A 102,660-nucleotide genomic window follows, 5' to 3' on the forward strand; every position below is an offset into this window, starting at 1 on the left:
CTGTTTTTTTTTAAACTCCCCCCGGCGCCAGGGCGGGGGGGGCGCCCCGCCCCCCCGCCCCCCCCCCCCGGTTCGTTTCCGGCGCACGTCACATCGCCGCCCGGCGGCCGACAGCAGGCGTCCGGCCTCGCGACACTCGCAGGCGTCGGGCGTCCGGCACCCGCGTCCGGCTCGCAGCAGGCGCTCGGCCTTGCGGCACTCGCGAGCATCGGGCGTCCAGCACCCGCGTCCGGCGTCGCAGCAGGCGTCCGGCGTCGCAGCAGGCGCCCGGCGTCGCAGCCGGCGTCCGGCGCCAGGCGTCCCGTATCCCGCGCGTCCCGCATCCCCCGCGCCCCGCGTCCGGCACCAGGCGTTCGGCGCCAGGCGTCCCGCATCCAGCGCGTCCCGGATCCCCCCGCGTCCCGCGTTCGCCTGCGGTCAATTGCCTTGAGGCGGGCCCGCGCGGTGTGCGACCGTGCGCCCATGCCGAACGACCACCACCGTGCGCCCCTCCCCACGTCCGTCGAGGAGGCCGTCGTCGCCGAGCACTCCGGCGGCGCGCGCCTGCGCTACCTCTACTTCTGGGGTCACCGGCCGACGCCCGGCTCCGCCGCCGGCCCCGGCTGTCTCAGCCAGTGGTGGCCCGTCGAGTTCACGGAGGACGGTCACACCTACCGCTCCGCCGAGCACTACATGATGGCCCACAAGGCGTGGCTCTTCGACGACCCCGATTCCGCCGCGCGGATCCTCGCCGCCGGTCATCCCGCCGAGGCGAAATCGCTGGGCCGCCGGATCACCGGTTTCGACGAAAGGACCTGGCGCGAGCACCGCTACGGGATCGTCGTGCGGGGCAGCATCGCGAAGTTCGGCCAGCACCAGGATCTGCGCACATACCTCCTGGGGACGCGCGAGCGCGTTCTGGTGGAGGCCAGCCCGCTCGACCGCGTCTGGGGCATCGGCCTCGCGGCCGACGACGCCTGCGCCGCCTCACCCACCACCTGGCGGGGGCTCAACCTGCTCGGCTTCGCGCTGATGGACGCCCGGGAGACCCTGGCCGGGGCGAGGGCGTAAGCCTGCGCGGGGCGACGGAAACCCGTCGCCCCGGGAAGCAGCCCGGGCCCCGCCTCAGACCAGCCGGCGGGCCGTCGCCCAGCGGGTCAGCTCGTGGCGGTTGGACAGCTGGAGCTTCCTGAGCACCGCCGAGACGTGCGACTCGACCGTCTTCACCGAGATGAAGAGCTGCTTCGCGATCTCCTTGTACGCGTAGCCCCGCGCGATCAGCCGCAGGACCTCCCGCTCCCGCTGCGTGAGCCGGTCCAGGTCCTCGTCGACCGGCGGCGCGTCCGTCGACGCGAAGGCGTCCAGGACGAAGCCGGCGAGCCGGGGCGAGAAGACCGCGTCGCCGTCCTGCACCCGGAAGATCGAGTCGACCAGGTCCGTACCCGTGATCGTCTTCGTGACGTACCCGCGCGCGCCGCCCCTGATCACCCCGATCACGTCCTCCGCCGCGTCGGACACCGACAGCGCCAGGAACCGCACCGGGTTCTCCACCGCCCCCATCAGCGGCGCGCACCGGCGCAGGACCTCGACGCCGCCGCCGCCCGGCAGGTGCACGTCGAGCAGGACCACCTCGGGGCGGGTCGCCGTGATGACCGTGACCGCCTGGTCGACGTCGGCGGCCTCACCGACCACCTCGACGCCGGTCGTGTCGGTCTGCCCGATCTCCGCCTGCACTCCGGTGCGGAACATCCGGTGGTCGTCCACCAGCACCACCCGTGCCCGCCGGTCCCGCGTTGCCTCGGTCTCGGTCATGCGTCCGCCGCCCTCTCCATCTCAAGCTCGACCTCCGTGCCCCCGTCGGGCGCGGAACGCAGCCTCGCCGTGCCGCCGTTGCGCTGCATACGGCCGATGATCGATTCTCGTACGCCCATCCGGTCGGCTGGCACCGCGTCCGGATCGAACCCCGGCCCCCGGTCCCGTACCGAGACGAAGACCGTCCGGCCCTCGACCTCCGCGTACACCTGCACCGCCCCGCCCTCGCCACCGTACTTGGCGGCGTTCACCATCGCCTCGCGCGCGGCCTGCATCTGTGCGACGAGTTTGTCGTCGAGCGGGCAGTCGCCGACGACCACGACCTCCAGCGGTACGCCGTGCTTGTCCTCGACCTCCGCCGCCGCCCGCTTGACCGCCTCGGCCAGGGTGCCGGGCTCCTCGGACTCCTCCTTGCCGTTGCCCTCCGGTTTGTAGAGCCAGTTGCGCAGTTCCCGCTCCTGGGCGCGGGCGAGGCGCCGTACCTCTCCGGGGTCCTCGGCGTTGCGCTGGATCAGCGTCAGGGTGTGCAGCACCGAGTCGTGCACATGGGCCGCGACCTCGGCGCGCTCCTGCGCCCGGATGCGCATCAGGCGTTCCTCGGAGAGGTCCTGGGTCATCCGGACCAGCCACGGACCCGCGAGGAGCGCTATGCCGGTGACGACCGCGAGCGCCGCCGTCAGGACGTTGCCGAGCTGGGCGGCGGATCCACGGACCACCAGGAACGCGGTGAGCCCCATGCCGACCAGCGCCACGCCCGCCATGCCGCGCGCGAGTTGCAGCATCCGGCGGCGGCTGCCGGTCTCCGTCCAGTGGGCGCGACGCGCGTTGTCGGCCTGGCGCCATACGAGGACGACGCCGAGGCCGATCAGCAGGGCGGGCCACAGGTACCGCCCGGCCTGGCCGCCGAACTCGACGTTGGTGACGAAGGTGCCGGCGCCGACGAGCAGCGCGAAGAGCGCGAAGACCTGGCCCTTGTCGGGCTTGCGGAGTCTGCGGCGGCCGTCGGGCGTGGTCTCGAACGCGGAGCGCGGCGCGTCGACGCCGCCGACGCCGAGCGGCACCACGAACCAGAAGGCGGCGTACAGCAGCGCGCCCAGGCCGTCCGAGAGGAAGAGCGCCACGAACACGATCCGCACCCAGACGACCGGCAGGCCGAGATGGCCCGCGAGCCCGCGCGCGACGCCTCCGAGCATGCGCCCCTCGGCGCTGCGGTAGAGCTTGCGCGGCTGCGGCTCCTCGGGCTCGGGGGCGCGGGGGTTCGCGGCTCGGCGGGGCGTGGCGACTGGCATGCCCCGATCGTCACACGTACGGGCGGGGGCGGGCATCAGGGTCGGCCCCCCAGATCCCCCTGACTGCCGGCCGGGTCCGCGGCCGGACCCGGCGGACCGCCTCGCCCGCGAGGGTCCGGAGCCCGCCGCCCGGCTCGGGGGCGAAATCAGGGTTCGTCCAGGGTCGGGACGGGTGCCGCCGCGCCGGTGCGCCCCCCACCATGGACGTATGACACAGCCGTACGCCGCTGCCGCCCCGCCGGGCGCCTCGGACGATCCGACCGAGCAGCCGCCACTGCGCCGCAGCAGGCGCCAGAAGCTGGTGGGCGGCGTCTGCGGCGGGCTCGGCCGGCACTACGACCTCGACCCGGTGATCTTCCGGATCGGTCTGGGCGTACTCGCCGTCACCGGCGGTCTCGGCCTGATCTTCTACGGCTTCGCGTGGCTCTTCGTCCCGCTCGACGGCGAGGACGAGAACGAGGCCCGCCGGCTGCTGACGGGCCGCGTCGACGGCGCCACCCTGATCGCCGTCCTCTTCGCGCTCGTCGGCTGCGGACTGTTCCTCTCCATGCTGAACAACGGCACCGTCCTCGGCTTCGCGGTGCTGCTCTCGGTCGCCCTGACCGGCGCCACCTACTGGTCCCAGCGCCGCCGCCTCGCCGACCCCGCGACGGGCCCGGCCGACCCGGTGACCGCGCAGGCGGCGGCCGTCGCGCCGCCCGAGACCAAGGCGCCGCCCGTGCCCGGCGCGCCCTCCTGGTGGCGCGACCCCATCGTCAAGGACGGCACGACGGGACCGGTCGGCACCGGCTACCTGTGGGGGCCCGAGAGCGCGGTCGCGGACGAGCCGCCGGCCCGGGCGCGGGGCGCGGCGCCCGTCTACGGCCCGCGCCCGCAGCAGCCGCGCGAGCCCGCCTCGCGCGGGCCGCGCGGCATCGGCGGGCGGGTGTTCTCGCTGGCGGTGCTCGCCGGCGGGCTCGGCACCAGCCTGTCGTGGGACGCGCAGCCGCTGGGCACGAGCCTCCAGATCGGCCTGTCCTGCGCGCTCGCCGTCTTCGGGCTCGGCATCCTGGTCAGCGCGTTCCTGGGCCGTACCGGCGTCGGCACGGTCCTGCTCGCCGTCATCACGGCGGTGCTCCTCACCGGCGCCTCCGCGCTGCCCAAGCAGATCTCCACGGACTGGATGCGCACGACCTGGCAGCCGGCCACGGCCTCCGACGTGCGGCCCCGGTACGAACTCGGCTCCGGCGTGGGCACCCTCGACCTCAGCGGTGTGCGGATTCCGGCGGACGGGTCGGTGGAGACCCGGGCGGAGGTCGGGGCCGGGCAGCTCAAGGTCGTCGTACCGAAGGACGTGACGGTGGAGCTGCGCATGAACGTGGGGTTCGGCGACGTCCAGTTGCCCGGGGAGCGGCGGCAGGACTTCGACGTGCGGGCGGACCACTTCCGCACCGAGACGCTGAAGCCCCCGACGCCGCCGGCGCCGCTCGAACCGCCGGAGCCGCCGCAGCCGTCGGCGCCGCCGAAACCGCCCGAGCCAGGGAAGCCCGAGAAGCCCGTGAAGCCCGCCAAGCCCGCCGGGACCCTGCGGCTCGACCTCGAAGTCGGTGTCGGACAGGTGGAGGTGACCCGTGCGGAGAAGTGACACGCCGAGCGGTGGCAGCGACCGCGGGGCGCGCCCGCCGCGCCTCCGGCACGGATTCCGGCCGGGCAGGCTGATCAGCGGCCTGACCGTGGTGGGCACGGCGGCCGCGTACCTCGCGGACGCGGCGGGCGCCTGGCGCGTTCCGTCCTACCTGGCGCTCCCGGTCGTCTTCGCCGGGCTGCTGCTCGCCGGGACGGCGAGCTGGATCGCCTACGGCGTGCGGCGGCGCGCCGCGAGGGCGGCGTCGACGGACAGGTACGCGGCCCCGGCGAGCACCAGCGGCAGCCAGGCCATGAGGTAGACCAGGTCGTTCCCGTAGTAGTACGGGTCGGACGCCCAGCTCACCGTCAGCCACAGGCTCAGCGAGATCAGCGCTCCGCCGAGCGCGGCGAGACGGGCGAGCAGGCCGATCAGGGTGCCGATGCCGACGGCGATTTCACCGCAGGCGATGGCGTAGCCGAAGCCCTCGGGGTTCTTGAGCGCGAGGTCGACGAGGGCGGGAACGGCCGAGCTGTCGCGTACGCCGCGCATCATCTCGCCGATCGACCCGGTGCCGCTCGCCGCCATGAACCCGCTGTCGGTCAGCTTGTCGAGCCCGGCGTAGACGAAGGTGACGCCCAGGAAGATCCGCAGGGGCAGGAGCGCGTAGCGGCGGGCCGTCGCCCGCGGGCCGCCTTCCGCGTACGGCCCCTCGCCGGGGCCCGCACCCGTGCCTCTGCCCGTCGTGCTGCCGTTGCCGCCGGCCCGATGCCCGTGACTCATCGCCTGGTCCCGCCTCTCCGAAGCGTCAGCGCCGTGCGGCGCGGGCACGATTGTCCCCGCGCCCCTCGGAAAGGGATACGTACGCAGCGGTGATCCGGCTCAAACGGCAGGTCACGAGGGCCGGTCAGTCGGTGACGTCGATCGTCACCCGGTCGGTCTCCACGCCCGCCGCCGTCACCACCCGCACGTCGACGCGCCCCGGTTCGACCTCCACCGGCACGGGCACGGTCAGCGCCGTGTCGGTCGGGTTGGCGAAGCCGCCGGGCACCGGGATCAGCGGCACATGGACGTGGACCGTCCCGATCCGTACGACCATCCGGGCCAGCCGGTCGGGAGTCCCCGCGCCCGGCGGGACGAACCCCGCGCCGCGGATCTCGATGTCGTCGCCGGTGCGGATGGGCGCGTCCAGGTCGCCCGCCTCCCTGGCCCGTACGACCGAGAGCACCACCGGACGGCCGCCCTCGGCGAACTTGGCCGCGAAGTACGTCGCCGCCGACACCACGACCAGCAGCGCGAGCCCCCAGGGCAGATCGGGCAGTTGCTCGGGCCGCCGGGCGAGCCGTACCGCCGCGAAGACCACCGCGACCGCGCTGACCAGCACGTACTGCACATCGGCGAAGCTGCCCCGGCCCGCGTCGTCGGTGAGGAGGTCGGCGGCGCGGGGGCGGTCGGCCCGGACCTTCTGGAGGCGCTGGGACAGCACGCGCACGGTCACCACATGGCGTACGACGACGGCGACGGCGCAGGTCAGCGCGAGGACGGTCAGCATGCCGAGGCCGCGGGCCAGTTCGAGTCCGGCGATGAGCGCGTCGCGGTCGGCGTGGTCGGACGCGGCGGCCAGCTGGATCGCGATCACCAGCACGGCGAAGACCACGAGCAGCACCCAGCCCGCCGCGACGGCGCGCGAGGTCGACAGCCGGTTGTCCTCACCGATGAGGGGCGCGAGGAGGCCACCGCGCGCCCGGTGCGCGCGCGCCGCTCCGGTCAGCAGCGCGGCGGTGACGAACGCGGCGACGAGCCCCGCCGTGCGGGCCGTGGTCCAGCCGGTCCCGATGGCGGTGAACGCCTCGGCGAGCATCAGCACGACGACGCCGCCCCACACCACGAACAGCGTGGTGCGCCACACCATGGCCAGCCACGCCTCGCCCGCCTCCCGGCTGCGCTCGGCCACCGCGCGGGCCGACTGCGTCAGCTCGTCCGACACCCACTGGCGCGAGGCGCCGGCGGAGTGCGCCACGGCGGCGGGCAGCCCGTCGCCCGCGGCGAGTCCGTCGCGCTTGGCGAGGAACGCGGCCACCGCGCGCCGGTGGCCCTCGCGGGCGCCGTGCGGACAGTCTCCGCACGTACAACCGCCACTGTGCGCGCTCTGTCGTGCCTCTTGCACAGCCACGGAAGTTGCCGCCCTCTCGAACCGCCGAAGGGAACTTCCCGCCGGCACACCGGAATTCTGCCGTACGGAGACGGGTCTGCGCTTCACCCGTAAGGGGCTATGCGAACAGCTCCGGCTCGGTGCGGCTGATCCGGTCCCACAGCGGCTGGTGGTTGATCCACGCGACGAGGTCGCCGCCCAGCTGGTCACGCGTGTCGACGGCGTCCTTGTGGTCGATCAGTACGGGCCTTCCGGCCGCCCGCGCGGCGAGCTGGACCTGGCAGCAGCGCTCCATCGCGATGAACCACCAAGCCGCCGCGTCCACCGAGTCCCCCACGGTCAGCAGCCCGTGGTTGCGCAGGATCACGGCCTTGCGCGGTCCCAGCGCGCCCGCGATCCACCGCCCCTCCTCCTCGTCGACGGCCACCCCGGTGTACGCGTCGTACAGGGCGTGGTCCTCGTAGAAGGCGCAGGACTCCTGGGTGATCGGGTCGAGCAGCTCGCCCAGGGCGGACAGCGCGCGGCCGTGGAGGGAGTGGGTGTGCGCGACGGCCACGACGTCCGGCCTGGCCCGGTGCACCTGCGCGTGGACGAGGAAGGCCGCCTGGTTGACGTGGCGGCGGCCCTCGACGACCTGCCCGTCGCCGTTGACGAGGATCAGGTCGCCGACGGTCATGTCGGCGAAGGCGAGCCCGAAGGGGTTGACCCAGAAGCAGTCCGCGTACTCGGGGTCGCGCGCGGTGATGTGCCCGGAGACGCCTTCCTCGTACCCGTACCGCCCGAACAGCCTGAGCGCCCCGGCCAGCCGTTCCTTGCGGTACCGGCGCTCGTCGGCGGCGGTCGCGTGGGTCGGCGGCATCGCGAAGTGCAGCTGCTCGACGGGTACGGGTGTCGGGACGGGCGCGGGTGTCTCGGACGTCATGGGGCGGAAGCTACCGTGCGGTACGGCAGGTGACCAGGGGGGCCGCCGCTTGTCGCGCGCGGGCGGGGGCCTGCGGCCGGCGTACCGAGCGGGTACGACGATGCCGCCGCCCAGACGTATGAGCGACGGCATCGGCGTTGACCATGAACCTACTGAGCGGGGGTCACTCCCACTCGATCGTGCCCGGCGGCTTGCTCGTCACGTCGAGGACCACGCGGTTGACGTCCGCCACCTCGTTGGTGATGCGGGTCGAGATCTTCGCCAGTACGTCGTACGGCATCCGGGTCCAGTCCGCCGTCATCGCGTCCTCGGAGGAGACGGGGCGCAGCACGATCGGGTGGCCGTACGTCCGGCCGTCGCCCTGGACGCCCACGGACCGTACGTCCGCGAGCAGCACGACGGGGCACTGCCAGATGTCGCGGTCGAGACCGGCGGCCGTCAGCTCCTCGCGGGCGATCGCGTCGGCGTCGCGCAGCAGGTCGAGGCGCTCCTTGGTGACCTCGCCGACGATGCGGATGCCGAGGCCGGGGCCGGGGAACGGCTGGCGCTGGACGATCTCCTCGGGGAGGCCGAGCTCCTGGCCGACCATCCGGACCTCGTCCTTGAACAGCTGGCGCAGCGGCTCGACGAGCTCGAACTCGATGTCGTCGGGCAGGCCGCCCACGTTGTGGTGCGACTTGATGTTCGCGGTGCCGGTGCCGCCGCCGGACTCGACGACGTCCGGGTAGAGCGTGCCCTGCACGAGGAACGCGACGTCCTCGCCCTCCGCGCCGGCCTCGGCGACGATCTCCGCCTGGGCCTGCTCGAAGACGCGGATGAACTCGCGGCCGATGATCTTCCGCTTCTCCTCGGGGTCGGAGACCCCGGCCAGCGCGTTCAGGAAGCGCTCCTGGGCGTCGACGACCTTCAGCTGGACGCCGGTGGCCGCGACGAAGTCCTTCTCGACCTGCTCGGTCTCGCCCTTGCGCATCAGGCCGTGGTCGACGTACACGCAGGTCAGCTGGTCACCGATGGCCTTCTGCACGAGCGCGGCGGCGACGGCGGAGTCCACGCCGCCGGACAGGCCGCAGATGGCGCGCTTGGTGCCGACCTGCGCTCGGATCGAGGCGATCTGCTCCTCGACGACGTTGTGCGTCGTCCACGCCGGCTCGATGCCGGCGCCCCGGTAGAGGAAGTGCTCCAGGACCTGCTGGCCGTGCGTGGAGTGCATCACCTCGGGGTGGTACTGCACGCCGTACAGCTTCTTCTCGTCGTTCTCGAAGGCGGCGACCGGCACGACGTCCGTGGAGGCGGTGACGGTGAAGCCCTCGGGCGCGGCGGAGCAGGCGTCGCCGTGCGACATCCACACCGACTGCTCGGTGGGGGTGCCCTCGAAGAGCGTGGAGCCGGCCTTGGAGACGGACAGGGGGGTACGTCCGTACTCGCGCGCGCCGTTGTCGTCGACGGAGCCGCCGAGCGTGGTGGCCATCAGCTGGAAGCCGTAGCACATGCCGAAGACGGGGACACCGGCCTCGAAGATCTCACGGTCGAGGGTCGGGGCGCCCTCGGCGTACACGGAGGACGGGCCGCCGGAGAGGATGATCGCCTTCGGGTTCTTGGCCAGCATCTCCGCCACCGGCATGGTGCTGGGGACGATCTCGCTGTAGACGCGGGCCTCACGGACGCGGCGGGCGATGAGCTGGGCGTACTGCGCGCCGAAGTCGACAACGAGGACGGCGTCGGGGGCGGCGGGGGGCACTGCTGGCACGGGGCGGCCTTCCGGCGGTGAAGGGTGTCGGGACTGTCAATTCTAACGGGGACCCGGCATTCGCTTCGTCTCACCATACGAACCCCGGCGGCGACGGCCGGGTGGCCGTGGGCATACTGGCCGCATGCACGAGCAGCTGAGCTTCCTCTTTACCTATGGCACCCGGTCCGACCGGTGCCATGGTCGAGCTGCTTGAGCTACTGACAAGCGACTTCACAGGCGCCCCGGGCCGAACAGGCCCGGGGCGTTCTGTCGTTTCCGGGCCCGGCCGCTCCGGGGAGCCGTACCCCTACACCAGGAGATACGGACATGAGCACCGCCACCACCACCGCCCCCGCCCCCGCCCTCACGGAGAAGACCGGCGCCCGCACCGACGAGGCCGCGGGCCTGATCGGCAACGCCCGGGAGCGCATCGACTCGCTCGACGACAGGATCATCGGTCTGATCCAGGAACGGATGGCCGTGTCGGCCGTCATCCAGGAGGCCCGCATCACCTCCGGCGGGCGCCGGGTGAACCTGTCGCGCGAGCTGGAGGTCCTGGCCCACTACAGGGACGCCCTGGGCAAGCCCGGCACGGCGCTCGCGATGACGATGCTGGAGCTGTGCCGCGGCCGCGTCTGAGGCCGCGTCCGGGCGGATGCGCGTCCGGGGCGGATGCGAGTTCGGGCGCGTCCTCACCCGTACGGCGCGTGACCGGGCGAGGTGCGGGTTCGTTGGTACCGGTGTCCGCGCCAGCCAGGGGCGGCACGCAGGTGGAGCACCACGCGTGGCTCCGCCGGGGCGTGCGGCGTACCTCTCGTACGCCGTGGGACCTCGTCCCGGCGCGTGTGACCGGTCGGCAGGGGACAGCAGCCCGGTCACCCGATGCGGCCGGTTCCGGGGACGCCCGGAACCGGCCGGCCGTGCCCCGCCGATCCCCCGGCCGCCCCGGTGATGCCGTCGAGACTGTTGCGCGGTTCGCGGCCCGTCCTCCACGATGCGAAGACGGCCCCCCGCTTCCCGACGGCCGCTGTCACGGGCCGTCGCCCCGGGGGCGCACTCCTGGCGCGCTCCCGTACACGAACCAGCGGCGCACCCCCCGGCGCCGCCCCCGCTCGCACCGGCGCTGCCCTGACGCCGGTGCCGGCGGCCGGAGCCCCGCGGATTCCCCTTGGGTTCTAGTGGTTGTCGCAACACCCCAGCCCAGGGGATGCGATGGACTTCGAGATCCGCAAGGTCCGTAAGGCTCACGGTCCGATGAAGCTGCGGCGGGAGCGGGAGGAATACTTCCGGCTCGTGCGACAGGGCTACAGCAACAAAGAGGCGTCCCAGTTGGTGGGCGTCAATGAACGGACCGGCCGCGAGTGGCGCAACGGCCGGACGGATCCGAACAGGTTCCGGGCGCCCGCTCAGTCCGAGCGGGCGCCCGTTCTCGCGTCGTCGGGCCGCTATCTGCGCGATGACGAGCGCATCCACATCGCCGACCGACTGCGAGAGAAGGCCACCGTCCGGCAGATGGCCGCCGAGCTGGGCCGAAGCCCGTCCACGGTCAGCCGGGAGATCCGCCGCAATCGCACCACGGACCCCCGGGGGCAGTGGCACTACCGTCCCCACGCCGCCCAGGCCCGGGCCGACGCGCGACGACTCCGCCCCAAAGCGGGCAAGATCGCAACGAACATCGAGCTACGGGACTTCATCCAACAGCGTCTGGCCCTTCGGTGGAGCCCGGAGCAGATCTGCAACGCTCTCCGTGCACAGTTCCCCGACCGGCCGGAGATGCACGTGGTTCACGAGACCGTCTACCAGGCTCTCTACGTCCAGGGCCGCGGTGAACTGCGGCGTGAGGTGACCCGTGCTCTGCGCTCGGGCCGCGCCCGCCGCAGACCTCAGCGGCAGGCAGCCAGCCGGCAACCGCGCTTCAGCCACCCGATGGTCATGATCAGCGAACGGCCGGCCGAGGCGGAGGACCGGGCGGTGCCCGGCCACTGGGAAGGCGACCTCATCATCGGGAAGGACAGCGGCTCCGCGATCGGCACCCTCGTCGAACGCGCCACCCGCTACGTGATGTTGGTGCACCTGCCCGACGGCCGCAGCGCGGAACACATGCGCGACGCCCTGGTCAGGACGGTGAAGGCCCTGCCGACCCATCTGACGCGCTCGCTGACCTGGGACCAGGGCTCAGAAATGGCCGCCCACCACGCCTTCAGCCTCGCTACCGACGTCCCGGTCTACTTCTGCGACCCCGCCAGCCCCTGGCAGCGCGGATCGAACGAGAACACCAACGGCCTGCTGCGGCAGTACTTCCCAAAAGGCACCGACCTGTCAGGCCACACCCGTGAGGACCTCGACGCCGTCGCCGCTGAACTCAACGGACGCCCACGCAAAACGCTCGGCTGGGAAACCCCAGCCGAGCACCTGCATAAACTACTCGCCGCCTAACACAACCGACCACGTGTTGCGACGATCCCTAGAAACCGCCCCCCCTCCGCGGGGTTCTTCGCGTGGCGGGAACGGACCACGCGCCCACCGTCCGCGACGGGTGTGACGCACACCACATAAGAAACGCGTGAGCTTTTGGGCAACCCTTTACGCCGGTCACAGGTCATCCATGCGAACCAACGGCCACCTGTGCATCCCCAAGCCCCGGCGGCCCTCACATCTCGTACCGCTGACCATGCGGTACGCCAGACTTTCTGAGGTCTACATGAAGCTTCGCCGTGCCATGGCCATCGCGGCCGCGACGGCCGTCATAGCTCCCGCCGCGTTCCTGGCCGCGCCGGCAGCGCACGCCGACGGTGACCCCACCTCCACCACGCAGACCGACCCGGGCCAGGCGACCGACCCCGGCGCGGACCCGGAGACCGACCCCGCGACCGACCCGGCCACGGACCCGGAGACGGACCCGGCCACGGACCCCGCGACCGACCCGGCCACCGACCCGGCCACGGACCCGGAGACCGACCCCGCGACGGACCCGGAGACCGACCCGGCCACGGACCCCGCGACGGACCCGGAGACCGACCCGGTGACCGACCCCGCGACCGACCCGGAGACGGACCCGGCGACGGACCCGGAGACCGACCCGGTCACGGACCCCGCGACCGACCCGGAGACGGACCCGGAGACGGACCCGGGCGAGGAGGACCCCCAGACGGACCCCTCCACGGACCCCGAGGACGAGGACCCGACCGACCCCGACGACGGTGAGGAGCCGCCCATCTGCGAGTCCTCCGACCTGGAGCTCGCGGTCAAGGGCCTGCCGGGCAAGATCGCGGCAGGCAGCGGCTGGCGCGAGTTCAGCCTGAACGTCTACAACTCGTCCGACACGACGGTCACGCAGGTCGACTACTTCGCGGGCGCGTCCTTCGACAAGGACGGCTCCGAGCTCCTCAAGTCGCGTCACGTGACGCTCCAGGCGTTCAACGAGGAGACCAAGAACTGGGAAGACCTCGTCGACCCGGACGGCAACGTCGTCGGCTACGTCGGTCAGTCCGACGAGATCAAGCCGGGCTACGAGGTCGACATCCCGATGCGGATCAACGTGAAGGCCGACGCGCCGGCCGGCGCCGCCTTCACCCTCGGCGCCGGTCTCTACATCGGTGACGAGGACTGCTTCGGCTTCGCCGACGTCGCGTACTCGTTCGAGATCGTCAAGGCCGGCACCCCCACGGACAACACCAAGCCGCAGGAGGGTGGCAAGGCCCCCGTCCCGAGCGAGAAGCCGGCCGCGAACACGGCCCCGGCCGTGACCGGCAGCCTCGCCGAGACCGGCGCCTCGTCCCCGATGCCGATGTTCGCCCTCGCGGGCGGCGCGGCCGTGGCGCTCGGCGCCGGCGCGATGTTCGTCGTACGCCGCCGCAAGGCCGGTTCCGAGGCCTGATCGCGGAACACGCATGACCCGGTGACACGCCGGTAGAGCCGGCAGAGGGCGCTGCACTCGGAGGGGGGTGCAGCGCCTTCTGCCTGCCCGCTCACTTCTTCGGCGGGAGCGCCGGAATGCCGAGGAAGGGCAGCTTCAGCGCGCCGAACGCCTCCTTCGGCACCGCCGGCGCCTTCGGCTCGATCGCCGCCAGGCGCTCGTACGCCGCGTCCTGCGCCGGGCGCACGTCCGGCTCGCCCTTGTTGGGCCAGTACGACATCGCGCGCTCCGCCTGCGCGGTGATCGTCAGCGACGGGTTGACGCCCAGGTTGGCGGAGACCGCCGAGCCGTCGACGACCGAGATTCCGGGGTGGCCGTACAGGCGGTGGTACGGGTCGATGACGCCCTGCTCCGGTGTGGCCCCGATCGGGCAGCCGCCCAGGAAGTGCGCGGTCAGCGGCGTGCCCATGAGTTCGCCGACGTTGCTGCCCGCGAAGCCGTTGATCTCCTCGGCGAGCAGCGTCGCGGCGCGGGCCGCCTCGGGGATCTGCTTGGGGTTGGGCGCGCCGTGCCCCTGACGGGCGGTGAGCAGGCCCTTTCCGATGCCGCCGGGTTTGCGGTACGTCGTCAGGGAGTTGTCGAGGGACTGCATGACCAGGCCGATGATCGTCTTCTCGGACCAGCGGTAGTTGGAGAGCGACCGTGCGGTGAGCACCGGGTGCCGGACGACGTTGCCGAGCCAGCCCAGGGCGCGCGGGAACCTCTCGGCGTACGGCACCTGGAGGATGGACATCGCGCCCATCGCGTTGGAGCCCCTGCCGTAGCGGACTGGTTCGATGTGGGTGCTCTCGTCGGGGTGGATCGACGACGTGATGGCGACACCGCGCGTGAAGTCGGCCTTCGGGGCGCCGTGCTTCCTGCGGTAGCGGCGGTCGGTGGTCTGCGAACCGACGAGTGCCTCGGAGTTGGTGCGGGTCAGTTCGCCGAGCCTCGCGGACAGCCGGGGCAGGTCGCCGCGGTCCTTCATGGTGTGCAGGAGCGTCTGCGTGCCGTAGGTGCCGGCGGCGACGACGACCTGGCGGGCCCGGAGGGTGCGGGGCGCGGCCTTGCGGCGGGCGTCGGTGGGGACGGTGGCGACGCGGTAGCCGCCGTCGGGGTGCTCGGCGAGGCCGACGACGGAGGTCATGGGGTGGACGACGGCGCCGGCCTTCTCGGCCAGGTAAAGGTAGTTCTCGTTCAGGGTGTTCTTCGCGCCGTGCCGGCAGCCGGTCATGCACTCGCCGCATTCGGTGCAGGCCCGGCGGGACGGTCCGGCTCCGCCGAAGTACGGATCGGGAACTTCCGCGCCCGGTGCGGCCGTTGACTCACCGTCGGCGTCCTTGCCGTCGCCGAAGAAGACGCCGACCGGCGCCATGTGGAAGCTCCTCCCCACTCCCATGGCCTCGGCGGTCGCCTTCAGGTGCACGTCGGACGGTGTCATGGTCGGGTTAAGGCGCACCCCGAGCATGCGCCTGGCCTGGTCGTAGTACGGCGCGAGTTCGTCCTGCCAGTCCGTGATGTCCGCCCACTGCCGGTCCTGGAAGAAGGCGGCGGGCGGTACGTACAGCGTGTTCGCGTAGTTGAGCGAGCCGCCTCCCACTCCCGCGCCCGCCAGGACCATGACGTTGCCGAGCAGGTGCACGCGCTGGATGCCGAAGAGGCCGAGCGCGGGCGCCCACAGGTAGTTCCTGATGTCCCAGGAGGTCCTGGGCAGGGTCTCGCGGGTGAAGCGGCGGCCCGCTTCGAGGACACCGACCCGGTAGCCCTTCTCCGTCAGGCGCAGTGCGGACACGGACCCGCCGAAGCCGGACCCGACCACGATGACGTCGTAGTCGTACGCGGAATCGTCCTCAGCGTCCTGGCTGCGGACAGAGCTCTCCTGTGACATGGCGCTCCTCGTCGGAAAAAGGCTGGGATCAGCGGAAACGCAGGACCTTGAGCGCCTTCAGGCTGCTGCTCATGAACGCCGCGTACTTCTCGTCGTCCATGCCGAAGGACGGGGCCATGGGAATCAGCCGCTGGTGGGCGACGGTCTGGGCCTCGGTGAACTTGAGGATGCCCTCGGAGCCGTGCCGGCGGCCGAGTCCGGAGTCCTTCATGCCGCCCATCGGGGCCTGGACACTGCCGTACGCGGGGGCGTAGCCCTCGTTGATGTTGACCGTGCCGGTACGCAGCCGGGCGGCGACGGCGTGGCCGCGCTTGGCGTCCTTGGTCCACACACTGGAGTTGAGGCCGTACGGGGTGGCGTTGGCCTGCGCTATGACCTCGTCCTCGTCGGTGAACCGGTAGACGGAGACGACCGGGCCGAAGGTCTCCTCGGTGCACACCGACATCGGCGCCTCGACGCCGTCCAGGATGGTCGGTTCGAAGAAGAGCGGGCCGATGTCGGGGCGGGCGACGCCGCCGGCGACGAGGGTGGCTCCCTTGGCGACGGCCTCCTCGACGTGGCGCCTGACGTTCTCCAGCTGCCGCTCGCCGGCGAGCGAGCCCATGTCGGCGCCGTACGCGAGGGAGGTTCCGAGGCGCATCGCCCTGGTACGGGCGGCGAACCGGGCGACGAAGTCGTCGGCGACGGACTCGTGCACGTACAGCCGCTCGATGGAGACGCACAGCTGCCCGGCGGAGGAGAAGCACGCGCGGACGGCGCCCGCGGCGGCCTTCTCCACGTCGGCGTCCGCCAGGACCAGCATGGCGTTCTTGCCGCCGAGTTCGAGGGACACGCCGATGAGGCGGGCGGCGGCGCCCCGGGCGACCTCGCGGCCCGTGCGGGTGGAACCGGTGAAGGAGACGTAGTCGGCGTGCTTGACGATCTCGGGGCCGACGACCGGCCCCTCGCCCAGCACGACCTGGAAGACCTCGGCGGGCAGGCCGGCCTCGACGAGGAGGTCGCGGGCCCACAGGGCGGTCAGCGCGGTCTCGGTGTCGGGCTTCATCACGACGGCGTTGCCGGACACGAAGGCGGGCAGCGCGTCACCGATGGACAGTTCGAGCGGGTAGTTCCAGGGGGCGATCTGGCCGACGACGCCACGCGGCTGGCGCAGCTCCGTGACCTTGGTCAGGGTCGGGATCGCGCCCGTGCGCCGCCGGGGCCTGAGGTACGAGGCGGCCCTGCGGCCGTAGTGGCGGGCGGCGATGGCCACCGCCTGTATCTCCTCGTGCGCGTGCAGGCGGGCCTTGCCGGTCTCCAGCTGTATGAGGTCGAGCACCTCGGCCTGGCGCTCCAGTACGAGGTCGTGGAAGCGGAGCAGGATCGCGGCGCGCCGGCGCACGGGCACGGCCGCCCAGACGGGCTGCGCGGCGCGCGCCCGCTCGAAGGCGGTGGCGACGTCCTCGGGGGTCGACTCGGGCAGGTCGGCCAGCTTCTCCCCGGTGAAGGGCGTGTGGTTCGCCGTGCGGCCGGAACCGACCACGTCACGCGTGAGCTGGGCGACCACCTCGGGGGTGACCACGTCGGCCGCCGTGCGCGCGCCCGTGGGGGCGGCGGCGACAGGGTTCGTACCGAGGGCGGCTGCGGGGGCCTGCGAGTCCGTCATGAAGGGGAGAGTAAGCCTCCGGCGGGCCTTTTGGTACCCGTCGGTAACGCCTTTTCACCGGGCCCTCACCACCGTGCCAGTGTTCACTGGCAAATAAGCCCTGATCAGGGGCTTGTGCTGCCCCTGGGGCCCGTGACGTGCGGCGCCTCAGTCGCGGGCGAACGAGTCCAGGGCGGTGTCGAAGTGCCGCTTGGCATCGTCCTGGAGGCGGACCGGCGCCGACACCCACACGTCGTACATCAGACCGCCCTCCTCCCAGCACAGGTCGTAGGTGTGCCGGGCCTCGTCGCCGGGCTCGAAGCCGTCGCTGACGAACTCCCACAGGGCGGCGGCCAGCCCGTTGTGCGTGGTGCGGGTGACCTTGCCGGCGCGGTAGCCGGGGTGCGCGTCCGGGCCCCTCTCGTGCGCGCGCCGCATCACGCCGAGCGGGCCGCCGGGCACGGGCGTCTGCTGGCGCACGCCGATCCTGATGCTCTTGTCCGGCGACAGGTACGCGACCCGGCTGTCGTCGGCCGACCGGTCGTAGCCCTCCGGGACGGCGAGGGCGAAGCCCGCCGGGTCGCTCACCCTGCGGTAGCCGGGCGGGGGCGTGCGGGCCGCGTCGGCCGTGCCGGTCCGGTCCGGTCCCCCGCCGCCGGGGCGCGTCGACACGGTCGAGGTGACCGTACGGGTGGGCGCGGCCTCCGTATGCCCGCCGCCGCCCCGGCCGTCGCCGTCCCCGTCGCCGTCCCGCAGGAACAGCGTCGCCGTCGCCGCCCCGGCCCCCGCCATCACGGCGACGAGCACGCTCGCGACCAGCGCGCCCCGCACGCCGCCGAGGCGCAGCCGCATCGCCCTGGGCACGAGCGGTACGTGGGACTGCGTGGCGGGGCACGGGGGCGCGGCCTCGGGCGCGATGCCGGTCGCGAGGAACGCCAGCAGCAGCCGCTCCGCCTCCGCCGCGCCGAGTCTGCGCTGCGGATCGCGCTCCAGCAGGCGGCGTACGACGGGGAGCAGCGGGCCGGCGGCGGCGGGCGGCACGATCGGGTCGTGCATGACGGCGCACAGGACGCCGCCCAGGGAGTCGCGGTGGAAAGGGGACTCGCCGCTCACCGCGGTGCACAGCAGCACGCCGAGCGACCACAGGTCGGAGGCCGGGCCGGCGGCGCGGCCCTCCATCCGCTCGGGCGCGGTGTACTCGGGCGAGCCGACGAAGGACCCGGCGTCGGTGATCGTCGTACCGCCGTCGAGCCGGGCGATCCCGAAGTCGGTGAGGACGACGCGGCCGGTGCCCGCCTCCAGCAGCACGTTGTCGGGCTTGAGGTCGCGGTGCAGTACGCCGCGTTCGTGGGCGTTGCGCAGTGCGCCGACCAGCGCGAGACCGATCCGGGCGGCCTCGCGGACGTCGACCGGCCCCGAGGAGGCGATCCGGTCCGCCAGCGAGTCGCCGTCGATCAGCTCCATGATGATGTACGAGAGACCGGCGTCGGAGTCCTCGACGATGTCGTGCACGACGATCACGTGCGGGTGGACCAGTTGGGCCACGGTCCTCGCCTCGCGCAACGCGCGCTCGCGCCGCAACCGCGCGTCGGCCGTGGGCAGGCCGGGCTCGTCCCCGCCGAAGTGCAGCTCCTTGACGGCGACCTGCCGTCCGAGCAGTTCGTCCGTGGCCTGCCAGACGGTGCCCATGCCGCCGCGCCCCAGCCGGTCGCCGAGGCGGTAGCGCCCGGCGACGAGGCGGCTGCCGCCCCCTGTTGCGCCGGTCATCGCGTGTGAGTGGTCCACGTCATCTGTCCTGCCCCGCGTCTAGGAGGCCCAAGGGCCTGGTCAGCCGCCTGTCACCCGGTAGGCCGCCGTGGCCTGTTCGTAGATCTCGGTGATCCTGTCGCGCTGGGCTTCCGGTCCGATCACCTGGACGACGTGGTACCGGTCGCCGACGATCATCGCGAGGTTGCGTACGTACACGTCCCGTCCGCTGCTGTCCTGCCAGGTGAACTGGCCCTCCGCCATGGCCTGCTGCCCCACGTCGATGCGGCGCAGCCCGTTCTGGGTCGACCAGGAGGAGTCCCTGACCGCCTGGAGTTCGCGTTCCCTCTTGAGCTGGTAGTCCATCGGGTCGCCGCCGTACTCCTCGACCGTGTCGCGGCCGGGCACGACGAGCAGCTCGAAACCGCTGCCCCGGTAGCGGACCTGGCCGGCGTCGTTGATCGGCCGCCGCTCCCAGTCCTTGTCGACGGCGATCTGGAAGCCCTCGGGGTCCTTGCGCAGCGCGTACCCGTCGGCGACGTCGGGGGCCGGCGCGGAGGTCTGCGGCTGCTGGGAGCCGGGCGTCTCGCGCGGATCGGGCCGCTCGCTCGCGGGTCCGGCGGACGGGCCGGGGGTGGCGGGCGCGCCGGTGCTCCGTCCGGCGCCCGCCCGCACGGGGTCGCCCGCCGGGCTGCCGTCCTTGCCGCCGTCCTCCTGGCCGGCCTTGGGCATGAAGACCATCGCGTAGACGAGCGCGGCGGTCAGGCCGAGGAGGATGAGGAGCAGGAGCGTGCGCCCGAGCGAACGCGGGCCGCCGCGCTGCTTCTTCTGGATCCGCGGCTCCTTGATGCGCGGCTCCCTGGGCGGTCGCGGCTCGCGCGGCTCCTGGTGCTCCGCCCTGCCCCGGGGTTTGGCCTTCTTGTGCCGGTGGCGGCCGTGCACGTCGGACGACGCGCCCCGGCGTCTGCGTACGAGCTCACCGCGGCGGCGCACGATGGGCAGCCGCGCGGCGTCGGCGGACGGCAGCGGCACGACGTCCGCCCCGGCCTCCGGCTCCGGCGCGGACCGGACCAGCGAGCGCAGCCAGCCGCGCAGCTCCTCGAAGTCGGGGCGCTCGGTCGGGTCCTGGCGCAGCAGCGACTCGACGACCGGCCGCAGCGGGCCGCACTCCTCGGCGAAGGCGGGCGGCTCGGCGCAGACGAGCTGCACCAGCTCGATGGCGCTCTCCTCCGGGTACGGGGCGTGGCCCTGCACCGTACGGAAGAGCAGCGCGCCGAGCGCCCACAGGTCGGTCGAGGGGCCGATGGGCGGGGCGAGCTGCCAGTTCCCGTGGACGGAACCGGCCTGCTCGGGCGCCCACCGCTCGGTGACGGCGCCCACCAGGGCGATCCGCGCCTGCCGGGCGCGCTCGGCGGCGAGCGGGGTGGCGGGTCCTCGGTACACGGGCGGCTGTCCGCCGGTGTCGCCCCGGTTGTCGTGCCCGCCCGCCACGACCTCGTCCCAGCTCCGGGCCGGGGGCCGGGGCTGGGCCTCCGGGGGCGCAGGGTGCGGCTGGTGCGGTCCGCGGCGCAGGCCGTCGGCCCGCATCCCGTCGCCCGCCGGGGAGCGCGGGACCGCGCCGTGCCAGGAGTCGTCGTGGTCACCGGTGGCGGCGGGGAGCCGGCCGCCGGTGGTGGCGGGCGCGCCCTGGGGCGGGGCGGGGGCATTCCGCCGGTCGCCGGGGGCGCCCGGGCGGGGGTCGTGCCAGGCGCCGGGAAGCTCGGGCCGCCGGGGGAGCTCGGCGGGGTCGGGCCCGGGGTCGAGGTCGACGTACGGGCTGATGGCGCGCGGGGCCGCCGCAGGGCGCTGGGCCGGCACCGCGTTGGCCGCTCCGGGGCGCTGCTCCTCGTTGACCCGGGCCGCCGCGCGGGCTCCCGCGCGGTACGCCGCGATCGCTCCGGCGCGCGCCGCGCGCACTTCGGCGGCGGGGCTGCCGCCGCCCGCGGGCAGCGGGGTGCGGTCGCCGGGGGCGGGGACGCCGTACTGGGCGGGCGCCTCGTGCCCGGGCGCCGGGCTGCCCCAGCTTCCGCCGCCCTCCTCCTCGTCGTCCGCGGGGTCGGCCGGCGGCAGGGGCACGGGGGCGTATCCGCACAGCGCCTCCTCGGCCGCGCCGGCCGCGAGGCCGGTCAGGACGATGCGGCCGTCGTCGCAGACGAGCACGGTGCGGACGGTGATGTTGCGGTGGGTCCAGCCGTGGGCGTGCAGCACCCGCAGGGCGGTCAGCACGTCGGCGGCGATCTCCGCCGCCCGGTAGGGGTTGAGCGGCTTCTCGGCGAGCAGCGCCGCGAGGGGCCGCGCGGCGACGAGTTCACTCACTATCCACAGCGAGCCGCCCTCGGCGAAGACGTCGAAGACCTGGTCGAGCCGGGGGTGGTCGGGGATCTGCGCGGCGGCCTGCGCCGCCTCGACGGCCCGGCGCACGGCGGGATCGGCCGGCCGCCGGGTCGTACGCCCGGCGGCGCGGCGCTGCGCGGCCCCGCCGCCCTCGCCGTCCAGGAACTCCGCGTCCACGACTTCGGGCAGCGGGATCTGACGGACCAGCACCTCCTGGCCGCTGTAGGTGTCGAACGCCCTGGTCTCCACCAGTTCGTACGCGTCGGAAGGCGGCAACGGAAGGCGGTAGCGGTCGGCAAGCACCCGACCCGCGTAGTCATCCACGACGCCTCCCCAGAGCGCGCTGTACCCCCGACCCGGTGACCGCACCAAGTCGTCAATTCCGGTCGCGTACGGTCAGTCCACGAGCTCTCACGATACGTGGCCGAACCCGGCCGCGCCGCCGGGTCTCGACAACCCGGCGGATGTGAGCGTCAGTCCTTCGGCTTGAACGTGTCGTGCGCGGTCTTGCGCAGCGTCCGGCACTCCTCGCCGTTCCACTCGCTCGCCCGGCAGCTCACCATGATCGAGTAACCGTGCGTGGCGTCGACCTTGAAGCCCCGGTTCAGGACGTGTACCCGCATTCCGCCCTGATCGCGCTCGAACTCCCAGTCGGCGGTGGTGGGGTACCCGTTGTAGTCGACGGGCCGTATTCCCAGGTGCTTGTAGTTGCTGCTGGTCGCGGCGACTCCGGCCTGTGCCGCCGCCCAGGCGGCGCGGGCGTCGTCGCGGGGGCTTCCGTTGAAGTCGACCTGGACGCGCGGGAAGGCGCCCGGCCGCGCGTTGTAGATGCCGCCGGAGTTCACACCCGCTATGTCGGTGCGCTTGAACCCCTTCGGCATCGCCATCGTGAAGCGGAACCGGTCGTCGCTGACCTTCACGTACCCCTTGGGCAGGGCGCCGCCCTTCGGCGGGTCGTCCGTCGCGGAGTCGTCCGAGGCGTCCTCGCCGTCGTCGGCGGCGTCGTCCTTGCCGGCGTCGTCACCCGTGGCGTCGCCCTTGCCCTGGCCCTGGCCGGTGTCCTGGCCGGGGCTCTTCCCGCTGTCGGGCTCCTTGCCCTGGTCGGCGCCGCCCTTGGCGTCGCCGCCGGCGGTCGTGCCGCTCGAAGCGGACGTTCCGTCCTTGGACTTGCCCCGGGCTCCGTCGTCGCCGCCACCGGTCAGCGAGACGACGAGCACGGTGCCGATCAGCGCCAGCGCCGCGACGACCGCCACTATCACCAGCGTGCGGCGCGGGACGACATCGGTCAGCGACGCCCGCGCCGGCGGCTTGGGTCCGCCCGCGGGCTGCTGCGTCGTCGCGGTCTGCTTCGGCCTGGCGGCCTGGGCCGCCGCCGCGTTGCGTACGGACTTCAGCGCGCCCCGGACCCGGTCGCCGGGGGCCGCGGCGTCGTCCGCCTTCGCGTCGCGCCCGGCCGGCCGCACCTCGCTGAGCACGTCCTCGGGAACGGGCGGCAGCGGCACCACCCGCGTCGCCTCCAGCGAAGGACGGGCCCCGTCCGGCTCCTCGGGCAGGTGGATCACGTCGTTGAGGAGGGCCCGGGCGCCCGCCTCGTCGAGCCGCTGGTCGGGGTCCTTGGCCAGCAGGCCGTAGATGACCTCTTCCAGCGGGCCGGCGTTCTTCGGCGGGTCGAGCGGTTCGGTCATCACGGCCGTGAGGGTCGCGATCGCGGACCCCTTGTCGTACGGCGGGGTGCCCTCGACCGAGGCGTAGAGCAGACCGCCCAGCGACCACAGGTCGGCGGCCGGGCCCGGCTTGTGACCACGGGCCCGTTCCGGCGAGATGTACGAGGGCGCGCCCACCAGCATGCCGGTCGACGTGATCGACGGGTCGCCCTCGACCTGCGCGATGCCGAAGTCGGTCAGGACGACCCGGCCGTCCTCGGAGATCAGCACGTTGGACGGCTTCACGTCACGGTGCAGGATGCCCTGGCGGTGCGCGGCGCGCAGTACGTCGAGGATCGCGAGGCCCACTTCGGCGGCCCGTCGCGGCGTCAGGAGCCCGTCCTGGCGCACGACGTCGGCGAGCGACTTGCCCTCGATCAGCTCCATGACGATCCAGGGCCGGTCGTCCTCGTCGACCACGTCGTAGACCGTCACGGCGCCGTTGTTGCGGATGCGGGCGATCGCCTTGGCCTCACGCAGGGTGCGCGTGATGAGCCGGCGCTTCTCCTCTTCGTCGATGCTCGTGGGGAAGCGCAGTTCCTTGACCGCGACCGTGCGGCCCAGCGTCTCGTCGACCGCGCGCCAGACCGTACCCATGCCGCCCCGGCCGAGCACTTCCCCGAGCCGGTACCGACCGGCGAGAAGACGTCCCTCGGTGTCCTTGGACTGCTCCGCCTCCGACATGCGTCCCCTCTGCGATCCCTGATCTTCGCCCGCGATGGCTGCGTTCCAGGGTGATGCGACAACGCGCCCTGGCAGAGCCTTCATTGTCCCTCACCGCGCGACCGATCGTGGTCCCGGGTCGCCGGGGCCTTTCCACCGGGCGAACAAAAGGGACCCCGCGCAGGTCACAGCAGTTTCAGGCCGTCGCCACCGAACCTTCCCGCCCCCTTGCCGAGTTCACCGCATCACGGCCAGTCACTGAATCGGGGCGATGTCCGGCGCCCCGAGCCGCGCGGCGTCGGCCGTCAGATCGTCCGGCTGGCGCTGCGACTCCCGTTCCGCCTCGACGCGCTTCTCGTAGTGCTCGACCTCCTTCTCGATCTGCTCCTTGTCCCAGCCGAGGACCGGCGCCATCAGCTGCGCACACTCGCGCGCGCTGCGCGTTCCCCGGTCGAAGGTCTCGATGGAGACGCGCGTACGCCGGGTCAGCACGTCGTCCAGGTGGCGGGCCCCTTCGTGCGAGGCGGCGTACACGATCTCCGCCCGCAGGTAGTCGTCCGCCCCGCCCACCGGCACACCGAGCCCGGGGTCACGGGCGATCAGCTCCAGCAGTTCCTCGGCCAGGGACCCGTACCGGTTCAACAGGTGCTCCACCCGCACGACGTGAAGGCCCGTCCGGGCGGCGATGCGCGCCCGCGCGTTCCACAGCGCCCGGTACCCCTCGGCCCCGGCCAGCGGCACCTCCTCCGTCACGCACTCGGCGACGCGCTGGTCGAGCGCGTGCACCGCCTCGTCGACGGCGTCCTTGGCCATCACGCGGTACGTCGTGTACTTGCCGCCCGCGACGACGACGAGCCCGGGCACCGGGTGCGCCACCGTGTGCTCGCGGGAGAGCTTGCTCGTGGCGTCCGACTCGCCGGCCAGCAGCGGCCGCAGGCCGGCGTACACGCCCTGCACGTCGTCACGCGTCAGCGGCACCGCCAGCACCGAGTTGACGTGCTCCAGCAGGTAGTCGATGTCCGCGCTGGACGCGGCCGGGTGGGCCTTGTCGAGGTCCCAGTCGGTGTCGGTCGTGCCCACGATCCAGTGCCGGCCCCAGGGAATGACGAAGAGCACCGACTTCTCGGTCCGCAGGATCAGCCCGGTCGACGAGTGGATGCGGTCCTTCGGCACCACCAGGTGGATGCCCTTCGACGCCCGCACGTGGAACTGGCCGCGCTCGCCGATCAGCGCCTGGGTGTCGTCCGTCCACACCCCCGTCGCGTTGACGACCTGCCTGGCCCGGACCTCGTACTCCCCGCCGCCCTCCAGGTCCCGCACCCGGGCCCCGACGACCCGCTCGCCCTCGCGCAGGAACCCCACGACGCGCGCCCGGTTGGCGACCTCGGCGCCGTACTGCGAGGCCGTGCGCACCAGCGTCGTCACGAAGCGCGCGTCGTCCATCTGGGCGTCGTAGTACTGGAGGGCGCCCACCAGGGCGTCCTTCTTCAGCGCGGGCGCGACCCGCAGGGCGCGCTTGCGCGAGAGGTGACGGTGCATCGGCAGGCCGCGCCCGTGCCCGGACGACACGGACATCGCGTCGTACAGCGCGACGCCCGATCCGGCGTACCACCGCTCCCAGCCCTTGTGCTGGAGCGGGTAGAGGAACGGCACCGGTTTCACCAGATGCGGGGCGAGGCGCTCCAGCAGCAGTCCGCGTTCCTTCAGCGCCTCCCGTACGAGTGCGAAGTCGAGCATCTCCAGATAGCGCAGACCGCCGTGGATGAGCTTGCTCGACCGGCTGGACGTGCCGGAGGCCCAGTCGCGCGCCTCGACGAGCCCCGTCGAGAGTCCGCGCGTGACGGCGTCGAGAGCCGTCCCGGCGCCGACCACTCCCGCGCCCACGACGAGCACGTCCAGTTCACGCTCGGCCATCGCCGCGAGCGCCTCGGCGCGCTCGGCGGGTCCCAGTGTCGCTGCCCTCACTGCTGCCTCCCGTAGTGGTCGGGGTGGCCGGGATCACCTCCCCGCCACTTCGATTCTGTCTGGGCCGCCCGTCTCCGGCCACCGCCTGTGGACAACACTCCCGCGCCCCGGCCTCGCACAATGCCGCATAACGGTCATATTTACGCTTAGTCTGAAATTGCGCTCGCCCGAACTGTCCACAGGGTTTGCGCGTTGCCTCCCCTCCGGCTATTGGGAAGGACGGCCCACCGCCATGCCCGCAGATCTCGCCGTCATCGGACTCGGCCATCTCGGCCTGCCCCTCGCCCAGGCCGCGGTCGCCTCCGGCATCGACACCATCGGCTACGACACCGACCCCGGACGCCTCACGGACCTCGCCGCCGGGCGCGCCCCGGGCGACGGCTCCCTCACCGCCGCCGACCTGCGCCGCATGCTGGCCGGGGGCTTCCGCACCGTCAAAACCCCGGCCGAACTGGGCCGGGTCCGTACCGCCGTCATCTGTGCCCCCACCCCGCTCGGCGCCGACCGTACGCTCGACCTGAGCCACGTCGGCGACGCCGCCAGGATCCTGGCGGCGCGACTGCGCCCGCACACCACCGTGCTGCTCGAATCCGCCGCCTACCCCGGCACCACGGAAGAATTCCTGCGCCCCATCCTCGAAGAGGGCTCCGGGCTCCGCGCGGGCCGGGACTTCCACCTCGCCTACTCCCCCAGTCGGGTGGATCCGGGCAGCCGGCAGCACCGTCACGCCAACACCCCGCAGGTCATCGGCGGCCTCACCCCCGCGTGCACCGAGTCGGCAGCCGCCTTCTACGGGCGCCTCACCGACAAGGTGGTCCGCGCGCGCGGACCGCGCGAGGCGGAGACCGTCGGCGTACTGGAGACGAACTACCGGCACGTCAACATCGCCCTGGTCAACGAGATGGCCGTCCTGTGCCACGACCTCGGCGTCGACCTGTGGGACGTCATCCGCTGCGCCGAGACCAAGCCGTTCGGCTTCCAGGCGTTCCGCCCGGGACCGGGCGTCGGCGGCCACGGCGTCCCCGTCGACCCCAACTACATCCCGCACAGCGGCGGCACCCCCGGCCACCCCCTGCGCATGGTCGGGCTCGCGCAGGAGATCAACGACCGCATGCCGCAGTACGTCATCCAGCGCTGCGCCACGCTCCTCAACGAGCACGGCAAGTCCGCCCGCGGCGCCCGCGTCCTGCTGCTCGGCGTCACCTACAAGCCCGACCTGGCCGACCAGCAGAACTCCCCCGCCCAGGAGATCGCCACCCGCCTGATGGACCTGGGCGCGCAGGTCGGCTACCACGACCCGCACGTCCCCGACTGGCGCGTCCGCGACGTCCCGGTCCCCCGCGTCGACTCCCTCTACGAGGCGGCCGCCAACGCGGACCTGACGGTGCTGCTCCAGAACCACCGCACGTACGACCTCCAGGCCCTCGCGGTGAAGGCGCAGCTCCTGCTCGACACGCGCGGCGCCTCCCCGACGGGGGCCACCCACCGGCTCTGAGCCCATGGCAATGCCCGGAACTCGAAGGTGCGGTGTCGTACGGCACTGCTAGCGTTCGGCGTCACTTGTCGCACGTCCGTGCGCATCCACGGTGCACCACATCCCTTGGGGGGGATTCTCACCATGAGCCAGTCCGTACCGCCGCCGCCGTCCGGCAACCCGTTCGCCGACCACGCCTACCCGCAGGCCCCCGCCCCGGCCCCGGCGCGCGACAACGTCGTCCTCGGCGTCGCGGCGGCCTTCGCCGCCGCGCTGGTCACCGGCGGCATCTACGGCGGCATCATCGGCGCCACCGACTACCAGATCGGTTTCGCGGCGGTCGCCGTCGGCTACCTCGTCGGCCTGGCGGCCGGCAAGGCCGGCGGCGCCAACCCCGCCCTGCCGGTGGTGAGCGCGATCCTCTCGCTCGGCGCGGTCTACTGCGGCCAGCTGCTCGGCTTCGCGATCGTCCTCGCCGAGGCGCTCCACATCGGCGTGACGGAGATCCTCTTCCAGGAGTTCCAGCAGCTCACGTCCGTCTGGAAGGAGGAGGCGGGCCCGATGACCTTCCTCTTCCTCGCCATAGGCGCGTACGCCGCCTTCTCGGCCGCCAAGAAGTCCGCGGCCTGACGCCGCCGACCACGCGCGAAGGGGCCCGCACCACGGCGTCACACCGCGGTCCGGGCCCCTTCGCGTAGTGACACGGGCGCGTCAGCGCTTGTGCTCGGCCGGGGAGACCGTGACCTCGACGCGCTGGAACTCCTTGAGCTCGCTGTAGCCGGTCGTGGCCATCGAGCGGCGCAGCGCGCCGAACAGGTTCATCGAACCGTCCGGGGTGTGCGACGGGCCGAGGAGGATCTCCTCGGTCGTGCCGACCGCGCCCAGGTCCATGCGCTTGCCGCGCGGCACGTCCTCGTGGACGGCCTCCATGCCCCAGTGGTGGCCGCGGCCGGGCGCGTCCGTCGCGCGGGCCAGCGGGGAGCCCATCATCACGGCGTCCGCGCCGCAGGCGATGGCCTTCGGCAGGTCGCCGGACCAGCCCACGCCGCCGTCGGCGATGACGTGCACGTACCGGCCGCCGGACTCGTCCATGTAGTCGCGGCGCGCCGCGGCCACGTCGGCGACGGCGGTGGCCATCGGGACCTGGATGCCCAGCACGTTGCGGGTGGTGTGCGCGGCGCCGCCGCCGAAGCCGACGAGGACGCCGGCCGCGCCCGTACGCATCAGGTGCAGCGCGGCGGTGTACGTGGCGCAGCCGCCCACGATGACCGGGACGTCCAGCTCGTAGATGAACTGCTTGAGGTTGAGCGGCTCGGCGGCGCCCGACACGTGCTCGGCGGAGACCGTGGTCCCGCGGATCACGAAGATGTCGACACCGGCGTCCACGACGGCCTTGGAGAACTCGGCCGTGCGCTGCGGAGACAGCGCGGCGGCGGTGACGACGCCCGAGTCGCGCACCTCCTTGATGCGCTGCCCGATCAGGTCCGCCTGGATGGGAGCGGCGTAGATCTCCTGGAGGCGGCGGGTCGCGGCCTCGTCGTCGAGCTCCGCGATCTCCTGGAGCAGCGGCTCCGGGTCCTCGTACCGGGTCCACAGACCTTCGAGGTTCAGTACGCCGAGACCGCCCAGCTCGCCGATGCGGATGGCGGTCTGCGGGGAGACGACGGAGTCCATCGGAGCGGCCAGGAACGGCAGCTCGAAACGATAGGCGTCGATCTGCCAGGCGATCGAGACCTCCTTCGGGTCCCGGGTGCGCCGGCTCGGCACGATGGCGATGTCGTCGAACGCGTACGCCCTGCGGCCGCGCTTGCCGCGCCCGATCTCGATCTCAGTCACGTGTGTGGCCTTTCCCTCTTGGTATGCCGCTCCAGTATCCCCGACACACACGACAGGGGCGGCCCCGGGAAATCCGGGGCCGCCCCTCAGCGTGTACGTGCGAGGTTACTTCCTGCTGTAGTTCGGCGCCTCTACCGTCATCTGGATGTCGTGCGGGTGGCTCTCCTTGAGGCCCGCCGAGGTGATCCGTACGAACCGGCCGTTCTGCTGAAGCTCCGGAATCGTCCGGCCGCCGACATAGAACATCGACTGACGCAGGCCGCCCGCGAGCTGGTGCACGACGGCGGCGAGCGGACCCCGGTAGGGCACCTGGCCCTCGATGCCCTCGGGCACGAGCTTGTCGTCGGCGCCGACGCCCTCCTGGAAGTAGCGGTCCTTGGAGTACGACTTGGCCTGGCCGCGGGACTGCATGGCGCCCAGCGAGCCCATGCCGCGGTACGACTTGAACTGCTTGCCGTTGATGAAGAGGAGCTCGCCGGGCGACTCCTCGCAGCCCGCGAGCAGCGAGCCGAGCATCACCGTGTCGGCGCCCGCGACGATGGCCTTAGCGATGTCGCCGGAGTACTGGAGGCCGCCGTCGCCGATGACCGGCACGCCGGCCGCCTTGGCGGCGAGCGACGCCTCGTAGATCGCGGTGACCTGCGGCACGCCGATGCCGGCGACGACGCGGGTGGTGCAGATGGAACCGGGGCCGACGCCGACCTTGATGCCGTCGCAGCCGGCGTCGATGAGCGCCTGGGCGCCGTCGCGGGTGGCGACGTTGCCGCCGATGACGTCGACCGTGGAGTTCGACTTGATCTTGGCGACCATGTCGCCGACGAGCCGGGAGTGACCGTGGGCGGTGTCGACGACGATGAAGTCGACGCCCGCCTCGATGAGCGCCTGGGCGCGCTCGTACGCGTCACCCGCGACGCCCACGGCCGCGCCGACGAGCAGCCGGCCCTCGGCGTCCTTGGCGGCGTTCGGGTACTTCTCGGCCTTGACGAAGTCCTTGACCGTGATGAGGCCCTTGAGGATGCCGGCGTTGTCGACCAGCGGCAGCTTCTCGATCTTGTGGCGGCGCAGCAGCTGGACCGCGTCGACGCGGGAGATGCCGACCTTGCCCGTGACCAGCGGCATCGGCGTCATGATCTCGCGGACCTGGCGGGAGCGGTCTGTCTCGAAGGCCATGTCGCGGTTGGTGACGATGCCGAGCAGCTTGCCCGCCGGGTCGGTCACCGGCACGCCGCTGATACGGAACTTCGCGCACAGCTCGTCGGCCTCGCCGAGCGTGGTGTCCGGGCGCACGGTGATCGGGTCGGTCACCATGCCGGACTCGGAGCGCTTCACGAGGTCGACCTGGTTGGCCTGGTCGGCGATCGAGAGGTTGCGGTGCAGCACGCCGACGCCGCCCTGACGGGCCATGGCGATGGCCATGCGGGACTCGGTGACCTTGTCCATCGCGGCGGACAGCAGCGGGACGTTCACCCGTACGTTCTTCGAGATGTACGAGGAGGTGTCGATCTGGTCGGGTGCCATGTCCGACGCGCCGGGCAGCAGCAGCACGTCGTCGTAGGTCAGCCCGAGCATCGCGAACTTCTCGGGCACTCCGTCGACGTTGGCAGTCATGCCTGACACCTTCCCAAATGGTCTTGCTCGGCGCGGATGTCCATGCTAACGGGATCGTGCGGTGTCTCATTCCACGAGCAAGATCACCTGCCGAATTCGTGCGTTCCTACGGACGGGGGCACGGGCCCGGGGGTCCGGCTACTGTCCGGCGAGGGCCCGCAGGCGGCTGAGCGCGCGGTGCTGCGCGACCCGTACGGCACCGGGGGACATGCCCAGCATCTGTCCGGTCTCCTCCGCGGTCAGCCCGACCGCGACCCGCAGCACCAGCAGCTCGCGCTGCGCCTGCGGAAGATTGGCCAGAAGTTTCTTCGCCCACTCGGCGTCGCTGCTGAGCAGCGCCCGCTCCTCGGGGCCCAGGGAGTCGTCGGGCCGCTCCGGCATCTCGTCGGACGGCACGGCGGTCGATCCGGGGTGCCGCATCGCGGCGCGCTGGAGGTCGGCGACCTTGTGGGCGGCGATGGCGAAGACGAAGGCTTCGAACGGCCTGCCGGTGTCCTTGTAGCGGGGCAGGGCCATCAGGACCGCCACGCAGACCTCCTGCGCCAGGTCCTCCACGAAGTGACGGGCATCACCGGGCAGCCGGTTCAGCCGGGTGCGGCAGTACCGCAGCGCCAGCGGGTGGACGCGCGCCAGCAGGTCGTGCGTCGCCTGCTCGTCGCCCTCGACCGCACGGCGGACGAGTGCACCGATCACCGTCGTCTCGTCGTCGCGCATCGGTCCATGGTGCCTTGGCGCCGAGGCATCCGCGGCACCGCGCCCGTAGTTGTGCACCGAAGCGTTATGAGCAGGTACGCCGGAACTCATTCTCTGAGCCCTCCCCTCCCGCTCGGCCGAATCGTCCCCGAGGAACTCCACCCCTCAAGGATGCGGCATCGGCGGCGGAAAGGGGCACGGGCGTCCGCCACCCCGTCCGCCGGGGAGCGGACGGGGATCGAGACACCCGCGCGGGAGCGCACCGGCCGGTCCTATCGGACCAGGCCCCAGCGGAATCCGAGCGCGACCGCGTGCGCCCGGTCCGAGGCGCCGAGCTTCTTGAAGAGCCGCCGGGCGTGCGTCTTGACCGTGTCCTCGGAGAGGAACAGCTCGCGGCCGATCTCCGCGTTGGAGCGTCCGTGGCTCATGCCTTCGAGCACCTGGATCTCACGCGCGGTGAGCGTCGGGGCCGCCCCCATCTCCGCGGACCGCAGCCGGCGGGGGGCGAGCCGCCAGGTCGGGTCGGCGAGCGCCTGCGTGACGGTGGCCCGCAGCTCGGCGCGCGAGGCGTCCTTGTGCAGGTAGCCGCGGGCACCGGCGGCCACCGCGAGCGCGACACCGTCCAGGTCCTCGGCGACCGTGAGCATGATGATCCGGGCGCCCGGGTCCGCCGAGAGCAGCCGGCGCACCGTCTCGACGCCGCCCAGACCGGGCATGCGTACGTCCATCAGAATCAGGTCCGAGCGGTCGGCGCCCCAGCGGCGGAGGACTTCCTCGCCGTTGGCCGCTGTCGTCACGCGCTCGACGCCGGGCACGGTCGCGACCGCGCGGCGGAGCGCCTCTCGGGCAAGCGGGGAGTCGTCGCAGACGAGGACGGATGTCATGAATGTCCTCCGCGACTCTCACAGCTGCTGCGCGTCACCTTGAGCCTCCAGGCTGGTACATATTCGTCACCTGTGCGATTGACGCTCTCGGACACTTGCCCGATCGCTTGTGCTTTCAACCGCCTCGCACTCTCAACGACGGTCACTCGAAAGAGTTACGGGTCGGACGGGCGCCATCAGCACTCTACGTGAGGGCCCGGTCGCACAGAAGCGCATCGGGGGTCGCCATGCCCCCTAAGTAAAGCTATGCCCCATTTAGCGCCTTTTCTTCCGTTTTGCTGGTGTCTGTGGCTAGATTCGCAATGAGTCATATTTACATCTACTTCCACAAGTAGACGCCAACTCACGGTCCAGACGCTCTCGATGCATCGACGCAAGGGGACAAGCAATGGCAGATTTCTCCCGCCTTCCCGGACCCAACGCCGACCTGTGGGACTGGCAGCTGCTCGCGGCGTGCCGCGGAGTGGACAGCTCGCTCTTCTTTCATCCGGAGGGAGAGCGGGGCGCGGCGCGGAGTGCGCGTGAGAACTCGGCTAAGGAGGTCTGCATGAGGTGCCCGGTACGCGCCGAGTGCGCGGCTCACGCGCTGGCGGTGCGTGAGCCCTACGGCGTGTGGGGCGGCCTGACCGAGGACGAGCGCGAGGAACTGATGGGCCGGGCGCGCACCCGCCTCATCGCCGCGTCGTCGGGGCCCGCCGGCACCCCGGATCCCTAGTCCCCGAAGGAACGTTTCTGCATCGGACCCCGCTCAGCACGGGGCCACCGCTCTCAGCGCGCCGCGGCCAGCGCGAGCTGGTCGAGGGTGGCCGCGACCGCCGGCACCTGCGCCAGGTCCGGAAGCGTGAGCGCCACGATCTCGCGCCGTACGGCGGGCTCCACCGCCACGGTGCGCGCGCCCTTGGGGCGTACCGACTCCATCGCAAGCTCGGGCAGCACCGCCACCCCCATCCCGGCGCCGACCAGGCCGATCACGGCCGGATAGTCGTCGGTCGCGAAATCGATGCGCGGCACGAAGCCCGCGCTCTCGCACACCTCGACCAATTGCCTGCGGCAGCGTGGGCAGCCCGCGATCCACGGCTCGTCGGCCAGCTCCCCGATGCCGACCCGGCCGGCGTCCGCGAGCCGGTGCCCCTCCGGGACCAGGCCGACGAGGCGGTCGGTCAGCAGCGGGCGTACGACCAGGTCGTCCCAGTCCTCGGCGGTCCCGCCGGGCCCGTAACGGAAGGCGAGCGCCACGTCGCAGTCGCCCTCACGCAGCATCTCGACCGAGCGCGGGGGCTCCGCGTCGACCAGCGACACCCGGGTCCCGGGGTGGGCCGCGCGCAGGGCGGCCAGCGCGGTGGGGACGAGGGTCGAGCTGCCGCTGGGGAACGACACCAGGCGCACGCGTCCGGCCCGCAGGCCCGCGATGGCGGCGACCTCCTCCTCGGCGGCGGTCAGCCCGGCCAGGATGCCCGCGGCGTGCCGGACGAGGACCTCTCCCGCCTGGGTGAGGCGCATCTCGCGGCCCGTACGGATGAGGAGCGGGGTCCCCGCGGAGTGTTCGAGGGCCTTCATCTGCTGGCTGACGGCGGGCTGCGTGCAGCCGAGCTCCCGCGCGGCGGCCGAGAAGGAGCCGGTGGCGGCCACGGCGCGCAGGACACGGAGATGGCGGGCTTCGATCACCCTTCAAGCATAAGCGCGGCTTGGGTGCGACGTGGATTAATCCAGGGCGACTTTGAGGCGAAGCCGGTTAGCGTTCGCTCATGCAGCTTCTGAGCGTCAACCTCGGCCGTCCCGAGGCCGTCGATTACACCGACTCGCCGAGTGGCACGACCGGCCTGAACAAACGGCCGGCCGACGGACCCGTACGGGTGGCGGCGCCCGGACCCAAGGGGGTCGGCGGGAGCGGTCTGGCCGGGGACGCCGTGTGCGACACGCGCCACCACGGCGGGAACGACCAGGCCGTGTACGCCTTCGCCCGCGAGGACCTCGACGAATGGGAACGCGAGCTCGGGCGCCCGCTCGCCAACGGGGCGTTCGGGGAGAACCTCACCACCCTCGGGGTCGACGTGAACGGCGCGCTCATCGGTGAACGCTGGCGCGTCGGGGCCGACTTGGTGCTGGAGGTCACTTGCGGCCGCATCCCGTGCCGTACGTTCGCGAGCGCGCTCGGCGAGAAGGGCTGGGTCAGGCGCTTCACGCGGCGGGCCGCGCCCGGGGCGTACCTGCGGGTGATCGAGCCGGGTGAGATACGGGCGGGCGACGCCGTCGAGATCGTGCACCGGCCGGACCACGACGTCACCGTGAGCGTGCAGTTCAGGTCGGAGACGACGGAACGCGAGCTGCTGCCGCGCACCCTGGCGGCCGGGGACGCGCTGCACCCGGAGGCGCTGGCGGCGGCGCGCAAGTACGTCACCCGACAGTCATCGGAGGCGAAACCTGGCGGGCGGGCGGGATCCGCGGGGCACTAACGTGCCCCGCATGACGACTGCACTGATTACGGGAGCGACCGCGGGCATCGGCGCCGCCTTCGCGCGGCGCCTCGCCACGGACGGGCACAACCTGGTGCTGGTGGCCCGCGACACCGAGCGGCTCCAGGAGCAGGCGACAGAACTGCACGACCTGCACGGCATCGAGGCGGAGGTGCTGACCGCCGACCTGTCGACGGAGGCGGGCATCGCCTCGGTCGAGGCGCGGCTGTCGGACCGCAGGCATCCGGTCGACCTGCTGGTCAACAACGCCGGGTTCGGCAACAAGGGACGCTTCCTGGAGGTGTCCATGGCCGACGAGCTGACCATGCTGAAGGTGCACTGCGAGGCGGTCCTGCGGCTGACGGCGGCGGCCGCATCGGGGATGAAGGACCGCGGGCGGGGCGGCGTCGTCAACGTGGCGTCGGTCGCGGCCTTCGTGCCGCGCGGGACGTACGGGGCCTCGAAGGCGTGGGTCGTGCAGTTCACGCAGGGCGCGGCGCGAGACCTGGCGGGGAGCGGGGTGCGGCTGATGGCGCTGTGCCCGGGCTTCGTGCGCACGGAGTTCCACGAGCGGGCCGGGATGGGGACGGACAACATCCCCGGCTGGATGTGGCTGGACGCGGACAAGCTGGTGGCCGCGGCGATGGCCGATCTGGCGCGCGGGAAGACGGTCTCGGTGCCGGACCCCCGGTACAAGGCGCTGATGGGCGCGGTGAAGCTGGCGCCGCGCGGCCTGCTGGGCGGCGTCACGTCCAGGACGGGCCGCAAGTACGGGCCTCAGTAGTCCAGGCACACCGCGGTGGTCGAGCCGTCCGCCCAGGTCACGTGGACGGTGCGGCCGGTGATCCGGACGGCGGCCAGGGTGCCGGCGGGTGACGGGGCCGGTTCGGCGGTCAGGGAGGCCAGGGCGACGAAGAGCGAGTCGCCCGCCCCGGTGCGGCCGTCGAGGGCCGCGGTACGGGTGCGGGGCGCGGCCAGGGTCGCGCCGGTGGGTGATTCGCTCGCGCCGGTGTAGCCGTGCACGGGGTGGAGCTGGGCGGTCGGGCGGGCGTGTCGCGGGGTGCCCCCTTCGCCGCCGGACGGGAGCGGGGCCGTCGGGTGGGTGCGGGGCGGCTCGGGCTTTCCCGCCGGTTCCTCTTCGGTGGCCCAGCCGGTCTGGCGTACGGGGGTGCCCTGCGGTGCGCCGGTGACGAGATGGGCGCGGAGTTCGGCGCGGCCGTGGGCGGCGGTGGCGGACACGACGCGGACGCCGGGGGCGGGGGTGTGCGCGGAGGCGGCCCAGCCGGGGCCGTGGGCCAGGGGTTCCGCGGGGCCCCGCCGGGTCCACGCGCCGTCGATGAGCAGCGCGAAGTGGTTGTCCGCGCTGTCGTGGGTCGGGCCGGTGCGGGTCGAGTAGGCGAAGCGGGCGTAATGGGGGTCGTCGTCCGGGCCGACGTGGTTGCTGCCGTGGTTGTGGAGGCGTACGAGGCCGTCGGCCGCCGTGGCCTGGATGAGCAGGTTCGGCGGGCCGAGGGCGGTCACCGCGTCGCCGTTCTCCACGGGCAGCGGCTCTTCGGGGTCCGTCCACACCGGGTGGTCGGCGGGGAGCAGCAGACCGAGGAAGCCCTTGGCGGCCCAGTACGGGGAGGCTGGGCCGGAGTAGTGCTGGACGACCGGCTCGTAGCGGCCGTGCCAGCCCGGCGTCAGCAGCCCCCGGTCGTCGACCGCGCCCCGGTCGAGGAAGTACCGCAGGGCGCCGGAGGCGAGGCGGCGGGTGGCGCCGGGGGTCAGCGGCGTATGACCGGTGAGCGCGCCGAGCCAGGGCGCGGCCGCGGCGGCGAAGCGGTAGGTGAGGGAGCGGCCGTACGGCATGGGCGCGCCGTTGGCGTCGAACATCCTTGTGTGCGCTTCGAGTTGGGCGTGCAGCCGGGGGCCGTAGCGGTCGAGGAGTGGGCGGTCGCCGGCGAGGTGGGCGTGCAGGACGGGATAGAAGTGCAGGGCCCAGGCGTTGTAGTGGTCGAAGGCGCGGTTCGGGCCGTCGCTGTACCAGCCGTCGCCGAGGTGCCATTCCTCGACGCGCGCGAGGGAGCGGTCGACGGTGGCGCGGGCGCGGTCGGTCTCGACACCGATGTCCTGGAGGAATCCGGCGACGGTGAGGCCGAAGAGCCACCAGTTGTTGTCGACGGGGGACGGGTCGAGGGCGGGCAGCAGCCAGTCGACGGCGCGGGCGCGGGTGCGCTCGTCGAGCGCGTCCCAGAGCCAGGGGCGGGTGAGGCGCAGGGCGAGGGCCACGGAGGCGGACTCGACGACGGCCTGGCGCACGTCGGCCGTCAGCGGCCAGGACTCGGGCGCCTCGGCGGTCGAAGCGCTTCCCGGTACGGGGTGTTCGGTGCCGGCGGCGAGACCTTCGGCGTAGCGGGCGAGATGGCCCAGGGGGTCGCGGCCGCCCTCGCCGGCGACGCGGAGGGCCGCGAGCAGGAACGTACGGGCGTAGCCTTCGAGGCCGTCGGAGCGCGGGCCGGAGCAACTGGGGCGAAAGCCCGGCAGGTTGACGAGCGCGTGGCGCGGGGACGCGTGGGGGCGGACGGCCAGCAGGAGCCGGTCCGCCGTCGCCACCCAGTCGTCGCGGTGTCCGAACGGCATGATGCTCCCCTGAAGGCTGTCCTGCTCCGTCGCCGGAATCTAGGACCTGGACTGATCGAAGGTCAATGCGTTGCGGTTGAATGATCGAAACTTCTATCGTTCGATCACGATTCATGATTGCCGTGCCACACACTGCGAGGGGGACTGCCGCCGTGCGCGAGAGTGCTGCTGACCGTCACGACCGACTGCTGGGCCTGGTACGGGAACGGGGCTCGGCCCGCGTCTCCGATCTCGCCGGCCTGCTGGGCGTCTCCCCCGTCACGGCGCGCCGGGACGTGGAGGAACTGGCCGGGCGGGGGCTGCTCGACCGGGTGCACGGGTCGGTGTCGTGGCCGCGCGAGCCGGGCGGCGCGGCGGCCGCGCCGGGCGGGGGCGCGGGCGGCGCGGTGCTCGGCATGCTGGCCCCCTCGGCGACGTACTACTTCGCCGAGGTCATCCGGGGCGCGCACGAGGCCGCGGCGCGGGCCGGGGCGCGGCTGATCCTGCGCATCTCGGACTACCGCCCGGAGGAGGACCAGGCCCGCACCGAGGGGCTGCTCGCGGCGGGGGCCGAGGGGCTGCTGGTGGCGCCGGGGTGGCGGCGGCCGGGCGACCCGGCGGCGTACGGCGACTGGATCGCCTCGCTGCCGGTGCCCACCGTGCTGCTGGAGCGGCAGCCGGCGGCCGGGTCGGCGCTGGACGGGATCGACCGGGTCTGCTCCGACCACCGGCACGGGGTGCTGCTGGCCGTGCGCCACCTGATGGAGCTGGGGCACGGGGCGCCGCTGCTGATGGCGCGCGACGACTCCCCCACGGCTCTCGCGGTGCGTTCGGGGTACGCGGACGCGCTCGGCGTCATGGGGGTGCGGGCGCCGCACGAGGTGATCGACTCCGTACCGGCGGAAGTGCGTCCGGACCGCTTCGAGGCGGCGGTGCAGGCGCTGCGGGCGGCGGTCGCGTCGGGGGCGGCGACGGCCGCGCTCGTCCACAACGACGTGGACGCGATCCAGGTGGCGCAGCGGCTCGCGGAGTTGGGCGTCCGGGTGCCGCAGGACCTGGCCCTGATCGCGTACGACGACGAGGTGGCGGCGCTCGCCGACACGCCACTGACGGCGGTGGCACCACCGAAGCGCGAGGTGGGGCGGCAGGCGGCCGGGCTGCTGGTGGAGCGGCTCGGGCAGGGGCGGGGCGCGGGCGAGGAGGAGCCGCGGCGGCATCTGGCGCTGCTGCCGCAGCTGCGCGTACGGGCATCCTGCGGGGCCGGGACGGTCTGATCTTTTTTCGATCAATCAATCTTTCGCTCTTGACTTCGCTCACGGGTGGCCCAAGTATCACGGCCAACGCAATGTCGCCGCCCGTTCAGGAGCCGTGCCGTGAGCCCCAGTTGGAACAGAACGTCCCATGTCATAGTCGGCGCCGCCACCGCCCTCGCCGTTCTCACGGCCTGCGGCGGCAGCGGCACGGACGAGAAGAAGGCAGCCCCGGGGAGTGACGGAAAGCCCGTCTCGATCACCTTCTGGGGCTGGGCCAAGGGCTCGAAGGAGGTCGTCGACGCCTTCAACGCCTCGCACGAGAACATCCGGGTGAAGTACGAGGAGATCCCCTCCGGCAACGCCGGCGGCTACGCCAAGATCTCCAACGCCGTGAAGGCGGGCAACGCCCCCGACCTCGTCTCCATCGAGTACCCGATGCTGCCCGAGTTCGTCAGCCAGGGCTCGGTGCAGGACATCAGCGCCCACCTCACCGACGACGTGAAGAAGAAGTTCCTGCCGCAGGCGGTCGAGCTGACCACCCTCGGCGGCAAGAACTGGGCCGTCCCCTTCGACGCATCGCCGCAGGCGTTCTACTACCGCAAGGACCTGTTCGAGAAGTACGGCGTCGAAGTCCCCAAGACGTGGGACGAGTTCCGCGAGGCCGCCGAGCAGGTGAAGAAGGCCGACAAGAAGGCGCGCATCGGGACCTTCTTCCCCGACGACCCGTCCACCTTCCAGGCGATGGCCTGGCAGGCCGGAGCGCGGTGGTTCAAGGCCGAGGGCGACACCTGGAAGGTCGACACGACCGACTCCGCCACGAAGAAGGTCTCGGCGTACTGGCAGGGGCTCCTGGACGACGACCTCGTCCACAACAACGCCTCCTTCAGCCCCGAGTGGACCAACTCCCTCAAGAGCGGGGGCACCGTCGGTTACCTCGGAGCGTCCTGGGGCGCGGGCGTGCTGACGGGCACCCTGCCCGAGCAGAGCGGCAAGTGGGCCGTCGCGCCGATGCCGTCCTGGGACGGGAAGCCGGCGAGCGGCATGCTCGGCGGTTCCACCTTCGCCGTGACCAAGGACAGCGAGAAGACCGAGGCGGCGGTCGAGTTCGCCCGGTGGATGACGACGACCGAGGACGGCGTCGAGGCCCGGATCGCCTCGGGTACGTCGAGCGCCTTCCCGGCGGCGGCGGAACTGCGCCCGGCGGCCAAGGCGGCCTTCGACGCGACCTACTTCGGCGGCCAGGACATCTACCAGGTGTTCGAGGGCGCCGGCTCCTCGATCACGCCCGGCTGGGCCTGGGGTCCGAGCACCGGCACCACCAACACGGTCATGAAGGACCAGTTCGGCAAGGTTGCCGACGACGGCGCGACGATAGCCGACGCCGTGAGGGCCGGTCACGAGGCGACCGTCTCCGAGCTGAAGAAGCGCGGCCTGAAGGTGAAGGGCTGAGACGAACGTGAAGGCCCGCACCCGCACCAATGCCGCCGCCGGCGTCCTGCTGACTCCCTTCTTCGTGCTCTTCACCCTGGTGATGGTGGTGCCGATCGGATACGCGCTCTGGCTGAGCCTGTTCACCGAGAAGCAGTCCGGACTGGGATTCGGCGGAACGGAGACCGTCTTCAGCGGCCTCGACAACTACACGGCGGCGCTGGGTGACCCGGCCTTCCGCGAGGGCTTCGCCGTACTCCTCGGGTACTGCGTCCTCTACATCCCGCTGATGATCGGCGGAGCCCTCGCGCTCGCCCTGCTCCTCGACTCCACGCTCGCCCGCGCCCGCCGCTTCTTCCAGCTCGCGCTGTTCCTGCCGCACGCCGTGCCCGGCATCATCGCCGCGCTGATCTGGGTCTACCTCTACACGCCCCAGCTCAGCCCGGTCGTCGACGCCATGGAGGCCGGCGGCGTCGGATTCGACTTCTTCGCACCCGAGGGCGCCCTCCCCTCCGTCATCAACATCGCGCTGTGGGAATGGCTCGGCTACAACATGGTGATCTTCTACGCCGCCCTCCAGGCCGTCGACCGCTCCGTGCTGGAAGCGGCCACGGTGGACGGGGCGGGCGCCTGGCGCATCGCGCTGAGCATCAAGGTCCCGCTGATCCGCGCCTCGGTCGTGATGGTCGCGCTGTTCACGGTCATCGGCTCGCTCCAGCTGTTCACCGAGCCGCTGATCATCAACAAGGGCACCGGATCATCCGTCACCTCCACCTGGACGCCCAACATGTACGCGTACACCGCGGCCTTCGACCGGGGCGACTACGGGCTCGCGGCCGCCGCCTCCGTGCTCCTCGCGCTCACCGCCGCGCTGCTCTCCTTCGCCGTCACCCGCTTCACCGGCCGGAAGGGAAAGAAGGCATGAAGCCTCCGGCCACCGCCACCGCCCCCAGCCCCTGGCTGTCGAGGACCGCCGTCAACGGCGCGCTCGTCCTCGCCACGCTGTACATGCTGCTCCCCCTCGTCTGGCTGGTCACCGCCGCCACCAAGGACACCGGCGGCCTGCTCGCCGGAAACGCCTTCTCCTTCGAGGACTTCAACCTCGGGGCGAACCTCACCGCCCTGGCGACGTACGGCGACGGCGTCTACTTCCGCTGGTACCTCAACAGCCTGCTGTACGCGGGCGGCGGCGCCGCGGTCAGCTCGCTGATCAGCGTCGCCGCGGGCTACGCCTTCGACAAGTACCACTTCCGGGGCAAGGAGAAGCTGTTCGGCGTCGTGCTGCTCGGGGTGCTCGTCCCCACCACGGCGCTCGCCCTTCCCATGTACCTGCTCGCCAGCGAAGTGGGCATCGTCAACACCTACTGGGCCGTGCTCCTGCCCGTGCTGGTCCACCCCTTCGGCGTGTACCTCGCCCGCGTCTTCAGCGCCGGCTACATCCCGGACGAGGCCCTCGAAGCCGCCCGTATCGACGGGGCCGGCGAGCTGCGCACCTTCTGGTCCATCGGTATGCGCATGATCATGCCGGGCTTCGTGACCGTCTTCCTCTTCCAGTTCACCGCCATCTGGAACAATTTCTTCCTCCCCCTGGTGATGCTCTCGGACCAGCAGCTCTTCCCGCTGAGCCTCGGCCTGTACGCGTGGAACAGCAACGCCCACGGCGAGCCCGAGTTCTATCCCCTCGTCGTCACCGGCTCCCTCCTCGCCGTCGTCCCCCTGATCGTCGCCTTCGTCTCCCTCCAGCGGCACTGGAAGGCGGGGCTCACGGCCGGAAGCGTCAAGTGACGTACGCAAGCGACCGTCAAGCGCCCGTAGAGGAGCCCGAGTCCCACCATGCACCACGCCACTGACAATCAGCCGTCCCTGCTGCTCGCGATGGGGCAGGGCATCGCGGAACGCCTGCTCACCGACCGCCACCGCGCCCGCCTGGCCGACCTCTCGCGCACGGATCCGTACCTGGTCGCGCACGACCTCGCCGCCCCCGCGCCGCGCGTCGCGGACGCCCTCGCCGAGGCCGAGGTCCTCTTCACCTGCTGGGGCGCCACGCCGCTGACCGACGAGGTCCTCGCCGCCGCCCCGAAGCTGCGCGCGGTCGTCCACGCGGCGGGCTCCGTCAAGCACCACGTCACCCAGGCCTGCTGGGACCGGGGCATCGCCGTGACCTCGGCGGCGGCCGCCAACGCCCTGCCCGTGGCCGAGTACACGCTCGCGGCCATCCTCTTCGCCGGCAAGCGGGTCCTGCACGCCGCCGCCCGCTACCGCGACCTGCGCGCGGCGCACGACTGGGGCGGGGAACTGCACGGCGCCGGAAACCACCGCCGCACCGTCGGCATCGTCGGCGCCTCGCGCATCGGCCGCCGCGTCATCGAGCTGCTCCGCCCCTTCGACCTGGACGTCCTGCTGTACGACCCGTACGTCACGCCGGGCGAAGCGGCGGCGCTCGGCGTCGGTCTCGCGCCGCTCGACGACCTGTGCGCCCGCAGCTCCGTCGTCTCGGTCCACGCCCCGCAGCTCCCGGCCACGCGCCACATGATCGGCAGCCGGCAGCTGGCCGCGATGCCCGCGGGGGCGACCCTGATCAACACCGCCCGGGGCTCACTCGTCGACGAGGCCGCGCTGCTGCCGGAACTGACCTCCGGCCGCCTGCACGCCGTACTCGACGTGACCGAACCGGAACTGCCGCCCGCGGACTCGCCGTTGTACGACCTGCCGAACGTGCTGCTGACACCGCACATCGCGGGGTCCCTCGGTGACGAGCTGCACCGCATGGCGGACCACGCCCTGGACGAGCTGGAGCGTTACGCCGCCGGGCAGACCTTCGCCGACCCGGTGCACCCGGCCGTCCTGCACCACTCGGCCTGAAACCAGCACAAAAGGGCTATTTCACTAAAATGGACGTATCTCACGTATTCCGCGAGGGTCGGGAGGCGCCATGAAATTCGTACAGATAATCGATTATACGACCGAGCGGTCCGACGACATGAACCAGCTCATGGACCGGTGGGTCGAGCAGACCAAGGGCAAGCGGACCGCCACGCACAACATCATCGGCAAGGACAGAGCGCAGGCGAACCACTACGTCGAGATCGTCGAGTTCCCCTCGCACGAGGAGGCGATGAAGAACTCGCACCTGCCGGAGACCGACCGGATCTTCCAGGAGATGGTGGAGCTCTGCGACGGCATGCCGTCGTTCACGGACCTCGACGTGGTGCGCGAGGAGCAGCTGAACTCGGCCGCCGCCCGCCGCTTCTTCCACGAGGTCGCCGTCGGGGGCAATCTCGACGCGATCGACGAGATGTTCGCGTCCGACTACCGGGACCACGACATCTTCAAGGAGGAGGAGAGCACGGTCGGCGCGGACGTCATCCGCAGCGATCTGACGGGCTGGCGCGACGCCTTCGACTTCCGCTTCGAGCTCGACCGGCAGGTGTCGGAGGGCGACGAAGTCGTGACGCTGTGGACGTGGACCGGCACGCACAAGGGCGACTTCATGGGGATCGCCCCCACCGGCAGGCAGTGCACCATGACCGGCACGACGATCTTCCGCTTCCACGACGGGAAGATCCAGGAGGGCTGGTGGCACGTGGACGCCCTGGGCCTGATGCGCCAGGTCGGCGCGCTCGACTGACCGTACGCGAAAGGCCCCCGTTCCCACCGCTGAGCAGCGGGAAACGGGGGCCTTTGCGCGACGCGGGACGTCAGTGGGAGTGGCCGTGGCCGCCGTGACCGGCGTCGCCCTCGTCCTCGGCCGGCTTCTCGACGACCAGGGTCTCGGTCGTGAGCAGCAGCGACGCGATGGACGCGGCGTTCTCCAGCGCGGAGCGGGTGACCTTGACCGGGTCGATGACGCCGGCCTTGACCAGGTCGCCGTACTCGCCGGTCGCGGCGTTGAAGCCGTGGCCCTTGTCGAGCTCGCTCACCTTGGCAGTGATGACGTAGCCCTCCAGGCCGGCGTTCTCGGCGATCCAGCGCAGCGGCTCGACGACGGCGCGGCGGACGACCGCGACACCCGTGGCCTCGTCGCCGGTCTTGCCGAGGCCGCCCTCGAGCACCTTGGCGGCGTGCACCAGGGCGGAGCCACCACCGGAGACGATGCCCTCCTCGACCGCGGCGCGGGTCGCGGAGATGGCGTCCTCCAGACGGTGCTTCTTCTCCTTCAGCTCCACCTCGGTGGCGGCGCCGACCTTGATCACGCACACGCCGCCGGCCAGCTTCGCGAGGCGCTCCTGGAGCTTCTCGCGGTCCCAGTCGGAGTCCGTGGACTCGATCTCGGCCTTGATCTGGTTGACGCGTCCGGCGACCTCGTCGGCGTTGCCGCCGCCGTCGACGATCGTCGTGTCGTCCTTGGTGACGGTGACGCGGCGGGCGGTGCCCAGCACGTCGAGACCGGCCTGGTCGAGCTTGAGGCCGACCTCTTCGGCGATGACGGTCGCACCGGTGAGGGTGGCGATGTCGCCGAGCATGGCCTTGCGGCGGTCACCGAAGCCGGGGGCCTTCACCGCGACGGCGTTGAAGGTGCCACGGATCTTGTTGACGACCAGGGTCGACAGGGCCTCGCCCTCGACGTCCTCGGCGATGATCAGCAGCGGCTTGGAGGCGCCGGCCTGGATGACCTTCTCGAGGAGCGGCAGCAGGTCCTGGATCGAACCGATCTTGCCCTGGTGGATCAGGATGTACGGGTCGTCGAGGACGGCCTCCATACGCTCCTGGTCGGTCACCATGTACGGCGACAGGTAGCCCTTGTCGAAGGCCATGCCCTCGGTGAAGTCGAGCTCCAGGCCGAAGGTGTTGGACTCCTCGACGGTGATGACACCGTCCTTGCCGACCTTGTCCATCGCCTCGGCGATGAGCTCGCCGACCTGCGAGTCCTGGGCGGAGAGCCCGGCCACGGCGGCGATGTCGGACTTGTCGTCGATCGGACGGGCGTTCGCGAGGAGGTCCTCGGAGATCGCCTTGACCGCGGCGTCGATGCCCTTCTTCAGGGCGGCCGGGGAAGCACCGGCGGCGACGTTGCGCAGACCCTCGCGGACCAGGGCCTGGGCCAGCACGGTGGCGGTGGTGGTGCCGTCACCCGCGATGTCGTTGGTCTTGGTCGCCACCTCCTTCACGAGCTGGGCGCCCAGGTTCTCGTACGGGTCGTCGAGCTCGACCTCGCGGGCGATGGTGACACCGTCGTTGGTGATGGTGGGAGCGCCGAACTTCTTGTCGATGACGACGTTGCGGCCCTTGGGGCCGATCGTCACCTTGACCGTGTCGGCAAGCTTGTTGACGCCGCGCTCGAGGGCGCGACGGGCGTCCTCGTCGAACTTCAGAATCTTCGCCATGGAGCTTCTCTGTCCTCTCAAACGAAATGCGCCCCGGGCCGCCCGGCTGTCGCTGGGGGCCAGGGGCGCAGATCAAAAGCAATCTTCGGGCGAATTACTTCTCGATGATCGCGAGCACGTCGCGAGCCGAGAGGACGAGGTACTCCTCGCCGCTGTACTTCACCTCGGTGCCGCCGTACTTGCTGTACAGCACGACATCGCCGACGGATACGTCGAGCGGCAGGCGCTCGCCGTTCTCGAAGCGGCCCGGGCCCACGGCCAGGACGACGCCCTCCTGGGGCTTCTCCTTGGCGGTGTCCGGAATGACCAGGCCAGAGGCCGTGGTCTGCTCGGCGTCGAGCGGCTGGACCACAATGCGGTCCTCGAGCGGCTTGATGGCAACCTTGGAGCTGGTGGTCGTCACGGTCCGGTCTCCCCCTTCGGAGATCTCACGGGGTTAACTGATGTGGGGTGGCGACCAGGTGGATCCGTCGTCGCGGGTGCCGGACCTGCCCGTCGCTACTGTTGGCACTCCCCACTGGAGAGTGCCAACGCCGAGACTATGACGCGGTTAGCACTCGGTCAAGCGGAGTGCCAATCCAACGCGGCCGCACGTGTTGACGAACGGGATCCCGCACGGGACCGCGGCAGGCCCCGGTCGCGGTTGGATCTCGATGGCGCCACCGCCCCGGCGGACCGTCGGGTTCCGTACGAGAGTGCCGTCATGCCCGCCGAACTGAGCCCCCAGGAGCACCCCGTGTCCGGCTGGGGCGACGCCGCCCTCGCCTTGTTCGTCCTCGTGACCGACGCGGCGGCCTGCTTCACGGCCGTCATCCTGCTCTGGGGCCGGGGCGCCGGCGAAGTTGCGGCGCTGATCACCTTCGGCGCTCTCGCCGCCGCTGCCGGCCTGACGGCGTACGGCTTCGGGAACGGCGGCCGGGTCATCACCGCCTGGGTGCAGTCGCTGGCCGCCCTGCTGCTCGGCGCGTCGGTGCTCTACGGCGCGGCCGGGGCGTACGCCGACGCGCATCCGGAGCCCGCGCCCGCGCGGACCTCCGACCCCGGCCGGACCGGCCACCAGTGCCGCAGCGGCGGCGACAGCAGTGAGTGTGCGGACAGCGGCGGCTGACCGGCCGCCGCCTCGCTCAGAGGTAGTCCTCCAACCGCGCCACCGCGAAGCCCTGCTCCTGGATCCGGCGCAGTATCCGCGCCGTCATCTCCGTGATGGTCGAACCCTTGACCTCGCCGGGACCCCGGAAGTGCGCGAGCACGATCTCGCCCGGCCGCAGCCGGTCGCCGTGCGCGTACCGCAGGTCGTTGATCTGCATCGACGCCCCCCACAGCACCACCGCCTCGGCCCCGCAGTCGCCCGCCGCCCGCAGCGTCTGGTTGTTGTACGCCCCGTACGGCGGCCGGAAGAGCCGGGGCCTGGCGCCGAACCGGGCCTCCAGGCGGTCCTGCTGGCCGCAGATCTGGGCGCGCTGACCGGCGTACGGGAGTCCGGGCAGGTAGGGGTGGTCGACGGTGTGGTTCTGCACGGTGCTGAGGCCGCCGCCCGCCCGCCGCAGCCGGTCGAAGTGGTCGTATCCGGGGGAGGCCACGCTGTCCGTGAGGAACATGCTGATCGGCAGGTTCAGGTCGTCGACCATGCGTACGAACGCGGGGTCCCGCTCGGCGCCGTCGTCGAAGGTGAGGAAGACGACCCTGTCGCCGGTCGGTACGCGGTCGACGACGAAGGGGCGCGCCGGTTTGCGCGCCGGGGGCGCCGGCGCGGCGCGCAGCGGCTCCCGCAGCCCCCACCGGGCGTACGCCGCCGCGCGGGGCGCGGGCGGTGCGTGCGCCGCGAGCGCCCGGGCTCCCGCGTCGCGGACCTTCGGGGCGACGCTGCGCACGGCCTTCCTGCCCAGGCGCTCGATCGGGTCCACGGACTGGGCGCAGCCGGTGAGCGTCAGCGCGCCGGCCGCCAGCAGCGCGACCGCCGGCCTGTGCGCGCGCCTCACAGGTAGTCCTCCAGCCGGGCGACGGCGTACCCCTTGGCGGTGACGGTCTTCATCACCCGCCGGATCATGTCCGGCATGGTGCCCTTCCAGTCGTCCCGGCCGCGGAAGTGCGTGAGGATGATGTCGCCCGGATGCAGGTCGCGGTCCCACTCCCGCCACTCCATCCGGTCGGGGAACGCCTCGGCGGCCCACAGCGGCACGGCCTTGATGCCGCAGGAGCGGGCGGCGCGCAGGGTGTCGGCGTTGTAGTTGCCGTACGGCGGCCTGAAGAGGCGGGGCCGCTTGCCGTACCGCTTCTGGATGACGTCCTGCATCCCGCAGATCTCGCGCTTCTGCCGGGCGTACGACAGGCCCGGCAGGTAGCGGTGGTTGAGGGTGTGGTTGTGCAGGGACACGCCGCGGGCCTGCATGCGCGCGAAGTAGCCGTAGTTCTCGCGCACGAGGTAGTCGCTGAGGAAGGCGCTGTACGGGATGCCCAGGTCGGTCATCATCTTCAGCAGCTTCGGGTCCTTCTCCGCGCCGTCGTCCATCGTCAGGAAGACGACCCGTTCCTTCACCGGGACGGTGGTGAAGACCGGCGGCAGTCCCGGCCCCGCGCCGAAGCCCTTGCGGGTGGTGACTTTCGGCTTGACCGCGGGCGGCGGGGGCGCGGCGAGCGGAGGCCGCGCGAGGCGCCACTTCTTGGCCGCCGCGACGCGCAGGGCCTGGGCGCGCCGCAGCCGTTCGGCGGACCCGGCCAGGTCGCGGACCGGACCCTGCCGGTACTCCTGCTGCTGGCCGGCGGCGGGGGCGGCGGGCCGGGGGCGTTCGGGGGCGGGCGTGGCGCAGGCGGAGGCGAGGGAGGCGGCGAGCAAAACGCCGAGCCCTGCGGCGTACCCACCTCCAGTGCGTTTTACCTTTTGTCGTACTAGTCGCATGGCGCCGCATCCTGCCAGCGCGCACCCCGGGACCCCGGCCGACACCAGCAGCGGCGGCGGACCGTCCCCCGGGTGGCCGACAGCCGGCGCGGCACGTCGGCCACCGTCGCTGAACCCGGCGCGGGGTGTGTCGGCATTACGTCCGGCACCCGGCGCGGCGTGGGTCGGCATGACGTCTGGCACCCGGCGCGGGGTGTGGCGGCCGTACGGCGGCCCCCGGCCAGGGGGCCGCCGTACGTCCCGGCACCCGGCCAGGGGTGGGTCTGCCGCCCGTCCCGGTACCCGGCCAGAGGTGTCAGCCGCAGCCCGGCACCCACCAAGGGGTGTCAGCCGTACGTCGCGGCCACCCCCAGCGCGGCCAGTGTGAACGCGTCGCGCACCTCACCGCGCCGGACCGCCTCCGCCAGCTCCCGCCGCGACCACCAGCGCGCGTCCGCGACCTCGCCGTCGCCGCCCGCGGGCACGGCTTCGTCGGGCAGGGCACCGTGGGACACGTCGGGCACGGTCACCTCCACCACCGCCGCCTCGCTCTCCAGCAGCCCGGAGTCCACGTCCAGACGCGCCAGCACCCTGGCGGCGCACCCCTCGATTCCGGTCTCCTCCGCCAGTTCGCGCAGCGCGTCGGCGACCGGGTCGCTCTCCCCGAAGCCGCGGGGCAGCTCCCACGCCCACCGCCCGACCGCGGGCCGCCACTGACGGACCATCAGCAGGCGGTCACCGCGCCGGGCCAGCACCACCACACCGGTACGGCCCCCGCCGACCCGCACCCGGTGCAGCTCCACCGCCTGCCCAGAGGGCAGCCGGTAGGTGTCGAGGAAGACGTCGCACCACCTGCCGTCCGGATCGCCGTAGACCCTGCGCGAACCGGAACGCTCCACTTCCCTGTCCACGGTCGCCTCCCTGCTCACTGTCCGTTCAAACCGCCGTCACCGTCGTCGGCAACTCCACCACATCGCACCGCCCGCGATACGCGTCCAGCGCGTGCCGGCCGACGGCCCGCCCCCCGGCCACGACCACCGTCACCACCGTGGGCACCAGCGCCCCCGCCATCCCCGACACCGCGTCGCCCAGCAGCCCTTCCCCCGCCACGAGGCTCGCCGCCGCGCCGAGCGTGCCGGCCGCCGTCAGCTCGCCGCCCCGTCCGCCCGCGACCCGTACCGCGCGCTGGACGCGCGTCAGCGGGGCCGCGTCCGCGCCGCCGCCCCCCGGGTCCTTCGTACGGGCGCCGAGCAGGTCGCCCATCTCCTGGAGCGCCGCCGGGTCGCGCGCCTGCCACCAGCGGGCCAGCGCGTCGGACGCGTCGTCGGCGAACCGCTGCCAGTCCTCCCCCGGCATCAGCCCGAGCCGGCGCTCGAAGTGGGTCGGGAACGTCACCACGGGCGCCTGCCCCGTGCCCGGCGCCGCCCGGCGTCTGCTCATCCCCCGCCGGGGCGCCGCCAGGGCCAGCATGCAGTGCTCGCCCGCCGCGATGGCCCGGTAATACGCCTCGTCGAACGCCTCCATCAGCAGCTCCGCGTCGGCGCGCCGCGCCGGGTCGGCGCCGCCGGACAGCGGGGCGAGCCGGTCGTGGAGCAGGCTGCGGTTCGGCATGCCGCCCACGTCGAGCGCGCCGCCGGTCCAGGCGGCCAGCACCGCGCGGCCCTCCTCGGACGCCAGCTCCCCCGGCTCCGGCGGCGGCTGGACGGCGTACGCGGTGGCGTAGTCGGCCGGGGTCAGCCCCCGCACCTCCAGCAGGCCCCGCCCGGCGGCCTCCAGCCAGTCGCCCCACCGGGCGACGAGACGCAGCCGCAGCGGCGTGTCGAGCTCACCGGTGGCCCGCAGCAGCCGGTCGACGGCCTCGACCGGCCCGTCGTCGGCCGTGACGGCGGCGCCCACCTCCGCCAGCCGGTGCTGAAGCCGCCGGCACCGCTCAACGCTCAGCGGGAGGGAGGCGAGCAGGACGCCCCGCGACAGCATCGCGACCAGTTGCGCTCCCAGGTCGGCGTCCCGCGCGTTCACCCGCACCGGCAGCATCGCGCCGCCGCCGACCGCCCGTATCGCCAGCTCGTCCAGCAGCTCGGGCGGGCGCAGCGCGGCGAAGGCGGCCCCGTCCAGCAGCTGTGCGTACGTCAGGAACGCCACGCCTCCCTGAAGCACCTCCCAGCGCAGCCGCCCCAGCAGCTCCACCCGGTCCTCCGGCGTGGGCCGCTCGCGGGGAACCCCCTCCGGACCGTCCGCACCGAGCAGGGCGCGCTGACGCCGGCTGTCCCACGCCGAGCTGAGTACCGCTTCCACCAGATCCCCCGATCCCCGCCGCCTCACGACACCTCGACAGTACGGCCCGCCACTGACAGGGAGAATGGCGTTCGTGGATCTCGACTCCTTCTCCGCCCTGCTGACCGACGAGGGCCAGTCCCTGCTCACCGCCCTGCGCGACCACGACCCCGCCGAGGAGCTGGCGACCGCGACGCGGCTGCGCCGTGAGCACCCCGCCGCGCTCGTCTCGGCGGCGCTCGGGCAGGCCCGGCTGCGGCAGCGGGCGGTGGCGAAGTTCGGCGCCGAGGACGCGTACCGCATGTACTTCACCCCGAACGGCGTCGAGCAGGCCACCCGCACGGCCGTCGCCGCGTACCGCGCCGGGCGCTTCGCCGCGCTCGGCGTACGCAGCGTCGCCGACCTCTGCTGCGGCATCGGCGGCGACGCGATCGCGCTGGCCCGCGCGGGCATCCGGGTCCTCGCGGTCGACCGGGACCCCCTGACGGCGGAGGTCGCCCGCGCGAACGCCGAGGCGCTCGGCCTCTCCGCCCTCGTCGAGGTCGAGCTCGCCGACGTCACGAGCGTCGACACCTCGCCCTACGACGCGGTCTTCGTCGACCCGGCGCGGCGCGGCGGCCGGGGCCGGATCTTCGACCCGGAGGCGTACTCGCCGCCCCTGTCCTGGGCGATCGGGGCCGCCCGTGGGTCCGCCCACGCGGCGCTCAAGATCGCGCCGGGCGTCCCGCACGAGGCGGTCCCCGACGACGCCGAGGCGGAGTGGATCTCGGACGGAGGGGACGTGAAGGAGGCGGTGTTCTGGTTCGGCACGGCCCCCGGGGCGGTCCGCGCCACGCTGCTCCCCGGACCGCGCACCCTGCTCGGCACGGGGCTGCCGGACCCCGAACCCGGCCCGGTCGGCCGCTACCTGTACGAGCCGGACGGCGCGGTCGTCCGCTCGCACCTGGTGGCGGAGGTCGCGCGCGAGGTGAACGGCCGTCTGATCGACGAGACGATCGCGTACGTCACGTCGGACGAGCTGCACCCCACCCCGTACGCCACCGCGTACGAGATCACGGACCGGCTCCCGTTCGGCGTGAAGAAGCTGAAGGCGCTGCTGCGCGAGCGGGGCGTCGGCGTGCTGACGGTGAAGAAGCGCGGCTCGGCCGTCGAACCGGAGGAGCTGCGGCGCAGGATGAAGCTGTCGGGACCCCACACGGCCACGGTCTTCCTCACCCGTGTCGCCGGCGCGCCGACGGTGCTGATCGGCCGCCCGGCGGCGTAGCCGGCACGGCCTCCCGCCGTCCGCCCCCGGCGCGTCGGAGCAAGGCGCCACCGGCGGGCCGCCTCCGCGCCACGCGGCCCGCCCGGCGCTGCCCGCATCGCGGCCCCGCGCACGGGAGGCTTAGCCCTTCCCGCCCGCCGGGCCCACCCGTACAGCCCACCGGTAGTGCCGCACGGCCTTCGCCGCGCCGATCAGCCCGGCCACCCACAGGACGACGCCGAGCCCGATGAAGAAGACGGCGTCCACGTACGTGTCGGAGCCCGCCCGCGCGGTCACCGCGAAGCCGAGCGACGACCACAGCCCGAGTCCGCACACCGCGACGGAGGAGAGCAGCCACGCGAGACTGAGCCCGGGAACGCGCCACCGGGCGGCGGAGAAGCCGTGCTCACCCCCCACCAGGGCCCACTCCACGAGCAGCCGGCTGATCGTACGGTCGCGCCGCGCTCCGATGCCGATGAAGATCCAGCACGTCACCGCGCCCGCGAGCCCCAGCGCGCCGAGACCCGCCGCGAAGACGTCGGTCAGCGGGTCGCCCGGCCCCGCGAACGACTCCAGGGCCGCCCCGACCGCTCCCCACCCGAGCACGGCGCCGCCCACCAGCAGCCAGAAGCGCACCAGCCGCCCGGGGCCGAGCCCCCGTACGGTCAGCTCGTCCAGGACGCGCGCCCGGTCGTCCCGCATCGCCTCGGCTCCGGGCCAGGCCCGCAGGTGCTCGGGCGGCGGAGGGGGCGGCAGCGGCGTACGGGGAGACATGTGCACGACACTACCGAGGGCGCCGCGGCCGGGATCAGGCCACCTCGACCGACTCGAAACGCCAGCGGTGGACGGCCCGCGCGACCAGATCGGCCGCGGGCTCCGGCAGTTCGGGCAGCGGCGCGTCGAACGCCGCGTCCCACCACGTCAGCACGAGCACCCGGTCCTGCGGCGCCCGCAGGATCTCCGTGCGCACCGGCTCCGCCGCCAGGACCCGGGCCCGGGACCTGGCCCACTCCAGCAGCTCCGCGCCCCGGCCCTCGGCGGCGCGCGCCTCCCACATCAGGGCCACGGTCATGAGTACAGGTTGTCCTTGCTCAGCTCGTGCACGTGGTCGTGGTCGTGCGCGGCGCCCGGCACGTGCGGCTCGGTGACCGGCAGCGAGGAGTCCGCCGAGAGGTCCCAGTCGGACGCCGCCCGGCCGCGCGCCACCATCTCCGCGCCGAGGGCCGCCACCATCGCGCCGTTGTCCGTGCACAGGCCCGGGCGCGGCACCCGCAGCCGGATGCCGGCCCGTTCGCACCGCTCGGCCGCGAGCGCCCGCAGCCGCGAGTTGGCCGCCACACCGCCGCCGATCATCAGGTGGTCGACGCCCTCGTCCTTGCAGGCCCGCACGGCCTTGCGGGTCAGCACGTCGACGACGGCCTCCTGGAAGGACGCCGCCACGTCCCGCACCGGCACTTCCTCACCGGCGTTGCGCTTGGCCTCGATCCACCGCGCGACCGACGTCTTCAGCCCCGAGAAGGAGAAGTCGTACGCCGCGTCGCGCGGTCCGGTCAGCCCGCGCGGGAAGGCGATCGCCTTCGGGTCACCCTCCCTGGCGAGCCGGTCGATGACCGGACCGCCGGGGAAGCCCAGGTCGAGCACGCGCGCGATCTTGTCGAACGCCTCGCCCGCCGCGTCGTCGATGGTCGCGCCCATCGGCCGTACGTCGCTCGTGATGTCCGGTGCGAGCAGCAGCGACGAGTGCCCGCCGCTCACCAGCAGCGCCATCGTGGGCTCCGGCAGCGGGCCGTGCTCCAGCTGGTCGACGCAGATGTGGGAGGCCAGGTGGTTCACGCCGTACAGCGGCTTGCCCAGCGCGTACGCGTACGCCTTCGCCGCCGACACGCCCACCAGCAGCGCCCCGGCGAGCCCGGGGCCCGCCGTCACCGCGATGCCGTCGAGGTCGGAGGCGGCGACGCCGGCCTGCTTCAGCGCGCGCTCGATGGTCGGGACCATCGCCTCCAGGTGGGCGCGCGACGCGACCTCGGGCACCACGCCGCCGAAGCGGGCGTGCTCGTCGACGCTCGACGCGATGGCGTCGGCGAGCAGGGTGGTGCCGCGCACGACGCCGACGCCGGTCTCGTCGCAGGAGGTCTCGATGCCGAGGACGAGCGGTTCGTCAGCCATGGTGAATCTCGGTTTCTCGTACGGAGGGCGCGGGCGCCGCCGGGTCGGTCGTCGTCGTCAGCCGCATCACGAGCGCGTCGATGTTGCCCGGCTGGTAGTAGCCGCGCCGGAAGCCGATCGGCTCGAAGCCGAAACGCTCGTACAGCTTCTGGGCGCGGAGGTTGTCGACGCGCACTTCGAGGAGCACCTCGGCGCACTCGAAGGCGGTCGCGTGCCCCAGCAGGTCGGTGAGCAGCCGGGCCCCGAGCCCGGTCCCCCACTGGTCCTTCGAGACAGCGATGGTCTGTACGTCGCCCTGCCCCCCGGCGGCGGCGAGACCGGCGTACCCGACGATGCGGCCCGCCTCCTCGGCCACCACGTACCGGCGGGTGGCCCGGGGGCCGCGCGCGTGGGCGAGTTCGGACCAGAACATGCCGGGCGACCAGGCGTCGTCGGGGAACAGCCCGCGCTCCAGGTCGAGCACCGGTCCGATGTCCCACCAGCGCATCTCTCTCAGGCCCGCGGTCACTTGGGCGTGACCACCTTGTAGTTCTTGGGGACCTGCGCGTCGGGCCGGCGGAGGTACAGCGGCAGCGGCGGCAGGAAGGACTCCCCCGCCGCGAGCTTCTCGGCGGCCAGCGACGCCAGCGCGCCCGCCGACTGGTGCTCGGGTCCGCGCGCGTCGGGGAAGGCGTCCGGGTAGAGCAGCGCGCCGGAGCCGACCACCGGCAGGCCGGCGAGCTGCCCGGCGATGTCGGCGGGGCGGTCGACGGCGGGCTCGGACACACGGGTGCGGGCGTCGTCGTAGCGCGCCCAGTAGACCTCTTTGCGGCGCGCGTCGGTGGCGACGGCGAAGGGGCCGGTCAGTCCGGCGGCGTACGCGAGTCCGTCCAGGGTGCACAGGCCGTGGACCGGCACCCCGAGCACGAGGCCGAAGGTCTCGGCCGTCGCGAGGCCGACGCGCAGTCCGGTGTACGGGCCGGGGCCGACGCCCACGACGACCGCGGTCACCGCGTCGAGTTTCAGGCCGGCCCCGGCGAGCACCCGGTCGACGGTGGGCAGCAGCAGCTCCCCGTGGCGGCGGGCGTCGACCTGTCCGGCCTCGGCGACGACGGAGTCGCCGTCGTGGAGGGCGACGGTGACGGCTGGGGTGGCGGTATCAACGGCGAGCAGGAGCACACAAACAGCCTACGGCCCGCGCGCGGGGGGCACGGCGTCCCCCGTCCCTCCCGGCCCCTGCTGCTACCGTCACCACAAATACGCGCGCTGTACGAACATGAGGTGGAGCAAGGTGGCAAGGAGCAGCTCGGGATTCGTGGCCGGGCTCACCGCGGCAGCCGTGGCGGCGGTCGCCTTCCTCGCCTACCAGGCGTCGGCGAACGCGCCCTCCGCCGCCCAGCTCGTCGAACCGAAGGCGGGCAAGAGCCCCGCGGCGCACGCCACCCAGCCGCCCAGGGCTCCGGCCAAGAAGAAGGACCCGTACGCGGTGCCGGCCCAGTCGGGCACGGGCACGCGTGTCGTGTACTCGCTGGCCGAGCGCCGGGTGTGGCTGGTGGACGCGGGCGGCCGGGCCACCCGGACCTTCCAGGTCGCGCCGAGTACGGTCAGCCCGCCGCCCGGCACGTACGCGGTGGGCTCGCGCTCGGGGATCATCACCGGCTCGGACGGTGTCGAGGTCGAGCACGTCGTGCGGTTCACGACGGTCGAGGGCGTGCCGATCGGCTTCAGCGCGGCGGTCGACGGGTCGATGCCCAGCCCCGATCCGAAGAGCCGGACCGGCGGCGTACGCATGCAGCGGCCCGACGGCGACGCGCTGTGGAGCTTCGCGACGGTCGGCGTCAAGGTCGTCGTCGTCCCGTAAATACGCTCGTACGAGCGACAGGACGAAGCGGCGGTACGGGGGCGTGCCGAGCGGCCGTGCCCGTACGACGGGACCGGGCTCCGTGCGCCCGACGGACCGTGCCCCCGGCCCTGCGGTCCCGCCTACGCCGCGTCGCGCCGTTCCTGGTGTTCCTCGGCGCGCGCCTCGGCGGCGTCGTCGTCCTGGGAGCGCCCTCTGGGCGGGGTGGAGACCGCTGTGGCCGCCACGCACGAGGCCAGCAGGTCGCGCATGGAGAGCGGCTGAGTCACTTCGCGTTCAGAAGCCGGCATGGATGCCTCCTGGGCTCCGGTTGAGCAGGCGTGGTTAGGTAGACCTAACCAGGTCTCGGTATCCATGTGACCACGCCCGGCCTCACCGGCGCAACATCTTGCCGACGTCTTGTCGGAACGTACGGACGTCAGGCGCCCAGCGCGGCCAGGTCCTCGCCCGCCCACCGCGCCCCCATACCGGTCAGCGTCACCCGGCGCACGTCGTCGGTGGCGTCCCCCACGGCCCGGTGGATGACCACGTGCAGCCGGTCGTCGGAGAGCTCCTCGACCTTCCCCTCGCCCCACTCCACCACCACGACGGAGTCGGGCAGCGAGACGTCGAGGTCGAGGTCCTCCATCTCGTCGAGACCGCCGCCCAGCCGGTACGCGTCGACGTGCACCAGGGCGGGACCGCCGGACAGCGAGGGGTGGACGCGCGCGATGACGAAGGTCGGCGACGTCACCGCGCCCCGCACCCCGAGCCCCTCGCCGAGCCCGCGCGTCAGCGTCGTCTTGCCCGCGCCGAGCTCTCCGGTGAGCATCACGAGATCGCCGGGCCGCAGCAGTTTCGCGAGCCGGCGCCCGAACTCCTGCATCAGGTCGGGCGAGTGGACGGTGAGGACGGCGGTGGCGTCAGCCGCCGGGCTGTGCGGTGCTTCCATACGTCCCAACGTTAGCGGCTGCCGGCAGGGCGCCCACGCGGGCCAGCAGGTCCGCGAGCCGGTCGGTGACCACCTCCGGGTGCTCCAGCATGACCAGGTGGCCGGCGTCCGGCACTATCACCAGCTCGGCGTCGGGCAGCAGCCGTGCGATCCCCTCGCTGTGCTCGCTGGGCGTCACCAGGTCCTTGTCGCCGGCGAGCACGAGCACCGGCACCTCCGCGAAGATCTCCAGCGCCTCGGCCTTGTCGTGGTCGTTGAACGCCGGGTAGAACTCCGCGACCACGTCGATCGGGGTCGCCTCGATCAGCCGCTCCGCGAACCGCGCGACGGCCGGGTCCACGTCCTTCGAGCCGAACGAGTAGCGCTTGATCAGACCGGCGAACAGGTCCGCCGTGGCCCGCCGGCCCCGTTCGACGATCTCCGCCTGCGTGCCGAGCGCGCGCAGCACGCGGGGCAGGACCCGGCGCACGGCGTTCACGCCGGCCACCGGAAGGCCGAAGTTGACCTCGCCGAGGTCCCCCGACGACGTACCGATGAACACGGCCCCCACCACGCGCTCGCGGATGAGCTCGGGGTACTGGTCGGCCAGGGCCATCACCGTCATGCCGCCCATCGAGTGCCCCACCAGCACCAGCGGCCCCTGGGGTGCGGCGGCGTCGATCACTGCCTTCAGGTCGCGCCCCAGCTGCTCGATGTCGACCGCGGTGCCGCGGCCCTGGGCCGCCCCCCGCTCCGAGCGCCCGTGGCTGCGCTGGTCCCAGTGGACGGTGCGCACGACGCCGCGCAGAGCGGCCCGCTGGAAGTGCCAGGAGTCCTGGCTGAGGCAGAAGCCGTGGCTGAACACGACCGTGACCGGCGCGGGGGTCCTGCGCCCGAAGAGCCGGCGCCGGCGCGGCCCCGACGAGGCGCCGTCCGCCTCCACCTCGTCCACTTCGTAGTAGATCGCGGTCCCGTCGTCCGCCGCGGCCCGGCCCGGCATGCCGCGCAGCGCGCCGTACGGCCCCGCGGCGTCCAGCGCCAGGCGCGCCTTCCTGCGCATGCCCCGGCCGACGGTCAGCCGCTCCAGGGCCACACCCGCGGCGGCGCCGGCGGCGACCACGCCTATCGCGGCGCCGGCCACACCGGCCCGGCGCCAGTTGCCGACGGCGGAGGTGGCGACCTCGGCCGCCACCTCCGCCACCTCCGCCACGCCGGGCGCGCTGGTCTCGCTCACGGTGCCGCTCTCCTAGCTGTCGGGGTCCTCATCCACATAGACGCGTGGTACCCGCGATCCGATGCGAGTGACAATCTCGTACGCGATCGTGTCCGCCGCCCGCGCCCAGTCCTCGGCGGTCGGCTCGCCCCGGTCGCCCGGCCCGAACAGCACGGCCTCGTCCCCCGGCTCCACCACGTCCGCCCCGAGGTCGACCACGAACTGGTCCATGGCGACCCGCCCGGCGACGCGCCGCCACTTGCCTCCGACGAGCACGGGGCCGGTGCCGGACGCGTGGCGCGGCACGCCGTCGGCGTACCCGACCGGGATCAGGCCGAGGTTGGTCTCCCCGCCGGTGACGTAGTGGTGCCCGTAACTCACGCCGTGCCCCTCGGGGACCCGCTTGACCAGCGCGACGGACGCCGTGAGGGTCATCACCGGCCGCAGCCCCAGTTCGGCGGGCGTGCCGAGCTCGGGGCTCGGGGAGACGCCGTACATGGCGATGCCGGTCCGCACGAGGTCGAAGTGCGCCTCGGGCAGGGTCAGCGTCGCGGGGGAGTTGGCGATGTGCCGGACCTCGGGCTCGGCCCCGGCCTTCTCGGCGTGCTCGACCAGGTCGCGGAAGAGCGTCAGCTGGGCGTCGATCGAGGGGTGTCCGGGCTCGTCGGCGCAGGCGAAGTGCGACCACAGGCCGGTGATCCGCACCCCCTCGGTTTCCAGGGCGCGGCGCACGAGCTCGGGCCAGTCGGCGGGCTGGCATCCGTTGCGGCCGAGCCCGGTGTCCGCCTTGAGCTGTACGCGCGCCTCGCGCCCCGCCGCCCGCGCGGCTTCGGCCACTTCCTCCAGGGCCCACATCCCGCTCACGGACACGTCGATGCCGGCCTCGACCGCCTCGCGCCACGGCCCGCCGGGGGTCCACAGCCAGCACATCAGCGGCCCGTCGAACCCGGCGGCGCGCAGCGCGAGCGCCTCCTCCGGCGTCGCGGTCCCCAGCCAGGTCGCCCCGGCGTCGAGGGCCGCGCGGGCGCAGCGCACGGCTCCGTGCCCGTACGCGTCGGACTTCACCACGGCCATCAGCCGGGCCCCCGCAGCGCGCGCACGCAAAGCCCGCACGTTGGCTCGCAGGGCCGCCAGGTCGATCTCGGCGCGGGCACGCATCGGGGTGTGGGTCATCGCGGTCATCGCGCCAAGTGTCTCAGAGCCGTACGACAGCCCCGCCGCACCTCTCGCCCGGGAGCGCCGCGACGGCCCGTACCCCGCCGCGCGGTCCCGGCGCGGGGCCGCCCGCCACCCGCGTCACACGGCGCCGGGAGCGGGCCGCCGGCGTCCGGTGATCCCGCGCCAGGCCGCCGGCACCGCGTCCGCCACGTCCTGCGCGCCCACCGGCGCCGCACCGGCCGGCGATCCGCCGCCGCCCGTCCCGCCCGCGGCCAGCCGCCCCGCGAGCCCGTGCACGTACGCCGCCACCGAACCGGCGTCCAGCGCGCCGAGACCGGACGCCAGCAGCGCCCCCGCGAGGCCCGAGAGCACGTCCCCGCTGCCTGCGGTGGCCAGCCAGGGCGTCCCCGTCGGGTTCACCCGCACCGGACGCCGCCCCGTGGCCCCCGCCGGGGCCACCAGCGTGGTGGAGCCCTTCAGCAGCACCGTCGCCCCGTACAGCGCGGCCAGCTCGCGCACCGCGACCAGCCGCCCCGCCTCCACTTCCTCCCGCGAGACCCCGAGCAGCGCGGCGGCCTCCCCGGCGTGCGGGGTCAGCAGCGTCGGCGCGTCGCGCCCCCGCACCGCCTCCGGCTCCAGCGGACGCAGCCCGTCCGCGTCCACCAGCACCGGCACGTCCGACGCCAGCACGTCCGCCAGCGCCCCTTCGGCGTCCTCCGCGAGCCCCGGTCCGACCACCCACGCCTGCACCCGCCCCGCCTCCGACGGCGCCCCGGCGTGCACCAGCGCCTCCGGGAAGCGGGCGACGACCGCCCCGGACCCGTGACCGACGTACCGCACCGCGCCCGCGCCGCCCCGCAGGGCCCCGGCGACCGCGAGCACCGCCGCGCCGGGATAACGCTCCGAACCGGCGACGACGCCCACGACCCCGCGCCGGTACTTGTCGCTCTCCGCGCCCGGGACCGGCAGCAGCGCGGCCACGTCGGCGTGCTGGAGCGCCTCGACGTCGGCCTCGACCGCCCCGAGGTCGAGCCCCAGCTCCACCAGCCGCACGGCCCCGGCGTACTCCCTGGCCGGGTCGATCAGCAGTCCGGGCTTGTACGTGCCGAAGGTCACCGTGGCGTCGGCCCGCACGCACTCGCCCCGCACCTCCCCGCTGTCCGCCTCGACGCCGCTGGGCAGGTCCACGGCGACGACGAACGCCCCGGAGTCCCGCGCGGCACGTGCCAGCGGTACGGCGGCGTCCCGCAGGCCGCCCCGCCCGCCGATCCCGGTGATCCCGTCGACCACGAGATCCGCCCGCGCGATCGCTCCCGGCGGATCGGCGGCGACCGATCCCCCGGCCGACCGCAGCGCCGCCAGCCCGCCCGGGTGCGCCCGCCCGGCCTCCAGCAGCACCGCCGTGACACCGGCGCCCCGCCGGGCCAGCCGCGCCCCGGCGTACAGCGCGTCGCCGCCGTTGTCCCCGCTGCCGACCAGCAGCACGACCCGCGATCCGTACACCCGCCCCAGCAGCCCCGCGCACACCGCCGCGAGACCGGCCGCGGCCCGTTGCATGAGAGCGCCCTCGGGGAGCCGGGCCATCAGCTCCCGCTCGGCGGTCCGTACGGTCTCCACGCCATGAGCAGCGCGCATCGGCTTCCCACCTCACCCTTCCGCGACGACGACCGCGGAAGCGATGCCCGCGTCGTGACTGAGCGACACGTGCCAGGACCGCACCCCGAGCGCCTCCGCCCGCGCCAGCACGGTCCCGCTCACCCGCAGCCGGGGCTGCCCGCTGTCCTCCACGTACACCTCGGCGTCCGTCCAGTGCAGCCCGGCCGGCGCGCCCAGCGCCTTCGCGAGGGCCTCCTTGGCCGCGAACCGGGCGGCGAGCGAGGCGTAGCCCCGCCGGTCGCCGCCCGGCAGGTACAGCTCGCTGTCCAGGAACAACCGCCGCGCCAGCTGCGGCGTACGCTCCATCGACGCCCTGAAGCGGTCGATCTCGGCGACGTCGATTCCCACCCCGATGATCACTCGCTCACTCCACCGTCACGGACTTCGCCAGGTTGCGCGGCTGGTCGACCTCGTTGCCCCGGGCCGTGGCCAGCTCGCAGGCGAAGACCTGGAGGGGCACGGTGGACACGAGCGGCTGGAGGAGCGTCGGCGTGGCCGGGATGCGGATCAGGTGATCGGCGTACGGAACCACCGCCTCGTCCCCCTCCTCCGCGATCACGATCGTGCGCGCCCCTCGGGCCCTGATCTCCTGGATGTTCGACACGATCTTGTCGTGCAGCACGGACCTCCCCCGGGGCGAGGGCACCACGACGACCACCGGCAGGTCGTCCTCGATGAGCGCGATGGGTCCGTGCTTCAGCTCGCCCGCTGCGAATCCCTCCGCGTGCATGTACGCGAGCTCCTTCAGCTTGAGCGCCCCTTCCAGAGCGACCGGGTACCCCACATGCCGTCCGAGGAACAGCACCGTGTTCTTGCCGGCCAGGGACCGGGCCAGCTCCCGTACGGGCTCCATGGTCTCCAGGACCCGCTCCACCTCGCCCGAGATCGCGGACAGCTCGCGCACGACGCCCCGGACCTCGTCCCCCCACTTCGACCCGCGCACCTGCGCCAGGTAGAGGGCGACGAGGTAGCAGGCGGTCAGCTGGGTGAGGAACGCCTTGGTGGAGGCGACGGCGACTTCCGGTCCCGCGTGCGTGTAGAGCACCGCGTCGGACTCGCGGGGAATCGTCGACCCGTTCGTGTTGCACACCGCAAGCACCTTCGCGCCCTGCTCCCGCGCGTGCCGCAGCGCCATCAGCGTGTCCATGGTCTCGCCGGACTGCGAGATCGCGATCACCAGCGTCCGCGCGTCGAGGATGGGGTCGCGGTAGCGGAACTCGCTCGCCAGCTCCGTCTCGCACGGGATGCGCGTCCAATGCTCGATGGCCAGCTTCGCGATCATCCCCGCGTGGTAGGCGGTCCCGCACGCCACCACCACGATCTTGTCGACCTCCCGCAGCACGGAGTCGGGGATCCGCACCTCGTCGAGCGTCAGGGACCCCGCGGAGTCGATCCGCCCCAGCAGCGTGTCGGCGACCGCCTTGGGCTGCTCCGCGATCTCCTTCAGCATGAAGTAGTCGTAACCGCCCTTCTCGGCGGCGGAGGAGTCCCAGTCGATGTGGTAGGACCGCGCCTCGCCCGGGGCGCCGTGGAAGTCGGTGACGGTGACCGACACCCCGGCCGAGCCGCCCCCCTCCCCGTCCCGCCGCAACTCGACGACCTGGTCCTGGCCCAGCTCGATCGCGGAGCGCGTGTACGCGATGAACGCCGCCACGTCGGAGGCGAGGAACGCCTCGCCCTCGCCCACGCCCACCACGAGCGGCGAGTTGCGCCGCGCCCCCACGACCACGTCGGGCTCGTCCGCGTGCACGGCGACCAGCGTGAACGCCCCGTCGAGCCGCCGGCACACCTGCCGCATCGACTCCGCGAGGTCGCCGCACGAGGAGAAGGACTCCGCGAGCAGGTGCGCCACGACCTCGGTGTCGGTCTCCGACACCAGCTCGTGCCCGCGCTCGGCCAGCTCCGCCCGCAGTCCGGCGAAGTTCTCGATGATCCCGTTGTGCACCACGGCGACGCGCCCCGCGTTGTCCAGATGCGGGTGCGCGTTGGTGTCGGTGGGCCCGCCGTGCGTGGCCCACCGGGTGTGTCCGATGCCCGTGGCACCGGCCGGCAGCGGCCGTCCCACGAGCTCCTTCTCCAGGTTGACGAGCTTGCCCGCCTTCTTCGCGGCGGCCAGTCCGCCGTCGGAGAGGACGGCCACCCCCGCCGAGTCGTAGCCCCGGTATTCGAGCCGCTTCAGTCCCGCGACGACAACATCAAGCGCCGACTGCCCGCCGACGTACCCCACGATTCCGCACATGTCCGCACCCTACGGCCGACGCCCCCACGTGACCGAGCACACCACCCACGACGCCTCCGCAGACCCGACAATGTTCGTGTGATCACTTCGCCGCCACGAAGCTCCCAGCGCCGGGCCGACGCTTCGCCGTATCTGGACCTCACCCGGGCGGAGTGGAGCGCGCTGCGCGAGAAGACGCCGCTGCCGCTCACCGCCGAGGAACTCGAACGGCTGCGCGGCCTGGGCGACGTCATCGACCTCGACGAGGTGCGGGACGTCTACCTCCCCCTGTCCCGCCTGCTCAACCTGTACGTGCAGGCCACCTCCGGCCTGCGCGGCGCCCTGAACACCTTCCTCGGCGACGGCGGCGACGGCCACGGCTCGCAGCGCGGCACCCCCTTCGTCATAGGGGTCGCCGGCAGCGTCGCCGTGGGCAAGTCCACCGTCGCCCGCCTCCTCCAGGCGCTGCTGGCCCGCTGGCCGGAACACCCGCGCGTGGAGCTGCTGACCACCGACGGCTTCCTCCACCCCATGGCGGAGCTGGAGCGGCGCGGCCTGACGGCCCGCAAGGGCTTCCCCGAGTCGTACGACCGGCGCGCCCTGACCCGCTTCGTCGCCGACATCAAGGCCGGCAAGGACGAGGTCACCGCCCCCGTCTACTCCCACCTGATCTACGACATCGTCCCCGGCGAGCGCCTCACGATCCGGCGCCCGGACATCCTGATCGTCGAGGGCCTGAACGTCCTCCAGCCCGCGCTCCCCGGCAAGGACGGCCGCACCCGGGTCGGTCTCGCCGACTACTTCGACTTCAGCGTGTACGTCGACGCCCGCGCCGAGGACATCGAGAGCTGGTACCTGGGCCGCTTCCGCAAATTGCGCGCCACGGCGTTCCAGGACCCCTCGTCGTACTTCACCAAGTACACCCAGGTCTCCGAGGAGGAGGCCCTGGAGTACGCCCGTACGATGTGGCGGACCGTCAACAAGCCCAATCTGCTGGAGAACGTGGCGCCCACGCGCGGCCGTGCCACGCTGGTGGTGCGCAAAGGCCCCGACCACAAGGTCAAGCGCCTCTCGCTCCGCAAACTCTGAGGGGTACGTCCGTGCTTCACCTTCGTCTGATCGTCCCCGCCGACCGCACCGACGAGGTCGTGAGCACGGTGGAGAAGACGGTCGGCACGACCCACCTCGCCGTGGTCCCCGGCGCGGCCCGCGACCCCCTGGGCGACCTCGTCATGTGCGACGTGGCGCGCGAGGCGGGCGACGACCTCATCAACGCGCTGCGCGGCATGGGCATCGACGAGTGCGGTTCGATCGCCGTCGAGAACATCGACCTTTCGCTCTCCCACCGCGCCGACCGGGCCGAGAAGGCGGCACCGGGCGAGGGCGCGGACGCGGTGCTGTGGGAGCAGTTGTCGGACGCGACCCACGAGGAGTCGACGCTCTCCGTCACCTACATCGCGTTCCTGTCGCTGGCGACCATGATCGCCGCCTGCGGTGTGGTGCTCGACAACGCGATCCTGATCGTCGGCGCCATGGCGGTGGGCCCGGAGTTCGGGCCGCTGGCCGGCTTCTGCACGGCCCTGGTGCAGCGCGCCCCGAAACTGGCGTGGCGCTCGCTCACCGCGCTGGTCGTGGGCTTCGCGGCGGCGATGGCGGTGACGGTCCTGTTCAGCCTCTTCATGGACGCGACGGGCATGTTCACCGAGGCGAGACTGGACGCCGAACGCCCCAACACCGGCTTCATCTACGCGCCCGACCGGTTCTCGTTCGTCGTGGCCGTACTGGCGGGCGCGGCCGGCATGCTGTCGCTCACCTCGGCCAAATCCGGCGCACTGGTGGGCGTGGCCATCTCCGTGACGACGGTCCCGGCGGCGGCCAACGCCGCCGTGGCCCTCATCTACGGAGACGGGGGCCAGACCTGGCGCTCCACCGAGCAGTTGCTGCTGAATCTGCTCGGCATCGTCGTCGCCGGCACGCTCACGCTGCTCACCCAGAAGTTCTTCTGGAGGAGGCAGCGCGAGCGCGAAGCCGCGAGGACCGTCTAACCGAGCGCGGACTTCACCACGTCGGCGAGCCGCCCCGCGACCGCCTTCGCCTGCTCGATGTCGGCCGCCTCGACCATGACCCGCACCAGCGGCTCGGTGCCCGACGAACGCAGCAGAACCCGCCCCGTGGCGCCCAGTTCCCGCTCGGCGTCGGCGACGGCGGCCGCCAGCTCCGCGGAGGTGCTGACGCGCGACTTGTCGACGTCGGGCACGTTGACGAGGATCTGCGGCAGCCGGTCCATGACCCCGGCGAGGTCCGCGAGCGTACGCCCGGTGGCGGCCACCCGCGCCGCCAGCATGAGGCCGGTGAGGGTGCCGTCGCCGGTGGTCGCGTGGTCCAGCACGATCACGTGCCCGGACTGCTCACCGCCCAGGGCGTACCCCTCCGCCTTCATCGACTCCAGTACGTACCGGTCGCCGACGGCGGTCTGCACGAGCTCGATGCCCTCGCGCTCCATGGCCATCTTGAAGCCGAGGTTCGACATGACGGTGCCGACGACGGTGTTCTTGCGCAGCTGACCGGCCTCGCGCATGGCGAGGGCGAGCACGGCGAGGATCTGGTCGCCGTCGACCTCGCGGCCCTCGGCGTCCACGGCCAGGCACCGGTCGGCGTCGCCGTCGTGCGCGATGCCGAGGTCGGCGCCGTGCTCGACGACGGCGGCCCGCAGGAGGTCCAGGTGCGTGGAACCGCACCCGTCGTTGATGTTGAGCCCGTCCGGGTCGGCGCCGATCGTGACGATCTCCGCCCCGGCCCGGGCGAACGCCTCGGGGGAGACGCGCGAGGCCGCTCCGTGCGCCTCGTCCAGTACGACCTTGAGCCCGTCGAGCCGGTTCGGCAGGACGCCGATCAGGTGGGCGATGTACCGGTCGAAGCCCTCGTCGTAGTCGGTGACCCGTCCGACGCCCGCCCCGGTCGGCCGGGCCCAGGGCTCACCGGACCGGTGCTGCTCGTACACGGCCTCGATCCGGTGCTCCAGCTCGTCGGCCAGCTTGTGCCCGCCGCGCGCGAAGAACTTGACACCGTTGTCCGGCATGGCGTTGTGGCTGGCGGAGAGCATGACGCCGAGATCGGCCCCCAGCGCCCCGGTGAGGTATGCCACCGCGGGGGTGGGCAGCACGCCCACGCGCCGCACGTCGACGCCCGCGCTCGCCAGGCCCGCCACTACGGCGGCCTCGAGGAACTCCCCCGACGCACGCGGGTCCCTGCCGACCACGGCGGTCGGCCGATGCCCCTCGAAGGTGCCCGCCTCGGCGAGCACATGCGCCGCCGCGACCGACAGGCCGAGCGCGAGCTCGGCCGTCAGGTCCGCGTTGGCGACACCGCGCACACCGTCAGTGCCGAAGAGTCGTCCCACTGGTGTCCTCCGAAAATGCTCCGAGAATGCAAGCTGGCTACAAAGCGATAAACGAACGCCCCGACAGCACACGAGGTGCCGCCGGGGCGAAACGTCTGATACGGGCAAGCAGGCGGATTAGCGCTTGCTGTACTGCGGCGCCTTACGGGCCTTCTTGAGACCGGCCTTCTTGCGCTCGACCGCACGGTCGTCGCGGGAGAGGAAGCCGGCCTTCTTCAGCGTGGCGCGGTTGTTGTCCACGTCGGCCTCGTTCAGCGCGCGGGCGACACCGAGACGGAGCGCACCGGCCTGACCGGAGACGCCGCCACCCGCGATGCGGGCGATGACGTCGTAGCGGCCGTCGAGCTCGAGCACCTTGAAGGGCTCGTTGACTTCCTGCTGGTGGACCTTGTTCGGGAAGTAGTCCTCGAGCGTACGCCCGTTGATCTTCCACTTGCCGGTGCCCGGAACGATCCGGACGCGGGCGATGGCGTTCTTGCGACGGCCAAGGCCGGCCGCCGGCTGCGGGTCACCGAAACGGCCCGCGAGGGACTCGCTGGTGTACTCGCCCTCGACGGGAACCTCGGACTCGAAGGTGGTCACCTCGGCGAAGGTCTCTTCGGCCTCGGAACCCTCGACGGGCGTCTCAACAGTGGTCTCGGCCACGATTCTCCTCAGATTTCTTTCGTTCTTAGGGGGTGTGGCCGGAACTACTGCGCGACCTGGGTGATCTCGAACGGCACCGGCTGCTGGGCAGCGTGCGGGTGCTCGGGACCTGCGTAGACCTTCAGCTTCGAGAGCATCTGGCGACCCAGGGTGTTCTTGGGGATCATGCCCTTGATGGCCTTCTCGACGGCCTTCTCGGGGTTCTTCGCCAGCAGCTCGTCGTAACGAACGGAGCGCAGACCACCCGGGAAGCCGGAGTGGCGGTACGCCATCTTCTGGGTCTTCTTGTTGCCGGACAGGTGAACCTTGTCGGCGTTGACGATGATGACGAAGTCACCCATGTCCATGTGCGGGGCGTAGATCGCCTTGTGCTTGCCCCGCAGGAGGTTGGCGGCAGTCGTCGCCAGACGGCCCAGGACGATGTCCTGCGCGTCGATGATGTGCCACTGGCGCGTGACATCGCCGGGCTTGGGGCTGTACGTACGCACGGTCGTAGCCTTCGCTTCTTCAGTGAGTGGGTCCTGACAAGGCCACTGGGACGATCACGACAGCCTTGGCGGCATCCGGGGACGCAACCCGTCTGCCTGCCGCTGGTCATCGGCCCGGTGGACCGGCGTAAGGGCCCCTCGCGTGAGAACGACCAAGCCAATACGCATAACGAACTGGAAGCTTACCCGCCTGCCCCCGTACGGGTCAAAACGGCCCGGCGGAGGCCCGCGGCGGGCCCCCCGGCTACCGCGCCCGGTCCACCCGGCGCTCGTCCCACACCGGCTCCGCCGTCTCCCGGACGACGCCGTCCGACCCGAAGACCAGGTACCGGTCGAAGGACTTGGCGAACCACCGGTCGTGCGTGACCGCGAGCACCGTCCCGTCGTACGCCTCCAGTCCCTCCTGGAGCGCCTCGGCGGACTCCAGGTCGAGGTTGTCCGTCGGCTCGTCGAGCAGCAGCGCCGTGGTCCCCTCCAGCTCCATGAGCAGGATCTGGAACCGCGCCTGCTGCCCGCCCGACAGCCGGTCGAACGCCTGGTCGCCCTGGCGCTCCAGCTCGTACCGGCGCAGCGCGCCCATCGCCCCGCCCCGGTCCTTGGAGTGCTCGGACCACAGGATGTCGACGAGCGAGCGCCCGACCAGCTCGGGGTGCGCGTGGGTCTGCGCGAAGTGCCCGGCCACGACCCGCGCACCCAGCTTCCACTCCCCCGTGTGCCGTACGTCCTCCCCGGCGAGCAGCCGCAGGAAGTGCGACTTGCCGGACCCGTTCGAGCCGAGCACGGCGACCCGCTCCCCGTAGTAGACCTCCAGGTCGAACGGCTTCATCAGCCCGGTGAGCTCGAGCCCCTTGCAGACCACCGCCCGCACGCCGGTGCGCCCGCCGCGCAGCCGCATCCGGATGTCCTGCCTGCGCGGCGGCTCCGGCGGCGGACCGGCCTCCTCGAACTTCTCGAAGCGCGTGCGCATCGCCCGGTAGCGCGAGGCCATGTCGGGGCTGCTCGCGGCCTGCCCCCGCAGCCTCAGCACCAGCGCCTTGAGCCGCGCGCGCTCCTCCTCCCACCGGCGCAGGAGCTCCTCGAACCGCGCGAACCGCTCGGCCCGTGCCTCGTGGAAGGTGTCGAACCCGGCGCCGTGCACCCAGGCGTCGGCCCCGGTCGGCCCGGGCTCCAGGCTCACGATCTTGTCGGCGGCGCGCGAGAGCAGCTCGCGGTCGTGGGACACGAAGAAGACCGTCTTGCGGGTCTCCTTCAGCCGCTCCTCCAGCCACCGCTTGCCCGGCACGTCCAGATAGTTGTCCGGCTCGTCCAGCAGCAGCACCTCCTCGGGCCCGCGCAGCAGCGCCTCCAGCACCAGCCGCTTCTGCTCGCCCCCGCTGAGCGTCCGCACCTCGCGGTACTGCGCCTTGTCGTACGGGATGCCCAGCGCCGCCATGGAGCACATGTCCCAGACGGTCTCGGCGTCGTACCCGCCGGCCTCCGCCCAGTCCGACAGCGCCTGCGCGTACCCCATCTGCGCCTTCTCGTCGTCCACGGTCAGGATCCCGTGCTCGGCCCGGTCCACGGCGGCGGCCGCCTCCCGGATCCGCTCCGGGGACACCGAGACCAGCAGGTCCCGTACCGTCCGCTCGTCCCGTACGGAGCCCACGAACTGCCCCATCACCCCGAGCCCGCCGCTGACCGTCACCGACCCGCCGTGCGGCTGGAGCTCCCGGGAGATCAGCCGGAGCAGGGTCGTCTTCCCCGCCCCGTTGGGCCCCACCAGGGCCACCACCGCGCCCTCCCCCACCCGGAAGGAGACGTCGCCGAGCAGCGGCCGTCCGTCCGGCAGGTAGTACTCGACGTGTGCGGCCTCAAGATGTCCCATGCTCCGCATTCTCGCCGCCGTCCGCCGCATCACCCAACCGGATTAGGATGCGCGGCATGAGCTTTGGGCAAGGGGGGCCCTCATGGGGTGGCCCCGAGGGACAGCAGGGCCCTCACGATCCGTACGGAACGCAGCACACCTCCGACACGCCGGACTGGGCGGCGCTCGCCGACGCCTCCGCCGCGCGCGCCCGCCGCAAGCGGTGGATGTACATCGGCGGCGGCGTGCTGGCGACCGCCCTGGTCGGCGCGATCGTCGCCACGGCGGTCGTCACGACGAACGGCGACAACCCGAACGCCAGGAACACCGGCGCGAGCGGGCTGCCGACCCCCGAGACCCTGCCGACCGGCTCCGGGCAGCCCGGCCCCTCCTTCTCCTCCCAGGCGCCGCCGCCCCCGCCCGACCCCAGGGAGTTCATCTCCAGCGCCGAGAAGGACAAGCTGCCGCTGAGCGCCGACACCCTGTTCCCCGGCAAGAAGCTGAAGTTCGGCGACCGCCCGTACGCCAAGGGCGCGACGAACCGCACGACCGCCTGCGCCGCCGGGACCCAGGGCGCGCTGGGCGCCGTACTGACCAAGAACGGCTGCGACCAGCTCATCCGCGCGACGTACTCCACGAACGGCGTCGCCGTCACCGTCGGCGTCGCGGTCTTCGACACCGCCGCGCAGGCCCAGAAGGCCAAGGAGCAGGCGACCGGCGGCCTGGCCTCCCTCTCCGGCGGCGGCGTCCCGACGTTCTGCCGGGCCGGCGCGATCTGCCGCAAGACCACCAACGCCTACGGCCGTTACGCCTACTTCACGGTGGGCGGCTTCACCAGCGGCAGGAACGTCGTCACGACCGACAAGAACGTCTACACCGCCGGTGACGACCTGGCGGAGTTCACGTTCCGCCAGATCCACCAGCGCGGGAAGGTCCAGGCGTCAGCAGCAGCCACCGCCGGCCCCTGAACCGGCCGGTGAGCCCGGCAGGGTCCGCATGTTGCGGGCCTGCCGGGCCCGCTCGGCCAGCAACGCGTCGGCGGGGTAGCCGACTTCCTCCAGGGTGAGGCCGTGCGGGCGTACGACGTGGACGGACGAGTCCCGTACGCCCGCCGCCAGCACCTTCCCCGGCCAGTCCGCGTCCCGGTGGCCGTCGCCGACGAACAGCATCGCGCCGACCAGGGAGCGCACCATGTTGTGGCAGAAGGCGTCGGCGCGCACGGTGGCCGTGATGATCCCGTCCGCCCCGCGCTCCCAGCTCAGCCGCTGGAGCGTGCGGATCGTCGTCGCGCCCTCACGCCTCTTGCAGTAGGCCGCGAAGTCGTGCTCGCCGACCAGGCGCTCGGCCGCCCGGTTCATGGCGTCCACGTCCAGCGGCCGGTCGTGCCACAGGACGTGCCCGCGCAGCAGCGGGTCGACGCCACCCGGGGCGTCCGTCACGCGGTAGGCGTAGCGCCGCCAGACGGCCGCGAACCGGGCGTTGAACCCCGGGGGAGCCTCCGCCGCCTTCCAGACCCGTACGTCGTGCGGCAGCCGCCCCGCCAGCCGCCGCAGCAACTTGTCGTGGTGCTCGGCCCAGACGTCCTCGGGCAGGTCGACGTGCGCGACCTGGCCGCGCGCGTGCACGCCCGAGTCGGTGCGCCCGGCGACCGTCAGCTCGTACGTCCGCGAGGACCGGGTCACGGTCCGCAGCGCGCTCTCCAGTTCCCCCTGGACCGTGCGCCGCTCGGTCTGCTTCGCCCAGCCGGAGAAGTCCCTGCCGTCGTACGAAAGGTCCAGCCGCACCCGTACGAAACCCGGCGCCGCACCCTCAATGTCCTCGCTCACCAGCGCATCCTCTCAAAGCCGCGAAAAACAGAGCGGGCCCGCACCGCCCCGAAGGGTGATGCGGGCCCGCCCGGTGGAGTCAGAACGCTCAGGCGTCCTTGGACTCGCCCTCGGCAGCCTCGGCGGCCGGAGCGTCGTCCTGAGCAGCCTCGTCCTTCTTGGCTGCGTCTTCCTTCACCGCGCGCTTCGTCGCGGCCTCGGCCTCACCGGTGGCCTCCTGGGCCACGGTCAGTCCCTCGACCAGCTCGATGACCGCCATCGGGGCGTTGTCGCCACGACGGTTGCCGATCTTCGTGATGCGGGTGTAACCACCGGGGCGGTTCTCGTACCGCGGGGCGATCTCGGTGAAGAGCGTGTGCACGACGCTCTTGTCCGTGATCGTCTGCAGCACCAGGCGACGGTTGTGGATGTCGCCCTTCTTCGCCTTGGTGACCAGACGCTCGGCGACGGGGCGCAGGCGGCGGGCCTTGGCCTCGGTCGTCGTGATGCGACCGTGCTCGAACAGCGACTTCGCCAGGTTGGCGAGAAGCAGACGCTCGTGCGCGGCGCTGCCGCCCAGACGGGCACCCTTTGCGGGACGCGGCATGGTGTTTCTCCTCGTGTCTGCACCGGCCGTATCAGGTACCGGTGTCAGTTACCGGCGAGCTGCTGCCCGCCGGAAGTTTCTAGTACTGCTCGGTCTCGACGAAACCGGCGTCCGCGTCGTCGTCGGCGCCGAAGGCGTCGGCGGCGGCGGTCGGGTCGAATCCGGGCGGGCTGTCCTTGAGGGCCAGGCCCATGCCGGCCAGCTTCGCCTTGACCTCGTCGATCGACTTCGCACCGAAGTTGCGGATGTCGAGCAGGTCGGCCTCGGAACGCGCCACGAGCTCACCCACGGAGTGGATGCCCTCGCGCTTGAGGCAGTTGTACGAACGAACGGTGAGCTCGAGCTCCTCGATCGGCAGCGCCAGATCGGCGGCCAGGGCGGCGTCCGTGGGGGACGGGCCCATGTCGATGCCCTCGGCGTCGATGTTGAGCTCGCGCGCCAGACCGAACAGCTCGACCAGGGTCTTGCCGGCGGACGCCATGGCGTCGCGCGGGCGCATGGCCTGCTTGGTCTCGACGTCGACGATCAGCTTGTCGAAGTCGGTGCGCTGCTCGACACGGGTCGCCTCGACCTTGTACGTGACCTTGAGCACCGGCGAGTAGATGGAGTCGACCGGGATACGGCCGATCTCCTGGCCCACCTGCTTGTTCTGGACGGCGGAGACGTAGCCGCGACCGCGCTCGACGGTCAGCTCCATCTCCAGCTTGCCCTTGCCGTTGAGCGTGGCGAGGACCAGGTCGGGGTTGTGCACCTCGACGCCGGCCGGCGGGGCGATGTCAGCGGCGGTGACCAGACCCGGGCCCTGCTTGCGCAGGTACATCACGACGGGCTCGTCGTGCTCGCTGGAGACGACCAGCTGCTTGATGTTCAGGATGAGGTCGGTGACGTCCTCCTTGACACCCGGCACGGTGGTGAACTCGTGCAGGACGCCGTCGATCCGGATGCTGGTGACAGCGGCACCGGGGATCGAGGAGAGGAGCGTACGGCGAAGGGAGTTACCGAGGGTGTAACCGAAGCCCGGCTCGAGGGGCTCGATCACGAACCGCGAGCGGTACTCGTCGACGACCTCTTCGGTCAGCGACGGACGCTGAGCGATAAGCATGAGAAATGCCTCCAGTCTTGGCACCCACTATTTGATGCCAACTACTACAAGGGTACGGGCGGCACGGCCCGAAGGACCGTACCGCCCGAGTACAACGCGGTCGGAGTGAAGGTCGGTCTTCACTCGTCACGCACTGCAACAACCTGGATCAGACGCGGCGACGCTTGGGCGGCCGGCATCCGTTGTGCGGGGTGGGGGTGACGTCCTGGATCGAGCCGACCTCGAGGCCGGTGGCCTGGAGGGAGCGGATCGCGGTCTCACGGCCGGAGCCGGGACCCTTGACGAAGACGTCGACCTTGCGCATGCCGTGCTCCTGCGCGCGGCGGGCGGCCGACTCGGCGGCCATCTGCGCGGCGAAGGGGGTGGACTTGCGCGAGCCCTTGAAGCCGACGTGGCCGGCGGAGGCCCAGGAGATCACGTTGCCCGTGGGGTCGGTGATCGAGACGATCGTGTTGTTGAACGTGCTCTTGATGTGGGCGTGCCCGTGAGCGACGTTCTTCTTTTCCTTGCGGCGCACCTTCTTGGCGGCGCCCTGACGACCCTTGGGGGGCATCTATATCTCCTACGGGAGGTGGTCGGTCCTACAGCGAAGACCGCTGATGAGCGTCCGGCTGAGGACTACTTCTTGCCCGGCTTCTTCTTGCCGGCGATGGCGCGACGCGGGCCCTTGCGGGTACGGGCGTTCGTGCTGGTGCGCTGACCGTGGACCGGCAGGCCGCGGCGGTGACGCAGACCCTGGTAGCAGCCGATCTCGACCTTGCGGCGGATGTCGGCCTGCACCTCGCGACGGAGGTCACCCTCGGTCTTGAAGTTCACGTCGACGTACTCGCGGATCTTGACGAGGTCTTCCTCGCCGAGGTCACGAACGCGCGTGTCGGGGTTCACGCCGGTGGCGGCGAGAGTCTCCTTGGCACGGGTGCGACCGATGCCGAAGACGTAGGTGAGGGCGACCTCGATACGCTTTTCGCGCGGGAGGTCAACGCCTTCAAGGCGTGCCATGCATGGCTCCTGTTTGCTCGGAGGTCTTCCGCAGAACCGTTCCGTGGCCGCCGTACGAGGTACGTTCCAGGTCCCCGGCCTCCGCCGGAGGTGTCAGCACCCTCGGGTGCTGGGTTCTGCGTATGTACGTATTTACGTGCGTCGCGCGAAGTTCTGCGAGATGCAGGGGGTCGTGCGTCAGCCCTGGCGCTGCTTGTGGCGCAGGTTTTCGCAGATGACCATGACCCGGCCGTGACGGCGGATCACCTTGCACTTGTCGCAGATCTTCTTGACGCTCGGCTTGACCTTCATGGGATGTGAGGTTCTCCGGGTCAGTGCCACCGCCCCGTGAGACACGGGACGCGGGCAAGATCTACTTGTACCGGTAGACGATCCGGCCACGCGTCAGGTCGTACGGAGAAAGCTCCACCACGACCCGGTCATCCGGGAGGATGCGGATGTAGTGCATACGCATCTTGCCGCTGATGTGCGCTAGGACTTTGTGACCGTTCTGAAGTTCCACCTTGAACATTGCGTTCGGGAGGGACTCGATCACGGTGCCCTCGATTTCGATGGCACCTTGCTTCTTGGCCACGCTTCGCCCTTCGAATCGGCTACCTTGATCGACTCGCACATCCGTATGCAGGCATACGGGTACACGCGAGCCGACGAGTCAGTCTACGTCAGGCACCCGGAAAAGACGAATCCGGCAAGTGTGCCCAACAGTCAAGATCATTACGCCGATCGGACGACCCGTCTCAGGCCAGCGGATCGGGGGCCGCCGTGACGCCGTACTCCGCCAGCTTCGCCCGGCCGCCGTCGACGGCGGTCAGGACGAGGGGACCCTCCTCGGTCAGCGCCACCGAGTGCTCCCAGTGCGAGGACCAGGTGCCGTCGGTGGTGACGACGGTCCAGTTGTCCTCCAGCACGTCCGTCTGCGCCGTGCCGAGGCTCACCATCGGCTCGATCGCCAGGCAGAAGCCGGGAACCAGCTTCGGGCCCTTGCCCCGCTTGCGCGTGACGTAGTTCAGCAGGTGCGGGTCCATGTGCATCTCGGACCCGATGCCGTGGCCGCCGTAGTCCTCGATGATCCCGTACTTGCCGGTCGCCGGACGCGGCTGCCGGCGGATGTACGACTCGATCGCCTTGGAGATGTCGACGAGCCGGTTGCCGGCCTTCATGGCTGCCAGGCCCGCCCACATCGACTCCTCGGTCACCCGCGAGAGCTCGATCAGCTCGGGGGCGTGACCGGTGCCGACGAAGGCGGTGTACGCCGCGTCGCCGTGCCAGCCGTCGACGATCGCGCCGGCGTCGATCGAGATGATGTCGCCGTCCTTGAGGACCGTCTTCTCGTCCGGGATGCCGTGGACGACGACCTCGTTCACCGAGGTGCAGATGGTGGCGGGGAACCCGCCGTACCCGAGGAAGTTCGACTTCGCGCCGTGCTCGGCGAGCACCTTGCGCGACACCTCGTCCAGGTCGCGGGTGGTGGCGCCCGGCACGGCCGCCTCACGCGTCGCCGCGTGGACGGCGGCGACGACCAGCCCCGCCTCGCGCATCTTCGCGATCTGCCCGGGGGTCTTGATCTCCACCATGTCTGTGCCTTCCACCTTCGCTGTCACTGCCTACCACGTACTGCGTACCACGCGTCGCCGCGCGCTCAACAGTACGGCCGCGGCGCCTCTCGGACACCGCGGCCGCAACCGTCGTACTGCTCGTTCGATCAGCCCTCGGCGGAGGACTTCTTCAGGGCTTCCATCGCACGGGCGGTGACCTCGTCGACCTTGCCCAGCGCGGAGATGGTGACCACCAGGCCCTGCGCCTTGTAGTGGTCGATGATCGGCTCGGTCTCGCTGTGGTAGACCTCCAGCCGGCGGCGCACCGTTTCCTCGGTGTCGTCGCCGCGCTGGTAGAGCTCGCCGCCGCAGACGTCGCAGACGTCGTCCTGCTTCGGCGGGCTGTACGTCACGTGGAAGACGTGGCTCGAATCGTTACGGCAGGTGCGGCGACCCGCGATCCGCTTCACGACCTCGTCCTCGGGGACTTCCAGGTCCAGCACACCGTCGAGGTGCAGCCCCTCGGCCTTCAGCGACTCGTCGAGCGCCAGGGCCTGCGACACGTTGCGCGGGAAGCCGTCCAGCAGGAAGCCGCCAACCGCGTCGGGCTGGGACATGCGGTCCTTGGCCATCCCGATGGTGACCTCGTCCGGAACCAGGTTCCCGGCGTCCATGAACGCCTTGGCCTGCTTGCCGAGAGCCGTGCCCTGACTGATGTTGGCGCGGAAGAGGTCGCCCGTGGAGATGTGCGGGATCGACAGGTTCTTGGCAAGGAACGCGGCCTGCGTTCCCTTGCCGGCACCGGGCGGCCCGACGAGGACGATTCGCATCAGCGGAGGAACCCTTCGTAATTGCGCTGCTGGAGCTGACTCTCGATCTGCTTCACGGTCTCGAGACCCACACCCACGATGATGAGGATGCTTGTTCCACCGAAGGGGAAGTCCGCGTTCGCGCCGAAGCCTGCCAACGCCATCGTCGGCACAAGAGCGATCAGACCCAGATACAGCGAGCCCGGCCAAGTGATCCGGTTGAGCACGTAGCTCAGGTACTCGGCGGTAGGCCGACCTGCCCGGATACCCGGGATGAAGCCACCATACTTCTTCATGTTGTCGGCGACTTCCTCGGGGTTGAACGAGATCGCCACGTAGAAGAAGGCGAAGAACACGATCAACAGGAAGTACGTGGCGATGTAGATGGGCTGGCCATCCACGAAGTTCCCCTGAATCCACCGGCCCCAGTCGCTGCTGGCCCCTCCGCCGCTGAACTGGACGATCAGCATCGGGATGTAGAGCAGGGACGAGGCGAAGATGACGGGAATCACACCCGCCTGGTTCACCTTCAGGGGGATGTAAGTGGACGTACCGCCGTAGGACTTCCGCCCGATCATGCGCTTCGCGTACTGCACGGGGATCCTGCGCTGCGCCTGCTCGACGAAGACCACGAGACCGACCATGGCGAAGCCGACGAGGATCACGATGCCGAACTCGATCCAGCCGTTGGCCAGCTCGCCCTTCTCCTTGATGGCCCACAGGGCGCCCGGGAAGCCGGCGGCGATCGAGATGAACATCAGGATCGACATGCCGTTGCCGATGCCGCGGTCGGTGACGAGCTCACCGAGCCACATGACGGCCGCGGTGCCCGCCGTCATGGTGACCACCATCGTGATCGTCACGAAGATCGACTTGTCGGGGACGATCTGGCCCGCGACCTGGCAGCCCTGGAAGATCGCGCCGTTGCGGGCGGTGGCCACCAGACCGGTGCCCTGGAGCACGGCGAGGGCGACCGTCAGATAACGCGTGTACTGCGTGATCTTGGCGGTGCCGGACTGCCCCTCCTTCTTGAGGGCCTCCAGTCGCGGGATGACCACGGTCAGCAGCTGCAGGATGATGCTCGCCGTGATGTACGGCATGATGCCGAGCGCGAAGATCGTGATCTGCAGCAGGGCGCCACCGCTGAACAGGTTGACGAGCCCGAAGAGCCCGCCCGTCTGCGCCTGGTCGACACAGATCTGTACGTTCTTGTAGTTGACGCCGGGAACCGGAACATGGGCCCCGAGCCGGTACAGCACGATGATGCCCAGTGTGAAGAGCAGCTTCTTGCGCAGGTCGGGCGTCTTGAACGCCCGGGCGAACGCGGTGAGCACGGTGCCTCCTGCGACCCCCGCGCTACTGCGTCAGAGGTGACGGTATTGAGGATCGACGAATCCGACGGAACAACGAATGCAACTAGTACACGAATACAAAGCAGTCAAAAGCCGTGCGGGCGCACCGCACGGAAGTTAACGGTGCACGCCACCATACCGGCGACCATGCCCCCCTAGGAACGACCAACCGGGGATGCCCCTTTTGGGAGGCATCCCCGGTCGGTGTTCAAGCCATCGGGCTCGTCTCTCAGACGAGCTCGGTGACGGTGCCGCCAGCGGCAGCGATCTTCTCCTTGGCGGAGGCGGAAACGGCGTCAACCGTCACCGTCAGCGCCACGGAGACCTCGCCGGCGCCGAGCACCTTGACGAGCTGGTTCTTACGAACCGCACCCTTGGCGACCAGGTCGGCCACCGTGACCTCTCCACCCTGCGGGTAGAGGTCGGCGAGCTTGTCCAGGTTCACGACCTGGTACTCGGTGCGGAACGGGTTCTTGAAGCCCTTGAGCTTCGGGAGACGCATGTGGAGGGGCATCTGCCCGCCCTCGAAGCGCTCCGGAACCTGGTAACGGGCCTTGGTGCCCTTGGTACCACGACCTGCGGTCTTACCCTTCGACGCCTCACCACGACCCACACGGGTCTTGGCGGTCTTGGCGCCCGGGGCGGGCCGGAGGTTGTGGACCTTCAGCGGGTTGTTCTCCGCCATGTCAGTCGACCTCCTCAACCGTCACGAGGTGGCGGACGGTGTGCACCATTCCGCGGAACTCGGGGCGGTCCTCCTTGACAACCACGTCGTTCAGGCGCTTGAGCCCGAGCGAACGCAGGGTGTCGCGGTGGTTCTGCTTGCTGCCGATGTACGACTTCGTCTGCGTGATCTGGAGACGGGCCATTACGCACCCGCTCCCGCACGAGCACGGAGCAGGGCCGCGGGGGCCACGTCCTCGAGGGGCAGACCGCGGCGGGCCGCGATCTCCTCGGGACGCTGCAGGCCCTTGAGGGCCGTCACAGTCGCGTGGACGATGTTGATCGGGTTCGACGACCCGAGCGACTTCGACAGGATGTCGTGAACGCCGGCGCACTCGAGCACGGCACGCACCGGGCCACCGGCGATAACGCCGGTACCGGGGGAAGCCGGCTTGAGCAGGACGACGCCCGCAGCCTTCTCGCCCTGAATCGGGTGAGGGATGGTGCCCTGGATGCGCGGAACCTTGAAGAAGCTCTTCTTGGCCTCTTCAACGCCCTTGGCGATGGCCGCGGGAACTTCCTTGGCCTTGCCGTATCCGACGCCTACAGTGCCGTCACCGTCGCCCACCACGACCAGCGCGGTGAAGCTGAAGCGGCGACCACCCTTGACAACCTTGGCGACACGGTTGATCGCGACAACGCGCTCAACGTAAGCGGTCTTCTCGGCGGCAGCGCCACCGTCGCGACCCTTCCGGTCCCGCCGCTCGCCGCCACCGGCACCGCTTCCGCGGCGCTGGGGTCCAGCCATTGGATTTACCTCTCTCTGTTACGTCCGTTAGTCCCGGAACCGGGGCTTAGAACTTCAGCCCGGCTTCGCGGGCGGCGTCAGCCAGAGCGGCAATGCGCCCGGCGTACCTGTTGCCACCACGGTCGAACACGACGGCCTCGACGCCGGCAGCCTTGGCACGCTCGGCGACAAGCGCGCCGACCTGCTGGGCCTGGGCGCTCTTGTCGGCCTCGCCACCGCGGATCGAAGCGTCCAGGGTCGACGCCGACGCGAGCGTGTGGCCCGCGATGTCGTCGATGACCTGAGCAACGATGTTGCGGTTGGAGCGCGTCACGACCAGGCGAGGACGCTCCGGCGTACCGGAGACGTGCTTGCGGACGCGGATGTGGCGGCGCTTGATGGCAGCGCGCTTGTACGCGTCACCCTTGGCGATCTTTACACCGTATGCCATGGCTTACTTACCCGCCTTTCCAACCTTGCGGCGGATAACCTCGCCGGCGTACTTGACGCCCTTGGCCTTGTACGGGTCGGGCTTCCGCAGCTTGCGGATGTTAGCGGCGACCTCGCCGACCTTCTGCTTGTCGATGCCCTCGACGCTGAGCTTCGTGGGCGACTCGACCTTGAAGGTGATGCCCTCGGGGGCCTCGACGACGATCGGGTGGCTGTAGCCCAGGGCGAACTCCAGGTTGGAGCCCTTCGCCTGGACGCGGTAACCGACACCGCTGATCTCGAGCGCCTTGGTGTAACCCGTGGTCACGCCGGTGATCATGTTCGCCACCAGCGTGCGGGACAGGCCGTGAAGGGCCTTGTTCTGACGCTCGTCGTTGGGGCGGGTGACGCTGAGCACGCCGTCCTCACCCTTGGTGACCTCGATCGGCGCGGCGACGGTGTGCGTGAGGGAACCCTTGGGGCCCTTCACCGCGACCGTGCGGCCATCGATGGTGACGTCCACACCGGCGGGAACCTGGATGGGGAGCTTGCCGATTCGCGACATTAGCTTTTCCTCCGTTCCCGACTACCAGACGTAGGCGAGGACTTCCCCACCTACGCCCTTCTTGCCTGCCTGCTGGCCGGTCAGGAGACCGTGGGACGTGGAGATGATCGCCACGCCCAGGCCGCCGAGGACCTTCGGCAGATTGGTGGACTTCGCGTACACGCGCAGACCCGGCTTCGAGATCCGCTTGATGCCCGCAATGGAGCGCTCACGGTTCGGGCCGAACTTCAGCTCGAGAACGAGGGACTTGCCGACCTCGGCGTCCTCGACCTTCCAGCCGGTGATGAAGCCCTCCTGCTGGAGGATCTCCGCGATGTGCGACTTGATCTTGCTGTGCGGCATAGCCACGGTGTCGTGGTACGCCGAGTTCGCGTTACGCAGACGAGTCAGCATGTCCGCGATCGGATCAGTCATGGTCATGAATTGGCCTTCGGCCTCTCTCGCCGGGGTTTCCTGTATGCGCCATCCCTCTCCCCACTCAGTGGCGGGACGGGTGCGGTGCGGGGACCTACGGCGTAGTAAGTCGGTCAGGGCGGCAGGCGCCCAACCCCACAAGCCTACGGCATGCGGTGTCGGGCTCCTGCCGACCAGATACTTACCGAGAGCATCCGGAGTACGGGAAGTCCCGTACTACCAGGAGCTCTTGGTCACGCCCGGCAGCTCGCCACGGTGAGCCATCTCACGAAGGCACACGCGGCACAGGCCGAACTTGCGGTAAACGGAGTGCGGCCGGCCGCAGCGCTGGCAACGCGTGTACGCGCGCACAGCGAACTTCGGCTTGCGGGCCGCCTTAGCGATCAGGGCCTTCTTCGCCACGGTCAGTTCTCCTTGAACGGGAAGCCGAGGTGACGAAGGAGGGCACGACCCTCGTCGTCGTTGGTCGCCGTGGTGACCACGGTGATGTCCATGCCCCGGACCCGGTCGATCTTGTCCTGGTCGATCTCGTGGAACATGACCTGCTCCGTGAGACCGAAGGTGTAGTTGCCACGGCCGTCGAACTGCTTCGGCGACAGACCACGGAAGTCACGGATACGCGGCAGCGCGAGCGACAGCGTACGGTCCAGGAACTCCCACATGCGGTCACCGCGGAGGGTGACGTGGCAGCCGATCGGCTGACCCTCGCGCAGCTTGAACTGCGCGATGGACTTCCGGGCCTTGGTGACGGCCGGCTTCTGGCCGGTGATCGTGGTGAGGTCGCGAATAGCGCCGTCGATCAGCTTGGAGTCGCGGGCGGCGTCGCCCACACCCATGTTGACCACGATCTTGACGAGACCGGGGATCTGCATGACGTTCTCGTACGAGAACTCCTCACGCAGCTTGCCCGCGATCTCCTCGCGGTAGCGCAGCTTCAGACGCGGCGCGGTGGTGGTAGTCATCAGATGTCCTCACCAGTCCGCTTGGCAACGCGGATCTTGTTGCCCTCGTCGTCAAAGCGGTAGCCGACGCGAGTGACGACCTTCTTGCCGTCCTTCTCAACAACCAGCTGCACGTTGCTGACGTGGACCGGGGCCTCGGTCGTCACGATGCCACCGGTCTGGGAACCGCGAGCGGTCTGACCGGCCTTGGTGTGCTTCTTGACCCGGTTGACACCCTCGACGAGGACGCGGTTCTCGCGGGGGAAGGCGACGATGACCTTGCCCTGCTTGCCCTTGTCCTTACCGGTGATGACCTGAACCAGGTCGCCCTTCTTGATCTTCATGCTTACAGCACCTCCGGCGCGAGCGAGATGATCTTCATGAACTTCTTCTCGCGCAGCTCACGGCCCACCGGGCCGAAGATACGGGTGCCACGAGGGTCGCCGTCGTTCTTGAGAATGACAGCGGCGTTCTCGTCGAAGCGGATGTACGAGCCGTCCTGGCGGCGGCGCTCCTTGACGGTGCGAACGATGACCGCCTTGACGACGTCACCCTTCTTCACGTTGCCGCCGGGGATCGCGTCCTTGACGGTGGCGACGATGACGTCGCCGATGCCCGCGTAGCGGCGACCCGAGCCACCGAGAACACGGATGGTGAGAATTTCCTTCGCACCCGTGTTGTCGGCGACGCGCAGTCGCGACTCCTGCTGGATCACGTCTATCTCCTGATCGTCTGCCGGTTCCCGGCAGGGGCACCTGGGTGCCCCTGCCGAGCCTGGCGGAACTACTTAGAAGGAAACCCCTCTAAGGCGTGTCTATCGGAATTCCCTTGCGGGAATTACCTACTTGGCCTTCTCGAGGATCTCGACGATGCGCCAGCGCTTGCTCGCCGACAGCGGACGCGTCTCCATGATGAGGACGCGGTCGCCGACGCCTGCGGCGTTGGACTCGTCGTGAGCCTTGAGCTTGTTCGTACGGCGGATGACCTTGCCGTACAGGGCGTGCTTGACGCGATCCTCGACAGCGACGACGACGGTCTTGTCCATCTTGTCGCTGACGACGAGACCCTCACGGGTCTTGCGGAATCCGCGCTGCTCAGTCGTCTCAGTCACATTCTTCTCGCTCATCAGGCGCTCTCCACCGTCTCGATGCCCAGCTCGCGCTCGCGCATCAGGGTGTAGATCCGGGCGATGTCCTTACGGACGGACTTGAGCCGGCCGTGGTTCTCGAGCTGTCCGGTCGCCGCCTGGAAGCGGAGGTTGAACAGTTCTTCCTTGGCCTCACGGAGCTTCGCGACGAGGTCCTCGTCGTTGAGCTCGCGCAGCTCGGTCGCCTTGGTACCGGCCGCCATCACGACTCACCTGCCTCGCGCCGAACAATCCGGCACTTCATCGGAAGCTTGTGAGCAGCGCGGGTGAGCGCCTCACGAGCAATCTTCTCGTTCGGGTAGGACAGCTCGAACATGACCCGGCCCGGGTGCACGTTCGCGATCCACCACTCGGGAGAACCCTTACCGGAACCCATGCGGGTCTCGGCAGGCTTCTTCGTCAGGGGGCGGTCCGGGTAGATGTTGATCCAGACCTTGCCGCCACGCTTGATGTGGCGGGTCATCGCGATACGAGCAGCCTCGATCTGGCGGTTCGTCACGTAGGCCGGGGTCAGCGCCTGGATGCCGTACTCGCCGAATGCGACCTCAGTGCCACCCTTCGCCATACCACGGCGCTTGGGGTGGTGCTGCTTGCGGTGCTTGACCCTACGAGGGATCAGCATTTCGGTCAGGCCTCCGTTCCGGTGCTCTCAGCCGGAGCAGCGGCGGCGGGAGCGTCGGCCTTGGGGGCCTCTGCTGCCGGTGCGCCCTGCTGCGGCTTGCGGCCGCGGCCGCCACGCTCGCCACCACGTCCGCCACGGCCACCGGCCGGACGGTCGGCCGCGCCGCCACCACGGGCCGGGCGGTTACCCGCACGGGCCGCGGCGTTCTCGGCACGGACCTCGGCGATGTTCTTGACGTCGCCCTTGTAGATCCAGACCTTCACGCCGATACGGCCGAAGGTGGTCTTGGCCTCGAAGAAGCCGTAGTCCACGTTCGCGCGCAGCGTGTGCAGCGGCACACGACCCTCGCGGTAGAACTCGGACCGGGACATCTCGGCGCCGCCGAGACGGCCACCACACTGGATCTTGATGCCCTTGGCGCCGGCCTTCATCGTGCCCTGCATGCTCTTACGCATGGCGCGACGGAAGGAGACGCGGGAGGAGAGCTGCTCGGCAACGGCCTGGGCGACCAGCTGAGCGTCCATCTCGGGGTTCTTGACCTCGAGGATGTTCAGCTGGACCTGCTTGCCCGTGAGCTTCTCGAGGTCACCGCGGATGCGGTCGGCCTCGGCGCCACGGCGGCCGATGACGATGCCCGGACGAGCGGTGTGGATGTCCACACGCACGCGGTCACGGGTGCGCTCGATCTCCACCTTCGAGATGCCGGCGCGCTCCATGCCGGACGTCATCATCCTGCGGATGGCGACGTCTTCCTTGACGTAGTCCTTGTACAGCTTGTCGGCGTACCAACGGGACTTGAAGTCCGTGGTGATGCCGAGCCGGAACCCGTGCGGGTTTACCTTCTGGCCCATTACCGGGAACCTTCCTTGCTGCTGACGACCACGGTGATGTGGCTGGTCCGCTTGCGGATCCGGTAGGCACGGCCCTGAGCGCGCGGACGGAACCGCTTCAGGGTCGGGCCCTCGTCGACGTACGCCTCGCTGATGACCAGCGAGGAGGCGTCCGTGTGGTCGTAGTTGTGCGCGGCGTTGGCAATGGCGCTGTCAAGCACCTTGCCGACCGGCACGCTGGCGGCCTGCGGGGCGAAACGCAGGACCGCCTGGGCCTCCGTGGCATCCATGCCACGGATAAGGTCCACCACGCGGCGGGCCTTCATGGGCGTGACGCGGATGTACCGCGCCTGGGCCCTGGCTTCCATGGTTGTCCCTTCGGTGTCGTTCATAGTCATCGCACCCCGCCTTAGCGGCGCTTCGACTTGCGGTCGTCCTTGACGTGGCCGCGGAAGGTGCGGGTCGGCGCAAACTCGCCGAGCTTGTGGCCGACCATCGACTCGGTGACGAACACCGGGACGTGAATCTTGCCGTTGTGCACCGCGATGGTGTGACCCAGCATGCTGGGAATGATCATCGAGCGCCGGGACCAGGTCTTGATGACGTTCTTGGTGCCTGCCTCGTTCTGTACGTCCACCTTCTTGATGAGGTGTCCGTCGACGAAGGGCCCCTTCTTGAGACTGCGCGGCATCTAAACCCGCTCCTAGCGCTTCTTGTTCGTCTTGCGGCGGCGGACGATGTACTTGCTCGATGCCTTCTTCGGCGAGCGAGTACGACCCTCCTTCTGACCCCACGGGCTGACCGGGTGGCGACCACCGGAAGTCTTGCCCTCACCACCACCGTGCGGGTGGTCAACCGGGTTCATCGCGACACCGCGGACGGTCGGGCGTACGCCCTTCCAGCGCATACGGCCGGCCTTGCCCCAGTTGATGTTCGACTGCTCGGCGTTGCCGACCTCGCCGATCGTGGCGCGGCAGCGGGCGTCGACCAGCCGGATCTCGCCGGACGGCATACGAAGGTGGGCCATGGTGCCCTCCTTCGCCAGCAGCTGCACGGAGGCACCCGCGGAACGGGCGAACTTCGCGCCGCCGCCGGGCCGCAGCTCGATGGCGTGGATGGTCGTACCGACCGGGATGTTGCGCAGCGCGAGGTTGTTGCCGGGCTTGATGTCGGCCGTGGGGCCGTTCTCAATCCGGTCACCCTGCGACAGGCCACGCGGTGCGATGATGTAGCGCTTCTCGCCGTCTGCGTAGTGCAGCAGCGCGATGCGCGCGGTGCGGTTCGGGTCGTACTCGATGTGAGCGACCTTCGCCGGCACGCCGTCCTTGTCGTGACGACGGAAGTCGATCACGCGGTAGGCGCGCTTGTGTCCGCCACCCTGGTGGCGAACGGTGATCCGACCGGCGTTGTTACGGCCGCCCTTGCTGTGCAGGGGGCGGACCAGCGACTTCTCCGGCGTGGACCGCGTGATCTCGACAAAGTCGGCTACGGAGGAGCCACGGCGGCCCGGCGTAGTCGGCTTGTACTTGCGGATTCCCATTTCTCAGTCCTCGTCCGATTCCGGACGACTCGACCTCCGTCAGGAGGTCGGGCCGCCGAAGATGTCGATACGGTCGCCCTCGGCGAGGGTCACGATGGCGCGCTTGGTGTCGGCGCGCTTGCCGAAGCCGGTCTTGGTGCGCTTGCGCTTACCCTGCCGGTTGATCGTGTTGACCCCGGTGACCTTGACCCCGAAGACCGCCTGGACGGCCTGCTTGATCTGCGTCTTGTTGGAGCCGGGCGCGACGATGAACGTGTACTTGTTCTCGTCGAGCAGCGCGTAGCTCTTCTCGGAAACAACCGGCTTGACGAGGACGTCGCGCGGGTCCGTGAAGGTCTTGCTGGTTACGGTCGCCTCAGCCATCAGACGTCGCTCCCTTCGGTCTCATCGGCCTTGGTGGGGCCAGACACGAAAGACTCGAAAGCGGCCTTGGTGAAGACCACGTCGTCAGAGACGAGCACGTCGTACGTGTTCAGCTGGCCCGGCTCCAGGAGGTGCACCTGGGGCAGGTTGCGGGCGGACAGCCACGCGGCCTCGTCCGAACGCTCGGCGACCAGGAGCACGTGCTTGCGCTCGCTGACCTTGCCCAGCAGGGACTTCGCGGCCTTCGTGGAAACCGCACCCTCGACCACGCCGGAGACGACGTGGATGCGAGCGTTGCGCGCCCGGTCGGTGAGGGCGCCACGCAGAGCGGCGGCCTTCATCTTCTTGGGCGTGCGCTGCGAGTAGTCACGCGGCTGCGGGCCGTGGACGACGCCACCGCCGGCGAACTGCGGGGCGCGGGTCGAACCCTGACGGGCGCGGCCGGTGCCCTTCTGGCGGTACGGCTTCTTGCCGCCACCGCGGACTTCGCCGCGACGCTTGGTCTTGTGCGTGCCCTGACGGGCAGCGGCCAGCTGTGCGACAACGACCTGGTGGATCAGCGGAATGCTGACCTTGGCGTCGAAGATCTCCGCGGGGAGCTCGACCGTCCCGGCCTTGTCGCCTGCCGGCGAAAGGATGTCAATGGTGCTCATCGGTTCCTCAAACCCCCTTGGCCGCGGTGCGGACCAGGACGAGGCCACCGTTGGGGCCGGGGACGGCGCCCTTGATGAGCAGCAGACCCTTCTCGGCGTCAACGGCGTGGACGGTCAGGTTCTGGGTGGTGACCCGCTCGTTGCCCATGCGACCCGCCATGCGCATGCCCTTGAAGACACGGCCGGGGGTGGCACAGCCACCGATGGAACCAGGCTTGCGGTGCACGCGGTGGGCACCGTGGGAAGCCTTGCCACCGGCGAAGTTGTGACGCTTCATGACACCGGCGAAGCCCTTGCCCTTGCTCTTGCCCGTGACGTCAACCTTGACGCCGGACTCGAACACCTCGGCAGTGATCTCCTGGCCGAGCGTGTACTCGCTGGCGTCGGAGGTACGGAGCTCCACCAGGTGGCGGCGCGGGGTCACGTCGGCCTTGGCGAAGTGGCCCTTGAGGGGCTTGTTCACCTTGCGAGGGTCGATCTCGCCGAAGGCGATCTGGACCGACTCGTAGCCGTCGGTGTCGTTCGTACGTACCTGGGTCACGACATTCGGCCCGGCCTTGACGACGGTCACCGGGACAACCCGGTTGTTCTCGTCCCAGACCTGGGTCATGCCGAGCTTCTCGCCCAGGATTCCCTTAATCTGCTTAGCCATCTCCGCGCCCCTCAGAGCTTGATCTCGATGTCAACGCCGGCCGGAAGGTCCAGGCGCATCAGCGAGTCAACGGTCTTGGGGGTGGGGTCGAGGATGTCGATGAGGCGCTTGTGCGTGCGCATCTCGAAGTGCTCGCGAGAATCCTTGTACTTGTGCGGCGACTTGATGACGCAGTACACGTTCTTCTCTGTGGGCAGCGGCACCGGGCCCGCGACCGACGCACCAGTGCGAGTCACCGTCTCGACGATCTTCTTCGCCGAAGAGTCGATGACCTCGTGGTCGTAGGCCTTGAGCCGGATGCGGATCTTCTGTCCCGCCATGGCTACCTAGTAGTCCTGTTCTCTCGAAACGCTCTGGGACCCGGGGGCTGTCTTTGTCAGCACCGCTCTTCTCCGACCCACGCGGTCGGGCGTGTCGCATCCTCGCCAGTACGAAATCCCGAAGGTTTTCCCTGAAGCAGGGGATGCGGTCCGCGACCGCTGGTCCGGGGAAGAAACACCCACCGGGCGCCTGGTCTCAGCCCCGCTGACGCTTCCCGAAAGATTCCCGTACGTCCGCCCCAGCGCTGCCCGGAGGGGCAGTTAGGGCGACGAGTACTGTGGGACTCGCTTCCGGTCCTCCCGACGGGAGGCGCGCAGCATCGGCACTCAACCGAGCAACCCCGACAGTCTGCCATACGGGGCACAGCCCGCGCCAATCGGGCGCAAGAGATTACCCCGTACGTGACGAACGTCAAACCGACCCGCACCCCGGGCGCGCCGCACCGCCCCACCCGACCGGGTGAACACCCCCGATTCGGGCGAACGGGGGGCCGGTAAGTCCATAGCGTCATATGCCATGGTCAGTTCCTCGCACGAGGCGATGCACCGGATCTTCCAGGAGGCTCCGGGCGTTTTCACCCGCACCTTCCGGACACTCGGGCTCCCTTTCGACGACCCCGTCGCCGTTTCCCTGCTCCCCACCGACCTCACCGAGAACAGTCCATTGGAACGCCGTGTGGACACCCTCCTGCGCTTCGACACCGCCGAAGCGGACAGCAGCTTCCTGCTGGCCGTCGAGGCCCAGGGCAAGAAGGATCCCGCCAAGCTCGCCAGCTGGGCGTACTACCTGGCTCATCTCAACGCCAAGTACGGCGTCCCGGCAGTACTCCTCGTCGTGTGCCAGGACAAGAACACCGCGGCATGGGCCTCGGCACCGGTCGACATCGGCCCGCCGCAGTGGCCCGCTCTGACCTTGCGTCCCCTGGTCCTCGGCCCCCACAACGTGCCGGCGATCAAGGATCCCGTCACGGCCGCCGCCGACATCCCTCTCGCCGCGTTCTCCGCGATCACGCACGGGAAGGACCCGGACGCCGGTGCGATACTGAGAGCGCTGGCCGCCGCCTTGAAGACCGTGGACGAAGACACCGCAAGCATCTTCATCGAACTCACCGAACAGGGCCTGGGCACCGCCCCGGCAGCTCAGATCTGGAGGGACCTGATGGCCGTCGACCTCTCCTTCTTCCGCTCGGAGACCGCGCAGCGCCTGCGGGGTGAGGGGCGAGCCGAGGGCCGGGCAGAGGGCCGGGCAGAGGACATCGTCCTGCTGCTGACGAAGCGGGGCATCGAGGTCCCCGAAGAAGCCCGCGACCGCATCACCGACTGCACCGACCTCGACACGCTCAGCGTCTGGTTCGACCGGGCCATCACCGCCACCTCGGCGGAGGAGCTGTTCGCCGAGGAGTGACGGGCCCCTGAAGCGGCCCGAGCCCTTGTCCCGCGAAGCTGCGGGGGCAGGGGCTCGGTGGTCCGCGCGTCAGCTCGTGGAAGCGTACGCCACGAAGTCGGCCCACGCGCCCGGTGCGAACCCGAGCCGCGGGCCGCGTACGTTCTTGGAGTCGCGGACGTGGACGATGCCGCAGCCGGTGGCCGTCTCGACGCAGTGGTTGGTGTCACTACCGCTGTAGCTGCTCTTGGTCCAGGCGACTTCGACACACTCAGGGCCGTCGTTGGTGCTGTAGCTGCTCTTGAACCACTCCAGCTCGGCAACATCTCCGACTGCGGGCTTGCGAGTCATGTCTCTCCCAGCACTTTCTCGATGAAGGCCAGTGACTCCCGTGGAGTGAGAGCCTGCGCCCGGATCATTCCATAGCGCATCTCCAGGACCTGGACCTCCTTCGGATCGGAGATCAGGCGGCTGGTGAGTTGGACTTCGTTGTGCCCCACCGTGGTGCCGTCCCTGAGTTTCAGCAGTTGGAGCGAGCCACCGAGTCCGGCGTGATCCTCACAAGCGGTCGGCATCACCTGGATCTCAACGTGGCGCAACTGCCCTACCTCAAGCAGGTGTTCGAGCTGGCGCCGCAGCGCCATTCTCCCCCCGATCGGCCGTCGAAGAAGAGCTTCTTCCTGGACGAACGTGAGGAGAGGTGCCGGCCGTTGCTCGAAGAGCGACTGCCTGGCCATTCGGGCAGCTACCAGTCGTTCAAGGTGTTCCTCTCCATAGGAGGGGCGCCGCAGGCCGAACAAGGCTCGGGCGTACTCCTCCGTCTGCAACAAGCCGTGCACAACGGTGTTGCCGTAGGCGCCAAGCTCCCCCGCCTCCCCCTCCAGCTTGGCCAGGTCACGGACCTTCTTCGGGTACCTGGCCTCCTCCACGTCCTTCTTCATCGCGGAGATCCTGCCGCCCGCGCCCAGGGCCTCGTCCGCGCGGTCCAGGTACTCCGGCTGCGGGATGCGCCGGCCGCGTTCCACCGCCGATACCAGGTCCTCGCTGTATCCGATGACCGCGCCGAACTCCGCCTGCCGCAGCCCCGCAGCCTCGCGCCACAGCTTGAGCTGGCGGCTCACCGCCTTGAGGACGGCCGTCGAGTCGTCCTCAAGGCCGGGGTCCCAGCCGGGGCCGTCCGCCCCGTCCGCCGTGTAGTCCGTACCGCCGCCGCCCATGCGAGACACCCACTTCCGACGTACCCATCCGCGCCTGCACGGAGTGCCGGCATGACGTGATCCGGCACAGCCGGACGGTCACTTTCCGTGCAGGCGTCATCGCTGTGCAGCGTAGGCGCAGACGGACACGCTGGGTGATGGGAGCTGGGAAATCATCCTTACGACGCCCCTCACCGGGTCGCGGTGGGTCGCGATGCGGTGGGCCGCGACGCGGGTCGGCGCGACGCGGGTCGGCGGGACGTCTAAGGCTCTCAATCCCCGGGAGTGAAAACCCCTCCCAACCCCACCAGCCTCCCCGTCACCCACACGGGTGGCGTTCGCCAACTGGGCTAGGTTTCGGGCCGGTTGCCGGGCATATGCTCTCGGCGACAACCGCAGACATGCGACGGCCCCCGGCCGGGACGGCAATCCCGAACGAGGGCCTGACCACCAAGGAAGAAGCACCTTCCCGATGGATGTTCAGCACCTTAGCGCGCCCTCGCGCGCCTCGTCCGGCGTTCCCCGCGCCGCCGCCCGCTCCGGTTCCGGCGTCGTCCACGCGAACACCCCGCACACCCGCCGCTACACCGTGGTCGGGAACCACCTCACCCAGCACCGCGAACTGACGCTCGTCGCGATCGGGCTCGCCGCGCACATCCAGTCGCTGCCCGCCGGGGCCCGTATCGGCATCAAGTGCCTGGCGGACCGGTTCCCGGAGGGCGAGGCGCGCATCGCCGCCGCGCTGCGCGAGCTGGAGGCGCACGGCTACCTGGAACGCACCCGGGAGCGGCTGCCGAACGGCCGGATCATCACCCACACGGTGTCGTACAACCAACCGGAGCAGAGCCGCCCCGCCGGCGACCCGGTGCCCAGGCCGAAGCGGCCCGCACCCCCGGCCCTGCGCCCCAGGCAGGCCGCGCCCCCGTCCGCCCCCGTCGACGTACGCCCGCTCCCGGCGGAGGAGGACTCGGCACCGGCAGCCGAAGCGGCACCCGCACCCCAGCCCCGCCGCGTCGCCCCGCCCCTCCCCCGGCCCCGTACCGAGGACCCGGTGCGTGGCCGCGCCGCCGCCGCGCTGCTCGCGGACCTGCGCCGGGACGACCCGCGCCTGCTTCTCGCCGAGCGGGACGTGCACCGGCTCGCGCCCGCCGTCGCCGCCTGGCTGGAGCGCGGGGCCGCCCCCGACGCCGTACGCGCCGCCCTGGCCGCGAACCTTCCCGAGCAGCCGCGCCACCCCGCGGCCCTGCTGGCGCACCGGCTCCCCACACTGCTGCCGCCGCCTCTGCCGCCCGCGCCGAAGGTGGTACGGCCGGACCCGTTCCAGACCTGCGAGGACTGCGACCGCGCCTTCCGCGCGCCCTCGCCGGGCCGCTGCCGCGACTGCCGACCCGCCCTGACGGGGGCCGCCTAGCATGGCGGTAACGACCCCATCCCTGGGCACAGACGAGGAGCGAGCGCCATGACCATCGCCCCGGACGACGCACGGCGAGACGGCCACTTGTACCAGGTGATGCGGGAGTTCGTTCAGTCCATGGACGACACCCTTCCCGGCAAGTTCGAGATCACCAAGGAAGGGATCGTCCACGACATGATGTCGCCCGCGAAGCCGCACGAACTCACCACGCTGCGCGTGCGCCGGCGCCTGGAGAAGGTTCTGCCGGAAGAGCTCGTAGCCCACACGGGGACGCCGGACGTGGAAGAGGCAGCCGAGGGCATCATGCGCCATCCCGACGTGATGGTGATCGCCGAGGCGGACATGGAGGGCGAGGGGTCCTTCGACCCTCGTACGCTCGTCGCCGCCGTCGAGGTCGTGTCACGGTCCAATCCGGACAACGACTGGGTGAGCAAGATGAGGGACTACCCCTTGCTGGGCATTCCCGTGTACGCGGTCTTCGATCCGCGTACCGGCTCCGGCGCGGTGCTCTCCGACATCCACTCCACGCCGGACGGCCCCCGCTACGCCACCCGGAAGGATTTCGTGTACGGCGAGGACGTCACCATCGGCGCGTGGACGATCTCGACGGAGCAGCTGCCCCGCTACCCGTAGCCCTGAGCGCCGTCACAGGTCCTTGGCTTGGCGACGGCGCCGCCGCGCGGCCACGAGACCCACGGTCAGAGCCGCCGCGGCGGCCGTGAGGCCGATGCCCAGGGCGGTCTCGGTGGTGCTGGTTCCGTCGTCCATGGTCCCGCCCTCGCCGCCCCTGACCCCGAGAGTGGGGGACGCGGTGGGCTGTACGGGTGCCTCGGTGGTGGCCGGCGCCGTGACGGTGGGGGTCGCGGGGGTGGCCGTGGTCGTGGTCGTGGCCGTGGCTGTCGCCGTGGCCGCCGGTGTGGTGGGCGACGCCGTGGCCGGGGGCGTGGTCGTGGTCGTGGTGGTGACGGTGACCACCGGCCGGGGCGAGGCGGTGGCCGTGCCGATCTGGCCCCGGCTCGGCAGCGCCTCGCAGGCGATCCGGTCGTCGTCCCCGGGGTCCTCGTCGAGCCGGTACGGGTCGCTGGGGTCCCGGTCGAACTCCGCCTGCGCCTCCTCCTGATAGGTGAAGTCGCTGCAGTCGAGGTCGGGCTGCGCGTACGAGACGCCGGACAACGGGAGTGAGGCGGCGGCAGCCAGTACCACGGCTGTCGCGGCAGTACGAAGATTCATTTCTCGAACGTAAGCAGGGTGATCTTTCCCTGCCACTCGGCCGGTGGGCCGTATGCCGGTGGCAGCGCTCACTTCCGGGAATCGGAGCTCTCCTCGGGGCAACCCCGGCACCCCTGCTCACGTCTAGTCCTGCGCGGCCCGGCCACGGGGGGCGGGCCGCGCCACAGGAGACGGAGCGCGGGGCCGTGGGCAGCACGAACGAGGGCCGCCCCGTGCGCCCGGACGACGTACGCGACCTGCCGGGGCCCCGCCCCGGGCGACGCGCGGTGCTGACCACCACCGCCGCTGCCGCCGCGGGCCTCGGGCTCGCCTCGTGCTCCGTCCCCGCCCCTCGCCGCACCGGCCCCGCGCCCGATCCGCTGCCCGGCAAGCCGATGTCCCGGCCCCGGCGCGCGCTGCTGATGCAGATACTCGCCCACCCGGACGACGACCTGTACTTCATGAACCCGGACACACAGGGGACGCTCGGCTCCGGCGTCCCGGTGGTCTGCGTGTACGTCACGGCGGGCGAGGCGAACGGCGTCAACCGGATACCCGGCGCGGGCCCGCAGCCGGCCGACCGCGCGGCGTACTCCTCGGCCCGGCAGCAGGGCCTGCGCCAGGCGTACGCGTCCCTGCTCGGCCTCCCCCGTTTCACCGCGTGGCGGAGGTCCGTGACCGCGCTGCGCGGGGGCCACCGGGCCGAGCGCGACACGCTCACGCACCGGGGCCGCCGGGTCGAGCTCGTCTTCCTCAACCTGGCCATGCACACCCGGTGGGGCCGGGCGGGGCTGCCCAGCCTCTGGGAGGCGCGCGGGCTGTCGCTGCGGACCGTCGTGGCCGACGGCTCGCCGCTGCGCGAGGCCGGATCGTACGACTACGACGGGCTCGTCGACGTACTCGCGGGGCTGCTTGAGCGCTACCGGCCCACCGTCGTGCAGACCCTCGATCCGGACCCGGACATCCAGCACAGCGACGAGGCGACCCGCCGCCGTGACAGCGAGCAGCCGGGGTACTCCGACCACGCCGACCACACAGCCGTCGCCTCGTTCGCCTGGGCCGCGCTGATCCGGTGGGTCGCGGAGGCCACGCAGGGCGGTGGCGCGGTGCCGGGCTTCGTCGCCACCGCCTTCCGGGGGTACTACAACCGGCACTGGCCGAAGAACCTGCCCGCCGAGGTGCTGAGGGAGAAGGCCGCGCACCTGGTGCCGTACGGCGGCGCTCCGGACTGGGAGTGCGGGAACACGGCGGGCTGCGGGGACTACAACGTGGGCGGGGACCGCCCGCTCACCAACCCCAAGGGGTGGGTCCGCTCGACGCACTACCGCTACCCGGGCGCCCGTACGGTCGTCGCCACCGGCCCCGACGGACGTCTGACGGCATACGGCGTGCTGGGGCTGCGCCTCGCGCGCCGGCGGGAGACGGCACGGGGCAGCGGCGTGTGGGGCCCGCCGGACGATCTCGGGGGCGGTCCGCTGGCGCCCGTGCTCGGCGCGGCGACACTCGGCGACGGCCGGCAGCTGCTCTTCGGGCTGCGGTTCTCCGCGCTGGCGGGGCACGGGGCCGCCAACACGCGCGAGATCGTCGTACTGGAGCAGCGGACGCCGGGCGGTCGTTTCGGTGCCTGGACCGGTCTCGGCAACCCGGAGAGCCGGCAGGACAGGGGGCGGCGCATCGGCTCCCCCGTGGCGGTGGCCGGGCCGGACGGGCGGGTGCACCTCTTCGTACGGAACGCGGACAAGGGCGTCAGCACGCGTGTGCGGGACGCCGCCGGGCGCTGGAGTCCGTGGCGGGACCTGGGCGGCGGGGAGATACAGGACGGGCTGGCCCCGGTGGTGGACGCCGACGGCCGGGTCCACCTCTTCGCGGCGGGGCGCACGACCGTCCACCACTGGGCGCAGGAGACGCGGGGCGGGCCGGTGGGCGCGCGGCCGGTCACGGGCCTGCCCGCGCCGGGCGACTCCCCCACCGCCCTCGCGGCGCCGGGCGGCGGCATCGACCTGGTCTACCGGCGGCCGGCGTCGGACCGGCTGACGACGGCGCGGGTCGGCGGGGGCCGTCCCGCGCGGCTGCGGTTCGACGGGTACGGCGCGGTGGACGCCGTACCGGCGCCGGCCGGACCGGTCCTGCTGGGGCGGGACGGCGAGGGCCGGGTCCAGCTGCTGCGGGACGGGCAGGTCGTACGCCGGACGGGGGCGGCGCTGGAGGGCGCGGTCCTGCACCTGGGCCCGGACGGCCCGGCCGTGGTCGGCCTGACCCCGGACGCGGTCCCCTGGCTCTGGCGGCCCCGGGGCGCTTCCGCTGGTCCGCGACATCCATGACCACCAGCAGAAACGCACCGTAGAGTCCTCCTCCTCACTGCCGGGGAAGGGGAAAGAACCGATGTTCATGCGGGTGAGACGAAGATCCTGGCTGTTGCCGGTCCTGACCACTGCACTGGGCCTGTCGGTGGGGGCGTGCGCCGACCCTCGGGACAGCAGGCCGAATCCGTACGAAAGGCCCGCCGGCTACAGTGCGGCCGCCGATCTGCCCGAGGCGCTGTCGGACGACGGGACCACCGTCGTCGTGGGCAATCCGCGCGCCTCGATGGTGGTCCGTGTGTACGAGGACATGCGGTGCCCGGTGTGCGAGGAGTTCGAAGTCGAGGGCGCCTCGGCGGACCTGCGTGAACTCACGCTGCTGGGCGACGTACGGACGGAGTACGTCCTGGCCTCTTTTCTCGACGACCGGCTGGGGGGAAGCGGTTCGAAGCGGGCCGCCAACGCCCTGCGCGCGGCTCTGGAGGAGGACAGGTTCGTGGAGTACCACGCCGTACTGTTCGCTAACCAGCCCGACGAGGCGACGGACGGCTACACCGACGACTTCCTGCTGCGCATGGCCTCGCAGGTGCCGGGCCTGCGCGGGCCCGCCTTCGACTCCGCCGTCAAGAAGGGTGAGTACGACCGCTTCGTGTCCGCGGCGCAGCAGGAGTACGAGACTTCCGCGGGCGGCCGGGGCACGCCGGCCGTGGATGTCGACGGCAAGCCGCTCCCCGACGGCGAACGCGGCGTTCTCTTCACCCGCGGCACGCTGCTGCTGTACCTCGCCACCCTCGAAAGCTGAGCCGCCGAAAAGCCGAAGGGCCCCGGACCCGCCGCGAACGGCGGGGCCGGGGCCCTTCTTGGTGCTCGTGCAGGAGCAACCAGGTCAAGCCACGAAATTACTTCGTGATCTTGGTGACCTGGCCGGCGCCGACGGTCCGGCCACCCTCACGGATGGCGAACTTGAGGCCCTCCTCCATGGCGACCGGCTGGATCAGCGCGACCGTCATGATGGTGTTGTCGCCCGGCATGACCATCTCGGTGCCCTCGGGGAGGGTAACGACGCCGGTCACGTCCGTGGTACGGAAGTAGAACTGCGGGCGGTAGTTGTTGAAGAAGGGGGTGTGACGGCCACCCTCGTCCTTCGACAGGATGTAGGCCTGGGCCTCGAACTCGGTGTGCGGCGTGACCGAACCGGGCTTGATGATGACCTGGCCGCGCTCGACGTCCTCGCGCTTGATGCCACGGAGGAGCAGACCGACGTTCTCACCGGCCTGGCCCTCGTCGAGCAGCTTGCGGAACATCTCGATGCCGGTGACCGTGGTGGTGGTCTTCTCTTCCTTGATACCGACGATGTCGACGGTCTCGTTGACCTTGAGCACACCACGCTCGATACGACCGGTGACGACGGTGCCACGACCGGTGATCGTGAAGACGTCCTCGATCGGCATCAGGAACGGCTTGTCGACGTCGCGCTCGGGCTGCGGGATCGACTCGTCGACGGCCTTCATCAGGTCGAGGACGGTCTGGCCCCACTCCTTGTCGCCCTCGAGCGCCTTGAGCGCCGAGACCTTGACGACCGGGAGGTCGTCGCCCGGGAACTCGTACTCGGAGAGGAGCTCACGGACCTCGAGCTCGACGAGCTCCAGGATCTCCTCGTCGTCCACCATGTCGGCCTTGTTCAGCGCGACGACGATGTACGGCACGCCTACCTGGCGGGCCAGGAGCACGTGCTCCTTGGTCTGCGGCATCGGGCCGTCGGTGGCCGCGACCACGAGGATGGCGCCGTCCATCTGCGCCGCACCCGTGATCATGTTCTTGATGTAGTCGGCGTGACCGGGGCAGTCGACGTGCGCGTAGTGACGCGACTCCGTCTGGTACTCGACGTGCGCGATCGAGATCGTGATACCGCGCTGGCGCTCCTCAGGAGCCTTGTCGATCTGGTCGAAGGCCGAGGCCTCGTTCAGGTCCGGGTACGCGTCGTGCAGCACCTTGGTAATGGCGGCCGTGAGGGTCGTCTTACCGTGGTCAATGTGACCGATGGTGCCGATGTTGACGTGCGGCTTAGTCCGCTCGAACTTCGCCTTCGCCACTGGGTCCTCCTGGAGTGGTTCTGTACGCCTTGCTTCATCGGCGCCAGGTGATCTTTGCTGGGATGCCGACGGCCGGGACTTCCCTTGCGGGTCGCGGGGGAAACCCCGGCAGTCGGGTCAAGCCTAAAGCGTCAACTCGGGGGAGCTACTCGCCCTTGGCCTTCGCGATGATCTCCTCGGCGACGTTCCGCGGAACCTCGGCGTAGGAGTCGAACTGCATCGAGTAGCTTGCGCGACCCGAGGTCTTGCTGCGGAGGTCTCCGACGTAGCCGAACATCTCCGAGAGGGGCACGAGGCCCTTCACGACGCGAGCGCCGCTGCGCTCCTCCATGGCCTGAATCTGGCCACGGCGGGAGTTGAGGTCGCCGATGACATCGCCCATGTAGTCCTCGGGCGTGGTGACCTCGACGGCCATCATCGGCTCGAGGAGCACGGGAGAGGCCTTGCGGGCACCCTCCTTGAACGCCTGCGAACCGGCGATCTTGAAGGCGAGCTCCGAGGAGTCGACCTCGTGGTAACCACCGTCGAGAAGGGTGACGCGAACGCCGACCATCTCGTAGCCGGCCAGGATGCCGAACTGCATGGCTTCCTGCGCGCCCGCGTCCACCGAGGGGATGTACTCCCTGGGGATGCGGCCACCGGTGACCTTGTTGACGAACTCGTACGAGGCGTCGCCACCCTCGATGGGCTCAAGGGCGATCTGCACCTTCGCGAACTGGCCGGTACCACCAGTCTGCTTCTTGTGCGTGTAGTCGATACGCTCGACGGCCTTGCGGATCGTCTCGCGGTAAGCGACCTGGGGCTTGCCGACGTTCGCCTCGACGCGGAACTCGCGCTTCATGCGGTCGACAAGAACCTCGAGGTGAAGCTCGCCCATACCGCCGATGACGGTCTGGCCGGTCTCCTCGTTGGTGTGCACCTGGAAGGAGGGGTCCTCCTCCGAGAGACGCTGGATGGCTACACCCAGCTTCTCCTGGTCACCCTTGGACTTGGGCTCGATCGCGACCTCGATGACCGGAGCCGGGAAGTCCATGGACTCCAGGATCACGGGCTTCTTCTCGTCGCACAGCGTCTCACCGGTGGTGGTCTGCTTCAGGCCCATGACGGCGATGATGTCGCCGGCGCCCACCGATGCGATCTCCTCACGCTTGTTCGCGTGCATGCGGTAGATCTTGCCGATGCGCTCCTTCTTGCCCTTGACCGAGTTCAGCACGGAGCTGCCGGCCTCGAGGCGGCCCGAGTAAACCCGGACGAAGGTGAGCTTGCCGAGGTGCGGGTCGCTCATGATCTTGAATGCAAGACCGGAGAACGGCTCGTCGTCGGACGGCTTGCGCTGAACGACCAGCTCGGGGTCCTTGACGTCGTGGCCCTCGATGGCCTCGACGTCCAGGGGGGAAGGCAGGTAGCGGACGACCGCGTCGAGCAGGGGCTGAACGCCCTTGTTCTTGAACGCGGTGCCGCAGAACACCGGGGTGACGGTGACGGAGTCGGCGCTGCCCTTGGAGGCGAGGGTGATACGACGGATGGCGGCGTACAGCTGGTCCACGGAGGGCTCGGTGCCCTCCAGGTACAGCTCCATCATCTCTTCGTCGTTCTCGGCCACGGCCTCGAGGAGCTTGCCGCGCCATTCGTCGGCAGCCTCGGTGTGCGTGTCCGGGATGTCGACGATGTCGTACATCTCGCCCTTGGCGGCCTCGGCGGACCAGACAAAGGCCTTCATCGTCACGAGGTCGACGACGCCCTTGAAGTCGGCCTCGGCACCGATGGGGAGCTGCATGACCAGCGGAACCGCACCGAGGCGGTCGACGATCATGTCGACGCAGCGGTGGAACTCGGCGCCGGTGCGGTCGAGCTTGTTGACGAAGCAGATGCGCGGCACGCCGTAGCGGTCCGCCTGACGCCACACGGTCTCGGACTGCGGCTCGACGCCCGCCACACCGTCGAACACGGTGACGGCGCCGTCGAGGACGCGGAGCGAACGCTCCACCTCGACGGTGAAGTCGACGTGACCCGGGGTGTCGATGATGTTGATCGTGTGATCAACCTCATTGAGCGGCCAGTGACAGGTCGTCGCGGCAGACGTGATCGTGATGCCGCGCTCCTGCTCCTGCTCCATCCAGTCCATCGTGGCAGCGCCGTCGTGGACTTCACCGATCTTGTAAGACACACCGGTGTAGAAGAGGATCCGCTCGGTGGTGGTCGTCTTGCCCGCGTCGATGTGGGCCATGATCCCGATGTTGCGGACCTTGGCCAGGTCAAGCGAAGTGGTGGCCATAAGGCTCAATCTTCTCTCGGTCTCGATGTGGGTAGCGACTACCAGCGGTAGTGCGCGAAGGCCTTGTTGGACTCGGCCATCTTGTGGGTGTCCTCACGCTTCTTGACGGCAGCGCCAAGACCGTTCGAGGCGTCGAGCAGCTCGTTCATGAGGCGCTCGGTCATGGTCTTCTCACGGCGGGCGCGGGAGTAACCCACGACCCAGCGCAGCGCGAGGGTGGCGGCACGACCGGGCTTGACCTCGATCGGCACCTGGTAGGTCGCGCCACCGACGCGGCGGGACTTGACCTCGAGCGAGGGCTTGACGTTCTCAAGCGCGCGCTTCAGCGTGATGACCGGGTCGTTGCCGGTCTTCTCGCGGAGGCCTTCCATGGCGCCGTAAACGATGCGCTCGGCGGTGGAACGCTTGCCGTCGAGCAGGATCTTGTTGATCAGCGACGTGACAAGAGGAGAGCTGTAGACCGGGTCGATGATGACCGGGCGCTTCGGGGCGGGGCCCTTACGAGGCATTCTTACTTCTCCTTCTTGGCGCCGTAGCGGCTGCGAGCCTGCTTACGGTTCTTGACGCCCTGCGTGTCGAGGGAACCGCGGATGATCTTGTAGCGAACACCCGGCAGGTCCTTCACACGACCGCCACGCACGAGCACGATCGAGTGCTCCTGCAGGTTGTGGCCCTCACCCGGGATGTAAGCAGTGACCTCGATCCCGCTGGTCAGACGCACACGCGCGACCTTACGCAGGGCCGAGTTCGGCTTCTTCGGGGTGGTCGTGAACACACGCGTGCAGACGCCGCGACGCTGAGGGGAACCCTCAAGTGCGGGCGTCTTGTTCTTCTCGACCTTGTCCTGCCGGCCCTTGCGGACCAGCTGCTGGATCGTAGGCACTACTTCTCCGGTTTCTGTGTGCCGATCACTGTGAAACTAACCTGGAACACTCCCGGCCCACGCGGTCGGGTGTGTCGAACACTGGAAGCCTCCGCGAACGCGGAGAAGTCACAGGTTGCGGTGTGTGTTCTGACCTGGCTCACCGATGCGGACACAAGCACGCACGGCAGCACAGACACACCCCAGGCACAAGGTCTGAGCGTACCTACCTCATGGACTCCGGTCAAAACAAATGCCCACGCGCGGGACACGCCGGGCAGCAGGTTAGGGGGCGCGGCCCTCGTCGCGGTCCTCGCGCGCGGAGGGCCGGGCCGTGCGCAGCCTCGGTATCGTCGGAACTTTGGAGCTGCGGCTCTTCGGGACGAGGGTGGCGCGGGTGCGGCGGCGGGCGGCCGGGGCGGCTCGGGATGCCGCCGCGTCCCGGTCCGCCGCGTCGGCGGACGGCGCGGGGGCCGGTCCGTCGGTCGCGGCGCCGGCGGCCTCTCCGGTGGCGTCGTCGGCGGGGTCGTCGGCCGCGTGCCCGTCATGCGTGTCGTGCGTGTCGTGCTCGTCGTGCTCGTCATGGGGGAAAGGGATGACCGCGGCCCGGCCCGGGGTGCGGGAGACCACCGAGAGGCGCCGCGCCTGGTCGGCCCGGCGCAGGGTCAGGTCGTACTCGGCGGCCGCGTCGCGCCAGCCGTTCGCGTACGCGCGCAGTTCGCGGCGTTCGATCTCCGTACGCAGCAGCACGACCAGTTCGTCCGGTCCGTGCCCCTGGAGGTACTCGCCGAGCGAGGCGAGCAGTCCGGGGAGGTCCTGCGGGAGCGGCGCGGGCTTCGGAGAGGGCGGGTCGGCGCCGGGGCGGGCGGCCGGGTCGCCGGGCGGCCGGGAGCGCTCATCGCCCTCGACCATGCGTCTGCCTCTTCCCGTCCCGTCACTGCGCGGCGCCGCCGCCGGCATCGCTGCCTGCGCGCGGAGGGAGACAGGCCGCAGCAGCTTACTCGGCACCCACCAGGCGCTACTCCCCGATTTGCCTCCGGTCATGCCGGTCGGCGAGGGGCGGTAGGAACTGGCCGGCGACCCGCATGAACATGTCGCGCTGGTCCTCGGGCACGCCGAGTCCGGCCGCCGCCTCCTCCAGCGTGAGCCTGCGGGCCCCGCCGTCCGCACCCGTGGGCGCGGCGCGGGGCCGGTCGGGGAGGGGCAGGTCCTCCTCGCTGAGCCGGCCCGAGCGGATGAGCATGTCCCGGACCGGTACGCGCAGGACGTGCGCGAGGCGGCGGGTGGTCTCCAGGTCCGGCATGCTCTGGCGCTGGAGCAGCCGGGTGATGGCGGCGCGGTGCACGCCCGCCTCGTCGGCCAGCCGGGACTTCCCCCCGCCCCGGGGACTGTCGATGTCGTAGCCACGCTGCCGGATCAGGTCCTCGACCCAGCTCGCGAACCGGTCGAGCTCGCCGATGGTCATGAATGGTGCCTCCCTCCGAAGCACGCAACAGCCTAGCGCGCTTGCGCGCGCAGAATTACCCGCGCGCAAGGTGGTTCCTGTGTGGACTTTTACGTACACGAACGACCCGGATGCCGGTACTGCCAACGGGATATGTTGTTGCGCGCTCGCTCGCAACATGTCACGCTGCGGGCATGACCTCATTAGCCCCGCACCCCGTGGACGACGACGAGCGCGACCCGCGGTCCTCGTGGTGGCGCTCGGCCGCCGCCTGCTCCGGACTGCCCCCGCGTCGCCCGCCGGGAGAGGGACGCGGCGCCCGCCCTGCGCGCCTGCGCGCGCTGCCCTGTCGTGCGCCGCTGCGAGGAGACCGTGGCCCCCGCCGACAACTGGTTCGACGGTGTCAGCGCCGGACGCCTCTGGCGCAACGGCCGCCCGGTCGCCCGCACCCCGCACACCACCCAGCTCCGAGGGGAACGCTGATGGCACCCACCACGCCCGCACCGGCCCACGACTCCACCCTCTGGCTCGCCCTGCTGGCGCGCCAGCTCCCCGAACTGCTCGTCGAGCTGTCCCCCGGCACCCCGGGGCGGTCCGGCGACCGCCCGGAACCCACCGCCGCCGAACTGGCCGCCCGTGACGCCCGTATCCGCGAGGAGCGCCGCGACGCGCTCGCCGTCGAGCGGGACCACGGCCTCAGCGTTCCCGGCCACTCCGCCGCGCCGCTGCGGCTGCACGTCTCGGACGCGCTGCGGGACATCAGCGACGGCGTGACCGAACTCGACGAAGCGGTGCACGAGAAGCTGGGCCTCGGCCGGCCCCGCCGCGCCGGGGTGGCGCAGCGGCTCACCCGTATCGGCGCCCTGCTCGGACGGATCGCCGGGCATCCCGTGCTCGCCGGCCATGTCCGGGACGAACTGCGCCGGATGGCCCGGCGCTGCGGGCGCGCGCTGGGCGACAGCGAGCCGATGGTCAGGGTCGGCGGACGCTGCCCGTGGTGCGCGTCCGTCTCCCTGCGCGCGTTCCCGGTCCGGCGGGCGGTGCTGTGCGTGAACCCCGCCTGCCGGTGCGCCGACGAGGAGTGCGACTGCGGTACGGATCCCGCGTTCCGGCACGTCTGGCGGGAGGACGCCTGGGCCGCGCTGGTGGCGGGCGGCGGCGACCTCGGGGAGATCGGCGTGGCCCTCGACGAACGCGCTCCCGCTCGGGGAAGCGCCGGGGAGGCACGGTGAAGGCCGCGACCCAGCCGCTGATCACCGGGGCGCTCGCCGCGCGGGAGGCCGCCGTCGCCCCAGCGACCATCCGCAAGTGGGTGCAGCTCGGACGCCTCCGGCCCGCCGGACGGCAGGGCCGTGCGCAGCTCTTCCGCCTGGAGGACGTCTTCGCGGCGGAACGCGCGGCCCGCGGGCGCTGCTGAGCGGCCGTACCGCTGTCCCGAAACGCACGGAGGGCCGACGTACGAAGGCAGGGGGCGCGGGGGCACCGGTGCCCCGGGGCATGAAAAAGCGAGGCGGCCGCACCC

The 102,660-nt window shown here is 71.3% G+C and carries 110 protein-coding genes; 30 read left to right on the forward strand and 80 right to left on the reverse strand.

Annotated elements, in window-relative coordinates:
- Window positions 1-462 precede the first annotated feature (462 nt).
- A complete protein-coding gene (locus ACWGH0_RS14830; RefSeq protein WP_453404551.1) occupies window positions 463-1,050 on the forward strand; it encodes an NADAR family protein in 588 nt (195 codons plus the stop codon).
- A 54-nt stretch (window positions 1,051-1,104) separates the two neighbouring features.
- On the opposite strand, the gene ACWGH0_RS14835 is transcribed toward ACWGH0_RS14830, so the two are convergent.
- Complete coding sequence (locus ACWGH0_RS14835) at window positions 1,105-1,791, reverse strand: LuxR C-terminal-related transcriptional regulator (RefSeq protein ID WP_453404552.1); 687 nt, start codon at window positions 1,789-1,791, stop codon at window positions 1,105-1,107.
- Entirely contained in the window at window positions 1,788-3,080 is a 1,293-nt protein-coding gene (locus tag ACWGH0_RS14840) for a PspC domain-containing protein (RefSeq protein ID WP_453404553.1), read from the reverse strand. The genes ACWGH0_RS14835 and ACWGH0_RS14840 overlap by 4 nt, the downstream gene beginning before the upstream one ends.
- Before the next feature lie 208 nt (window positions 3,081-3,288).
- Here ACWGH0_RS14840 and ACWGH0_RS14845 point away from each other — a divergent pair, with 208 nt between their 5' ends.
- Window positions 3,289-4,704 carry a PspC domain-containing protein gene (locus tag ACWGH0_RS14845; RefSeq protein WP_453404554.1) on the forward strand — a complete coding sequence of 472 codons (1,416 nt, stop codon included), beginning with the start codon at window positions 3,289-3,291 and terminating at the stop codon, window positions 4,702-4,704.
- Complete coding sequence (locus tag ACWGH0_RS14850; RefSeq protein WP_453404555.1) at window positions 4,691-5,005, forward strand: hypothetical protein; 315 nt, start codon at window positions 4,691-4,693, stop codon at window positions 5,003-5,005. The genes ACWGH0_RS14845 and ACWGH0_RS14850 overlap by 14 nt, the downstream gene beginning before the upstream one ends.
- Here the strand turns inward: ACWGH0_RS14850 and ACWGH0_RS14855 are convergent.
- The 4 genes from ACWGH0_RS14855 to guaA form a co-directional block, all read right to left on the reverse strand.
- On the reverse strand, window positions 4,915-5,466 hold the full coding sequence (locus ACWGH0_RS14855) for a DoxX family protein (protein ID WP_453404556.1): 552 nt from the start codon (window positions 5,464-5,466) through the stop codon (window positions 4,915-4,917). The two genes, ACWGH0_RS14850 and ACWGH0_RS14855, sit on opposite strands and share 91 nt — an antisense overlap.
- Before the next feature lie 124 nt (window positions 5,467-5,590).
- Window positions 5,591-6,856 (reverse strand): hypothetical protein, encoded by a 1,266-nt coding sequence (locus ACWGH0_RS14860; protein ID WP_453404557.1) that lies wholly within the window; start codon window positions 6,854-6,856, stop codon window positions 5,591-5,593.
- A gap of 97 nt (window positions 6,857-6,953) precedes the next feature.
- A complete protein-coding gene (locus ACWGH0_RS14865; RefSeq protein ID WP_453404558.1) occupies window positions 6,954-7,757 on the reverse strand; it encodes a class II aldolase/adducin family protein in 804 nt (267 codons plus the stop codon).
- Window positions 7,758-7,920: 163 nt separating this feature from the next.
- Window positions 7,921-9,504 carry a glutamine-hydrolyzing GMP synthase gene (guaA, locus tag ACWGH0_RS14870; RefSeq protein WP_453404559.1) on the reverse strand — a complete coding sequence of 528 codons (1,584 nt, stop codon included), beginning with the start codon at window positions 9,502-9,504 and terminating at the stop codon, window positions 7,921-7,923.
- Window positions 9,505-9,813: 309 nt separating this feature from the next.
- Here guaA and ACWGH0_RS14875 point away from each other — a divergent pair, with 309 nt between their 5' ends.
- The 3 genes from ACWGH0_RS14875 (at window position 9,814) to ACWGH0_RS14885 (ending at window position 13,363) form a co-directional block, all read left to right on the forward strand.
- Window positions 9,814-10,125, forward strand: a complete 312-nt coding sequence (locus ACWGH0_RS14875) for a chorismate mutase (RefSeq protein WP_453404560.1) — start codon at window positions 9,814-9,816, stop codon at window positions 10,123-10,125.
- Window positions 10,126-10,740: 615 nt separating this feature from the next.
- The gene (locus ACWGH0_RS14880; protein ID WP_453404624.1) at window positions 10,741-11,922 is read left to right on the forward strand and encodes an IS30 family transposase; all 1,182 of its coding nucleotides are present in this window, start codon (window positions 10,741-10,743) and stop codon (window positions 11,920-11,922) included.
- Between the two features lie 169 nt (window positions 11,923-12,091).
- Window positions 12,092-13,363: an LAETG motif-containing sortase-dependent surface protein gene (locus tag ACWGH0_RS14885; protein ID WP_453404561.1), complete on the forward strand. Its 1,272-nt coding sequence runs from the start codon at window positions 12,092-12,094 to the stop codon at window positions 13,361-13,363.
- Window positions 13,364-13,454: 91 nt separating this feature from the next.
- Here the strand turns inward: ACWGH0_RS14885 and ACWGH0_RS14890 are convergent, their stop codons facing one another.
- The 6 genes from ACWGH0_RS14890 to ACWGH0_RS14915 all read right to left on the reverse strand — a co-directional run bounded on the left by ACWGH0_RS14890 (window position 13,455) and on the right by ACWGH0_RS14915 (window position 25,343).
- Window positions 13,455-15,269, reverse strand: coding sequence for a GMC oxidoreductase (locus ACWGH0_RS14890; RefSeq protein WP_453404562.1), 1,815 nt, complete (start codon window positions 15,267-15,269; stop codon window positions 13,455-13,457).
- A 28-nt stretch (window positions 15,270-15,297) separates the two neighbouring features.
- On the reverse strand, window positions 15,298-16,914 hold the full coding sequence (locus ACWGH0_RS14895) for a succinic semialdehyde dehydrogenase (RefSeq protein ID WP_453404563.1): 1,617 nt from the start codon (window positions 16,912-16,914) through the stop codon (window positions 15,298-15,300).
- Window positions 16,915-17,061: 147 nt separating this feature from the next.
- Window positions 17,062-18,660 (reverse strand): serine/threonine-protein kinase, encoded by a 1,599-nt coding sequence (locus ACWGH0_RS14900; protein WP_453404564.1) that lies wholly within the window; start codon window positions 18,658-18,660, stop codon window positions 17,062-17,064.
- Between the two features lie 60 nt (window positions 18,661-18,720).
- Window positions 18,721-21,336: a protein kinase gene (locus tag ACWGH0_RS14905; protein ID WP_453404565.1), complete on the reverse strand. Its 2,616-nt coding sequence runs from the start codon at window positions 21,334-21,336 to the stop codon at window positions 18,721-18,723.
- Window positions 21,337-21,485: 149 nt separating this feature from the next.
- Window positions 21,486-23,399, reverse strand: coding sequence for a serine/threonine-protein kinase (locus tag ACWGH0_RS14910; RefSeq protein WP_453404566.1), 1,914 nt, complete (start codon window positions 23,397-23,399; stop codon window positions 21,486-21,488).
- Window positions 23,400-23,633: 234 nt separating this feature from the next.
- Window positions 23,634-25,343 (reverse strand): glycerol-3-phosphate dehydrogenase/oxidase, encoded by a 1,710-nt coding sequence (locus ACWGH0_RS14915; protein ID WP_453404567.1) that lies wholly within the window; start codon window positions 25,341-25,343, stop codon window positions 23,634-23,636.
- A 232-nt stretch (window positions 25,344-25,575) separates the two neighbouring features.
- On the opposite strand from ACWGH0_RS14915, the gene ACWGH0_RS14920 reads away from it, so the two are divergent.
- Window positions 25,576-26,838 (forward strand): nucleotide sugar dehydrogenase, encoded by a 1,263-nt coding sequence (locus ACWGH0_RS14920; RefSeq protein ID WP_453404568.1) that lies wholly within the window; start codon window positions 25,576-25,578, stop codon window positions 26,836-26,838.
- Window positions 26,839-26,961: 123 nt separating this feature from the next.
- The gene (locus tag ACWGH0_RS14925) at window positions 26,962-27,447 is read left to right on the forward strand and encodes a hypothetical protein (RefSeq protein WP_453404569.1); all 486 of its coding nucleotides are present in this window, start codon (window positions 26,962-26,964) and stop codon (window positions 27,445-27,447) included.
- Between the two features lie 81 nt (window positions 27,448-27,528).
- On the opposite strand, the gene ACWGH0_RS14930 is transcribed toward ACWGH0_RS14925, so the two are convergent.
- The 4 genes from ACWGH0_RS14930 to ACWGH0_RS14945 form a co-directional block, all read right to left on the reverse strand.
- Complete coding sequence (locus ACWGH0_RS14930; protein ID WP_453404570.1) at window positions 27,529-28,653, reverse strand: GuaB3 family IMP dehydrogenase-related protein; 1,125 nt, start codon at window positions 28,651-28,653, stop codon at window positions 27,529-27,531.
- A gap of 105 nt (window positions 28,654-28,758) precedes the next feature.
- On the reverse strand, window positions 28,759-30,261 hold the full coding sequence (gene guaB, locus ACWGH0_RS14935) for an IMP dehydrogenase (RefSeq protein ID WP_453404571.1): 1,503 nt from the start codon (window positions 30,259-30,261) through the stop codon (window positions 28,759-28,761).
- 138 nt (window positions 30,262-30,399) lie between these two features.
- Window positions 30,400-30,975, reverse strand: coding sequence for a sigma-70 family RNA polymerase sigma factor (locus ACWGH0_RS14940; protein ID WP_138896199.1), 576 nt, complete (start codon window positions 30,973-30,975; stop codon window positions 30,400-30,402).
- A gap of 251 nt (window positions 30,976-31,226) precedes the next feature.
- Complete coding sequence (locus tag ACWGH0_RS14945) at window positions 31,227-31,838, reverse strand: response regulator transcription factor (protein ID WP_003948568.1); 612 nt, start codon at window positions 31,836-31,838, stop codon at window positions 31,227-31,229.
- A 388-nt stretch (window positions 31,839-32,226) separates the two neighbouring features.
- On the opposite strand from ACWGH0_RS14945, the gene ACWGH0_RS14950 reads away from it, so the two are divergent.
- Window positions 32,227-32,553: a WhiB family transcriptional regulator gene (locus tag ACWGH0_RS14950; RefSeq protein WP_138896198.1), complete on the forward strand. Its 327-nt coding sequence runs from the start codon at window positions 32,227-32,229 to the stop codon at window positions 32,551-32,553.
- 53 nt (window positions 32,554-32,606) lie between these two features.
- Here ACWGH0_RS14950 and ACWGH0_RS14955 read toward each other — a convergent pair whose 3' ends face one another.
- On the reverse strand, window positions 32,607-33,503 hold the full coding sequence (locus ACWGH0_RS14955; RefSeq protein WP_453404572.1) for a LysR family transcriptional regulator: 897 nt from the start codon (window positions 33,501-33,503) through the stop codon (window positions 32,607-32,609).
- A gap of 80 nt (window positions 33,504-33,583) precedes the next feature.
- Here ACWGH0_RS14955 and ACWGH0_RS14960 point away from each other — a divergent pair, with 80 nt between their 5' ends.
- Together ACWGH0_RS14960 and ACWGH0_RS14965 are read left to right on the forward strand one after the other, a co-directional pair.
- Window positions 33,584-34,291: an MOSC domain-containing protein gene (locus ACWGH0_RS14960; protein WP_453404573.1), complete on the forward strand. Its 708-nt coding sequence runs from the start codon at window positions 33,584-33,586 to the stop codon at window positions 34,289-34,291.
- Between the two features lie 10 nt (window positions 34,292-34,301).
- Window positions 34,302-35,075, forward strand: coding sequence for an SDR family NAD(P)-dependent oxidoreductase (locus tag ACWGH0_RS14965; protein WP_453404574.1), 774 nt, complete (start codon window positions 34,302-34,304; stop codon window positions 35,073-35,075).
- On the opposite strand, the gene ACWGH0_RS14970 is transcribed toward ACWGH0_RS14965, so the two are convergent.
- Window positions 35,069-36,913 (reverse strand): DUF2264 domain-containing protein, encoded by a 1,845-nt coding sequence (locus ACWGH0_RS14970; RefSeq protein ID WP_453404575.1) that lies wholly within the window; start codon window positions 36,911-36,913, stop codon window positions 35,069-35,071. The genes ACWGH0_RS14965 and ACWGH0_RS14970 overlap by 7 nt on opposite strands.
- Window positions 36,914-37,065: 152 nt before the next feature.
- Here ACWGH0_RS14970 and ACWGH0_RS14975 point away from each other — a divergent pair, with 152 nt between their 5' ends.
- The 6 genes from ACWGH0_RS14975 (at window position 37,066) to ACWGH0_RS15000 (ending at window position 43,201) form a co-directional block, all read left to right on the forward strand.
- Window positions 37,066-38,166 carry a substrate-binding domain-containing protein gene (locus ACWGH0_RS14975; protein ID WP_453404576.1) on the forward strand — a complete coding sequence of 367 codons (1,101 nt, stop codon included), beginning with the start codon at window positions 37,066-37,068 and terminating at the stop codon, window positions 38,164-38,166.
- 99 nt (window positions 38,167-38,265) lie between these two features.
- A complete protein-coding gene (locus ACWGH0_RS14980) occupies window positions 38,266-39,594 on the forward strand; it encodes an ABC transporter substrate-binding protein (protein WP_453404577.1) in 1,329 nt (442 codons plus the stop codon).
- A gap of 7 nt (window positions 39,595-39,601) precedes the next feature.
- A complete protein-coding gene (locus ACWGH0_RS14985; RefSeq protein ID WP_453404578.1) occupies window positions 39,602-40,498 on the forward strand; it encodes a carbohydrate ABC transporter permease in 897 nt (298 codons plus the stop codon).
- Window positions 40,495-41,358 (forward strand): carbohydrate ABC transporter permease, encoded by an 864-nt coding sequence (locus tag ACWGH0_RS14990; protein WP_453404579.1) that lies wholly within the window; start codon window positions 40,495-40,497, stop codon window positions 41,356-41,358. Before ACWGH0_RS14985 ends, ACWGH0_RS14990 begins: the two co-directional genes overlap by 4 nt.
- A gap of 48 nt (window positions 41,359-41,406) precedes the next feature.
- On the forward strand, window positions 41,407-42,435 hold the full coding sequence (locus tag ACWGH0_RS14995) for a hydroxyacid dehydrogenase (RefSeq protein ID WP_453404580.1): 1,029 nt from the start codon (window positions 41,407-41,409) through the stop codon (window positions 42,433-42,435).
- 70 nt (window positions 42,436-42,505) lie between these two features.
- Complete coding sequence (locus ACWGH0_RS15000) at window positions 42,506-43,201, forward strand: ester cyclase (RefSeq protein WP_453404581.1); 696 nt, start codon at window positions 42,506-42,508, stop codon at window positions 43,199-43,201.
- A 70-nt stretch (window positions 43,202-43,271) separates the two neighbouring features.
- On the opposite strand, the gene groL is transcribed toward ACWGH0_RS15000, so the two are convergent.
- Both groL and groES read right to left on the reverse strand, forming a co-directional pair.
- Entirely contained in the window at window positions 43,272-44,897 is a 1,626-nt protein-coding gene (groL, locus tag ACWGH0_RS15005; RefSeq protein ID WP_453404582.1) for a chaperonin GroEL, read from the reverse strand.
- A 94-nt stretch (window positions 44,898-44,991) separates the two neighbouring features.
- Window positions 44,992-45,300 (reverse strand): co-chaperone GroES, encoded by a 309-nt coding sequence (groES, locus tag ACWGH0_RS15010; RefSeq protein ID WP_028812332.1) that lies wholly within the window; start codon window positions 45,298-45,300, stop codon window positions 44,992-44,994.
- A 300-nt stretch (window positions 45,301-45,600) separates the two neighbouring features.
- On the opposite strand from groES, the gene ACWGH0_RS15015 reads away from it, so the two are divergent.
- Window positions 45,601-46,005 (forward strand): DUF6234 family protein, encoded by a 405-nt coding sequence (locus tag ACWGH0_RS15015; protein ID WP_453404583.1) that lies wholly within the window; start codon window positions 45,601-45,603, stop codon window positions 46,003-46,005.
- 16 nt (window positions 46,006-46,021) lie between these two features.
- Here ACWGH0_RS15015 and ACWGH0_RS15020 read toward each other — a convergent pair whose 3' ends face one another.
- The 4 genes from ACWGH0_RS15020 to ACWGH0_RS15035 form a co-directional block, all read right to left on the reverse strand.
- Entirely contained in the window at window positions 46,022-46,876 is an 855-nt protein-coding gene (locus ACWGH0_RS15020) for a polysaccharide deacetylase family protein (RefSeq protein ID WP_453404584.1), read from the reverse strand.
- Window positions 46,873-47,793, reverse strand: a complete 921-nt coding sequence (locus ACWGH0_RS15025; RefSeq protein WP_453404585.1) for a polysaccharide deacetylase family protein — start codon at window positions 47,791-47,793, stop codon at window positions 46,873-46,875. The genes ACWGH0_RS15020 and ACWGH0_RS15025 overlap by 4 nt, the downstream gene beginning before the upstream one ends.
- Window positions 47,794-48,119: 326 nt before the next feature.
- A complete protein-coding gene (locus ACWGH0_RS15030; protein ID WP_453404586.1) occupies window positions 48,120-48,683 on the reverse strand; it encodes an NUDIX hydrolase in 564 nt (187 codons plus the stop codon).
- Between the two features lie 25 nt (window positions 48,684-48,708).
- The gene (locus tag ACWGH0_RS15035) at window positions 48,709-50,067 is read right to left on the reverse strand and encodes a hypothetical protein (RefSeq protein ID WP_453404587.1); all 1,359 of its coding nucleotides are present in this window, start codon (window positions 50,065-50,067) and stop codon (window positions 48,709-48,711) included.
- A 73-nt stretch (window positions 50,068-50,140) separates the two neighbouring features.
- Here ACWGH0_RS15035 and ACWGH0_RS15040 point away from each other — a divergent pair, with 73 nt between their 5' ends.
- Entirely contained in the window at window positions 50,141-51,310 is a 1,170-nt protein-coding gene (locus ACWGH0_RS15040) for a THUMP-like domain-containing protein (protein WP_453404588.1), read from the forward strand.
- Window positions 51,311-51,430: 120 nt separating this feature from the next.
- On the opposite strand, the gene ACWGH0_RS15045 is transcribed toward ACWGH0_RS15040, so the two are convergent.
- Genes ACWGH0_RS15045 through tsaB form a run of 5 tightly spaced genes read right to left on the reverse strand, consistent with a single transcriptional unit; the run spans window position 51,431 to window position 54,613 of the window.
- On the reverse strand, window positions 51,431-52,063 hold the full coding sequence (locus ACWGH0_RS15045) for a hypothetical protein (RefSeq protein ID WP_453404589.1): 633 nt from the start codon (window positions 52,061-52,063) through the stop codon (window positions 51,431-51,433).
- 34 nt (window positions 52,064-52,097) lie between these two features.
- Complete coding sequence (locus ACWGH0_RS15050) at window positions 52,098-52,361, reverse strand: hypothetical protein (protein ID WP_453404590.1); 264 nt, start codon at window positions 52,359-52,361, stop codon at window positions 52,098-52,100.
- Entirely contained in the window at window positions 52,358-53,455 is a 1,098-nt protein-coding gene (gene tsaD, locus ACWGH0_RS15055; RefSeq protein WP_453404591.1) for a tRNA (adenosine(37)-N6)-threonylcarbamoyltransferase complex transferase subunit TsaD, read from the reverse strand. Before tsaD ends, ACWGH0_RS15050 begins: the two co-directional genes overlap by 4 nt.
- Entirely contained in the window at window positions 53,448-53,942 is a 495-nt protein-coding gene (gene rimI / locus ACWGH0_RS15060) for a ribosomal protein S18-alanine N-acetyltransferase (protein WP_453404625.1), read from the reverse strand. The genes tsaD and rimI overlap by 8 nt, the downstream gene beginning before the upstream one ends.
- Window positions 53,943-53,959: 17 nt before the next feature.
- The gene (tsaB, locus tag ACWGH0_RS15065; protein ID WP_453404592.1) at window positions 53,960-54,613 is read right to left on the reverse strand and encodes a tRNA (adenosine(37)-N6)-threonylcarbamoyltransferase complex dimerization subunit type 1 TsaB; all 654 of its coding nucleotides are present in this window, start codon (window positions 54,611-54,613) and stop codon (window positions 53,960-53,962) included.
- 97 nt (window positions 54,614-54,710) lie between these two features.
- Between tsaB and ACWGH0_RS15070 the strand changes: the two genes are divergently transcribed.
- Window positions 54,711-55,295, forward strand: coding sequence for a hypothetical protein (locus ACWGH0_RS15070; RefSeq protein ID WP_453404593.1), 585 nt, complete (start codon window positions 54,711-54,713; stop codon window positions 55,293-55,295).
- A gap of 122 nt (window positions 55,296-55,417) precedes the next feature.
- Here ACWGH0_RS15070 and ACWGH0_RS15075 read toward each other — a convergent pair whose 3' ends face one another.
- The 7 genes from ACWGH0_RS15075 to glmS all read right to left on the reverse strand — a co-directional run bounded on the left by ACWGH0_RS15075 (window position 55,418) and on the right by glmS (window position 62,471).
- Window positions 55,418-55,585: a hypothetical protein gene (locus ACWGH0_RS15075; protein ID WP_453404594.1), complete on the reverse strand. Its 168-nt coding sequence runs from the start codon at window positions 55,583-55,585 to the stop codon at window positions 55,418-55,420.
- A gap of 128 nt (window positions 55,586-55,713) precedes the next feature.
- A complete protein-coding gene (gene tsaE / locus ACWGH0_RS15080) occupies window positions 55,714-56,226 on the reverse strand; it encodes a tRNA (adenosine(37)-N6)-threonylcarbamoyltransferase complex ATPase subunit type 1 TsaE (protein ID WP_453404595.1) in 513 nt (170 codons plus the stop codon).
- On the reverse strand, window positions 56,198-57,439 hold the full coding sequence (locus ACWGH0_RS15085; protein WP_453404596.1) for an alpha/beta fold hydrolase: 1,242 nt from the start codon (window positions 57,437-57,439) through the stop codon (window positions 56,198-56,200). The genes tsaE and ACWGH0_RS15085 overlap by 29 nt, the downstream gene beginning before the upstream one ends.
- 12 nt (window positions 57,440-57,451) lie before the next feature.
- Window positions 57,452-58,600 (reverse strand): alanine racemase, encoded by a 1,149-nt coding sequence (alr, locus tag ACWGH0_RS15090; RefSeq protein ID WP_453404597.1) that lies wholly within the window; start codon window positions 58,598-58,600, stop codon window positions 57,452-57,454.
- A gap of 114 nt (window positions 58,601-58,714) precedes the next feature.
- Window positions 58,715-60,211 carry an NAD(P)H-hydrate dehydratase gene (locus tag ACWGH0_RS15095; protein ID WP_453404598.1) on the reverse strand — a complete coding sequence of 499 codons (1,497 nt, stop codon included), beginning with the start codon at window positions 60,209-60,211 and terminating at the stop codon, window positions 58,715-58,717.
- A gap of 12 nt (window positions 60,212-60,223) precedes the next feature.
- Window positions 60,224-60,592: a holo-ACP synthase gene (locus tag ACWGH0_RS15100; protein WP_453404599.1), complete on the reverse strand. Its 369-nt coding sequence runs from the start codon at window positions 60,590-60,592 to the stop codon at window positions 60,224-60,226.
- Window positions 60,593-60,596: 4 nt separating this feature from the next.
- Window positions 60,597-62,471, reverse strand: coding sequence for a glutamine--fructose-6-phosphate transaminase (isomerizing) (gene glmS, locus ACWGH0_RS15105; protein ID WP_453404600.1), 1,875 nt, complete (start codon window positions 62,469-62,471; stop codon window positions 60,597-60,599).
- 78 nt (window positions 62,472-62,549) lie between these two features.
- On the opposite strand from glmS, the gene coaA reads away from it, so the two are divergent.
- Together coaA and ACWGH0_RS15115 are read left to right on the forward strand one after the other, a co-directional pair.
- Window positions 62,550-63,539 carry a type I pantothenate kinase gene (coaA, locus tag ACWGH0_RS15110; protein ID WP_453404601.1) on the forward strand — a complete coding sequence of 330 codons (990 nt, stop codon included), beginning with the start codon at window positions 62,550-62,552 and terminating at the stop codon, window positions 63,537-63,539.
- Window positions 63,540-63,550: 11 nt separating this feature from the next.
- A complete protein-coding gene (locus ACWGH0_RS15115; RefSeq protein ID WP_453404602.1) occupies window positions 63,551-64,495 on the forward strand; it encodes a DUF389 domain-containing protein in 945 nt (314 codons plus the stop codon).
- Here the strand turns inward: ACWGH0_RS15115 and glmM are convergent.
- From glmM to ACWGH0_RS15135, 4 genes are all read right to left on the reverse strand, one after another.
- On the reverse strand, window positions 64,492-65,850 hold the full coding sequence (glmM, locus tag ACWGH0_RS15120) for a phosphoglucosamine mutase (RefSeq protein WP_453404603.1): 1,359 nt from the start codon (window positions 65,848-65,850) through the stop codon (window positions 64,492-64,494). The two genes, ACWGH0_RS15115 and glmM, sit on opposite strands and share 4 nt — an antisense overlap.
- A 117-nt stretch (window positions 65,851-65,967) precedes the next feature.
- Window positions 65,968-66,495: a 30S ribosomal protein S9 gene (rpsI, locus tag ACWGH0_RS15125; protein WP_028812350.1), complete on the reverse strand. Its 528-nt coding sequence runs from the start codon at window positions 66,493-66,495 to the stop codon at window positions 65,968-65,970.
- Window positions 66,496-66,539: 44 nt separating this feature from the next.
- Window positions 66,540-66,983, reverse strand: coding sequence for a 50S ribosomal protein L13 (gene rplM / locus ACWGH0_RS15130; protein WP_138901382.1), 444 nt, complete (start codon window positions 66,981-66,983; stop codon window positions 66,540-66,542).
- A gap of 244 nt (window positions 66,984-67,227) precedes the next feature.
- Window positions 67,228-68,856 carry an ABC-F family ATP-binding cassette domain-containing protein gene (locus ACWGH0_RS15135; RefSeq protein ID WP_453404604.1) on the reverse strand — a complete coding sequence of 543 codons (1,629 nt, stop codon included), beginning with the start codon at window positions 68,854-68,856 and terminating at the stop codon, window positions 67,228-67,230.
- Between the two features lie 47 nt (window positions 68,857-68,903).
- Here ACWGH0_RS15135 and ACWGH0_RS15140 point away from each other — a divergent pair, with 47 nt between their 5' ends.
- Entirely contained in the window at window positions 68,904-69,794 is an 891-nt protein-coding gene (locus tag ACWGH0_RS15140; protein WP_453404605.1) for a hypothetical protein, read from the forward strand.
- Here ACWGH0_RS15140 and truA read toward each other — a convergent pair.
- The 31 genes from truA to rpsJ all read right to left on the reverse strand — a co-directional run bounded on the left by truA (window position 69,768) and on the right by rpsJ (window position 86,961).
- Complete coding sequence (gene truA, locus ACWGH0_RS15145; protein ID WP_453404606.1) at window positions 69,768-70,652, reverse strand: tRNA pseudouridine(38-40) synthase TruA; 885 nt, start codon at window positions 70,650-70,652, stop codon at window positions 69,768-69,770. The genes ACWGH0_RS15140 and truA overlap by 27 nt on opposite strands.
- An 88-nt stretch (window positions 70,653-70,740) precedes the next feature.
- Window positions 70,741-71,238, reverse strand: coding sequence for a 50S ribosomal protein L17 (gene rplQ / locus ACWGH0_RS15150; RefSeq protein WP_453404607.1), 498 nt, complete (start codon window positions 71,236-71,238; stop codon window positions 70,741-70,743).
- A gap of 79 nt (window positions 71,239-71,317) precedes the next feature.
- The gene (locus ACWGH0_RS15155) at window positions 71,318-72,340 is read right to left on the reverse strand and encodes a DNA-directed RNA polymerase subunit alpha (RefSeq protein ID WP_003956430.1); all 1,023 of its coding nucleotides are present in this window, start codon (window positions 72,338-72,340) and stop codon (window positions 71,318-71,320) included.
- A 148-nt stretch (window positions 72,341-72,488) separates the two neighbouring features.
- The gene (gene rpsK / locus ACWGH0_RS15160; protein ID WP_003948617.1) at window positions 72,489-72,893 is read right to left on the reverse strand and encodes a 30S ribosomal protein S11; all 405 of its coding nucleotides are present in this window, start codon (window positions 72,891-72,893) and stop codon (window positions 72,489-72,491) included.
- 65 nt (window positions 72,894-72,958) lie between these two features.
- Complete coding sequence (gene rpsM / locus ACWGH0_RS15165; RefSeq protein WP_138894206.1) at window positions 72,959-73,339, reverse strand: 30S ribosomal protein S13; 381 nt, start codon at window positions 73,337-73,339, stop codon at window positions 72,959-72,961.
- A 177-nt stretch (window positions 73,340-73,516) separates the two neighbouring features.
- The gene (rpmJ, locus tag ACWGH0_RS15170) at window positions 73,517-73,630 is read right to left on the reverse strand and encodes a 50S ribosomal protein L36 (protein WP_009740505.1); all 114 of its coding nucleotides are present in this window, start codon (window positions 73,628-73,630) and stop codon (window positions 73,517-73,519) included.
- 61 nt (window positions 73,631-73,691) lie between these two features.
- Window positions 73,692-73,913 (reverse strand): translation initiation factor IF-1, encoded by a 222-nt coding sequence (gene infA / locus ACWGH0_RS15175; protein ID WP_003956442.1) that lies wholly within the window; start codon window positions 73,911-73,913, stop codon window positions 73,692-73,694.
- Window positions 73,914-74,076: 163 nt separating this feature from the next.
- Window positions 74,077-74,913 carry a type I methionyl aminopeptidase gene (gene map / locus ACWGH0_RS15180; protein WP_453404608.1) on the reverse strand — a complete coding sequence of 279 codons (837 nt, stop codon included), beginning with the start codon at window positions 74,911-74,913 and terminating at the stop codon, window positions 74,077-74,079.
- A 128-nt stretch (window positions 74,914-75,041) separates the two neighbouring features.
- The gene (locus ACWGH0_RS15185; RefSeq protein WP_453404609.1) at window positions 75,042-75,704 is read right to left on the reverse strand and encodes an adenylate kinase; all 663 of its coding nucleotides are present in this window, start codon (window positions 75,702-75,704) and stop codon (window positions 75,042-75,044) included.
- Window positions 75,704-77,017 (reverse strand): preprotein translocase subunit SecY, encoded by a 1,314-nt coding sequence (secY, locus tag ACWGH0_RS15190; RefSeq protein WP_453404610.1) that lies wholly within the window; start codon window positions 77,015-77,017, stop codon window positions 75,704-75,706. The genes ACWGH0_RS15185 and secY overlap by 1 nt, the downstream gene beginning before the upstream one ends.
- Window positions 77,018-77,264: 247 nt before the next feature.
- Window positions 77,265-77,720, reverse strand: a complete 456-nt coding sequence (rplO, locus tag ACWGH0_RS15195) for a 50S ribosomal protein L15 (RefSeq protein ID WP_028812360.1) — start codon at window positions 77,718-77,720, stop codon at window positions 77,265-77,267.
- Between the two features lies 1 nt (window position 77,721).
- Entirely contained in the window at window positions 77,722-77,904 is a 183-nt protein-coding gene (rpmD, locus tag ACWGH0_RS15200; RefSeq protein WP_028812361.1) for a 50S ribosomal protein L30, read from the reverse strand.
- Window positions 77,904-78,506 carry a 30S ribosomal protein S5 gene (gene rpsE, locus ACWGH0_RS15205; protein ID WP_028812362.1) on the reverse strand — a complete coding sequence of 201 codons (603 nt, stop codon included), beginning with the start codon at window positions 78,504-78,506 and terminating at the stop codon, window positions 77,904-77,906. Before rpsE ends, rpmD begins: the two co-directional genes overlap by 1 nt.
- A 46-nt stretch (window positions 78,507-78,552) precedes the next feature.
- The gene (gene rplR / locus ACWGH0_RS15210) at window positions 78,553-78,936 is read right to left on the reverse strand and encodes a 50S ribosomal protein L18 (RefSeq protein WP_028812363.1); all 384 of its coding nucleotides are present in this window, start codon (window positions 78,934-78,936) and stop codon (window positions 78,553-78,555) included.
- A gap of 3 nt (window positions 78,937-78,939) precedes the next feature.
- A complete protein-coding gene (rplF, locus tag ACWGH0_RS15215; RefSeq protein WP_138894201.1) occupies window positions 78,940-79,479 on the reverse strand; it encodes a 50S ribosomal protein L6 in 540 nt (179 codons plus the stop codon).
- A 21-nt stretch (window positions 79,480-79,500) separates the two neighbouring features.
- Entirely contained in the window at window positions 79,501-79,899 is a 399-nt protein-coding gene (gene rpsH / locus ACWGH0_RS15220) for a 30S ribosomal protein S8 (RefSeq protein WP_028812365.1), read from the reverse strand.
- Between the two features lie 210 nt (window positions 79,900-80,109).
- Window positions 80,110-80,295 (reverse strand): type Z 30S ribosomal protein S14, encoded by a 186-nt coding sequence (locus ACWGH0_RS15225; RefSeq protein ID WP_004571834.1) that lies wholly within the window; start codon window positions 80,293-80,295, stop codon window positions 80,110-80,112.
- Between the two features lie 2 nt (window positions 80,296-80,297).
- Window positions 80,298-80,855, reverse strand: a complete 558-nt coding sequence (rplE, locus tag ACWGH0_RS15230) for a 50S ribosomal protein L5 (RefSeq protein WP_028812366.1) — start codon at window positions 80,853-80,855, stop codon at window positions 80,298-80,300.
- Window positions 80,855-81,178 carry a 50S ribosomal protein L24 gene (gene rplX, locus ACWGH0_RS15235; protein ID WP_028812367.1) on the reverse strand — a complete coding sequence of 108 codons (324 nt, stop codon included), beginning with the start codon at window positions 81,176-81,178 and terminating at the stop codon, window positions 80,855-80,857. The genes rplE and rplX overlap by 1 nt, the downstream gene beginning before the upstream one ends.
- Before the next feature lie 2 nt (window positions 81,179-81,180).
- Window positions 81,181-81,549 carry a 50S ribosomal protein L14 gene (gene rplN, locus ACWGH0_RS15240; protein ID WP_003966950.1) on the reverse strand — a complete coding sequence of 123 codons (369 nt, stop codon included), beginning with the start codon at window positions 81,547-81,549 and terminating at the stop codon, window positions 81,181-81,183.
- Between the two features lie 126 nt (window positions 81,550-81,675).
- Entirely contained in the window at window positions 81,676-81,960 is a 285-nt protein-coding gene (gene rpsQ / locus ACWGH0_RS15245; protein ID WP_028812368.1) for a 30S ribosomal protein S17, read from the reverse strand.
- On the reverse strand, window positions 81,960-82,184 hold the full coding sequence (rpmC, locus tag ACWGH0_RS15250; RefSeq protein ID WP_028812369.1) for a 50S ribosomal protein L29: 225 nt from the start codon (window positions 82,182-82,184) through the stop codon (window positions 81,960-81,962). The genes rpsQ and rpmC overlap by 1 nt, the downstream gene beginning before the upstream one ends.
- On the reverse strand, window positions 82,184-82,603 hold the full coding sequence (gene rplP / locus ACWGH0_RS15255; protein ID WP_028812370.1) for a 50S ribosomal protein L16: 420 nt from the start codon (window positions 82,601-82,603) through the stop codon (window positions 82,184-82,186). Before rplP ends, rpmC begins: the two co-directional genes overlap by 1 nt.
- A 5-nt stretch (window positions 82,604-82,608) precedes the next feature.
- Window positions 82,609-83,454, reverse strand: a complete 846-nt coding sequence (gene rpsC, locus ACWGH0_RS15260; RefSeq protein WP_028812371.1) for a 30S ribosomal protein S3 — start codon at window positions 83,452-83,454, stop codon at window positions 82,609-82,611.
- Window positions 83,454-83,801 carry a 50S ribosomal protein L22 gene (gene rplV, locus ACWGH0_RS15265; protein WP_028812372.1) on the reverse strand — a complete coding sequence of 116 codons (348 nt, stop codon included), beginning with the start codon at window positions 83,799-83,801 and terminating at the stop codon, window positions 83,454-83,456. Before rplV ends, rpsC begins: the two co-directional genes overlap by 1 nt.
- A gap of 41 nt (window positions 83,802-83,842) precedes the next feature.
- Complete coding sequence (gene rpsS, locus ACWGH0_RS15270) at window positions 83,843-84,124, reverse strand: 30S ribosomal protein S19 (RefSeq protein ID WP_028812373.1); 282 nt, start codon at window positions 84,122-84,124, stop codon at window positions 83,843-83,845.
- 12 nt (window positions 84,125-84,136) lie between these two features.
- Window positions 84,137-84,973 carry a 50S ribosomal protein L2 gene (gene rplB / locus ACWGH0_RS15275; protein ID WP_138901389.1) on the reverse strand — a complete coding sequence of 279 codons (837 nt, stop codon included), beginning with the start codon at window positions 84,971-84,973 and terminating at the stop codon, window positions 84,137-84,139.
- A 39-nt stretch (window positions 84,974-85,012) separates the two neighbouring features.
- The gene (gene rplW / locus ACWGH0_RS15280) at window positions 85,013-85,336 is read right to left on the reverse strand and encodes a 50S ribosomal protein L23 (RefSeq protein WP_138901390.1); all 324 of its coding nucleotides are present in this window, start codon (window positions 85,334-85,336) and stop codon (window positions 85,013-85,015) included.
- Complete coding sequence (gene rplD / locus ACWGH0_RS15285) at window positions 85,336-85,989, reverse strand: 50S ribosomal protein L4 (protein ID WP_453404611.1); 654 nt, start codon at window positions 85,987-85,989, stop codon at window positions 85,336-85,338. Before rplD ends, rplW begins: the two co-directional genes overlap by 1 nt.
- Window positions 85,990-85,996: 7 nt before the next feature.
- On the reverse strand, window positions 85,997-86,641 hold the full coding sequence (rplC, locus tag ACWGH0_RS15290; protein ID WP_069927448.1) for a 50S ribosomal protein L3: 645 nt from the start codon (window positions 86,639-86,641) through the stop codon (window positions 85,997-85,999).
- A gap of 11 nt (window positions 86,642-86,652) precedes the next feature.
- Window positions 86,653-86,961: a 30S ribosomal protein S10 gene (gene rpsJ, locus ACWGH0_RS15295; RefSeq protein WP_003948644.1), complete on the reverse strand. Its 309-nt coding sequence runs from the start codon at window positions 86,959-86,961 to the stop codon at window positions 86,653-86,655.
- A 517-nt stretch (window positions 86,962-87,478) separates the two neighbouring features.
- Here rpsJ and ACWGH0_RS15300 point away from each other — a divergent pair.
- Complete coding sequence (locus ACWGH0_RS15300) at window positions 87,479-88,366, forward strand: hypothetical protein (RefSeq protein ID WP_453404612.1); 888 nt, start codon at window positions 87,479-87,481, stop codon at window positions 88,364-88,366.
- A gap of 69 nt (window positions 88,367-88,435) precedes the next feature.
- Here the strand turns inward: ACWGH0_RS15300 and ACWGH0_RS15305 are convergent, their stop codons facing one another.
- The gene (locus ACWGH0_RS15305; RefSeq protein WP_453404613.1) at window positions 88,436-88,696 is read right to left on the reverse strand and encodes a DUF397 domain-containing protein; all 261 of its coding nucleotides are present in this window, start codon (window positions 88,694-88,696) and stop codon (window positions 88,436-88,438) included.
- Complete coding sequence (locus ACWGH0_RS15310; RefSeq protein ID WP_453404614.1) at window positions 88,693-89,562, reverse strand: helix-turn-helix domain-containing protein; 870 nt, start codon at window positions 89,560-89,562, stop codon at window positions 88,693-88,695. Before ACWGH0_RS15310 ends, ACWGH0_RS15305 begins: the two co-directional genes overlap by 4 nt.
- A 451-nt stretch (window positions 89,563-90,013) precedes the next feature.
- On the opposite strand from ACWGH0_RS15310, the gene ACWGH0_RS15315 reads away from it, so the two are divergent.
- Both ACWGH0_RS15315 and ACWGH0_RS15320 read left to right on the forward strand, forming a co-directional pair.
- On the forward strand, window positions 90,014-90,952 hold the full coding sequence (locus ACWGH0_RS15315) for a helix-turn-helix domain-containing protein (protein WP_453404615.1): 939 nt from the start codon (window positions 90,014-90,016) through the stop codon (window positions 90,950-90,952).
- A gap of 48 nt (window positions 90,953-91,000) precedes the next feature.
- Window positions 91,001-91,588 carry a Uma2 family endonuclease gene (locus ACWGH0_RS15320; protein WP_453404616.1) on the forward strand — a complete coding sequence of 196 codons (588 nt, stop codon included), beginning with the start codon at window positions 91,001-91,003 and terminating at the stop codon, window positions 91,586-91,588.
- A gap of 12 nt (window positions 91,589-91,600) precedes the next feature.
- Here ACWGH0_RS15320 and ACWGH0_RS15325 read toward each other — a convergent pair whose 3' ends face one another.
- Window positions 91,601-92,185, reverse strand: a complete 585-nt coding sequence (locus tag ACWGH0_RS15325; RefSeq protein WP_453404617.1) for an excalibur calcium-binding protein — start codon at window positions 92,183-92,185, stop codon at window positions 91,601-91,603.
- Window positions 92,186-92,559: 374 nt separating this feature from the next.
- On the opposite strand from ACWGH0_RS15325, the gene ACWGH0_RS15330 reads away from it, so the two are divergent.
- A complete protein-coding gene (locus tag ACWGH0_RS15330) occupies window positions 92,560-94,485 on the forward strand; it encodes a PIG-L family deacetylase (protein WP_453404626.1) in 1,926 nt (641 codons plus the stop codon).
- A gap of 73 nt (window positions 94,486-94,558) precedes the next feature.
- Window positions 94,559-95,266, forward strand: coding sequence for a DsbA family protein (locus tag ACWGH0_RS15335; RefSeq protein WP_453404618.1), 708 nt, complete (start codon window positions 94,559-94,561; stop codon window positions 95,264-95,266).
- A gap of 97 nt (window positions 95,267-95,363) precedes the next feature.
- On the opposite strand, the gene tuf is transcribed toward ACWGH0_RS15335, so the two are convergent.
- From tuf to ACWGH0_RS15365, 6 genes are all read right to left on the reverse strand, one after another.
- On the reverse strand, window positions 95,364-96,557 hold the full coding sequence (gene tuf, locus ACWGH0_RS15340; protein ID WP_069927451.1) for an elongation factor Tu: 1,194 nt from the start codon (window positions 96,555-96,557) through the stop codon (window positions 95,364-95,366).
- A 145-nt stretch (window positions 96,558-96,702) separates the two neighbouring features.
- The gene (gene fusA, locus ACWGH0_RS15345; RefSeq protein WP_453404619.1) at window positions 96,703-98,832 is read right to left on the reverse strand and encodes an elongation factor G; all 2,130 of its coding nucleotides are present in this window, start codon (window positions 98,830-98,832) and stop codon (window positions 96,703-96,705) included.
- 38 nt (window positions 98,833-98,870) lie between these two features.
- Window positions 98,871-99,341, reverse strand: a complete 471-nt coding sequence (gene rpsG, locus ACWGH0_RS15350) for a 30S ribosomal protein S7 (protein WP_028812383.1) — start codon at window positions 99,339-99,341, stop codon at window positions 98,871-98,873.
- A 2-nt stretch (window positions 99,342-99,343) separates the two neighbouring features.
- On the reverse strand, window positions 99,344-99,715 hold the full coding sequence (gene rpsL, locus ACWGH0_RS15355; RefSeq protein ID WP_003948652.1) for a 30S ribosomal protein S12: 372 nt from the start codon (window positions 99,713-99,715) through the stop codon (window positions 99,344-99,346).
- Between the two features lie 264 nt (window positions 99,716-99,979).
- Window positions 99,980-100,606 carry a hypothetical protein gene (locus ACWGH0_RS15360; RefSeq protein WP_453404620.1) on the reverse strand — a complete coding sequence of 209 codons (627 nt, stop codon included), beginning with the start codon at window positions 100,604-100,606 and terminating at the stop codon, window positions 99,980-99,982.
- Between the two features lie 106 nt (window positions 100,607-100,712).
- On the reverse strand, window positions 100,713-101,159 hold the full coding sequence (locus ACWGH0_RS15365) for a helix-turn-helix domain-containing protein (protein ID WP_453404621.1): 447 nt from the start codon (window positions 101,157-101,159) through the stop codon (window positions 100,713-100,715).
- Window positions 101,160-101,620: 461 nt separating this feature from the next.
- Here ACWGH0_RS15365 and ACWGH0_RS15370 point away from each other — a divergent pair, with 461 nt between their 5' ends.
- Both ACWGH0_RS15370 and ACWGH0_RS15375 read left to right on the forward strand, forming a co-directional pair.
- Window positions 101,621-102,370 (forward strand): hypothetical protein, encoded by a 750-nt coding sequence (locus ACWGH0_RS15370; RefSeq protein ID WP_453404622.1) that lies wholly within the window; start codon window positions 101,621-101,623, stop codon window positions 102,368-102,370.
- Complete coding sequence (locus ACWGH0_RS15375) at window positions 102,367-102,555, forward strand: hypothetical protein (protein WP_453404623.1); 189 nt, start codon at window positions 102,367-102,369, stop codon at window positions 102,553-102,555. The genes ACWGH0_RS15370 and ACWGH0_RS15375 overlap by 4 nt, the downstream gene beginning before the upstream one ends.
- Window positions 102,556-102,660 lie beyond the last annotated feature (105 nt).

The sequence above is a fragment of the Streptomyces sp. NPDC054887 genome (assembly GCF_053610585.1).

Coding starts and splice junctions, on each gene's coding strand:
- ACWGH0_RS14830 (WP_453404551.1), top strand. CDS start 463: ATGCCGAACGACCACCACCGTGCGCCCCTCCCCACGTCCGTCGAGGAG.
- ACWGH0_RS14835 (WP_453404552.1), bottom strand. CDS start 1,791: ATGACCGAGACCGAGGCAACGCGGGACCGGCGGGCACGGGTGGTGCTG.
- ACWGH0_RS14840 (WP_453404553.1), bottom strand. CDS start 3,080: ATGCCAGTCGCCACGCCCCGCCGAGCCGCGAACCCCCGCGCCCCCGAG.
- ACWGH0_RS14845 (WP_453404554.1), top strand. CDS start 3,289: ATGACACAGCCGTACGCCGCTGCCGCCCCGCCGGGCGCCTCGGACGAT.
- ACWGH0_RS14855 (WP_453404556.1), bottom strand. CDS start 5,466: ATGAGTCACGGGCATCGGGCCGGCGGCAACGGCAGCACGACGGGCAGA.
- ACWGH0_RS14865 (WP_453404558.1), bottom strand. CDS start 7,757: ATGACGTCCGAGACACCCGCGCCCGTCCCGACACCCGTACCCGTCGAG.
- ACWGH0_RS14875 (WP_453404560.1), top strand. CDS start 9,814: ATGAGCACCGCCACCACCACCGCCCCCGCCCCCGCCCTCACGGAGAAG.
- ACWGH0_RS14880 (WP_453404624.1), top strand. CDS start 10,741: ATGAAGCTGCGGCGGGAGCGGGAGGAATACTTCCGGCTCGTGCGACAG.
- ACWGH0_RS14885 (WP_453404561.1), top strand. CDS start 12,092: ATGCGAACCAACGGCCACCTGTGCATCCCCAAGCCCCGGCGGCCCTCA.
- ACWGH0_RS14890 (WP_453404562.1), bottom strand. CDS start 15,269: ATGTCACAGGAGAGCTCTGTCCGCAGCCAGGACGCTGAGGACGATTCC.
- ACWGH0_RS14895 (WP_453404563.1), bottom strand. CDS start 16,914: ATGACGGACTCGCAGGCCCCCGCAGCCGCCCTCGGTACGAACCCTGTC.
- ACWGH0_RS14900 (WP_453404564.1), bottom strand. CDS start 18,660: ATGACCGGCGCAACAGGGGGCGGCAGCCGCCTCGTCGCCGGGCGCTAC.
- ACWGH0_RS14910 (WP_453404566.1), bottom strand. CDS start 23,399: ATGTCGGAGGCGGAGCAGTCCAAGGACACCGAGGGACGTCTTCTCGCC.
- ACWGH0_RS14920 (WP_453404568.1), top strand. CDS start 25,576: ATGCCCGCAGATCTCGCCGTCATCGGACTCGGCCATCTCGGCCTGCCC.
- ACWGH0_RS14925 (WP_453404569.1), top strand. CDS start 26,962: ATGAGCCAGTCCGTACCGCCGCCGCCGTCCGGCAACCCGTTCGCCGAC.
- guaB (WP_453404571.1), bottom strand. CDS start 30,261: ATGACTGCCAACGTCGACGGAGTGCCCGAGAAGTTCGCGATGCTCGGG.
- ACWGH0_RS14940 (WP_138896199.1), bottom strand. CDS start 30,975: ATGCGCGACGACGAGACGACGGTGATCGGTGCACTCGTCCGCCGTGCG.
- ACWGH0_RS14945 (WP_003948568.1), bottom strand. CDS start 31,838: ATGACATCCGTCCTCGTCTGCGACGACTCCCCGCTTGCCCGAGAGGCG.
- ACWGH0_RS14950 (WP_138896198.1), top strand. CDS start 32,227: ATGGCAGATTTCTCCCGCCTTCCCGGACCCAACGCCGACCTGTGGGAC.
- ACWGH0_RS14960 (WP_453404573.1), top strand. CDS start 33,584: ATGCAGCTTCTGAGCGTCAACCTCGGCCGTCCCGAGGCCGTCGATTAC.
- ACWGH0_RS14965 (WP_453404574.1), top strand. CDS start 34,302: ATGACGACTGCACTGATTACGGGAGCGACCGCGGGCATCGGCGCCGCC.
- ACWGH0_RS14970 (WP_453404575.1), bottom strand. CDS start 36,913: ATGCCGTTCGGACACCGCGACGACTGGGTGGCGACGGCGGACCGGCTC.
- ACWGH0_RS14990 (WP_453404579.1), top strand. CDS start 40,495: ATGAAGCCTCCGGCCACCGCCACCGCCCCCAGCCCCTGGCTGTCGAGG.
- ACWGH0_RS14995 (WP_453404580.1), top strand. CDS start 41,407: ATGCACCACGCCACTGACAATCAGCCGTCCCTGCTGCTCGCGATGGGG.
- ACWGH0_RS15000 (WP_453404581.1), top strand. CDS start 42,506: ATGAAATTCGTACAGATAATCGATTATACGACCGAGCGGTCCGACGAC.
- groL (WP_453404582.1), bottom strand. CDS start 44,897: ATGGCGAAGATTCTGAAGTTCGACGAGGACGCCCGTCGCGCCCTCGAG.
- ACWGH0_RS15015 (WP_453404583.1), top strand. CDS start 45,601: ATGCCCGCCGAACTGAGCCCCCAGGAGCACCCCGTGTCCGGCTGGGGC.
- ACWGH0_RS15025 (WP_453404585.1), bottom strand. CDS start 47,793: ATGCGACTAGTACGACAAAAGGTAAAACGCACTGGAGGTGGGTACGCC.
- ACWGH0_RS15045 (WP_453404589.1), bottom strand. CDS start 52,063: ATGTCTCCCCGTACGCCGCTGCCGCCCCCTCCGCCGCCCGAGCACCTG.
- ACWGH0_RS15050 (WP_453404590.1), bottom strand. CDS start 52,361: ATGACCGTGGCCCTGATGTGGGAGGCGCGCGCCGCCGAGGGCCGGGGC.
- tsaD (WP_453404591.1), bottom strand. CDS start 53,455: ATGGCTGACGAACCGCTCGTCCTCGGCATCGAGACCTCCTGCGACGAG.
- rimI (WP_453404625.1), bottom strand. CDS start 53,942: ATGCGCTGGTGGGACATCGGACCGGTGCTCGACCTGGAGCGCGGGCTG.
- ACWGH0_RS15070 (WP_453404593.1), top strand. CDS start 54,711: ATGAGGTGGAGCAAGGTGGCAAGGAGCAGCTCGGGATTCGTGGCCGGG.
- ACWGH0_RS15075 (WP_453404594.1), bottom strand. CDS start 55,585: ATGCCGGCTTCTGAACGCGAAGTGACTCAGCCGCTCTCCATGCGCGAC.
- tsaE (WP_453404595.1), bottom strand. CDS start 56,226: ATGGAAGCACCGCACAGCCCGGCGGCTGACGCCACCGCCGTCCTCACC.
- alr (WP_453404597.1), bottom strand. CDS start 58,600: ATGACCGCGATGACCCACACCCCGATGCGTGCCCGCGCCGAGATCGAC.
- ACWGH0_RS15095 (WP_453404598.1), bottom strand. CDS start 60,211: ATGCGCGCTGCTCATGGCGTGGAGACCGTACGGACCGCCGAGCGGGAG.
- glmS (WP_453404600.1), bottom strand. CDS start 62,471: ATGTGCGGAATCGTGGGGTACGTCGGCGGGCAGTCGGCGCTTGATGTT.
- ACWGH0_RS15135 (WP_453404604.1), bottom strand. CDS start 68,856: ATGCGGAGCATGGGACATCTTGAGGCCGCACACGTCGAGTACTACCTG.
- ACWGH0_RS15140 (WP_453404605.1), top strand. CDS start 68,904: ATGAGCTTTGGGCAAGGGGGGCCCTCATGGGGTGGCCCCGAGGGACAG.
- rplQ (WP_453404607.1), bottom strand. CDS start 71,238: ATGCCGCGTCCCGCAAAGGGTGCCCGTCTGGGCGGCAGCGCCGCGCAC.
- ACWGH0_RS15155 (WP_003956430.1), bottom strand. CDS start 72,340: ATGCTTATCGCTCAGCGTCCGTCGCTGACCGAAGAGGTCGTCGACGAG.
- rpsK (WP_003948617.1), bottom strand. CDS start 72,893: ATGCCCCCCAAGGGTCGTCAGGGCGCCGCCAAGAAGGTGCGCCGCAAG.
- rpsM (WP_138894206.1), bottom strand. CDS start 73,339: ATGGCACGCCTTGAAGGCGTTGACCTCCCGCGCGAAAAGCGTATCGAG.
- rpmJ (WP_009740505.1), bottom strand. CDS start 73,630: ATGAAGGTCAAGCCGAGCGTCAAGAAGATCTGCGACAAGTGCAAGGTG.
- map (WP_453404608.1), bottom strand. CDS start 74,913: ATGGTGGAGATCAAGACCCCCGGGCAGATCGCGAAGATGCGCGAGGCG.
- ACWGH0_RS15185 (WP_453404609.1), bottom strand. CDS start 75,704: ATGCGAATCGTCCTCGTCGGGCCGCCCGGTGCCGGCAAGGGAACGCAG.
- rplO (WP_028812360.1), bottom strand. CDS start 77,720: ATGGCGGAGAACAACCCGCTGAAGGTCCACAACCTCCGGCCCGCCCCG.
- rpmD (WP_028812361.1), bottom strand. CDS start 77,904: ATGGCCCGTCTCCAGATCACGCAGACGAAGTCGTACATCGGCAGCAAG.
- rpsE (WP_028812362.1), bottom strand. CDS start 78,506: ATGGCTGGACCCCAGCGCCGCGGAAGCGGTGCCGGTGGCGGCGAGCGG.
- rplR (WP_028812363.1), bottom strand. CDS start 78,936: ATGGCATACGGTGTAAAGATCGCCAAGGGTGACGCGTACAAGCGCGCT.
- rplF (WP_138894201.1), bottom strand. CDS start 79,479: ATGTCGCGAATCGGCAAGCTCCCCATCCAGGTTCCCGCCGGTGTGGAC.
- rpsH (WP_028812365.1), bottom strand. CDS start 79,899: ATGACCATGACTGATCCGATCGCGGACATGCTGACTCGTCTGCGTAAC.
- rplE (WP_028812366.1), bottom strand. CDS start 80,855: ATGACTACCACCACCGCGCCGCGTCTGAAGCTGCGCTACCGCGAGGAG.
- rplX (WP_028812367.1), bottom strand. CDS start 81,178: ATGAAGATCAAGAAGGGCGACCTGGTTCAGGTCATCACCGGTAAGGAC.
- rpsQ (WP_028812368.1), bottom strand. CDS start 81,960: ATGAGCGAGAAGAATGTGACTGAGACGACTGAGCAGCGCGGATTCCGC.
- rpmC (WP_028812369.1), bottom strand. CDS start 82,184: ATGGCGGCCGGTACCAAGGCGACCGAGCTGCGCGAGCTCAACGACGAG.
- rplP (WP_028812370.1), bottom strand. CDS start 82,603: ATGCTGATCCCTCGTAGGGTCAAGCACCGCAAGCAGCACCACCCCAAG.
- rpsC (WP_028812371.1), bottom strand. CDS start 83,454: ATGGGCCAGAAGGTAAACCCGCACGGGTTCCGGCTCGGCATCACCACG.
- rplV (WP_028812372.1), bottom strand. CDS start 83,801: ATGGAAGCCAGGGCCCAGGCGCGGTACATCCGCGTCACGCCCATGAAG.
- rpsS (WP_028812373.1), bottom strand. CDS start 84,124: ATGCCGCGCAGTCTCAAGAAGGGGCCCTTCGTCGACGGACACCTCATC.
- rplB (WP_138901389.1), bottom strand. CDS start 84,973: ATGGGAATCCGCAAGTACAAGCCGACTACGCCGGGCCGCCGTGGCTCC.
- rplW (WP_138901390.1), bottom strand. CDS start 85,336: ATGGCTGAGGCGACCGTAACCAGCAAGACCTTCACGGACCCGCGCGAC.
- rplD (WP_453404611.1), bottom strand. CDS start 85,989: ATGAGCACCATTGACATCCTTTCGCCGGCAGGCGACAAGGCCGGGACG.
- rplC (WP_069927448.1), bottom strand. CDS start 86,641: ATGGCTAAGCAGATTAAGGGAATCCTGGGCGAGAAGCTCGGCATGACC.
- rpsJ (WP_003948644.1), bottom strand. CDS start 86,961: ATGGCGGGACAGAAGATCCGCATCCGGCTCAAGGCCTACGACCACGAG.
- ACWGH0_RS15300 (WP_453404612.1), top strand. CDS start 87,479: ATGGTCAGTTCCTCGCACGAGGCGATGCACCGGATCTTCCAGGAGGCT.
- ACWGH0_RS15305 (WP_453404613.1), bottom strand. CDS start 88,696: ATGACTCGCAAGCCCGCAGTCGGAGATGTTGCCGAGCTGGAGTGGTTC.
- ACWGH0_RS15310 (WP_453404614.1), bottom strand. CDS start 89,562: ATGGGCGGCGGCGGTACGGACTACACGGCGGACGGGGCGGACGGCCCC.
- ACWGH0_RS15315 (WP_453404615.1), top strand. CDS start 90,014: ATGGATGTTCAGCACCTTAGCGCGCCCTCGCGCGCCTCGTCCGGCGTT.
- ACWGH0_RS15320 (WP_453404616.1), top strand. CDS start 91,001: ATGACCATCGCCCCGGACGACGCACGGCGAGACGGCCACTTGTACCAG.
- ACWGH0_RS15325 (WP_453404617.1), bottom strand. CDS start 92,185: ATGAATCTTCGTACTGCCGCGACAGCCGTGGTACTGGCTGCCGCCGCC.
- ACWGH0_RS15330 (WP_453404626.1), top strand. CDS start 92,560: ATGTCCCGGCCCCGGCGCGCGCTGCTGATGCAGATACTCGCCCACCCG.
- fusA (WP_453404619.1), bottom strand. CDS start 98,832: ATGGCCACCACTTCGCTTGACCTGGCCAAGGTCCGCAACATCGGGATC.
- rpsG (WP_028812383.1), bottom strand. CDS start 99,341: ATGCCTCGTAAGGGCCCCGCCCCGAAGCGCCCGGTCATCATCGACCCG.
- ACWGH0_RS15360 (WP_453404620.1), bottom strand. CDS start 100,606: ATGGTCGAGGGCGATGAGCGCTCCCGGCCGCCCGGCGACCCGGCCGCC.
- ACWGH0_RS15365 (WP_453404621.1), bottom strand. CDS start 101,159: ATGACCATCGGCGAGCTCGACCGGTTCGCGAGCTGGGTCGAGGACCTG.
- ACWGH0_RS15370 (WP_453404622.1), top strand. CDS start 101,621: ATGGCACCCACCACGCCCGCACCGGCCCACGACTCCACCCTCTGGCTC.